The sequence below is a fragment of the Achromobacter sp. genome, assembly GCF_049647645.1.
Classification (GTDB): Bacteria; Pseudomonadota; Gammaproteobacteria; order Burkholderiales; family Burkholderiaceae_B; genus Achromobacter.
In genome coordinates this window covers 1-112,050 of sequence record NZ_JBARYB010000131.1, presented here as the reverse complement: position 1 = coordinate 112,050, position 112,050 = coordinate 1, and the positions used below count along the sequence as shown (strand labels likewise).

General features: G+C 66.0%; 106 protein-coding genes, 1 tRNA gene and 1 pseudogene (1 of these 108 only partly in view). 30 read left to right on the top strand and 78 right to left on the bottom strand.

Going from position 1 to position 112,050, the window contains the following annotated elements; translation table 11 throughout:
• From WBB14_RS15805 to WBB14_RS15750, 12 genes are all read right to left on the bottom strand, one after another.
• Nucleotides 1-1,117: the 5' portion of an amidohydrolase gene (locus tag WBB14_RS15805; protein WP_424240679.1), read on the bottom strand. The gene continues 209 nt to the left of window position 1, outside the view; only the first 1,117 of its 1,326 coding nucleotides appear in the window; it begins with the start codon at nt 1,115-1,117; the stop codon falls past the left edge of the window.
• A 52-nt stretch (nt 1,118-1,169) separates the two neighbouring features.
• Nucleotides 1,170-2,372, bottom strand: a complete 1,203-nt coding sequence (locus WBB14_RS15800; RefSeq protein WP_424240678.1) for an aromatic amino acid transaminase — start codon at nt 2,370-2,372, stop codon at nt 1,170-1,172.
• Nucleotides 2,373-2,416: 44 nt separating this feature from the next.
• Entirely contained in the window at nt 2,417-3,328 is a 912-nt protein-coding gene (locus tag WBB14_RS15795; RefSeq protein ID WP_424240677.1) for a fumarylacetoacetate hydrolase family protein, read from the bottom strand.
• A gap of 40 nt (nt 3,329-3,368) precedes the next feature.
• Nucleotides 3,369-4,352 (bottom strand): tripartite tricarboxylate transporter substrate-binding protein, encoded by a 984-nt coding sequence (locus WBB14_RS15790; RefSeq protein ID WP_424240676.1) that lies wholly within the window; start codon nt 4,350-4,352, stop codon nt 3,369-3,371.
• A gap of 199 nt (nt 4,353-4,551) precedes the next feature.
• Nucleotides 4,552-6,192 (bottom strand): hydantoinase B/oxoprolinase family protein, encoded by a 1,641-nt coding sequence (locus WBB14_RS15785; protein ID WP_424240675.1) that lies wholly within the window; start codon nt 6,190-6,192, stop codon nt 4,552-4,554.
• 15 nt (nt 6,193-6,207) lie between these two features.
• Nucleotides 6,208-8,226: a hydantoinase/oxoprolinase family protein gene (locus tag WBB14_RS15780; RefSeq protein ID WP_424240674.1), complete on the bottom strand. Its 2,019-nt coding sequence runs from the start codon at nt 8,224-8,226 to the stop codon at nt 6,208-6,210.
• Nucleotides 8,223-9,551, bottom strand: a complete 1,329-nt coding sequence (locus WBB14_RS15775; RefSeq protein ID WP_424240673.1) for an aspartate aminotransferase family protein — start codon at nt 9,549-9,551, stop codon at nt 8,223-8,225. The genes WBB14_RS15780 and WBB14_RS15775 overlap by 4 nt, the downstream gene beginning before the upstream one ends.
• A gap of 18 nt (nt 9,552-9,569) precedes the next feature.
• Nucleotides 9,570-10,265, bottom strand: coding sequence for an ABC transporter ATP-binding protein (locus WBB14_RS15770; protein WP_424240672.1), 696 nt, complete (start codon nt 10,263-10,265; stop codon nt 9,570-9,572).
• Nucleotides 10,252-11,031, bottom strand: a complete 780-nt coding sequence (locus WBB14_RS15765) for an ABC transporter ATP-binding protein (RefSeq protein ID WP_424240671.1) — start codon at nt 11,029-11,031, stop codon at nt 10,252-10,254. Before WBB14_RS15765 ends, WBB14_RS15770 begins: the two co-directional genes overlap by 14 nt.
• Nucleotides 11,028-12,008, bottom strand: coding sequence for a branched-chain amino acid ABC transporter permease (locus WBB14_RS15760; RefSeq protein WP_424240670.1), 981 nt, complete (start codon nt 12,006-12,008; stop codon nt 11,028-11,030). The genes WBB14_RS15765 and WBB14_RS15760 overlap by 4 nt, the downstream gene beginning before the upstream one ends.
• Before the next feature lie 2 nt (nt 12,009-12,010).
• Nucleotides 12,011-12,886, bottom strand: a complete 876-nt coding sequence (locus WBB14_RS15755; protein ID WP_424240669.1) for a branched-chain amino acid ABC transporter permease — start codon at nt 12,884-12,886, stop codon at nt 12,011-12,013.
• Nucleotides 12,887-12,914: 28 nt separating this feature from the next.
• A complete protein-coding gene (locus WBB14_RS15750) occupies nt 12,915-14,057 on the bottom strand; it encodes an ABC transporter substrate-binding protein (protein ID WP_424240668.1) in 1,143 nt (380 codons plus the stop codon).
• 200 nt (nt 14,058-14,257) lie between these two features.
• On the opposite strand from WBB14_RS15750, the gene WBB14_RS15745 reads away from it, so the two are divergent.
• Nucleotides 14,258-15,043 carry an IclR family transcriptional regulator gene (locus tag WBB14_RS15745; protein WP_424240667.1) on the top strand — a complete coding sequence of 262 codons (786 nt, stop codon included), beginning with the start codon at nt 14,258-14,260 and terminating at the stop codon, nt 15,041-15,043.
• On the opposite strand, the gene WBB14_RS15740 is transcribed toward WBB14_RS15745, so the two are convergent.
• The 14 genes from WBB14_RS15740 to WBB14_RS15675 form a co-directional block, all read right to left on the bottom strand.
• Nucleotides 15,040-15,480 carry an acyl-CoA thioesterase gene (locus tag WBB14_RS15740; RefSeq protein ID WP_424240666.1) on the bottom strand — a complete coding sequence of 147 codons (441 nt, stop codon included), beginning with the start codon at nt 15,478-15,480 and terminating at the stop codon, nt 15,040-15,042. The genes WBB14_RS15745 and WBB14_RS15740 overlap by 4 nt on opposite strands.
• 88 nt (nt 15,481-15,568) lie before the next feature.
• Nucleotides 15,569-17,170 carry a class I adenylate-forming enzyme family protein gene (locus tag WBB14_RS15735; protein ID WP_424240665.1) on the bottom strand — a complete coding sequence of 534 codons (1,602 nt, stop codon included), beginning with the start codon at nt 17,168-17,170 and terminating at the stop codon, nt 15,569-15,571.
• Between the two features lie 31 nt (nt 17,171-17,201).
• Complete coding sequence (locus WBB14_RS15730; protein WP_424240664.1) at nt 17,202-18,851, bottom strand: AMP-binding protein; 1,650 nt, start codon at nt 18,849-18,851, stop codon at nt 17,202-17,204.
• Nucleotides 18,852-18,930: 79 nt separating this feature from the next.
• The gene (locus WBB14_RS15725; RefSeq protein WP_424240663.1) at nt 18,931-19,614 is read right to left on the bottom strand and encodes a TetR/AcrR family transcriptional regulator; all 684 of its coding nucleotides are present in this window, start codon (nt 19,612-19,614) and stop codon (nt 18,931-18,933) included.
• Between the two features lie 29 nt (nt 19,615-19,643).
• Nucleotides 19,644-20,345, bottom strand: a complete 702-nt coding sequence (locus tag WBB14_RS15720; RefSeq protein ID WP_424240662.1) for an ABC transporter ATP-binding protein — start codon at nt 20,343-20,345, stop codon at nt 19,644-19,646.
• Nucleotides 20,338-21,111 carry an ABC transporter ATP-binding protein gene (locus tag WBB14_RS15715; RefSeq protein WP_424240661.1) on the bottom strand — a complete coding sequence of 258 codons (774 nt, stop codon included), beginning with the start codon at nt 21,109-21,111 and terminating at the stop codon, nt 20,338-20,340. Before WBB14_RS15715 ends, WBB14_RS15720 begins: the two co-directional genes overlap by 8 nt.
• Entirely contained in the window at nt 21,108-22,136 is a 1,029-nt protein-coding gene (locus tag WBB14_RS15710) for a branched-chain amino acid ABC transporter permease (protein WP_424240660.1), read from the bottom strand. The genes WBB14_RS15715 and WBB14_RS15710 overlap by 4 nt, the downstream gene beginning before the upstream one ends.
• On the bottom strand, nt 22,136-23,011 hold the full coding sequence (locus WBB14_RS15705; RefSeq protein WP_424240659.1) for a branched-chain amino acid ABC transporter permease: 876 nt from the start codon (nt 23,009-23,011) through the stop codon (nt 22,136-22,138). The genes WBB14_RS15710 and WBB14_RS15705 overlap by 1 nt, the downstream gene beginning before the upstream one ends.
• Nucleotides 23,012-23,025: 14 nt before the next feature.
• Nucleotides 23,026-24,294 (bottom strand): ABC transporter substrate-binding protein, encoded by a 1,269-nt coding sequence (locus WBB14_RS15700; RefSeq protein WP_424240658.1) that lies wholly within the window; start codon nt 24,292-24,294, stop codon nt 23,026-23,028.
• Between the two features lie 76 nt (nt 24,295-24,370).
• Nucleotides 24,371-25,138, bottom strand: coding sequence for an SDR family NAD(P)-dependent oxidoreductase (locus WBB14_RS15695; protein WP_424240657.1), 768 nt, complete (start codon nt 25,136-25,138; stop codon nt 24,371-24,373).
• A 1-nt stretch (nt 25,139) separates the two neighbouring features.
• Nucleotides 25,140-26,300, bottom strand: coding sequence for an acyl-CoA dehydrogenase family protein (locus tag WBB14_RS15690; protein WP_424240656.1), 1,161 nt, complete (start codon nt 26,298-26,300; stop codon nt 25,140-25,142).
• Nucleotides 26,301-26,310: 10 nt separating this feature from the next.
• A complete protein-coding gene (locus WBB14_RS15685; RefSeq protein WP_424240655.1) occupies nt 26,311-27,105 on the bottom strand; it encodes an enoyl-CoA hydratase/isomerase family protein in 795 nt (264 codons plus the stop codon).
• A 251-nt stretch (nt 27,106-27,356) separates the two neighbouring features.
• A complete protein-coding gene (locus WBB14_RS15680; RefSeq protein WP_424240654.1) occupies nt 27,357-28,943 on the bottom strand; it encodes a diguanylate cyclase in 1,587 nt (528 codons plus the stop codon).
• A gap of 106 nt (nt 28,944-29,049) precedes the next feature.
• Entirely contained in the window at nt 29,050-29,964 is a 915-nt protein-coding gene (locus tag WBB14_RS15675) for a LysR family transcriptional regulator (protein WP_424240653.1), read from the bottom strand.
• Between the two features lie 143 nt (nt 29,965-30,107).
• Between WBB14_RS15675 and WBB14_RS15670 the strand changes: the two genes are divergently transcribed.
• Together WBB14_RS15670 and WBB14_RS15665 are read left to right on the top strand one after the other, a co-directional pair.
• Nucleotides 30,108-31,127, top strand: coding sequence for a Bug family tripartite tricarboxylate transporter substrate binding protein (locus WBB14_RS15670; RefSeq protein ID WP_424240652.1), 1,020 nt, complete (start codon nt 30,108-30,110; stop codon nt 31,125-31,127).
• An 11-nt stretch (nt 31,128-31,138) separates the two neighbouring features.
• Entirely contained in the window at nt 31,139-32,743 is a 1,605-nt protein-coding gene (locus WBB14_RS15665) for a gamma-glutamyltransferase family protein (RefSeq protein ID WP_424240651.1), read from the top strand.
• Between the two features lie 156 nt (nt 32,744-32,899).
• Here the strand turns inward: WBB14_RS15665 and WBB14_RS15660 are convergent, their stop codons facing one another.
• Nucleotides 32,900-33,586, bottom strand: a complete 687-nt coding sequence (locus tag WBB14_RS15660) for a LytR/AlgR family response regulator transcription factor (protein WP_424240650.1) — start codon at nt 33,584-33,586, stop codon at nt 32,900-32,902.
• A 113-nt stretch (nt 33,587-33,699) separates the two neighbouring features.
• Here WBB14_RS15660 and WBB14_RS15655 point away from each other — a divergent pair, with 113 nt between their 5' ends.
• Nucleotides 33,700-34,779 (top strand): sensor histidine kinase, encoded by a 1,080-nt coding sequence (locus WBB14_RS15655; protein WP_424240649.1) that lies wholly within the window; start codon nt 33,700-33,702, stop codon nt 34,777-34,779.
• A 22-nt stretch (nt 34,780-34,801) separates the two neighbouring features.
• Here WBB14_RS15655 and WBB14_RS15650 read toward each other — a convergent pair whose 3' ends face one another.
• Genes WBB14_RS15650 through WBB14_RS15625 form a run of 6 tightly spaced genes read right to left on the bottom strand, consistent with a single transcriptional unit; the run spans nt 34,802 to nt 39,753 of the window.
• Nucleotides 34,802-35,221 carry an Lrp/AsnC family transcriptional regulator gene (locus tag WBB14_RS15650; protein ID WP_424240648.1) on the bottom strand — a complete coding sequence of 140 codons (420 nt, stop codon included), beginning with the start codon at nt 35,219-35,221 and terminating at the stop codon, nt 34,802-34,804.
• Nucleotides 35,222-35,235: 14 nt separating this feature from the next.
• Nucleotides 35,236-35,976: a maleate cis-trans isomerase family protein gene (locus WBB14_RS15645; RefSeq protein ID WP_424240647.1), complete on the bottom strand. Its 741-nt coding sequence runs from the start codon at nt 35,974-35,976 to the stop codon at nt 35,236-35,238.
• The gene (locus WBB14_RS15640; RefSeq protein ID WP_424240646.1) at nt 35,973-36,776 is read right to left on the bottom strand and encodes an ABC transporter ATP-binding protein; all 804 of its coding nucleotides are present in this window, start codon (nt 36,774-36,776) and stop codon (nt 35,973-35,975) included. The genes WBB14_RS15645 and WBB14_RS15640 overlap by 4 nt, the downstream gene beginning before the upstream one ends.
• 2 nt (nt 36,777-36,778) lie before the next feature.
• Nucleotides 36,779-37,756: an ABC transporter substrate-binding protein gene (locus tag WBB14_RS15635; RefSeq protein WP_424240645.1), complete on the bottom strand. Its 978-nt coding sequence runs from the start codon at nt 37,754-37,756 to the stop codon at nt 36,779-36,781.
• 23 nt (nt 37,757-37,779) lie between these two features.
• Entirely contained in the window at nt 37,780-38,535 is a 756-nt protein-coding gene (locus tag WBB14_RS15630) for an ABC transporter permease (RefSeq protein ID WP_424240644.1), read from the bottom strand.
• Between the two features lie 57 nt (nt 38,536-38,592).
• Entirely contained in the window at nt 38,593-39,753 is a 1,161-nt protein-coding gene (locus WBB14_RS15625) for a M24 family metallopeptidase (protein WP_424240643.1), read from the bottom strand.
• Nucleotides 39,754-39,857: 104 nt separating this feature from the next.
• On the opposite strand from WBB14_RS15625, the gene WBB14_RS15620 reads away from it, so the two are divergent.
• The gene (locus WBB14_RS15620; RefSeq protein WP_424240642.1) at nt 39,858-40,748 is read left to right on the top strand and encodes a LysR family transcriptional regulator; all 891 of its coding nucleotides are present in this window, start codon (nt 39,858-39,860) and stop codon (nt 40,746-40,748) included.
• A gap of 29 nt (nt 40,749-40,777) precedes the next feature.
• On the opposite strand, the gene WBB14_RS15615 is transcribed toward WBB14_RS15620, so the two are convergent.
• Nucleotides 40,778-40,852 (bottom strand) — tRNA-Cys (locus WBB14_RS15615).
• Between the two features lie 169 nt (nt 40,853-41,021).
• On the opposite strand from WBB14_RS15615, the gene WBB14_RS15610 reads away from it, so the two are divergent.
• Together WBB14_RS15610 and ptsJ are read left to right on the top strand one after the other, a co-directional pair.
• Complete coding sequence (locus tag WBB14_RS15610; RefSeq protein WP_424240641.1) at nt 41,022-43,286, top strand: Orn/Lys/Arg decarboxylase N-terminal domain-containing protein; 2,265 nt, start codon at nt 41,022-41,024, stop codon at nt 43,284-43,286.
• 134 nt (nt 43,287-43,420) lie between these two features.
• The gene (gene ptsJ / locus WBB14_RS15605) at nt 43,421-44,716 is read left to right on the top strand and encodes a transcriptional regulator PtsJ (RefSeq protein WP_424240640.1); all 1,296 of its coding nucleotides are present in this window, start codon (nt 43,421-43,423) and stop codon (nt 44,714-44,716) included.
• A 12-nt stretch (nt 44,717-44,728) separates the two neighbouring features.
• On the opposite strand, the gene asd is transcribed toward ptsJ, so the two are convergent.
• A complete protein-coding gene (asd, locus tag WBB14_RS15600; RefSeq protein WP_424240639.1) occupies nt 44,729-45,574 on the bottom strand; it encodes an archaetidylserine decarboxylase in 846 nt (281 codons plus the stop codon).
• A gap of 137 nt (nt 45,575-45,711) precedes the next feature.
• Between asd and hisC the strand changes: the two genes are divergently transcribed.
• Complete coding sequence (hisC, locus tag WBB14_RS15595; protein ID WP_424240638.1) at nt 45,712-46,794, top strand: histidinol-phosphate transaminase; 1,083 nt, start codon at nt 45,712-45,714, stop codon at nt 46,792-46,794.
• A gap of 24 nt (nt 46,795-46,818) precedes the next feature.
• Here hisC and WBB14_RS15590 read toward each other — a convergent pair whose 3' ends face one another.
• Nucleotides 46,819-47,391 carry a redoxin domain-containing protein gene (locus WBB14_RS15590; RefSeq protein WP_424240637.1) on the bottom strand — a complete coding sequence of 191 codons (573 nt, stop codon included), beginning with the start codon at nt 47,389-47,391 and terminating at the stop codon, nt 46,819-46,821.
• A 59-nt stretch (nt 47,392-47,450) separates the two neighbouring features.
• Nucleotides 47,451-47,996 (bottom strand): carboxymuconolactone decarboxylase family protein, encoded by a 546-nt coding sequence (locus WBB14_RS15585; RefSeq protein WP_424240636.1) that lies wholly within the window; start codon nt 47,994-47,996, stop codon nt 47,451-47,453.
• A 122-nt stretch (nt 47,997-48,118) separates the two neighbouring features.
• On the opposite strand from WBB14_RS15585, the gene WBB14_RS15580 reads away from it, so the two are divergent.
• The 6 genes from WBB14_RS15580 to WBB14_RS15555 all read left to right on the top strand — a co-directional run bounded on the left by WBB14_RS15580 (nt 48,119) and on the right by WBB14_RS15555 (nt 53,057).
• Nucleotides 48,119-48,985 (top strand): AraC family transcriptional regulator, encoded by an 867-nt coding sequence (locus WBB14_RS15580; protein WP_424240635.1) that lies wholly within the window; start codon nt 48,119-48,121, stop codon nt 48,983-48,985.
• Between the two features lie 112 nt (nt 48,986-49,097).
• Nucleotides 49,098-49,940: a YggS family pyridoxal phosphate-dependent enzyme gene (locus WBB14_RS15575; RefSeq protein ID WP_424240634.1), complete on the top strand. Its 843-nt coding sequence runs from the start codon at nt 49,098-49,100 to the stop codon at nt 49,938-49,940.
• A gap of 5 nt (nt 49,941-49,945) precedes the next feature.
• The gene (locus tag WBB14_RS15570; protein WP_424240633.1) at nt 49,946-50,218 is read left to right on the top strand and encodes a cytoplasmic protein; all 273 of its coding nucleotides are present in this window, start codon (nt 49,946-49,948) and stop codon (nt 50,216-50,218) included.
• An 11-nt stretch (nt 50,219-50,229) separates the two neighbouring features.
• Complete coding sequence (locus tag WBB14_RS15565; RefSeq protein ID WP_424240632.1) at nt 50,230-50,925, top strand: glutamine amidotransferase; 696 nt, start codon at nt 50,230-50,232, stop codon at nt 50,923-50,925.
• A gap of 262 nt (nt 50,926-51,187) precedes the next feature.
• The gene (locus WBB14_RS15560; protein WP_424240631.1) at nt 51,188-51,673 is read left to right on the top strand and encodes a cupin domain-containing protein; all 486 of its coding nucleotides are present in this window, start codon (nt 51,188-51,190) and stop codon (nt 51,671-51,673) included.
• A gap of 37 nt (nt 51,674-51,710) precedes the next feature.
• Nucleotides 51,711-53,057, top strand: coding sequence for an MFS transporter (locus WBB14_RS15555; protein ID WP_424240630.1), 1,347 nt, complete (start codon nt 51,711-51,713; stop codon nt 53,055-53,057).
• Here the strand turns inward: WBB14_RS15555 and WBB14_RS15550 are convergent.
• The 4 genes from WBB14_RS15550 to WBB14_RS15535 form a co-directional block, all read right to left on the bottom strand.
• Entirely contained in the window at nt 53,029-53,706 is a 678-nt protein-coding gene (locus WBB14_RS15550) for a GntR family transcriptional regulator (protein WP_424240629.1), read from the bottom strand. The genes WBB14_RS15555 and WBB14_RS15550 overlap by 29 nt on opposite strands.
• A gap of 144 nt (nt 53,707-53,850) precedes the next feature.
• Nucleotides 53,851-54,594 carry a GntR family transcriptional regulator gene (locus WBB14_RS15545; RefSeq protein ID WP_424240628.1) on the bottom strand — a complete coding sequence of 248 codons (744 nt, stop codon included), beginning with the start codon at nt 54,592-54,594 and terminating at the stop codon, nt 53,851-53,853.
• 33 nt (nt 54,595-54,627) lie between these two features.
• Nucleotides 54,628-55,605, bottom strand: coding sequence for a Bug family tripartite tricarboxylate transporter substrate binding protein (locus tag WBB14_RS15540; RefSeq protein ID WP_424240627.1), 978 nt, complete (start codon nt 55,603-55,605; stop codon nt 54,628-54,630).
• Between the two features lie 107 nt (nt 55,606-55,712).
• Entirely contained in the window at nt 55,713-56,159 is a 447-nt protein-coding gene (locus WBB14_RS15535; protein WP_424240626.1) for a cupin domain-containing protein, read from the bottom strand.
• Between the two features lie 174 nt (nt 56,160-56,333).
• Here WBB14_RS15535 and WBB14_RS15530 point away from each other — a divergent pair, with 174 nt between their 5' ends.
• Together WBB14_RS15530 and WBB14_RS15525 are read left to right on the top strand one after the other, a co-directional pair.
• A complete protein-coding gene (locus tag WBB14_RS15530) occupies nt 56,334-57,215 on the top strand; it encodes a dihydrodipicolinate synthase family protein (RefSeq protein ID WP_424240625.1) in 882 nt (293 codons plus the stop codon).
• Nucleotides 57,212-58,177 (top strand): Bug family tripartite tricarboxylate transporter substrate binding protein, encoded by a 966-nt coding sequence (locus WBB14_RS15525; protein WP_424240624.1) that lies wholly within the window; start codon nt 57,212-57,214, stop codon nt 58,175-58,177. The genes WBB14_RS15530 and WBB14_RS15525 overlap by 4 nt, the downstream gene beginning before the upstream one ends.
• Nucleotides 58,178-58,186: 9 nt before the next feature.
• Here WBB14_RS15525 and WBB14_RS15520 read toward each other — a convergent pair whose 3' ends face one another.
• Entirely contained in the window at nt 58,187-59,092 is a 906-nt protein-coding gene (locus WBB14_RS15520; RefSeq protein ID WP_424240623.1) for a LysR family transcriptional regulator, read from the bottom strand.
• Between the two features lie 54 nt (nt 59,093-59,146).
• The gene (serC, locus tag WBB14_RS15515) at nt 59,147-60,229 is read right to left on the bottom strand and encodes a 3-phosphoserine/phosphohydroxythreonine transaminase (RefSeq protein WP_424240622.1); all 1,083 of its coding nucleotides are present in this window, start codon (nt 60,227-60,229) and stop codon (nt 59,147-59,149) included.
• Nucleotides 60,230-60,359: 130 nt separating this feature from the next.
• Between serC and WBB14_RS15510 the strand changes: the two genes are divergently transcribed.
• Both WBB14_RS15510 and WBB14_RS15505 read left to right on the top strand, forming a co-directional pair.
• The gene (locus tag WBB14_RS15510; protein WP_424240621.1) at nt 60,360-61,856 is read left to right on the top strand and encodes a PLP-dependent aminotransferase family protein; all 1,497 of its coding nucleotides are present in this window, start codon (nt 60,360-60,362) and stop codon (nt 61,854-61,856) included.
• A 138-nt stretch (nt 61,857-61,994) separates the two neighbouring features.
• The gene (locus tag WBB14_RS15505; RefSeq protein WP_424240620.1) at nt 61,995-62,660 is read left to right on the top strand and encodes an imm11 family protein; all 666 of its coding nucleotides are present in this window, start codon (nt 61,995-61,997) and stop codon (nt 62,658-62,660) included.
• A 75-nt stretch (nt 62,661-62,735) separates the two neighbouring features.
• On the opposite strand, the pseudogene WBB14_RS15500 reads toward WBB14_RS15505, so the two are convergent.
• From WBB14_RS15500 to WBB14_RS15465, 8 genes and pseudogenes are all read right to left on the bottom strand, one after another.
• Nucleotides 62,736-62,979: pseudogene (locus WBB14_RS15500) on the bottom strand (transposase); the annotation flags it as partial.
• A gap of 51 nt (nt 62,980-63,030) precedes the next feature.
• The gene (locus WBB14_RS15495) at nt 63,031-64,353 is read right to left on the bottom strand and encodes a serine hydroxymethyltransferase (RefSeq protein ID WP_424240619.1); all 1,323 of its coding nucleotides are present in this window, start codon (nt 64,351-64,353) and stop codon (nt 63,031-63,033) included.
• A 19-nt stretch (nt 64,354-64,372) separates the two neighbouring features.
• Nucleotides 64,373-65,572: a benzoate/H(+) symporter BenE family transporter gene (locus WBB14_RS15490; RefSeq protein ID WP_424240618.1), complete on the bottom strand. Its 1,200-nt coding sequence runs from the start codon at nt 65,570-65,572 to the stop codon at nt 64,373-64,375.
• Between the two features lie 157 nt (nt 65,573-65,729).
• Nucleotides 65,730-66,590, bottom strand: coding sequence for a patatin-like phospholipase family protein (locus WBB14_RS15485; RefSeq protein WP_424240617.1), 861 nt, complete (start codon nt 66,588-66,590; stop codon nt 65,730-65,732).
• Nucleotides 66,591-68,588: a flavin-containing monooxygenase gene (locus WBB14_RS15480; RefSeq protein ID WP_424240616.1), complete on the bottom strand. Its 1,998-nt coding sequence runs from the start codon at nt 68,586-68,588 to the stop codon at nt 66,591-66,593.
• A 44-nt stretch (nt 68,589-68,632) separates the two neighbouring features.
• The gene (locus WBB14_RS15475) at nt 68,633-69,598 is read right to left on the bottom strand and encodes a Bug family tripartite tricarboxylate transporter substrate binding protein (RefSeq protein WP_424240615.1); all 966 of its coding nucleotides are present in this window, start codon (nt 69,596-69,598) and stop codon (nt 68,633-68,635) included.
• A gap of 33 nt (nt 69,599-69,631) precedes the next feature.
• Nucleotides 69,632-70,624: a ketopantoate reductase family protein gene (locus WBB14_RS15470; protein WP_424240614.1), complete on the bottom strand. Its 993-nt coding sequence runs from the start codon at nt 70,622-70,624 to the stop codon at nt 69,632-69,634.
• 48 nt (nt 70,625-70,672) lie between these two features.
• Entirely contained in the window at nt 70,673-71,431 is a 759-nt protein-coding gene (locus WBB14_RS15465; protein WP_424240613.1) for a class II aldolase/adducin family protein, read from the bottom strand.
• A 299-nt stretch (nt 71,432-71,730) separates the two neighbouring features.
• On the opposite strand from WBB14_RS15465, the gene WBB14_RS15460 reads away from it, so the two are divergent.
• Complete coding sequence (locus WBB14_RS15460; RefSeq protein ID WP_424240612.1) at nt 71,731-73,269, top strand: class I adenylate-forming enzyme family protein; 1,539 nt, start codon at nt 71,731-71,733, stop codon at nt 73,267-73,269.
• 16 nt (nt 73,270-73,285) lie between these two features.
• Here the strand turns inward: WBB14_RS15460 and WBB14_RS15455 are convergent, their stop codons facing one another.
• Both WBB14_RS15455 and WBB14_RS15450 read right to left on the bottom strand, forming a co-directional pair.
• A complete protein-coding gene (locus WBB14_RS15455) occupies nt 73,286-74,194 on the bottom strand; it encodes a LysR family transcriptional regulator (protein ID WP_424240611.1) in 909 nt (302 codons plus the stop codon).
• Between the two features lie 72 nt (nt 74,195-74,266).
• On the bottom strand, nt 74,267-75,160 hold the full coding sequence (locus WBB14_RS15450) for a LysR family transcriptional regulator (protein WP_424240610.1): 894 nt from the start codon (nt 75,158-75,160) through the stop codon (nt 74,267-74,269).
• A gap of 103 nt (nt 75,161-75,263) precedes the next feature.
• On the opposite strand from WBB14_RS15450, the gene WBB14_RS15445 reads away from it, so the two are divergent.
• The 3 genes from WBB14_RS15445 to WBB14_RS15435 all read left to right on the top strand — a co-directional run bounded on the left by WBB14_RS15445 (nt 75,264) and on the right by WBB14_RS15435 (nt 78,498).
• A complete protein-coding gene (locus WBB14_RS15445; RefSeq protein ID WP_424240609.1) occupies nt 75,264-75,818 on the top strand; it encodes an NAD(P)H-dependent oxidoreductase in 555 nt (184 codons plus the stop codon).
• A 36-nt stretch (nt 75,819-75,854) separates the two neighbouring features.
• Entirely contained in the window at nt 75,855-76,868 is a 1,014-nt protein-coding gene (locus WBB14_RS15440) for an NADP-dependent oxidoreductase (RefSeq protein ID WP_424240608.1), read from the top strand.
• A gap of 103 nt (nt 76,869-76,971) precedes the next feature.
• Nucleotides 76,972-78,498 (top strand): argininosuccinate lyase, encoded by a 1,527-nt coding sequence (locus tag WBB14_RS15435; protein ID WP_424240607.1) that lies wholly within the window; start codon nt 76,972-76,974, stop codon nt 78,496-78,498.
• Nucleotides 78,499-78,586: 88 nt separating this feature from the next.
• Here the strand turns inward: WBB14_RS15435 and WBB14_RS15430 are convergent, their stop codons facing one another.
• From WBB14_RS15430 to WBB14_RS15355, 16 genes are all read right to left on the bottom strand, one after another.
• Nucleotides 78,587-81,067, bottom strand: a complete 2,481-nt coding sequence (locus WBB14_RS15430) for a heavy metal translocating P-type ATPase (RefSeq protein WP_424240606.1) — start codon at nt 81,065-81,067, stop codon at nt 78,587-78,589.
• Between the two features lie 101 nt (nt 81,068-81,168).
• Nucleotides 81,169-81,903: a cytochrome c biogenesis CcdA family protein gene (locus WBB14_RS15425; protein ID WP_424240605.1), complete on the bottom strand. Its 735-nt coding sequence runs from the start codon at nt 81,901-81,903 to the stop codon at nt 81,169-81,171.
• Nucleotides 81,904-81,918: 15 nt separating this feature from the next.
• The gene (gene ccmI, locus WBB14_RS15420; protein ID WP_424240604.1) at nt 81,919-82,773 is read right to left on the bottom strand and encodes a c-type cytochrome biogenesis protein CcmI; all 855 of its coding nucleotides are present in this window, start codon (nt 82,771-82,773) and stop codon (nt 81,919-81,921) included.
• Entirely contained in the window at nt 82,770-83,228 is a 459-nt protein-coding gene (locus WBB14_RS15415) for a cytochrome c-type biogenesis protein (protein WP_424240603.1), read from the bottom strand. Before WBB14_RS15415 ends, ccmI begins: the two co-directional genes overlap by 4 nt.
• Complete coding sequence (locus WBB14_RS15410) at nt 83,225-83,746, bottom strand: DsbE family thiol:disulfide interchange protein (protein ID WP_424240602.1); 522 nt, start codon at nt 83,744-83,746, stop codon at nt 83,225-83,227. The genes WBB14_RS15415 and WBB14_RS15410 overlap by 4 nt, the downstream gene beginning before the upstream one ends.
• Entirely contained in the window at nt 83,743-85,719 is a 1,977-nt protein-coding gene (locus WBB14_RS15405) for a heme lyase CcmF/NrfE family subunit (protein ID WP_424240601.1), read from the bottom strand. Before WBB14_RS15405 ends, WBB14_RS15410 begins: the two co-directional genes overlap by 4 nt.
• Nucleotides 85,716-86,171: a cytochrome c maturation protein CcmE gene (gene ccmE, locus WBB14_RS15400; protein ID WP_332012802.1), complete on the bottom strand. Its 456-nt coding sequence runs from the start codon at nt 86,169-86,171 to the stop codon at nt 85,716-85,718. The genes WBB14_RS15405 and ccmE overlap by 4 nt, the downstream gene beginning before the upstream one ends.
• Nucleotides 86,164-86,349, bottom strand: coding sequence for a heme exporter protein CcmD (gene ccmD / locus WBB14_RS15395; RefSeq protein ID WP_424240600.1), 186 nt, complete (start codon nt 86,347-86,349; stop codon nt 86,164-86,166). The genes ccmE and ccmD overlap by 8 nt, the downstream gene beginning before the upstream one ends.
• The gene (gene ccmC / locus WBB14_RS15390) at nt 86,346-87,080 is read right to left on the bottom strand and encodes a heme ABC transporter permease CcmC (protein WP_424240599.1); all 735 of its coding nucleotides are present in this window, start codon (nt 87,078-87,080) and stop codon (nt 86,346-86,348) included. Before ccmC ends, ccmD begins: the two co-directional genes overlap by 4 nt.
• Nucleotides 87,081-87,087: 7 nt before the next feature.
• Nucleotides 87,088-87,765: a heme exporter protein CcmB gene (gene ccmB, locus WBB14_RS15385; protein ID WP_332012804.1), complete on the bottom strand. Its 678-nt coding sequence runs from the start codon at nt 87,763-87,765 to the stop codon at nt 87,088-87,090.
• A 3-nt stretch (nt 87,766-87,768) separates the two neighbouring features.
• Nucleotides 87,769-88,383, bottom strand: coding sequence for a cytochrome c biogenesis heme-transporting ATPase CcmA (gene ccmA, locus WBB14_RS15380; RefSeq protein ID WP_424240598.1), 615 nt, complete (start codon nt 88,381-88,383; stop codon nt 87,769-87,771).
• 189 nt (nt 88,384-88,572) lie between these two features.
• Nucleotides 88,573-89,592 (bottom strand): copper resistance protein B, encoded by a 1,020-nt coding sequence (locus WBB14_RS15375; protein WP_424240597.1) that lies wholly within the window; start codon nt 89,590-89,592, stop codon nt 88,573-88,575.
• 8 nt (nt 89,593-89,600) lie between these two features.
• Nucleotides 89,601-91,475, bottom strand: a complete 1,875-nt coding sequence (locus tag WBB14_RS15370; protein WP_424240596.1) for a copper resistance system multicopper oxidase — start codon at nt 91,473-91,475, stop codon at nt 89,601-89,603.
• Between the two features lie 42 nt (nt 91,476-91,517).
• Entirely contained in the window at nt 91,518-92,009 is a 492-nt protein-coding gene (locus WBB14_RS15365; RefSeq protein WP_424240595.1) for a cupredoxin domain-containing protein, read from the bottom strand.
• A 77-nt stretch (nt 92,010-92,086) separates the two neighbouring features.
• Entirely contained in the window at nt 92,087-93,469 is a 1,383-nt protein-coding gene (locus WBB14_RS15360; protein ID WP_424240594.1) for a heavy metal sensor histidine kinase, read from the bottom strand.
• Complete coding sequence (locus tag WBB14_RS15355; RefSeq protein ID WP_332013633.1) at nt 93,466-94,140, bottom strand: heavy metal response regulator transcription factor; 675 nt, start codon at nt 94,138-94,140, stop codon at nt 93,466-93,468. The genes WBB14_RS15360 and WBB14_RS15355 overlap by 4 nt, the downstream gene beginning before the upstream one ends.
• Before the next feature lie 125 nt (nt 94,141-94,265).
• Between WBB14_RS15355 and WBB14_RS15350 the strand changes: the two genes are divergently transcribed.
• Together WBB14_RS15350 and WBB14_RS15345 are read left to right on the top strand one after the other, a co-directional pair.
• Entirely contained in the window at nt 94,266-94,412 is a 147-nt protein-coding gene (locus WBB14_RS15350) for a hypothetical protein (RefSeq protein WP_424240593.1), read from the top strand.
• 14 nt (nt 94,413-94,426) lie between these two features.
• Nucleotides 94,427-95,569: a glycosyltransferase gene (locus WBB14_RS15345; RefSeq protein WP_424240592.1), complete on the top strand. Its 1,143-nt coding sequence runs from the start codon at nt 94,427-94,429 to the stop codon at nt 95,567-95,569.
• A gap of 27 nt (nt 95,570-95,596) precedes the next feature.
• Here the strand turns inward: WBB14_RS15345 and WBB14_RS15340 are convergent, their stop codons facing one another.
• Together WBB14_RS15340 and WBB14_RS15335 are read right to left on the bottom strand one after the other, a co-directional pair.
• Complete coding sequence (locus WBB14_RS15340) at nt 95,597-95,719, bottom strand: putative transporter small subunit (protein ID WP_424240591.1); 123 nt, start codon at nt 95,717-95,719, stop codon at nt 95,597-95,599.
• 28 nt (nt 95,720-95,747) lie between these two features.
• Nucleotides 95,748-97,439, bottom strand: coding sequence for a sodium:solute symporter family protein (locus WBB14_RS15335; protein WP_424240590.1), 1,692 nt, complete (start codon nt 97,437-97,439; stop codon nt 95,748-95,750).
• A 639-nt stretch (nt 97,440-98,078) separates the two neighbouring features.
• Here WBB14_RS15335 and WBB14_RS15330 point away from each other — a divergent pair.
• On the top strand, nt 98,079-99,314 hold the full coding sequence (locus WBB14_RS15330) for an amidohydrolase family protein (protein WP_424240589.1): 1,236 nt from the start codon (nt 98,079-98,081) through the stop codon (nt 99,312-99,314).
• Here WBB14_RS15330 and WBB14_RS15325 read toward each other — a convergent pair.
• A complete protein-coding gene (locus WBB14_RS15325) occupies nt 99,265-100,137 on the bottom strand; it encodes a LysR family transcriptional regulator (RefSeq protein ID WP_424240588.1) in 873 nt (290 codons plus the stop codon). The genes WBB14_RS15330 and WBB14_RS15325 overlap by 50 nt on opposite strands.
• 130 nt (nt 100,138-100,267) lie before the next feature.
• Here WBB14_RS15325 and WBB14_RS15320 point away from each other — a divergent pair, with 130 nt between their 5' ends.
• A complete protein-coding gene (locus tag WBB14_RS15320; RefSeq protein WP_424240587.1) occupies nt 100,268-100,939 on the top strand; it encodes an ankyrin repeat domain-containing protein in 672 nt (223 codons plus the stop codon).
• Nucleotides 100,940-101,008: 69 nt separating this feature from the next.
• On the opposite strand, the gene prpF is transcribed toward WBB14_RS15320, so the two are convergent.
• The 4 genes from prpF to WBB14_RS15300 all read right to left on the bottom strand — a co-directional run bounded on the left by prpF (nt 101,009) and on the right by WBB14_RS15300 (nt 106,473).
• Nucleotides 101,009-102,193, bottom strand: coding sequence for a 2-methylaconitate cis-trans isomerase PrpF (gene prpF / locus WBB14_RS15315; protein ID WP_424240586.1), 1,185 nt, complete (start codon nt 102,191-102,193; stop codon nt 101,009-101,011).
• 64 nt (nt 102,194-102,257) lie between these two features.
• Nucleotides 102,258-104,867, bottom strand: coding sequence for a Fe/S-dependent 2-methylisocitrate dehydratase AcnD (gene acnD, locus WBB14_RS15310; protein WP_424240585.1), 2,610 nt, complete (start codon nt 104,865-104,867; stop codon nt 102,258-102,260).
• Nucleotides 104,864-105,574, bottom strand: coding sequence for a GntR family transcriptional regulator (locus tag WBB14_RS15305; RefSeq protein WP_424240584.1), 711 nt, complete (start codon nt 105,572-105,574; stop codon nt 104,864-104,866). Before WBB14_RS15305 ends, acnD begins: the two co-directional genes overlap by 4 nt.
• Before the next feature lie 116 nt (nt 105,575-105,690).
• Complete coding sequence (locus tag WBB14_RS15300; RefSeq protein WP_424240583.1) at nt 105,691-106,473, bottom strand: IclR family transcriptional regulator; 783 nt, start codon at nt 106,471-106,473, stop codon at nt 105,691-105,693.
• A gap of 144 nt (nt 106,474-106,617) precedes the next feature.
• Here WBB14_RS15300 and prpB point away from each other — a divergent pair, with 144 nt between their 5' ends.
• Genes prpB through WBB14_RS15280 form a run of 4 tightly spaced genes read left to right on the top strand, consistent with a single transcriptional unit; the run spans nt 106,618 to nt 109,895 of the window.
• Complete coding sequence (prpB, locus tag WBB14_RS15295; protein ID WP_424240582.1) at nt 106,618-107,520, top strand: methylisocitrate lyase; 903 nt, start codon at nt 106,618-106,620, stop codon at nt 107,518-107,520.
• A gap of 37 nt (nt 107,521-107,557) precedes the next feature.
• Nucleotides 107,558-108,532 carry a Bug family tripartite tricarboxylate transporter substrate binding protein gene (locus WBB14_RS15290; protein ID WP_424240581.1) on the top strand — a complete coding sequence of 325 codons (975 nt, stop codon included), beginning with the start codon at nt 107,558-107,560 and terminating at the stop codon, nt 108,530-108,532.
• 48 nt (nt 108,533-108,580) lie between these two features.
• Entirely contained in the window at nt 108,581-108,976 is a 396-nt protein-coding gene (locus WBB14_RS15285) for a 5-carboxymethyl-2-hydroxymuconate Delta-isomerase (protein ID WP_424240580.1), read from the top strand.
• A 28-nt stretch (nt 108,977-109,004) separates the two neighbouring features.
• On the top strand, nt 109,005-109,895 hold the full coding sequence (locus WBB14_RS15280) for a fumarylacetoacetate hydrolase family protein (protein WP_424240579.1): 891 nt from the start codon (nt 109,005-109,007) through the stop codon (nt 109,893-109,895).
• 36 nt (nt 109,896-109,931) lie between these two features.
• Here the strand turns inward: WBB14_RS15280 and WBB14_RS15275 are convergent, their stop codons facing one another.
• On the bottom strand, nt 109,932-111,734 hold the full coding sequence (locus WBB14_RS15275) for an NAD(P)/FAD-dependent oxidoreductase (protein ID WP_424240578.1): 1,803 nt from the start codon (nt 111,732-111,734) through the stop codon (nt 109,932-109,934).
• Between the two features lie 193 nt (nt 111,735-111,927).
• Nucleotides 111,928-112,038: a helix-turn-helix domain-containing protein gene (locus WBB14_RS15270; protein WP_424240711.1), complete on the bottom strand. Its 111-nt coding sequence runs from the start codon at nt 112,036-112,038 to the stop codon at nt 111,928-111,930.
• Nucleotides 112,039-112,050: the final 12 nt, after the last annotated feature.

Sequence of the window (112,050 nt, the reverse complement as noted above, 5' to 3'; positions counted from 1 at the left end):
GCATCTCGACGGCCTTGCCGGCCCCGGCTGCCGCCTGCCATGCCGGTATCAGGCTGCGGGTCAGCGTTTTGTCGTTGTCGACGACTTCGTAGCCCGTGTATATGTCCACCTTGGCTTTCAAGCCATAGGCTTGCGCAATATGCTCGGCCCGCGCGCGGATGGCCTCATGCACGATGCCTTGGTTCCGCGACGACAGCGAGCGCACGGTGCCCGCCAGTTCGGCGTCCTCGGGCAGAATGTTCGGACGCCGTCCGCTTTGCAGCATGCCAATGGACAGCACGGTGACGCCGTCGGACTGGTCGACCTTGCTGCTGGTGATGCCTTGCAGCGCCAGCGTCAGCTCGGCCGCCGGCACAAGTGCCGGATTGGCCGTCCAAGGCCTGCCGCCGTGACCGCCCTTGCCATGCAGCGAGATCTCGAAGCGGTCGCCGCTGGCCATGGTTGGTCCGGCCCGATAGGCGATGGTGCCAGAGGGGGCGCCAGCGCCTATGTGCTGGCCGAAGACCACATCCACCTTGGGATTTTCCAGCACGCCCTGCGCGATCATGGCCCGGGCGCCGCTGGGCTCCTTGTCAGGCCCCCATTCCTCGGCGGGCTGGAACAGGAAGACGATGGTGCCGGGTAGTTCCTCGCGCATGGCCGACAAGGCGAGGGCGGCGCCGAGTAGCATCGCCACATGCGTGTCATGGCCGCAGGCGTGCGACACCGACACCTGCTCGCCGCGCCAGGTGGCCTTGGCCTGGGAGCGGAACGGCAGGTCATTGCGTTCCTCGACGGGCAGGGCGTCCATGTCGGCGCGCAGCGCCACCACAGGCCCCGGCTTGCCGCCCTTGAGCACCGCTTTTATTCCAGTGCGCGCTATCCCGGTCTCGACGGTGATGCCGGGCATGGCGCGCAAGGCGTCGGTAATGTACTTGGCCGTCTCGGTCTCCTGGTACGACAGTTCCGGATGCTGGTGTATGTAGCGCCGCCAGGCGATTACGTCTGGCTCGGTCTGGTCGGCCCGCTGCAGGCCGTTTTGCAGCAGGGCGGCGCCGGAGGCGGCCACGGGCGAGGCCAGGACCATGCCTAGCGTCAATCCGAAACTGGCGGTGAGAAGCCGGGAGGGTACGGTCATGCCTTGCTCCTATCGAGTGGTCGCCTCAGGCCCCGGGCGAGGGGAAGAATGCCTAGCGTCGCGCGCAGGACGCGATGGCGCTTGCTACGTAATCGATATTGCCATCGGTCAGGCCGGCGATGCAGAGCCTGCCGGACTTCAGCAGGTACACGGCATGCTCACGGCGCAGCGACTCGACCTGCTGGGGACTGAGCCGCATGTAACTGAACAGCCCCTGCTGCCGCTCGATGTAGTTCCAGCTATCGGGGTCGCCAGTCAGTTGCGCCAGCGCGTTGGACAGGCGGGCGCGCAGGCCCACAAGCCGCACGCGCATCTGCTCAAGCTCTTCGGCCCAGAGGTGGCGGAGCCCGGTATCATTCAGGACGGAAGCAACCACAGCAGCGCCAAAAGTAGGAGGCGTTGAGTAGTTGCCGCGGATCAGCAGTTTGAGCTGGCCCAGCGCGCGGTCCGCGGCGGTTTCGTCGTGGCACACGATATTCAGGGCGCCACAGCGTTCGCCGTACAGGGAGAAGTTCTTGGAGAAGGAGCCGGCGACCAGGCACTCCACACCCGCGCGCGCCATCTCCCGGATGGGTTCGGCGTCCGCGTCCAGGCCTCGCCCGAACCCCTGATATGCCAAGTCAAAAAAGGGAATCAGGCCCTGTCGCGCAAACAGCTCGGTCAGTACCTGCCACTGATCTGAAGACAGGTCCACGCCGGTCGGGTTGTGGCAGCTGGCGTGTAGCACGACGATGGAGCCGGCCGGCAGGGCCTGCAGCGCGGCATGCATTTGCGCGAAGCGAACGGTGGCAGTCGCGGCGTCGTAGTAGGGGTATTCATGCACCGTGAAACCCGCCTGGCGAAAGATCTGGCCGTGGTTTTCCCAGGTCGGATCGCTGACCCAGACCGCCGCTTCGGGACAAGTACGGCGCAGCAGGTCGGCGCCCAGTTTCAAGGCGCCGGTACCGCCGACACTTTGCGCCGTCACCACGCGCTCTGGCGCCGGGTCATCGGTGCCTAGAACCAGTGACCTGGCGGCGTTGCGGTATGCCACAGATCCCGGAATCGGGAGGTAGGGATGCGGCTTGCCCGCCTGGATAAGCGCTTCGCGGGCCTGGCGCACGGCGCGCATGACGGGGATGCTGCCGTCCGCGTCGAAGTAGGTGCCGATGCTGAGACTGACCTTGTGGGGCGTAGGGTCGTTCTGGAAAGCTTCAACCAGTGCGAAGATCGTGTCGCCGGCCGCAGCGGGCAGGGGATAGAAAAGAGACTGCATGGAACTGCCTCATGAGGAAGATGCGGCCGTGGCCGGCCAGGATGTCAGCGCGATGCCTGAATCTGCACCGCCAGCGTGCCGATGCCCTCGATCGTTGCGCTGATTTCGTCGCCGATCTTGAGGAAGGCGCCGTGCGGCGCGCCCACGCCAGCGGGCGTGCCGGTCAGCACCAGATCGCCGGGCTCCAGCGTCATGATGCGGCTAAGGGTCGCCAGCTGTTCGCGGATGTCGAAGACCATGCCGCTGGTGCGGGCGTCTTGCTTGAGCTGGCCATTGACGCTGAGCTTCAGGCCCAGGTCCATGGGGTCGGGGATGAATGTTGCGGGCACTAGCCTGGGGCCGAGTGGGCAGCTGGTGTCGTGGGCCTTGCCGGCCACCCAATCCAGTTTGTAGAAGGTGTCGGGCGCCTTATTGAGGTCACGGGCCGACATGTCGACGGCTGCCGTATACGCCGCCACATGGTCGAGCGCGTCTTCCAGGCGCAGGTTCCTGGCGGTCTTGCCTATGACCAGCGCCAGCTCGATTTCCCAGTCCAGGCGCTGGCAGTCTATGGGCATGTGTACCGTCGCACCCTCGCCGACCACGGCTTGGCGGGGCGGTTTGAAGAAGAAGAACAGACGCTGCGCGGATTTGTCCGCGGCATTCGGCACATTCATTTCCGCCAGGTGATCATGGTAGTTGGCTCCCGCGCAGAGCACCTTGCCCGGATATTGCAGCGGCGCCAGGTGGCGGACCGGCCCGGTGACCTCGTGGCCGGCAAGCGCCGAGCAGTGGGCGGCCGCCAGTTCAAGCAGCGCCAACGAACGCGGCCAATCCTCGAAGAGGTTCCGGACGGAGGTGTCCAGGGCCGGCTGGTCCAGCACCTTGGCGCAGGCGGCCAGTGGATAGTTCCGGCCTTCGATTTCCAGGCAGGCGACGGGACGGGAGGCGACGTCGAGAGTGGTCAATGCAAACATGGGTGTTGATCCGGTGACATGGGAGAGAGGGATGCGTCGCTCAATCGACCACGAAGCCGGACTGAGCCACCGTGTCGCGCCACTGGTCGAGCTGTTCGCGCGCCAGCCCATCGACCGCTTGCGGCGTGCCGCCGGCCGGCCGCATGCCGAGTTCGGCGATACGCCTGGCCACATCAGGGAGGGCGAGGATCTCGTTGACCGCCGTATTCAGCTTGTGGATGACCGGCTCCGGCGTGCCGGCCGGCGCATACAGCCCTGCCCAACCTGAGGTCTCCAGCTCGCCCATGCCGAGTTCGCGCATGGTCGGCGTTGTTGGTAGCGCCGGTTCGCGTTGCGCGCTGAAGGTCGCCAGCACGCGCAGCTTGCCGGCCTGCGCCAGCGGGACCACTTCGCCCGCGTCCATCACGATGGCGTTGATATGTCCGCCCAACAGTGCGGTGACCGCATCCTTGCCACCCTTGAAGGCGATGTGCTCAAGCGGCGTGCCCAGGCGCTTGGCCAGCGAAACACCCAGGAAATGCTGCAGGCTGCCGGTGCCGGATGTGCCGTAGAACGTTTTGTCCGGATTCTGTCTGGCCCAGGTCTGGAATGCCTGGAACGAGGTGATGGGACTATCGGCCGCGACGGCGAGCACGATGTCCCAGCGCACCAGTTGCGTCACCGGCTTGAGATCGGTGAAGGGGGCGTAGCTGAGCTGCCGGAACAGGTGCGGGTAGAGAAAGATGGCCACGCCCGGCGCCACCAGCAGGCTGTTGCCGTCCGGGGCCGCGCTCTTTACCGCCTGAATGGCGATGCGCGTCTGCGCGCCGGGGCGGTTCTCCACCACCACCGGCCGATCCAGATGGCCGGGGAGTTTTTCCGCCACGATCCTGGCGATGGTGTCGAACGATCCGCCAGCCGGCAGGCCGACAACCAGCTTTGCCGGCTGTTGCGCATGGCTAGAGGCCGCCATCAACAGGCTGGCCAACGCCAGGTACTTGAGTCGGGTGATGAGGGAGGTCCCAGCAGGCACGGCTGTCTTCATCTTGTCTCCACGGTCTTTTTTATTTGAGATGACCCTGGCCAGGATTGTAGAAGCCTGGTGAAAACCGTCTAATGAAGATTAATCATCTGGTGAAAACCAAACGGAATTTAAGGGATCGGGCAGGATGCGCGGGCGCCGCGGAGCGAAGTCCGCGGACGCCATGAGACGAGTCGCTTGCCGCCTTCCACGCAGAGGTGTGTCAGCCGGGGTAATAGCCTTGCCGGATGTCGTTCTCGCGAGCCAGCGGCGAGCGCCGCGCGGGGTCGCCATAGCCGCCTCCGCCGGGCGTGTATACCTCGATGACGTCGCCGGCCTGCATGACGATTCCCTGATCCTTGGACACATGGGCTGGCACGTAGGCTGCGCCGTCGCGGTAGACCGTGACGCGGGTGCGGCCGCCTTCCTCGCCGCCTGCGGCGCCGGGAGGGCCGAACTTGCCGTGGTCCATGACCATGGAAGCGCGCGCCGAACCTGCCCTGAGGCGGATGCGGTAGTGGATGCCCATGCCGCCGCGAAACTCGCCCAATCCACCGGATCCTTCGTGTATGGCGTAGCGCTCGAAGAGCACCGGGTACAACTGCTCCTGAACTTCTACTGGCGCCGCCTTCGATATGCCGATGGTGGAGCAGCCGTTGGTCAGCCCATCGCCCGCGGGATGGCCGCCATAACCGCCGCCGGAGATGACGTACATGACGTAGGAGCGCCCGTGCATGGGATCATCGCCGCCAATGGCCAGGTTGGCGGTGGTACCGGCGGGCGCCGCGAACAGGCGCTGAGGAATCGCCTTCTGCAAGGCGTCGAACACGGCCTCGGCGATGCGTTGGCTGACTTCCGCGGCGCAGCCCGACACCGGCCGGGGATACTTCGCATAAAGGAAGGTGCCTTCGGGATCCTCGATGCGCAGCGGTTCGAACAGGCCCGCGTTGATGGGCAGTTCCGGGAACACGTGCTTGATAGCCAGGTAGATCGATGAGCGCGTCGTGGCAATGACGCTATTCATGGGGCCGGCGCATGGCGGGCTGGATTCACTGAGATCGAAATGCATGAGTTCGCCTTCCTTGCGGATGCGCACCGACACTTTCAGCGGCTGGTCCTGCACGCCGTCGGAATCCAGGAAGGCCTGGCCATGGTATTCGCCGTCAGGGATGGCGGCGATCACGGCGCGCGTCTGGACCGACGCCTGGCGCTTGAGTTCTTCGACGGCGGCGTCGACGGTGTCCAGCCCGTACCGATCCAGCAGCTGGGTCAGCCGGCGTTCGCCGATGGCCAGCGCGGCGGCCTGGGCCTTGATGTCGCCGATACGCTGCTCGGAGATACGGATGTTCGACATCAGGATGGACAGGATTTCCGGGTCGAGCTCGCCCTTCTTGTAGAGCTTGACCGGAGGCAGCCGCAGCCCTTCCTGTTCTATTTCGGTGGCGTGCGCGGAGAATCCGCCCGGGACCATGCCGCCCATGTCGGGCCAATGGCCGGTATTGGCAAGCCAGGCGTAGAGCTTGCCGCGATAAAAGTAGGGTTTGACGAAGCGCACGTCCATCAGGTGGGTCCCGCCCAAGTAGGGATCATTGACCATGAAGATGTCGCCGGGGGCGATGTCCTTGGCCCGTGCGATCACGGCCTGGGTGGAGAACTGCATGGTGCCCACGAAGATGGGCAGGCCCAATTCTCCTTGCGCAATGAGCTCGCCGCTGTCGCGGTGGTAGATGCCGTTGGAACGGTCTTGCGATTCCGAAATGATGGGCGAGAAGGCCGCGCGGCAATGCGCCAGATCCATCTCATTGCATACCTGGTGCAGCCCGCTCTGGATGACGGTCAGCGTGACGGGGTCGATGTGGGTCATGGGAGTGCATCTGCCCTAGAGAGTGATGATGAGATTGCCGTAGCCATCGCCACGGGCATGCGCGCCGGGATCGATGACGGTGGTCGCGTCCAGCTGTTCGATGATCGCGGGGCCGCGCAGGCCTTCGGCGGGGATGTGCTCGCGCGCATGGATGGGCGTGTCGGTCCAGCCGGTCTCCGCGAACCACACCTGGCGGCTCCTCGGCGCGCTGGCCGCCGTGTCCGTGCTGCGCAGCGAGTCCAGCGAGATGGCATGGCGCTTGCCGACGAGACTGGTGTCCAGCGTCACCAGCACCGGACGCAACTCGGAAAGTTCAACCTGGAACCGGTGCCAGTAGGCGCGGGCGAAAGCATCCTGCAGTTGTGCGACCGTGGCACCGCCAACCTCGACGGCCACAGTCAGCAGATGGCTTTGGCCCTGGAACTGCATCTGCGCGTGATGAAAGATCTCGATGTCCGAGACGGCGATGCCATCGCGCTCGATGGCGGCATGACCCAGGGCGATCTGATCGCGCAGGCAGGCTTGGAGATCTGCGTCTGCCAGGTCCTTGAGCGACCTGTTGAATGACTTGACGAAGTCATGGCGCACGTCGGCGACCAGGCAACCCAGCGCGTTGGTCAGTCCGGGCCGCACGGGGATGAGTACGGTCGGTATGGCAAGTTCGCGCGCCAGCGCGACGGCATGCAGCGGTCCGGCGCCGCCGAAGGCGAACAGCGCGAAGTCCCGCGGATCGTAGCCGCGCGCCAGGCTGACCAGGCGCACCGCGCCGGCCATGTTGTTGTTGCCGATCTGCAGGATGGCGGCCGCCGCCTGCACGGCGTCCAGTCCCAGCGGGCGGCCGATGTGCTCCTCGATGCGCGAAGCGACCTCGTCCACGGTGACGGCGCGGTCCACGGCAAGCAGGCGCTCGGGGTCGAGACGTCCGAGGACCAGGTTGGCGTCGGTCAGCGTCGGCAGTTCGCCGCCGCGTCCATAGCAGATGGGCCCGGGACGCGCGCCCGCGCTGTCCGGGCCGACGCGCAACAGGCCGCCGGCGTGCACGCGGGCGATGGAGCCGCCGCCTGCGCCGACGGTATGGACATCGACCATCGGCACATGCAGCGGCATGCCGTACTCCAGCTCAAGCTCGCTGGATACCTTTGGGACGCTGTTTTCGATGAGCGCGACGTCGGAAGATGTCCCGCCCATGTCGTAGGTGATCAGGTTCGGATAGCCCGACATCCGGCCCGAATAGGCGGCTGCCATGACGCCCGAGGCAGGCCCGGACATGACGGTGTTGATCGCCGCGCGCGAGATGGTGCGCGCCGATACGGTGCCGCCGTTGCCTTGCATTACCAGCAGGTCGTTGCGAAAGCCCGCTTCGGTGAGGCTGTTCTGCAAGCGGTCGATGTAGCGGTCCAGAATCGGCTGGACCGAAGCGTTGACGGCGGCGGCGGTGCCGCGTTCGAACTCGCGGAACTCGGAGATGATGGTGTGGCCCGCGGTGATGTAGTCGTTCGGCCAGTGTTGGCGCGCCAGTTCCAGGGCACGCAGTTCGTGGGCAGGATTGGCATAGCTGTGCAAGAAGTGTATGACCAGGGCTTCCGCGCCCGTCGCGGCCAGTTCCCGTACTCGAGCCACGAATGCGTCTTCGTCCAGCGGGGTCAGCACGTTGCCTTGGGCGTCCATGCGTTCGGCAACTTCGCGCCGCAGTTCGCGGGGAATGAGCGGCACGAAGCTGCCCGTCAGGCCATATGCCTGCGGCCGGGTGCGCCGCCCCAGCTCGAGCACGTCGCGGAATCCATCGGTGGTAATCAAGCCGACCTTGGCGAGCTTGCGCTCAAGCAGGGCATTGGTGGTGGTGGTGGTGCCGTGGACGATGCTGTCCACCCGTTCCAGGGGAACCTCGGTGCGGCGCAGCGCCTCCAACACGCCAAAGGCCTGGTTCTCCAGCGTGCTGGGAACCTTGGATATTCGCACCGCGCCGGATTCATCATCCACCAGGATGAGGTCGGTGAAGGTGCCGCCTACGTCTATGCCTACGGTGACAGTCATGCCAGAATCTCCTCGCGGCGCAGGACATTGAGCGCCTCATGCGCGGTCTCGACGATCTGGGCGATGTCCCGGTCCCGCATGGGTGTAGACAGGGCGATGAGGCCATAGCTGGCCATCAGCACGCCGCCGTTCAGCATTTCGCGGTTGAAGCGCGCCATGGCCCGGGCCTGTTCCGGGGTAGCGTAGGAATCGCGGTAATTGCTCAGGCTTTCCGCCTTCAGATGCAGCTTGACCAGCGATCCCAGTCCAGTGGCCTGGCCCGCGATGCCGGTGTCGGCGAAGGCTTGGTTCAGGCCTTGCCGCAACATGTCGCCGTGCTGGTCCAGCTGGGCATAGGCGGCCCCATCCAGCAATTGCATGGCGGCAAGCCCGCTCACCATGCTGACTGGATTGGCCGAGAAGGTGCCGCCATGGGGCACCGCCGGACGGCCGGCGCTGGGGTCGAAGACCGCCATCACGTCCGCGCGTCCGGCCACGCCTCCGACGGGGAAGCCGCCGCCCATGATTTTTCCGACGGTGGTGAGGTCGGGGGTGACGCCCAGCCGCGACTGGGCGCCGCCGGGCGCCAGCCGCAGCGTGATGACTTCGTCGACGATCAGCAGGATGCCCAGCTCCGTCGTGACCCGGCGCAGCATGCTCAAGTATGCGGCGCTGGCGGGGATCAAGCCGACCCGATTGGGCAGCAGGTCGATCAGCACGCCAGCCAGGCTGGCTGCGTGCGCGCGCAGCAGGGCCTCGGTCGCCTGGCAGTCGTTGAAGGGCAGCACCACGACATCGGCCGTCACGCCTTGCGGCGTTCCTTGCGAGTGCGCGACAGAGGCGGGCGCGGCCGCGTCGCCCCAGTTTTCGGGACGCGAATCCAGGCTGGTCTCGGCATAGTCATAGGAGCCGTGATAGGCGCCCTCCACCTTGGCGATCTTGGGGCGCCCGGTGTAGGCGCGCGCTGCTTTCAGCGCCATCATCACGGCCTCGGTACCCGAGTTGGTGAAGCGGATGTGTTCGATTCCCGGCACGCGTTCGGCCAGCAGTTCAGCCAGCGCGATCTCGCTTTCGGTCGGCATGCCGAAGGCGGTTCCCAGGTCGATCTGGCGGTGGGCTGCCGCGGCCAGCGCCGGGTGCGCATGGCCGTGGATAAGCGCCGTGAAATTGTTGATGCAGTCGATCAGCTCATTGCCGTCGACGTCACGGACGCGGCAGCCGGCGCCGTGCGCGGCGTAGACAGGGTAGGGCGACAAATAGACGGTCGTGCGGGTATTGCCGCCGGGAAGGGTGTGCTTGGCGCGCGTGTGCAGCGCCTGGGAACGGGAGGAAGGATCGGGATACATGGTTCTCTCAAGCAGGATTTAGCGGCCCAGGTAGGCGTCCCGGACCCGCGGGTGTAGACGCAACGTCTTAGCGGTGTCGGTCAGTACGATGCTGCCGTTCTCGATGACATAGCCGCGGTTGGCCACGCCAAGCGCGAGCACGGTGTTTTGCTCGACCAGCAATACCGTCATGCCGCCCTCGTTGATGCGGGCGATGCGGGCATAGACTTCTTCGGCCAGGCGCGGCGCGAGGCCGAGTGAAGGTTCATCCAGCAGGAGCAGGCGGGGCCGTGCCATCAAGGCGCGGCCGATGGCCAGCATTTGCTGTTCGCCGCCAGACAGGGACCAACCCAGCTGGCTGGCCCGCTCCTTCAGCCGTGGGAAGAGGTCGTAGATGCGGTCGAAGTCGTCGCTGGTTCCGCCGCCGCGCACCGAGCCTCCGACCTCCAGGTTTTCCTTCACGGTGAGGCCAGGAAAAATCCGCCGGCCTTCCGGCACATGCGCGATGCCTGCCTTTACGCGGCGCTGGATTGGCACCGTGTCCAGGGGGCGGCCGTCGAAACTCAATTCGCCTGTCGTGGGAAGCAATCCGGAGATTGCTCGCAGCAGCGTGGTTTTTCCCGCGCCATTGACGCCGATCAGCGCCACGGCCTCGCCGGCGCGCACGTCCAGGTCTATGGCACGCAGTGCCACGATGTCGCCGTAGGCGGCACCCAGGTTTCTACACTGCAACATGCTGGTAGCCTCCTCCAAGATAGGCCTCGAGCACTGCCGGATCGGACTGCACCTGGGCGGGCGTGCCTTCGGCCAGCTTGGCGCCGAAGTTCAGCACCGCCACATTCTCGGCCAGCCGCATCACCATGCCCATGTTGTGCTCGATCAGCACGACGGAAAGCCGGTGCTGTTCACGCAGGCGCCGCAACAGGTCCATCAGTTGCTCGACTTCGCCGGAATTCAGGCCGGCCGCCGGCTCGTCCAGCAGCAGCAGCCGCGGCCGCGCCACCATGACCCTGGCCATTTCGACGAGGCGGCGGTTGCCGTAAGAGAGCGAACCTATGCTGCGGTCGGCAAGCGTGTGCAAATCGAACTGGCGGAGGGTGTCGTAGGCGGCCTCACGCGCGGCGCGTTCGCGCTCCCGGGTGGCCCGGGGGCGCAGCAGCAAGGCGCCTAGCGAGCGCGGGTCGCGCATCGCCGCACCCAGCATGACGTTTTCCAGCACGCTCAGGCGCGTGAACAAGCGGCCGCTTTGAAAGATGCGGCCTATGCCCGCGTGGATGATGACGTGGGTGGGCAAACCTGTCAGCACTTTGCCGTCGAAGCTGACCTGGCCGGACGAGGGCGGCACGAGACCCGTCATTACATTGAGCAAGGTGCTCTTGCCGGCGCCGTTGGGGCCGATGATGGCGTAGAACTGGTTGGCGCCGATATCCAGGCTGACATTTGAAAGCGCCTGCACGCCGCCATAGTGCTTGCTGATGTTCTGTACTTGCATGAGGCTCATGACAGGCTGCCTCCGTGGACGACGCGGCGGCGGCTGGCGCGCTTGCCGCGCCGGCGATAGGTGGCAGGGTCGACCAGACTGATCAAGCCGCGGGGCAGCACGATCAGGATGACCAGCACCAGAATGCCGAACACCAATAGATAGGCGTTGCCGACGCCGCGCAACAGTTCAGGCAACAGCGTCACGCTTACGGCGCCCAGAATCGCGCCGACGATGCTGCCTTCTCCGCCCACGACCAGCATGGCCAGGTAGATGATGGAGTGGGAGAAGTTGAAGTCCTCGGGAGAAACAAAGCGGATGTGGAAGGCGAACAGGCAGCCGGCCACGGCTGCGTAGGCGGCGCCCAGCGTGAAGGCAGCTACCTTCACCTTGGTCACCGGCAGGCCGGTCATGGCCGAGGCCAGTTCGTCGTCGCGCACCGCCATCAGCGTGCGGCCCGCATGTGAATGGCGGATGCGTGCGGCCAGCAAGGCCAGCAACGTCAGGACTGCAAGCGAGAACAGGTAGAAGCTCGGTTCGTCGTCGAGCTTGATGGCGCCCAGCGTGAGCGGCGCAATGCCGGATATGCCGTTCGTGCCCCCTGTAATGTCGATCCAGTTGGAAACGACGATAGTGAAGCTCACGTTCAGCCCCAAGGTCGCCAGCGCCAGGTAGTGCCCTTTGAGGCGCAGCAAGATGCGGCCCGTGATATAGGAGACCAGGCAGGTGGCCGCGATGGCGAGCAGCGCCGCCAGCCAGGGATTCCAGCCGTGGGAGGTGGTCAGGATGGCGACCAGGTACGCTGCCACGCCCATGAAGGCGGCGTGTGCGAGCGAGATCAGGCCGGCATAGCCGAAGACGAAGTTCAGGCCGATGACGGCAATGGCCGAAATGACCGCGGTGTTGGCAAGACGGTTGCCATAGCCCTGCGTGTAGAGAGGCAGGGCGGTGGCCAGCGCCAGGACGGCCAGGCCGCACAGCAGATGGGATCGTTTCATGGTCAGCCCCGATCGGCGATGCGCTCGCCGAAAATGCCCTGCGGCCGCAGCAGCAGGAACAGAATCATGATGCCGAAGGCCAGCAGGTCCTTGTAGGTGGAGGACAGATAGGCCGCGCCGAGTATTTCGATCAGGCCCACCACCAGTCCGCCCGCGATCGCGCCGGGCACGCTGCCGAATCCGCCGATGATGGTGGCGGCGAAGGCCTTGAGCGCAACGGCATCACCCATGTTGACGTCCGCGAACCACATGGGTCCGACCAGCAGGCCGGCAAAGCCCGCGAAGACGGCTGCCAGCAGCCAGGCGAAGCCCAGCAGCAGGCGCACAGGCAAGCCCATCAATCTCGCGGTTTCCACGTCCTGCGCCACTGCCCGCATTGAGCGCCCGATGGAGGTGCGATGCAACAACGCGTAGAGTCCGGCGATCAACAGCAGCGTGATGACGATGGTGGCCAGCGCGTGCACCGTGATGACGCCGCCGGCCAGGCTGATGGTGCCGTCGCCGAAGGGCGAGGGCATGCGGAAAGGCCAGGCGTCCCAGACCAGCAGCGCGCCGTTCTGCATGGCAATGCCGGCGGCGACCGTGCCGATGATGACCGTCACGACAGGACGGTTCTGCAACGGCAGGTGCACCAGGGCATAGAACAGCAGGCCGAAGACCGCCATCATCGCGATCGCCACCGGGTAGGCCAGGGCCGCGGGCCACTGCGCCTGGATGATGGTGCTCACCCCGAAGAAGGTGCCCAGCATGACGAACTGGCCGGCGGCGAAGTTCACCACGCTGGTGGCCGAATACACGATGACGAAGCCCAGCGCTGCCAGAGCGTAGACGCTGCCGAGCGCGACGCCGTTGACCAGCAGTTGGATCATTTCCTGCATGGATTTCCCCTTGTGTCGCCGGCCATGCTCAGTCGACCTTGATGGTGCTGATGAACTGCATGTCCTTGCTTCCCCGGGCGAACTTCACGATGGCTACGTCGTGCACGCCGTTGCCTTTGGCATCGAAGCTGTACACGTGCGAAACGCCCTGGTAGCCCTTGAGATCCTTGAGATAGGCCTGGAGCTTTTGCGGATCGGCGCCGACGGCGTTGATGGCCTGGGCCATCAGCATGGCGCCATCGTAGTAAGCCGCGCCGTAGGGATCAGCGTCCATGGAAAAGCGCTGTTTGAAGCGTTCCGCATAGTTCTTGCCTTTGTCGGTGGCCGGCAGATAGGCGTCGATTACGCCCCAGACGTTCTCGAGATCGGATGCCGACAGCAGTTGCATCGCGGCCGGGACAAAGGCGGCCGACGAGGCCACCACGGGCTGCTTGAGGCCGAGCATCTTGATCTGGCGCAGCACCATCGCGCCGTCCTGGGGATAGACGAAAGCCAGGATGACGTCGGCGCCCTTGTTCTTCAGGCTGAGGATCTGCGCCGACATGTCCTTGTCGTTCTGGCCATAGGCTTCCGTGCCGACGGGCGTGATGCCTTGGTCCTTCAGGAAGGCGGCGGCGGCGTTGGCGCCGCCCTGGCCGAAATCATTCTGGATGTAGAGGATGCCGGGCTTGGACAGTTTCAGCTCGTCCTTGACGAACCGCGCCATGGCAACGGCCGCCGTGCTGTCTTGCGGGCGGATGCGGAACAGCCAGGGATTGCGCAGATCCGCGACGGCATCGGCCCCGCCCGCATACATCGCGGGAATTCCGACCTTCGCCACTTCCGGCGCGACGGCCATGTTCTGGGTGCTGTAGCTGGTAAGGAAGGTGAAGGCCGGCTTGTTCTCCTGCGCCAGCTTCACGTAGGCGTTGACGGCCGTGCCATTGGACGCCTGGGCATCCTCGAACACGAACTTGACGGGTTTTCCCTGCAAGCCGCCGGCCTTGTTGATGTCGTCTTCCGCCAGCTTGAGCGAATTGAAGTACTGCTTGCCGGTCAGCGACAAGGGGCCGGTGAGCGGCACGGTGGCGCCCACGACCACGTTCTGGGCGCTGGCCGCGCAGGCCAGTCCTGCCAGGGCGATTGCCGGTATTACGCGGCCGGCGAGGGTGAGGATGTTCTTGACGGACATGATGCTGCGCTCCTGTAACGATCAACGTTGAAGGCGGGGCGGCTTTCCCCTGGGGTTTTTGATGGCTCAATCGTCGTTCCGAAAATCGGTACAACGTTCCTGTTTTCGGTATAATAAAAAACAGCCGGCATCGGCAGCAAGACCGGGTTTTCCCGGCATGGGCGTTCGACCGCCCTACAATGCGCCTCCAAGGAACGCCTATGAGCCTAGATTCCAAACTCCCCCCCCTAGAGCGCTACACCCGCATCCTCGAACTGCTTGCGTCTTTTCCCGACGGCTTGGCCCTCACGGAAATCGCGCGCATGCTGGCGCTGCCTAAAACCAGCGCGCATCGGCTGCTGGGCACCATGCAGGACTCGCAATTGGTGGATCTGGCCGCAAGCACCTATGCGCTGGGAGCGCGCGTCAAGCGGCTGGCCTATGCCAGCGCGGATACGGAGTGGATCGGCGCGGTAGTGCGCCCACACTTGGCGGACCTGGCGGCGGAAACCGACGAAACCTGCTACCTGGCGAAGCTCCATAGCGGCCACCAGGTGTCGTCCGTGCTGATGGAAGCGCCCGATACGCCCTGGCGCGGATTCGTGCTGCCGGGCAAGGGCATGGCGCCACATGCCGCGGCGTCGGCCAAAGCCATACTGGCGTTTCAAGCGCCCAACGTGATTGATGCCGCGCTGGCGGAGCCGCTGCCGCGTCTTACCGCGCATACGTGCGTAGACAGCGCCCGCATCAGGGATGAGTACGCCCAGGTCCGCCGGCAGGGCTATGCGACTTGCATCGGAGAAATCGATGAGGGCCTGGCGGCGCTCGGCGTGCCAGTGCATCTGCAGCATCTGGGCGTGATCTACAGCCTCGGCGTAACGGGGCCTTTGCAGCGCCTGAAGTCCAAGAACCTCGAAACGTTGGCGGCCATCATGCAGCGATACGCCGAACGGGTCGCGCACGCCTTGGCCGCGGGGTACACGCGGCGGCCCGCGGATCAGGGCTAGGGGCAGACAGGGCAGTCGCGGCGGGCGTCGGCGCCCCAGTCCACATCAATGGCGGCGATAGGCGAGACCTTGCGCGTCGCGTTGTCGATGCACACGAGACCAATCTTCCCCGTAGCCACCGCGCGCCCGCTCTGTTTTTCCGTCAGATGAAACTCCAGGTCGAACCCGTACTTGTTGAAGTGGGCGGGGGCGATCTCGATGCGCAATACTTCGCCGTGGTGGCTTTCGGACTTGTATTGAAGGGCAAGGTCCGCCACGACGAAGTGGTGCCCCTCGATGTCTTGTTCGTGATACCCGAGAGAGCGGATGAACCTGACCCTGGCCTCCGACACCAGGGCGATCAGCTGGGCATGGTCCAGGTGTCCTCCGTAGTTGATGTGTCCGGCGTAGATCTGGATCTCGGTAGCGAAGGGATAGTGGTTTCTGGGTTCGAACAAGAGGCGTGGCACGGGAGGAAGGCGGAAGGAGTGGGTATCGAAGCGGTGGATCCTGCGCGCCGGTTACCCGGGCGCGCAGGGGCTGGCGTCAGGTGGGCGGCGCAGGCTGCGCGATCAGGGCGGGAAGCTCCCGTTTGAGCACCTTGCCCATGGGGTTGCGCGGCAGCGCCTCCAGGATGAACCAGTGCCTGGGAACTGCGTAGTCCGCCAGCCATTGGATGCAGTGCGCTTCCAGGCGCTCGGCGTCCAGGGAAGCTCCGGGCCGGAACACGATGCAAGCCGCCGCCTCTTCGCCCAGCTTGGGATGAGGGTACGGAATCACCGCGACTTCCTGTATCTGCGGCAAGCGCTGCAGCGCGTTCTCGATGGCGGCGGACGAGATCTTCAGGCCCCCCCGGTTGATGACGTCCTTGCTTCGGTCGACGAAGCGGAACAGGCCGTCCTCATCCTGGACGACGATGTCGCCGGTATGCAGCCAGCCATCGCGGAACGTGTTCGCGGTTTCCTGCGGATTATCGTAGTAGCCCTGGGCCATGCTGGGGCCGCGAAAGCACAGTTCGCCTGGTTCGCCCGCGGCAACTGGCTGGCCGTTCTCGTCCAACGCGCGCAACTCGCAGTTGGGCATGGCTGCTCCGATCATGCCCGCCTTGGCGGGTAGCCAGTGCGGCGGCAGGCTGGCGCCCGCAGGCCCGCTTTCCGTCATACCCCAGATCTGCATCTGGTCCGCCCATGGCCAGGCCTGGGCAATGCGGTCGATCGCGGCCACGGGCATGGGGGCGCCGCCGTAGGCGATACGCCGCAGGCGCCCCAGGGAATATGTTCCCCGTTCGCACTCGTCCAGCATGTACTGGATTACGGCGGGTACGCCATGGTAGACCGTGGATTGCTCGGACTCCGCCAGGCGCAGCCGATCGGCGTTGCCAGCCAGATGCTCCAGGACAAAGCCCGCGCCGTGCACCCACGATGACATGCATCCCAGGTTCAGGCATGAGCTGGTAAAGAACGGAAAGGCGCCCTGGTAGAGATCGCCGGTACCCAGCCCCACCGCCTGGCCGACGGCGAATCCGGCGGCGAGCATGCTTCGATGCGTATGGACGACCGCCTTGGAACGGGAGGTCGTGCCGGAAGTGAACAGCAGGCATGCCGGCGAGTCCGGTTTCAAGCCCGCGTCTGCCGCGAAGCCGGCGTCCGTTCCGTCCAACGGGTCCTGCCAGGCGAGTCCGGCTGAGGCGGGCGCGCCAAGCAGCGCTTGCCTTGCGGACGTCAGACGCTGCAGACGCGCCGCCGATGCCGTCTCGCAGACCACGAGGGCAGGACGCACCAAGTCCATTGCATGGGCCAGATCGTCGTCGGCTGCGCGTGTGTTCATGGGCACGGCGATCGCGCCTATCGCATAGCAGCCCAGGGCTGTCAGCACGGCTTCCCGTCCGGCGTCGTTTGCCAGGTAAATGGCGACCCGGTCGCCGCGGCCGATGCCGATGGCGCGTAGCCATGCTCCGGTGCGGCGCGAGAACAGCGCCAGTTGCGCGTAGGTCAGGCGGTCGCGGAAGCCGCGGACTGACTGCGCCGACAAGGCCACCCGAAACGGCAGCTGCCTGGCTCTTGCCTCGAGCAACTGTCCCAGGGTCTGGCCCGAGATGGCGGCCCATGACGGCGGGAGCGGATCATCGCGTAGCGCTTCGGATTCCATGGTTGCGGCCTTTTTTCGGTGGAAGAGAGGATCACGCCAGCATGAGCATGCGGGGCGTGCCCTGCTGTTCCTCGGTGGCGGCGCGCGCCTTGAGGACATGCTTGAGCACCTTTCCGGTGGCGGTGCGGGGCAAATCGTCCACCACGAACATGCGTTCCGGGAATTTCTGGCGGGCCAGCCTGGCGCTTTCCAGATACGCCAGCATGCCGGCGAAATCGAGCTCGCGCCCTGGCCGCAGGACAAGGTAGACGCAGGGCGTCTCACCCATCCGGGGATGGGGAAAGGCCACCACTGCCGCCTCCTGGATGGCGGGGTGCTGATGCAGGAGATCTTCGATCTCCTTGGGACTGATGTTCTCGCCGCCGCGGATGATGAGGTCCTTCTTGCGGCCAGTGACAGTGAGGTAGCCCTGGTCATCGACGTAGCCCAGGTCGCCGGTGCGGAAGTAGCCGTCGGCGTCGAAGGCCTCCCCTGTATGGAGCGGGTCGGTATAGCCCAGCATGACTTCGGGGCCGCGGGCCGTGATTTCACCGGCTTGGCCGGGCGCGAGCACGGCGCCGCTTACCGGGTCGACGATGCGGACTTCGTGGTTGAACACCAGGCCATCTGTCGTGACCCCTCTTTCCGCGGGGTCGCCTTTGGCGATGCCCAGGGAAATGGTGGGCGCTTCGCTGCTTCCGTAGATGCGAAAGGTCTTGCAGTTCGGCAGCACCGCATTGGCCCGCTTGACGACTTCCGGCGGCACGGGCGCGCCGCCGCTGCCATAGAGGCGCAAGGCGGGCAGCTGGATGCCGCGCCGGTCGACCTCGGCGACCAGCTCCACCAGGAAGGGAGTGGCGCCGATGCTGAACGACACCTGGTGCGCCTGGATCAGGGCCAGCGCGGCGCTCGCGTCCCACCGCTCCATCAGCAATACTTTTGACCCTTGCAGGAAGGGCAGCTCCAGCCCGTACAGATACCCGGTGATATGGGTAACGGGAGATGGCATGAGTAGTACGTCTTCCCGGGAAAGCTCCCAGAACGTGGTGACGGCCTCGATCTCGGCATGGATGGTGTTGTGGCTGTGCAGAACGCCCTTGGGATTTCCCGTGGTCCCCGAGGTGTAGAGCAGCAGCTTGATGGCGTCGGGCGGGGTATGCGCGAACGGCTCGAGGGGTGTTTCGCGGCTTGCCCAGGAAGCATACGAGGCCTGGCCGTGCGCCTCGGACCGGACCAGGATCAGGTGTTCCAGATCGGGCAGGTCCGGACGCAGCCGCTGGATCATTTCCAGGTAGTCGATGCTGCGGAAGCGTTGCGGAATGAACAGGGCCCGCGTCTTTGAGCGCGAAAGGATGAACCGGAGTTCCGCGTCGCGATAGATGGGGACAATGGGGTTGCAGACAAACCCGCCGATCGCGCAAGCCAGATTGATCGCCAGGGTTTCGCGCCAGTTCGGCAGCTGAAAGCTGATGACGTCGCCCCTGCGCAGGCCCCGGTCGCGCAAGGTTCCCGCGAGGCGCAGCGCCTGATCCCACAGTTGCGCAAACGTGAGTACGCCGGAATCGTCCGCCACCGCGACGTCGTCCGGGTAGTCACGCGCGCATCGTCGGGCGCGATCCACCAGGGTGATGTTCTTCCAACGGCCGTCCCGCGCATAGCTGGCCGCCATGTCCGGGTCGAGCCGCGTATTCCAGCCGCTCACGTCTGTCTGCATCATTGTCTCCCGCACTGTTTTTGTCCGGCGCCCGTCTGCGTGGGCGGGGCCGTGCCGATGCTGTGGTTCAGCTCAAGCCGCCGCGCACCAGCTTCATATAGGTTTCGATCACGGATTCCGGCAGGGTTACGCCCTTGCCGCTTTCCGCCTCCGCGTCCTTGACGTAGCGCAGATACAGGTAACTTCGCGCCGCCATGAACATGTAGGCCAGGGTTTCCAGTTCTTGTTCGCGGTAGTTGACGATTTCCCCGGCGCTGACTCCTCTGCCCAAGGCTTCCACGTAGTGTTGGGTAATCAGCTTGAAATGCGCCTGGTACGCCACCGGTGCGGCTATTTCGGCTTCGTTGAGGATACGGAAAAACCCCGGATTGCCCTGCAGATAGTTGAAGAACGCCCGGAACCCTCTTTCTTCCATGTCCAATACGTTCGCTGCGCCTTTCACCTGGCTGCGGATGAAGACCAGCATGTCCTGGCCGACATGGGGCAGCAGCTCGTCGAACAGCGCCTGGCGCGACTCGAAGTAAAGATAGAACGTGCCTTGCGCGATTCCCGCGGCTTCGGTGATGCGGTTGATGGAGGCGTCGGCGTAGCCGCGTTTTCCGACTACCTGCGCCGCAGCGCGGAAGATCGCCTCCCTGGTTTCGCCGGCCCGTTCGTCGCGGCTCTGCTTTTTCCGGGGGCGGCCCCGGGTGCCGGCGGAGACCGGCGCGGAAGGCGCCGATGCCGGTTTATTCGGGTTGCGTGCAGTCATGGGGCATTATCTGTTGGTGTGTGACAAGTTCAGACCGCCAGGTAGCGGTCGGCAATTTCGGGATGGGCGTCGAAAAGTTTCCAGTCGCCCTGGAACACGATTCTGCCAGTATCGATGACGAATACGTAGTCGGTGCACTGGCGCGAGAACCATAGGTTCTGCTCCGCCAGCAGTAGCGCGGCGCCTTGCTGCTGGCGGGCCAGGTTGACCTGCGTGGCCATCTGCTGGACCAGCAGGGGTGCCACGCCTTCCGTGGGCTCATCCAGCAGCATGCATTTCGGGCGGGACATCAAGGCGCGCGCGACCGCCAGGATTTGCTGCTGCCCGCCGCTGAGTTGGTTGCCCATGCGGGTCCTGAGTTCGGCAAGCGCGGGGAACAGCGCGTAGGCCTCTTGCAGCGGCAGGCAGCCCTGCGGGCCGCTGGCGTGCCGCGCGAGCAGCAGGTTTTCCTCTACGGTCAGATGGCTGAATATCCTGCGGTCTTCGGGTACCAGCGCCAGCCCGGAGCGCGCTCGCGCATGCGTGCCGACCTGCCGGAGATCGTTGCCCATGAAGCGCAGCGTTCCTTCGACGGTGGGGCCGCCGCCCACGATGCTCTTGAGCAAGGTCGTCTTGCCGGCGCCATTGCGCCCCAGCAGGGCGACCCCCTGGCCGGCGCCGACCTCGATGCCGACGTCGTCGAGAATCAGGCTGTCGCCGTACCGCGCCCGCAGGTTTTTGACTTCAAGCACTTTGCACCTCGTGGCCCAGGTAGATTTCCCTGACTTCGGGCGAGGAACGCACGTCCTCGGGCGGTCCGCTGGCGATGATCTCGCCGTAGTTCAGCACGGTGATGCGGTCTGCGAGCGAGAAGACGACGTCCATGTCATGCTCGGTCAACAGTACCGAGATGCCGCGTTCCCGCACCACCGATTTGATGGTTTTCACTGCGGCCGCCCTATCTGGCGGAGACATGCCCGCCATCGGCTCATCAAGCATCAGGAGTTTGGGCCGCAGCGCCAGGCTCATCGCCAGTTCCAGCCGCTTCCGGTCGCCGTAGGCCAGCACTCCGGAGACGTGATCGCGCTGCGATGCCAGGCCCATTTTTTCCAGGGCATCCAGGGCCTCGTCACGGACGTCGGCGGCGGGTGCGATGCGCAGGTTGAAGCCGCCGCGCGCGCCCCGGTGGCGTCGGCTGGCCTCGATGGCGACCACCATGTTCTGCAGCACGGTGTCTTCGCCGAAGACCCGGGCGACCTGGAAGGTACGTCCCACGCCCAGGCGCACGCGCTGGTATCCGTCGATGCTTTCGACCCGCTTGCCCGCGATCGATATTTCGCCCGCATCTGGCAGGAGTTCGCCGCTCAAGGTTTTGAACAAGGTGGTCTTGCCCGCGCCGTTGGGCCCGATGACGACGTGCGTTTCGCCTTGCTGCATGTGCAGCGTCACATCCTTCAGGACCGGAATGCTGCCGTAGGACTTGTAGAGTCCGCGCGCGTCGAGTATGTGCGTAGTCACGATGTCAGCCCCTGAATCTTCGAACCTGAGCCGCCGTCGGTGGATTTTCCACGCCGGCTCGCGGCGAGCAGACGCTGCGCGCCACCGATGACGCCGCCGGGGAATGCCAGCACCACGAGCAACAGCACGGCGCCTATCAGGATTTCGGAGAGGCCGACAATGTTGCGCGTCATGTGTTCGAGTCCGATGAAGATCACCGCCCCGGCGACGGGTCCCCAGAAGTAGGCGACTCCGCCAACCAGGCAGAACAGGATGGGCAGCGCGGAATACCCCCAGTGCGCGATTTCCGGCGTGAGCAGCTGGGTCGCCGGCGCGTACAGGCCGCCGGCCAGGCCGGCGAATGCGCCGCTGGCCACAAAGGCCGAGAATCGCATGGCGTGGACATTGATGCCGAGAAAGCGCACTCGTTCGGCATCCTGGCGGATGGCCGCCAGCAGCCGGCCATACCGGTTGTGCCACAGGATGTACAGGACGAGGCCGAGGAGCGAGACGCAGGCCAGGGTGACGTAGTAGAGATTGCTTCCCTGTGCCAGGTCGAGGCTGAACAGTCCAAAGTCCACGACCGGCCGCTTGATGCCCGTCATGCCGTCTTCCCGGCCCAGGAGGTCCGATTTCGAGATCAGGATGTGCACCAGTTCCGCCAGCGCCAGCGTCAGGATGGCGAAGTAGATGCCGCTGGCGCGGCGCAGGGCGACGACGGCGACCGCCGCCGCGACCAGCCCGCCCGCCACGCCCGCGGCCAGCCAGGCCAGGGGGAAGGGGACTTGGGCGTAACTCTGGAGCAGCAGGCCGGTGGTGTAGGCGCCCGCGGCGAAGTACGCCGCATGGCCGAAACTGACCAGCCCGGTCAGGCCGAAAACGAGGTTGAAGCTCAAGGCGAAGGTCGCGTTGATCAACACGACCGACGCGAGAAACACCAATCCCTTGTCCGCCCACCAAGGGACGCTGGCGAATAGTCCGATTACTAGGCCCGCAACCGCGAGGTCGAACGACCGCCGGCTTGTTGTACTGGCAAGCTGGTTCATTACCGTAGCCCCTTCAAAAGTCCTTGCGGACGCCACATCAATATCGAAATGAGGGCGACGTAGAAGAACAGGCCTGGGACCTCCGCGAAGACGCGGTCGCCGACCGCCGTGATGAGGCCCAGCAGGATTGCGGCCAGGAAGGCGCCGCGGATATTGCCCATGCCGCCGACGATGATCACGCCGAAAGCCTGGATGATCAGGGCGCTGCCCATGTTCGGGGACAGGCTCTGGTTGACGGACAGCAGCGCGCCGGCGACCCCGGCCAGCGCGATGCCCACAACCACGGTGCCTGTCAGCACCAGGCGCACGTTGACGCCGAGTAGCGAGGCCATCCAGGGATCGACCGCCACCGATTGCACGGTTTTCCCCAATTCAGTGCGATGCACCAGATAGTCGAGAAGGAGGAACACGAGCACGCCGCAGCCGATCACGAACAGCACGAAATTCGGGGCCAGCATGCCGGCGATCTCGGTCGCGCCGCGCAATACTGGCGGCGGCGGAACGCTGAGGAAGTCTATGCCCCAGATCACCTTGACCGCGCCCTGGCAAAGCAGCAGCAGCGCATAGGTGGCGATCAGCGAATAGGATTCGCCGACGCCCCGGAGCCGCTGGAACACCAGCCTGTCCACGGCGATGCCCAGCACGCCCAGCGCCGCCGCACACACGACGGTTGCGAACATGAACGCCCAGAAGGACGGCTCTCCAAGCATGGCCAGCAGGCTGTATGCCAGATAGGCGCCCAGCATCACGAAGCCGCCGTGCGCGAAGTTTAGGACGTGCAGGATGCCGAAAACCAGCGTGAGGCCGGCGGCGGTCAGGAAGACGGTCATCCCCCACGACAGGCCATTGAGCGCCATCAAACCATATTGGTCCATGATCCTCGGCCCTTTCAAGCTGCCCGCAAGCTCAAGGCCTTTCCGGGAGTGGGCGGGTCGATCACCTCCTCGCCGGGGATGCGGATGACGTCCACGATCTCGAAGCCCTCCGCGGCCTTGGCCGATCCGCGCAAGCGGTACATGACCACAGGCTTGATCGCCTGGTGGTCTTCCTTGCGGAAGCGGCGCGGGCCGGTAGCGGTCTCGAACGTAACCGATTCAAGCGCATTCAACACTGCCTGTGTGTCGGTCGACCCCGCCGCCTGCAGCGCGCGGGCGTAGGCCATCACCGCCGCATGTCCTTCGGAGATGAAGCCCAGCGTGAGAGGATCCTTGGCCCGGCGCACGGCTTCCGCCTGGAGTTCGCGGCTGACGGCGATGTCCTCGAACGCGCCGGCGTACCAATGCGTTCCCACCCACATGTCCGGCAGGTCCTGCTTCATGGCCTTGGCGACGATCATTTCGTTGGCCGAGTCCACGATCAACCGGGCCTTCTTGAAGAAGCCGAAGGGTTCGGCCTGTTTGTACAGGGTTACGGCATCGCCGCCGTACACGGAGATCATGAAACCCTCGGCGGGGATGGACATGGTGGCGGTAATGGCGTTGCGATAGTCCGCGGCGCCGTACTGGGTCTTCACCGGCGGTGCGATCACGGGCTGCTTCTGGGTGAGGGCGGGATAGAACTCGCGCAGGCCGTCTTCGAAGCATCCCCAGGTGGTGCGGCCATACTCGTGGTCGGGAATGACGCCGGCCCAGCGGTTGACATCCGGGTAGCGTTGCGCCGCCATCTTGGCGAGCGCGCGTTGGCGCATGTAGGGATTGTCCGTGACGCGGAAGTAGTTGCGAACGAAGCTCTCCTTGGTGAGTTTCTCCGAATGCGCGGCGCAGGTGATCAGCAGCGTCTTTTCCTGTTCCAGGATGGCGGCGATCGCCAGGGCCACGGCGCTCGACACCACGCCGAACAGCATATTCACGCCGGAGCCGGCCAGTTCGCGCGCAGCGACGGTGGCGTCCGCGGGCTTGGCTTTGTCGTCCCGGATGACCAGCTCCAGTTTCCTGCCGAGGACGCCGCCAGCCTGGTTGATCTGGTCCACGGCAATCTGCGCGCCCAGCAGCATGGGCTGTCCCAGCGGCGCCTGGGCGCCTGAAAGCGATGAAATGAAGCCCAGCTTGATGGGGGTATTGGCTTGCGCGAACGCGGCGCGGCTCAACAGGCTGCCGGCTGCCGTTGCGCTTGCGCCGCCCAGGGCGCCTAGCAGCTTGAGGACGTTTCTGCGATCCATGTTCATGTCTCCTTTGCTTTGTTCTGCTTTGTTGTGCGGGGCTGGCCCCGGGAACTTCAGATCAACCAGGCTTGTGTCATGCGGCGCCGATGTCGCCCGCGCCTCCAAACGCGGACCATCCCCCGTCCACCGGCAGGGTTGCGCCCGTGATGAAAGACGCCCATTCCGAGGACAGGTACGCGGCCGCATGCGCGATTTCCCTGGGATGGCCGAGGCGGGCCATCGGGGTTCGGCGCTCTATCTGTCCGGTGTCAACTTTGTTTTCGCGTATCAGGGTTTCGACCAGGGGCGTGCGGATGTAGCCTGGCGCGATGCAGTTCACACGGATTCCGAGGCTGCCCCATTCGCTGGCCAGCGACTTCGTCAGCATGATGACGCCGGCCTTGGACGCGCCATAGGCGTTGCGGCGGGGAAAGCCGCCCAGGCCCACGATGGACGAGATGTTGACCATCGAACCCGAGCGGCGCTGCGCCATGTGTGTGCCAACGGCCTTGCACATGAGGTAGGTTCCGGTCAGGTCCACATCCACGATCCGTTGCCAGGATTGCGCGCTTTGCGACAGGGTCGGGGTGTAGGTGTCGGGGATGCCGGCGCAATTCACCAGCGCGTCGATGGAGCCCATCGCCGCGATGGCTTCCGCGGTGACGCGCAGGCAGTCTTGTTCCGCGCAGACGTCCGCCTGCAGCCGGGTCGCGGCGTCTGGCTTCGAGCCGTCGGGCGGCTGGATGTCAACCGCGCTCACGCGCGCGCCGAGTGCCAGGAACAGTTCGACCACTGCCGCGCCGATGCCGCTGGAGCCTCCAGTGACCAGTACGTTCTTCCCGGCCAGATCGATTGCGGACATGTCAGGCATAGGCTCCGGACCACTTGTAGATGTTGTTGCGCTGAACGGCGGAGGAGCCGCCGATGATGGGTAGCAGCAAGGCGTCCCGGACATAGCGTTCCGCGTCGAAATCCTTGACGTAGCCGTAGGCGCCAAAGATGGTCTGGCATTCCAGCGCCACCGCGCGGGCGGTTTCCGTGGCAAAGAGCTTGGCCATGGAGGTTTCGACGCCGCAGCGTTGATGTTCGTTTGCCATCCACGCGGCGTGATACAGCACCAGACGCGCGGCATGCAATTGCGTCTTCATGTCCGCCAGCTTGTGTTGGATGGACTGGTAGTTATTGATGGTCTTGCCGAACTGCTGGCGTTCGCCCGCATAGGCCCATGCATCGTCAAGCGCGGCTCGGGCGATGCCGATGCCGATGGCGGCCACCTCGAGCTTTTCCACGTCCAGGCCGGAGCCCACGATCATTTGCCAGCCGTTGTTCCAGCCGGCCTCGCCGCCCATGACGTTCTCGAAGGGCACTTCCACGTCTTCGAGGATCACATCGGTCGTCGCCGCGCCCTTCATGCCCAGCCCTTCGATGGGCGTGATGGTGACGCCTTTTGTTTGAGGCGGAATCATGACCATGGACAGGTTCTTGTAGCGCGCGTCTTCGTCGCCGGAGCGGACCAGCGCGTAGATGTAGTCCGATATCCCCGCGCCCGAGCAGAAACGCTTGGCGCCATTGATCCGGACCCGGTCTCCCACCCGTTCGGCGCGGGTCTTGACGCTGGCCAGGTCCGCGCCGGCGTCCGGCTCCGTCCAGCCGTAAGCGAAGACGAGGGTGCCGTCCACGACCTTGGGCAAAAGCTCGGCTTTCTGCGCAGGCGTGGCGCATTCGACCAGATTCATGCCCGCGTAGCACGCGCTCATGATGTAAGGCACCGACACCGCGAGGCTGCGGCGCGACAGTTCCTCGATGACGACCATGGTCGCGAGGATGTCGCGGCCCGCGCCGCCGTACTCCTCGGGCACTGTCAGCCCCATGACGCCGAGGCCGGCCAGCTTGTCGAATACGTCGCGGGGAAAATGATTGCGCTTGTCCCAGTCGGCCGCCGCGCCGCGCGGCATTTCCTTTTCGACGAAGCGTTCGAGCGTGTCGCGCAATTGCCGGATGTGGTCGGGTTCCGTGAAGTTCATCGGCGGCTCTCTACTTTCCGGAAAAGACCGGGCTGCGCTTCTCGCGGAAGGCGTTGACAGCTTCTTGATGGTCTTGGGTGGAGTTGGAGAGCGCCTCGTAGGCCAGGGAGGCGTCCATGATCGAGTGCGCCAACTGCTTCAGTCCGATGTTTGCGGACATCTTGGTCCAGCGGATGGCCTTGGTCGCGCCCGCGGCCAGCTTGTCTGCGAACTGTCCGACTCGTTGGTCCAGGTCCGCCGCGGGGACCACATGATTGATCAGGCCGATGCGCTCCGCTTCCGTCGCCATCATCAGGTCGCCGGTCATCAGGTATTCCTTGGCGCGCGCATAACCGATAAGTTGCGGCCAGATGACGGCGCCGCCGTCGCCGGCCACGTAGCCGACGCTTACGTGGGGATCGCCAATCTTCGCGGCGTCCGAGGCGAAGATCACATCGCAGAACAGCGCGAGCGTCGCTCCCAGGCCTGTCGCGTGTCCATTCACTTTCGCGATGACGGGCTTCTCGCAATCCAGCAGCGAATACACGATCTGCTTGCCTTCGCGCGCCGTCTTTTCGAACGCCCCGGGAAGATCGATCATCTTCTGCATCCAGTCTATGTCTCCTCCGGATGAGAAGGCCCGGCCTGCTCCCGTCAGCACCACGACATCGCATTCGGGGTCGGCCGAAGCGTCGACAAACACCCGGGCCAGCTCTTCGTGCATGGCTTCATCGACGGCGTTCAGCTTTTCGGGCCGGTTCATCGTGATTTCCAGGATGCGCTTGCGGCGTTCGAACGTCAGGCTCTTGTACTCAGCAAAGTTCATCTAAACCTCGTATTGAGAGCAGGAGACGCCAGGGGTCTCCTGCATGGAGTTCGCCTGGCGGACCCGGCTGGCGGGCCGCGTCATGGCAAGTCGTCAGGCATTGGAGGCATTCTTGCAAAAAATGAACAGTGAGTCATTATTCATTTTGTGTTTTTTGATGGGTGTTTTCCCTAGGGGGGAAGACATGCATGGGAGGAGTTCGATCTGGCCGAGGCGGTCTGCCCGGCCGTGCGCCCGCGGCGCCTGTCTGCCTATCCGGTAATTTCCGCGGCGGTCCAGAACGCGACGCGATCGCGCCCCGAATTCTTCGCCCGGTACAAGGCCTGATCGGCCCGGGCCATGACCTTCTCGATGTCGGGACCATCGGATGGCCACAGCGCGATGCCGATGGAAACCGTGACATGGCCTACCGCCTGCGGCATGAGCTGGCTTGCCGTCGCCGCCCGGATGCGTTCGGCCACCTTCCCCGCGGTGTCGCGTGAAGCGTCCGGCATCAGGATCAGGAACTCTTCGCCGCCGACGCGGCACGGCGCGTCTTCCGCACGGACGCAGGTCCTGAGGATGCCGGCCAGCGCAATCAGCACCTGATCGCCGGCGGCATGCCCGAAGGTGTCGTTCACGCGCTTGAAGTGGTCCAGGTCCAGCGCCAGCACCGCGAAAGGCTGCTGCGTCCGTTGCAGAGCGGCGATCTGCAAGGCCAGGCCTCTTCGATTGATGAGGCCGGTCATCGGATCGGTGATGGTGTCGGAGCTGAGCTTGTCGATGCGCCTGGTCTGGGAATTCTGGCTCATGGCGACGGCGTTCCTGAGCCGTGCCGCCTCGTAGTACCAACCCTTTATCTTGCCGAGGTCGCCGGCCGAGGCGTCGGGCTGGTCCCGTTCGATGACCTGGGCCAATTCCTCCAGGGGCCTGGAGATCCAGCGGCCCAGCAGGTAGATGAGCAGGAACATGAGCAGGCCCAGCGGCAGGGCATAGAGCACGATCCTGCTGGTCAGGCTCTGCAGCGGACGGAGCGTTTCGTCCAGGGGGCGCTGCGCCACCACGCCCCAGCCGCCGTTCTTGAGCGCGGCGTATCCGGCCAGCAGGTGCGCGCCGCGGGTGTTGACCACGGGCATCGCCCCGGTCTCGCCCCGCAGCACCGCTTCGACCACCGCGTTGTTCCGTTCGCTGGTGCCGATGCGTTCCTTGTCCTTGTGATAGATGATGTTCCCGTCGCCATCGACGACGTACAGGTAGGAGCCGTCGCGATAGAAATGGTCGCCCACCAGCTTGTCGAATTCATTGCCTTGCTGCAGGGGCAGGGCGGTGATGATCGTGCCGGCATAAGCGCCCTGGGCATCCAGGTAGGGTTCTGAAAAAGCCAAAACCAGATTGCCTGCCATGCCCACATAAGGCGTCGAGATCTGGCCCGTCAGCCTTTGTGGGCCAGAGGCCAGTTGCGGCCGAACCAGGGTCTTGCCTTCAAAGCCCGGATTTTCCGGAACGGTGGCCAGGACGGCGCCGTTCTTGTCGGTAATGGCGGCAGTCATGGCCCCGTCGGTCTGGTGGACGAGGCGCGCGAGTTCGTCTTCCAGGGCGGACTTCGATCCCACCAGGCGAGGCGCGCGTTCGGCGGAGAGGACCAGCTGCCGCTGTATGGATTCGATGTACAGGTCGGTGACCTCGGCCAGCTTGACCGCGTAGGCCCGGTTGGCCTCGAGCGTGTTGGCGATGAGCTGTTCACGCTGGACCAGGTAGGCCGCGTACAGCGTGTTGACGAAGGCAATGATTCCGCTGGCGAGCGCCAGCACGGTGATCAGCCGGCGCAACTTCAGTCTGGGCATCGCTGCAGGGGTCAACGCGGAGCTCCTTCAATAATTCTCTCTGACCATTGAATCGGGGCCTGCCGCGCCGGCCATGCCTGCGCGTGTGGAGCTTTGAGTTTTGCGGCAAGCCTGCGGCAAGTCAAGAATCGCGTGGAGGGTAGCCCGCGGATAGCGCCTCGATCAGGTGCTGTATGAATGCGCCCGTCGCCTCGGGCAGCCGTGCGTGGCTGGCAGTCTGCACCTGCAGCGTGCGTTCGGCGAACACGGCTTGTTGCAACGCCACGGCCACCAGCGCGCCGCCGCGCAGGGGTTCGGCGAGGGTGATTTCGCCGGCCAGCGTGACGGCATGGCCGGCTTCGACGATGGCGCGGATGACCGATGACGAGTTGCTGGAGTAGGCGACATCGAAGGGCGGCCCGTCGCTGCCGGCGGCCGAATTGTCGAACAGCAGGCGCACGGTGGTGCCGGAGTCCGTCAGCGCGATCGGGTAGCGGCGCAAGTCGTCCAGGGACACGCTGGCGCGCCCGGCAAGTGGATGGCCCGGGACCATGATGGCGCGCACGGGCGAGACGATTTCGTAGCGCACGGCGATGCCGTTGCCTGCGTTCAGGCTGAAGGCCAGGCCCAGGTCGATGCTGCCGTCGCGCAGGCGTTGCGTCACCACGCCCGGCGACGCGATGTGCACCTGGAACGCCACATCGGGGTGCAGGGCGCGGTAGGCGCCCAGGATAGGCGGCAGCACGTTGCGCGCCACGGCCTCGTTGGAGCCTATGCGGATGGTGGTCAGTTCCGCGTGACGCAGGCTGCGGATATCGCGCAGCACATGTTCGGCATCCATGGCGACACGGCGCGCATAGTCGGCCAGCATTTCACCGGCCCGGGTCAGTTCCATGCCGTGCGGGCGGCGTTCGAACAGGGCCGCGCCGCAGTCCTCCTCCAGTTTCGCGACTTGCCGGCTGATCGCCGAAGGCGCTACGTGCAGGGTTGCGGCGGCGTCCTTGATGCTGCCGGCCCGTACGACTTCGAGGAAATAGCGGTGTGCGGTGCTGAGCATGTGGCGATTCTCAATATGGCAATTGGCATGCTAATTATTGATATTGATTGCCTCAAAAGCAATTCATAGAATGGGCCGACCAGGGCCGCCAGGACACAAGGGCAACAGACCCGGCCGGCGGCTCTTCAACCAAGGGGAATCGCATGGCTACTGTTGTTTGCAAATCGGGCCGCGCCGTCACGCGCTCGCAAGGACTGGGTTGTCTGAAGCGCGCCTTCGCCGCGCTTGCGCTGTCGGCGGTGGCGGGAGCGGGGGCGGCGGATTTTCCGCAGCGTTCGCTCCAACTGATCCTGTCATTTCCGCCCGGCGGCGCCACCGACGTCCTGGCGCGCGAACTGAGCCAGAAGCTGGGAGATGCGCTGGGCCAGTCGGTGGTGGTGTTGAACCGGCCCGGTGCGGGCGGTTTGATCGGCATGCAGGCAGCAGCGCGTTCCGAGGCCGATGGCTACACGCTGTATATCTCGTCGGTGATGTCCAACTCCATCTACGAGGCCCTCAACGGCAAGCAGCAAGTGTCGCTGGACGGCGATTTCGACGCGGTGGGCGCGATAGCGAGCGCCCCGCACATCCTGGTCACGCCCGCGACGCTGGGCATCAAGGACTATGCCAGCCTGGTGGCCTATCTGAAGGCGGCGCCGGGCAAGTACAACTACGCGTCGATGGGCGCGGGCACGCTGTCGAACCTGGAAGGCGAGATCTTCAAGGAGCAGGCGGGCGTGGATGCGCTGCAGATCCCGTACAAGGGCAGCAGCCAGGCCCTGCCCGAGGTGATTTCGGGCGCATCGGTCTTCATGTTCGACAGCGTGACCAGCTCGCTGCCGCATAAGCAGGGCGGCCGCATCGATGTGCTGGGCGTGGCTTCCGCCAAGCGCCTGCCCGTCATGCCCGACGTGCCCACGCTCAAGGAACTGGGCGTGCAGGGCCTGGAGGCCGAGAACCTGTTCGCGCTGATGGCGCCCAAGGGGACCCCCAAGGACAGGCTGGACATCGTGGCGGGCGCGCTGGCCCGGGCGCAGGCCGATGCCGGCTTCCGCAAAGCCATCGAGGCCCAGGGCTTTCAGATCAGCGAGATCCCGGCCAAGACCCTGCCGCAGTTCATCCTGGACCAGCAGGCATTCTGGCGCGACAAGGTCAAGGCCTTGAACATCACCGCAGGCAAATGATCGGACCTCCCATGCCCATACCCAACGATCCCTTCTGGCAGCTTCCCTACCCATCGCAACGCATGCCCGTGCTGGCGGACAACGTAGTCAGCACGTCGCAGCCGCTGGCCAGCTCAGCCGGCCTGCAGATGTACGCGCGCGGCGGCAACGCGATCGACGCGGCGCTGGCCACCGCCATTGCGTTGACGGTCGTGGAGCCGTGCATGAATGGCATCGGCGGAGATATGTTCGCCATCGTCTGGCATGGTGGCCGCCTGCACGGGCTGAACGCGTCCGGGCGCGCGCCGGCCGCCTGGGAGACGGCCAGGTTCGCGCATCTGGACGGCATGGATCCCATAGGCTGGGGCAGCGTGACGGTGCCCGGCGTCGTATCCGGTTGGCGCACGATCTGGGAGAAATTCGGTTCGCTGCCGTTCGAAGACCTGTTCGAACCGGCCATACGCTATGCGCGGGACGGCTACCTGGTCTCGCCCACGGTGCATCGCCAGTGGCAGAAACAAGTGCCGCGCCTGAGCGGGCAGCCGGGCTTCGCCGAGTCCTTTGCGCCTGGCGGCCGCGCGCCCCTGCCGGGAGAACGCTTCCGCAGTCCAGGCCAGGCCGCCACGCTGGAGAGCATCGCCCGCAGCAAGGGCGAAAGCTTCTACCGCGGCGAACTGGCCGCGGCGATCGCCGCCCATGCGCGCAACACGGGCGGCTATATCACCGAGGCCGACATGGCGAGCCATATCGCCGATTGGGTGGAACCGATAGGCATGCGCTACCGCGACCTGGAACTGTTCGAGATCGGCCCCAATGGCCAGGGTATCGGCGCATTGATGGCCCTGGGCATGCTGGAACACTTCGACCTGGCGGGCTGCGGCCGCGACAGCGGCCGCGCGCTGCACTTGCAGATCGAGGCCATGCGGTTGGCGTTCGCCGACCTGTACGAGCACGTGGGGGATCCGGCCCACATGAAGGTGTCCAGCGCACAGCTGCTGGATCCCGCCTATCTGGCCGAAAGAGCGAAGCTGATCGATCCGGACCGGGCGGGCGAGCCGCGGCCTGGCAATCCGCACAGCGGCGGCACCGTGTATCTGACCGCTGCCGACCGGCATGGCACCATGGTTTCGTTCATCCAGTCCAACTTCAAGGGATTCGGCTCCGGCGTGGTGGTGCCAGGAACGGGCATCGCCCTGCAGAACCGGGGCTGGGGCTTTTCCACTAAGGCTGGCCATCCCAACGTGGTGGCGCCGGGAAAACGGCCATTCCACACCATCATTCCTGGCTTCTTGATGAAGGGTGGGCAGCCCTTGATGAGTTTTGGCTTGATGGGCGGCTCCATGCAGGCGCAGGGCCATCTTCAAGTCACCAGCCGGCTGGCTGACTTCGGCCAGAATCCGCAGGCTGCCAGCGACGCGCCACGTTGGCGCATCAAGGACGACAACGTCGGCGTGGCGGTGGAATGGAACTGCCCGCCGGACGCCATCGAGCAGTTGCGCGCCTTCGGCCACAAGGTGGACGTGGCGCCGCGCTTCGATCTGGAGTTCGGCAGCGCGCAGATGGCCATGCGGCTGGAGCAAGGGGGGTATCTGGCCGCGTCGGATCATCGCAAGGATGGCTACCCGATAGGCTATTGAAGCCGCCCTCCGGACCGGCATTTGGTCGAGGCAAATCCGCGTTTCGTCGAAAAAGGCGTGATCTCTCCCGGGCCTTCGCCGACAATCGGCACGTTTTGAGTCGGCACGGCAGAGCGGCCCACCCCCGGCGCCGGCCTGAACGCCGCGCCGGGCGCGTCAGCGTTGCGCCACCGCGCGCCGCAGCCGCTGCGTAGCGACCCGGCCCAGCACCACGGAAGCGACGCCGTTGTTGAATGCCACCTCTGCCTGCGCGCCGGGAAGCTGCGACAGATGAGAGACATGCTCCAGATTCATGATGACGGACCGGGACAAGGCGCAGAAGGGCGGGCAGGGGAGCTGGGCCGCCAGGCGCTTGAAGGTAATGTGCATCAGCTCATTGGCGTGGGCGGCGCTGCAGAGCAGCACATAGTCGCCCTGGGCCTGTGCCATGGTCAGTTCATGGACCTTGATGAGCTTGGTGCCATTGCGCGTGCGCAGCGCCAGGTGGCCGCTGGCGCGTGGGCGCAGCCTTGCCAGCGTCTGTTCGAGCCGGTCCGGCCGCACAGGCTTGAGCAGGTAGTCGACGGCCTGGACGTCGAAGGCGCGGGCCGCGTAGTCGCTATGCGCCGTGACGAAGACGACGGCGGGCGGGGCGTCCAGTTCATTCAGCAAATCGAAGCCGGTGCCAGCGGTCAGTTCGATGTCCAGGAACAGGGCCTCCGGACGATGTTCGCGGATCAGGGCCCGCGCCTGTTCAAGGGTGGCAGCTTCGCCCGCGACCTGGACGTCGGCCGAGGCTTCGAGCAGCCGGCGCAAGTAGCGCCGTGCCGGGGCTTCATCGTCGATGACAAGCACGCGCAGCATTTTCCTCCCTGGCGCCTTGGTGTGGCGGGTATAGTCGTCCGGTCTGGCAGCCGGGTAAATATAAGGCCTATGCCGTTTCCAGAGAACCCTTTGCAGGTCCGGAGGGCGCGTCCATGAAGTTCACATCCTTCAGCCAGGGCTTGAGTCCGGGCGATTCGTCGCTCGGCTTCTGGCGGGCGCAGACCTTGGGGTGGCTGTTTCTGGCGGTGGTGGGATTTTTCATCCGGCTGGCGATATTCGGCAACGCCAACGCGGCCTTCTGGCTGACGGTGGCGCTGGAGCCGCTGGCATTCGTGCTGACCAGCGGGGCGGCCGTGCTGCATGGCCGTCGTGCGGGCAAGGGCGATCCGCCCCTGCTGGTGTTGGTCTGCGCGGTGCTGTTCTGCCTGACCGCCTCGGCCCTGCTGGCATCGATCGCCTATGGCATCCACGGTCTGTTCCAGCCCGGCGCGATCCGGGTGCTGCCGGGCAACCAGTACCGGCTGGGCTTTCTCTACTACATGGGGATGCTCTCGATCTGGACGTTGATTTACTTCGGCGTGTCAGCCGAGCTGAGCGCGCGCACCGAGCGCCTGTCCAAGATGAAGGCGGAAACGCGTTCCCTGAAACTGGAGCTCGAGCACCTGCAACTGCAGATCGAGCCGCACTTCCTGTTCAACTCGCTCAACACCATCGTGGCCGAGATCGCCGAACGTCCCGCCATCGCGGAGGAAATGACCCGCAGCCTGGCCGACTACCTGCGCTACTCGCTGGATCGGCGCGGACGCGGCCTGTCCAGGCTGGAAGAGGAGATCGAAGCCGCCGAGGCCTACGTGCGCATACAGGCGCTGCGTTTCGACAAGAAGCTGGAACTGCGCTGCCAGATCGATCCGGCCACACTGGAGATCAGCCTTCCGCACATGACGCTGCAAGGGCTGGTGGAAAACGCGATCAAGCACGGCATGCGTTCGGAGCACGGGCATTTTCCGATCGGCATACGCACGCGCCTGCAGGGCGAGGAATTGCTTATTGAAGTGGACAATCCCGGCCGGCTGCATGCGCCCTTCGATCTGGCCAAAGGCGGGAGCGGACTGGGGAATCTGTGCCGCCGCCTGGCGCTGAGGTATCCGGACAGGCACGAATTCATGCTGGAGCAGCGGGAGGAGAGAACCGTCGCGCAAATCCGGCTGCGTGGCGCTCCCGAGCCGGCGTAGCGTACTGGCGGCTGCGCAGTGGTCAGCGGTAGGTCGCGAGCAGGATGCTGGTTTCGGTGGCGGCGATGCCTTTGATCAACCGCACGCGCTCCAATACCTTGGACAGATCGGCCGTGGAGTCCGCGCGTATCTCGGCCAGCAGGTCCCAGCGGCCGTTGGTGTCGTGCAGCTGCTCGATGCTGGGTTCGCCCAGCAGGCTGGCCAGCACGGCGCGAGTCTGGTTGCCGTCTACGGTAATGCCCATCCAGGCGCGCAGGCCGCCCTGATCGGAGTCGGGGCGCAGCTTCAGCGTGTAGCCGGCAATGACGCCTTCGTCTTCCAGCTTGCGCAAGCGGTTGGAGACCGTGCCGCGCGACACGCCCGCCTTGCTGGCCAGGACGGCAAGCGTCGTGCGCGCGTTGCGCCGCAGGATGCCGATCAAGCGGGTATCGATTTCATCCATGGCGAGTCCATATTTCAATGTTCCCGGAACAGGCGGCCATGGCCGTCGATCCGGTCGTTGACCCCCGCCAACCGCAGACAATGCCACATGCTGGCCTGATTGCTGCCGATCACGGGCTTGCCCAGCGTTTCTTCCAGGCGCTGGATGACGGCGGTGGAGCGCAGTGCGCCGCAGCTGATGAAGACGGCGTCCGCATCGGGCCGGTCCACGGCACAGGCGAATTCGTATAGATAGTCGGGCGAGACGCGGTTCATGGTCTCGTCATCGGGCAGGGCCAGGCCCTGCAGCGAGACGACTTCGTGGCCCGCGCTTTCAAAGTAGGCGCGCTCCAGCTCGTTGACCGCGTCGTCATACGCGGTCGCAATGGCCAGGCGGCGGGCGCCGACCGCGGCCAGCGCCGCCGCGACGCCATCCAGCAGCGTGGCCGCGGTTGAGTCGGGCCGGGCCAGGGCTAGCAGCGCGCGCACTTTGTCGTTGCCGATCACGAAGCTGCCGGCGGTGCAGTTGTAGCAGACCACGTCGATATCGCGGCGCCCCGGAACCAGACTGTCCAAGGCCTGGAGCAGCCCCCCCTCCATGTCGGCCAGGCTTTGCACGGTGCAGGCCGTCGCCATGGGCACGCGGCCGAAGCTCAGGCCCACGCCCTCGGGCGCCATGGCGTGCATTTCCCCCTCGGTCAGGCCGGCGTTGGCCACGCACAGGAAAGCGATGCGTGCCCGCGGGTAGGGGCCGGCGTCATAGCGGACGGGGTTCATTCCGTCATCCCCGCGGCATCGAAGCACTCGCGTATGGCGGTGGTGGCCTTGACGAAGTTGGGGTGGCCGACCATGGTGTAGTCGCGCGGCCGCGGCAGGTCGATGTCGACCGACAGCGCCACGCGGCCCGGGCGCTTGCTCATCACTACCACGCGGTCGGACAGGAATACCGCCTCCGAGATGCTGTGGGTAATGAACATGACGGTCTTCTTGCTTTCCAGCCAGACCCGTTGCAGCTCCAGGTTCATGGCTTCGCGCGTCATTGCATCCAGGGCGCCGAAGGGCTCGTCCATCAGCAGGATGTCGGGGTTGTGGATAAGCGCGCGGCACAGCGCCACGCGTTGCTGCATGCCGCCGGACAGCTGGTGCGGCAGGCATTGCTCAAAGCCTTCCAGCCCGCTGAGCTTGATCAGTTCGCGCAGCCGGGCCTCGTAGCGCGCCGCGGGCAGCTTGCGCATCTCCAGCTGCAGCGAGATGTTCCTGGCGACGTCGCGCCACGGCAATAGGGCCGCGCGCTGGAACACGATGCCCACGTTGGCGCCGGGTTCCGTCACGCGCTCGCCCAGCACGCGGATCTCGCCGGCGGAGGGCGGGGTCAGGCCGGCGACCGCCCGCATCAGCGTGCTCTTGCCGCAGCCGGACGGGCCGAGCACGGACAGGAACTGGCCTTCGGGTATGGCAAGGTCGACGCCGTCGACCGCGACGTAGGAACCGAAGCGCTGGACCATGCCGCGGATGTCGATGGCGGTCTCGGGCGCGCCCGCTTCCGGGGCGAGCGCCAGGGCTGCGTGGTGTGCCATGTCTATTCCCTGTTGTAGTCGTTGGTATAGAGCGCGCTGGTCGGGAGCGGGCTGGCGATCTGGTTCGACTGCACGAACTGGTCGACCATGGCTTGCCAGTCTTTTTCCGAAGAAACGCCGAACGGCAGCCCTTTGGTATTGGGCGTGCCGGCTGCCTGCAGTGAGAGCTGCAGTTGCCGCACCAGTTGGTCGCGGTTGCGCGCCTGCTCCGGCCGCTGGCGCACCAGGGCGTCGACCGAGGCGGCGGGATCGGCCTGAGCCGCCTCGTAGGCCTTGCGCGTGGCGCGCAGGAAGCGGCGCGCGGTGTCGGGGTTGGCCGCCAGCCATTTGGTATTGGCCGCCAGTCCGCCTTCCAGCGCGTTGACGCCGAAGTCGGCATAGAAGAAGTAATGCACCTTGGCGCCCTGCGCTTCCAGCGGGGGGATATGGAAGTAGGTCACGCCGGTGATGGCGTCAGCGCGCCGTTGCAGAAACAGGGCGGTCTTGGTGCCCACGGCGGGCGCGATGACGTTGATCTTCTTCTGGTCCACGCCGTTCAGGGCGGCCAGCACCGGGAACATCTGCGCGGTCGATTCGGACGCGCTCATGCCCAGCACCTTTCCTTCCAGGTCCTTGGGCGCGCGCACCGGCGCGTCCGCATGGCTGATGATGACCATGGGCGAGCGCTGGTGCACGGCGAAAACGGCTTTCAGCGGCATGCCTGCGGCGATGCCCTTGAGCATGGTGCCGTAGTCCATGAAGCCGATGGGGTCGATGCCCTGCGCCACCAGCTTCGCGGTGTTGCTGGAGCCGCTGCCTTCACCGATGCTCAGGTCTATGCCTTCGGCCTTGTAGAGGCCTTTGTCTATGCCGTAGTACAGCGGCGCGTGCGTGCCGTAGATGCTGTAGTCCAGGCGCAGGCTCAATTTCTCCTGCGCGTTGGCTGCGCCTGCGGCCAGCAGGCAGGCCAGGGTCCAGCCAAGTCGGGTCGTGAATTTCATGATGGTGTCTCCGGGGGGCGGGGTCAGACTGAGGGCAGGGCGTCGCTGCGCACGCTGATGTGCCAGGGGATCAGGAAGCGTTCGGAAAACTCGACCAGGTAGTAGAAGACCAGGCCGATGAGCATGAGCGCGACCAGCACGGCGAACAGCAGCGTGGTGTCCAGGTTGGCGTTGGCGGACAGCAGCACGTAGCCCAGGCCGCTTTCAGCGCCTACCCATTCGCCCACCACCGCGCCCACGGTGGCGAAGGCGATGGCGACTTTCAGGCCGGAGAATATCTGCGGCAGCGCATACGGCAGCCGGATGCGCAGAAAGGTCCGCAGGGCGCCTGCCCGCATCGAACGCGCCAGGTCGTTCAGGTCCGCGTCTACCGAACGCATGCCCGCCACCGTGCTGACCACGATGGGGAAGAAGGCCACCGAGAAGGCGATCAGGATCTTGGGGAACAGGCCCAGGCCGAACCAGATGATGATGAGCGGCGCGACCGCCACCTTGGGAAAGGCCTGCGAAACCACCAGCAGCGGCATGATGGCGCGCTCCAGCGGGCGCGACCAGACCAGCACGATGCCCAGTGGTATGCCGACCGCGATGCTGAGCAGAAAGCCGCCCAGCGTCTCGACGGACGTGACCCAGCTGTGATGGCCCAGGAACGCCGAGTCCGACCACAGCCGCTCGAGTACGCTTAGCGGCGGCGGCAGCAGATAGGCCGGCAGGCCGAACAGCGGTATCGAGACGTGCCACAACAGCAGCACCCCGATGACCGCGATGGTTGGATACATCCAGTTTTTCAACACGGCAATTCCCCTTGTATTTTGTTGGCGCGCCGGTTTTGGTAATCAGGCGTCGATTTCGATCAGCTCCCGCGGGTAGCGGGTCAGCACCTCGCAACCGTCCTCGGAGACGGCCACGCTTTCGCTGGCCATGAAGCCGCCTTCGGGCATGAACAGCGAAGGCACGAGGTGAAAGGTCATGCCGGGTTTCAGCACGGTGGGATCTCCCGGGCGTAGCGCCAGGAAGCGCCCTTCGGCCCAGTTGGGCGGAAAGCCGATGCCTATGCCGTAGGCCGTGCGGTGGTCGAAGTACTGCGCCAGCCCGGCGCGTTCGAATACCGCCCGGCAGGCCTGGTCCACCTGGGCGGACGTGACGCCGGGACGGATGGCATCGATGGCGGCATCCAGCGCGGCAATGACGGTGCCGGCCAGGAACCGCTGCCGCTCGCTGGCGCGTCCTACCACGCAATTGCGCGAGATCATGGCGTGATAACGGTTGATGTTGGCCGCGGCCTCCAGAAACACCAGGTCGCCCTGCTTGAGTTCGCGGCGCTGCCAGGTGGTGAAGCAGACGCCGCTGGCGCGGCCTGCGGCCACCAGCGGCACGCGGGTGTATTCGCTTCCAGCCTTGGTGGCGCCGTGCAGCATGGCGGCGGCGAGATCGTTTTCGGTGGCGCCCACCGCAATGGCGCGCACCGCCGCATCGATGCCTGCGACCGCCGCATCCGCGGCCTGGCGCATGAATCCAAGCTGCGCCGGGGTCTTGATCTTGCGCGCCTCTTCCATCGGCCCTTGCCAATCGGCCAGGCGTTCGCCCAGGCGGGCCTGCAACTGCTTGTAGGCGGCCACGCTCAGGTAGCCGGAAGCCGTTTCCAGGCCAATGCGGCCGCTGGGCAGGATGTCTCGCAGATAGCCAGCCAGCACCTCGACCGGATCGCTGATGTCATCGATGGCGATAAAGCGCGCGATGTTGCGGTTGCCGGTCGCCACGGCGTGGTTGACCTGGCGCGAGACCATGGCGATGCCGCCGTCGACCGTCACCACCAGGCACTGGAACGTGAAGTAGCCGATGGAACGGTAGCCGGTCAGCCAGTAGATGTTCTCGGGGTCGAACAGGATGGCCGCCGCCAGGCCTTGGGCCTGGATGTCCCGCGCAAGCAGCGAGAGGTTCGCGGCATAGACGTCCGGGCCGAACGGCAATTCCATGGATGCATAGTTTTCCGACACGATGGGTCCTGGATAAAAGTCGAGCGATCATCCTAGGAATAATCTACATAACTGCCTAATACCAATAATTGCCATGTCTATAGCTAAATAGTTATAGTCGGCGCATGAACATCAGAGAGATAGAAATCTTCAGGGCGGTGATGCGGGAAGGCTCGGTGTCGCGGGCGGCGCAGGTGCTGCTGATTTCGCAGCCTGCCGCCAGCAAGTACATCGCCCAGCTGGAACGTCGCGTGGGCGTGGCGCTGTTCGTGCGCAAGGGCGGACGTCTGCTGCCCACGCCCGAAGGCAGGGCGCTTTATGGTCAGGTCGACCGGCTTTTTGCCGGCCTTTCGCAGTTGGATAGCTTCATCAAGGATCTGGGCAGCGAAAAGCAGGGCCATCTGACCGTTGCGTCCTTGCCCTTGCTGTCCTTGACCGTCATGCCGGACGTGCTCGCCAGCTTCATGGCGGACCGGCCCAATATTTCCGTGGCCTTGCAGACGCGCAGTTCGGCGCGCATCGTCGAATGGGTGGCGGCGCGCCAGGTGGATATGGGCGTGTGCTTCTACGGGGGGCAACACCCGGGCGTGGTGGCCGAGCCGTTGGTCAGCCTGCAGCTCTATTGCGCCATTCCCCCCGGCGACCCGCTGGAAAAGTTCGACACCATACGCGTCGAACAACTGGCCGGCCGCGATCTCATCATCTACGACAACCTGGATCACACCCGCTTCTGGCTGGAAGCGCTGCTGGAGCAGCAGAAGGTCTACGCGCGGCGGCGCGTGCAGGTGTTCTGGACCTCGGTGGCGATGGAGCTGGTGATGCGCGGCGTGGGCATCGCGCTGGTCGACCGGCTGACCGCCGCGCGCATCCCGGGCGGGCTGGATCAACTGCGGCCGCTGGAGCCGGGCGCCTCTTTCGACCTCAGCCTGGTATGGCCCGAGCATTGGCCGTCGTCAGTCATCGCGCTGTCCTTCGCGGACGCATTGCGAGAACATCTGCGCGATCACGCGGCCTGATGCGGCCAGCGCGCCCCAGGCCAGGAAACTGGAGGCGCGGGCTGGAATCGAACCAACCTTCGCGGATTTGCAATCCTGCTGCATAGCCACTCTGCCACCGCGCCATTCTTTTTGTCCTAAGACATATATAATTGTGTTCGAGGACAAAATAAATTGCAAGCGTCCGGCGCGGGCGGACTGCCATTTCGCGCGGCCAACGGTAAAGCGGGGCCGCGCGGCTGTCCTTGCTGCCGGGCCGCCATGGGGGCGGCCCGGATTCGACCGAGGACAGCAATGCAGTTCCAGTTTCCCATCGTCATCATCGACGAGGATTTCCGCTCGGAAAACACGTCCGGCCTGAGCATCCGGGTATTGGCCGAGGCCATCAAGGCCGAGGGCTTCGATGTGCTGGGCACGACCAGCTACGGCGATCTCAGCCTGTTCGCGCAGCAGCAAAGCCGCGCCAGCGCCTTCATCCTGTCCATCGACGACGAGGAACTCGCGCACGGCGAGGGCGTGGCGCCGGCGCTGCTGGCATTGCGGGAATTCATCAGCGAAGTCCGGCGGCGCAACGCCGACGTGCCGATCTACGTCTACGGCGAAACCAAGACCGCGCGGCACATTCCAAACGACATCCTGCGCGAACTGCAGGGCGTGATCCACATGTACGAGGACACGCCGGAATTCGTGGCGCGGCACCTGATCCGCGAGGCCCGGGCCTACCTGGAAGGCGTCAAGCCGCCGTTCCTGAAAGCATTGCTGGACTACGCCGAAGACGGCTCCTATTCCTGGCATTGTCCGGGGCATTCCGGCGGCGTGGCGTTCCTGAAGAGTCCGGTGGGCCAGATGTTCCACCAGTTCTTTGGCGAGAACATGCTGCGCGCGGACGTCTGCAATGCGGTGGAGGAACTGGGCCAACTGCTGGACCACAACGGCGCCATCGGCGCGAGCGAGCGCAATGCTGCGCGCATCTTCAATGCGGACCACTGCTACTTCGTGACGAACGGCACCAGCACCAGCAACAAGATCGTGTGGCATCACATGGTGGCGCCGGGCGATGTGGTGCTGGTGGACCGCAATTGCCACAAATCGATCCTGCACAGCATCGTCATGACGGGAGCGATCCCCGTCTTCCTGCGCCCCACGCGCAACCATTTCGGCATCATCGGCCCGATCCCGCGCAGCGAGTTCGACGTCGAGACGATCCGCGAGAAGATCCGCGCCCATCCGCTGCTCAAGCACCTGGACGCCGACGCGGTCCGCCCGCGGGTGATGGCGCTGACGCAGTCCACCTACGACGGCATCATCTACGAAACCGAGACGATCAAGGCCGCGCTGGACGGCTACGTGGACGCCTTGCACTTCGACGAAGCCTGGATGCCGCACGCGGTGTTCCATCCGTTCTATGGCGCCTACCACTGCATGGGCAAGCAGCGCGCGCGGCCCAGGGAATCCCTGGTGTTCTCCACGCAGTCCACGCACAAGCTGCTGGCCGGCATCAGCCAGGCCAGCCACGTGCTGGCGCAAGACTCCATGACGCGGCAGCTGGACCGGCACCTCTTCAACGAGTCCTATCTGATGCACACCAGCACCAGTCCCCAGTACGCCATCATTGCCAGCTGCGACGTGGCCGCGGCCATGATGGAGCCGCCTGGCGGGACGGTGCTGGTGGAGGAGAGCATCGCGGAAGCGCTGGATTTCCGCCGCGCGATGCAAGAGGTCGGCACGCATTTCGCCGACGGCGACTGGTGGTTCAAGGTCTGGGGACCCGAGGCGCTGGCGCCGGAGGGCATAGGCTCGCCCGAGGACTGGATCATCCGCGCCGGAGACGGCGAGGCGTCGTGGCACGGATTCGGGGAACTGGCCGACGGCTTCAATATGCTGGATCCGATCAAGTCGACCATCGTGACGCCCGGGCTGGACCTGGACGGCAACTTCGCCGACAGCGGGATTCCGGCCTCCATGGTCACCAAATTCCTGGCCGAGCATGGCGTGATCGTGGAGAAGACCGGGCTGTACAGCTTTTTCATCATGTTTACGATAGGCATCACCAAGGGCCGCTGGAGTTCGCTGCTGACCGCGCTGCAGCAGTTCAAGGATGACTACGAGCGCAACCAGCCCATGTGGCGGCTCCTGCCGGAGTTCTGCCGCAAGTTTCCCCGTTACGAGAGCATGGGCTTGCGCGACCTGTGCCAGCACGTGCATGCGACCTATGCCCGGCACGACATCGCCCGCTTGACCACGGACATGTACCTGACCGACGTCGTCCCCGCGATGAAGCCCTGCGATGCCTACGCCTGCATCGCCCAGCGGCGCACCGAGAGGGTGGAGATCGACCATCTGGAAGGCCGCATCACCACCAGCCTGATCACGCCTTATCCCCCGGGCATACCCGTGCTGGTGCCGGGCGAGGTGTTCAACCGGACCATCGTCGACTACCTGAAGTTCTCCCGCGAGCTGAGCCGGGAATGCCCGGGGTTCGGCACGGACATCCATGGTTTCGTGGAGCTGCGCGATGCCGACGGAAACCTGCGCTATTACGTGGATTGCGTGCGGTAAGCCCGCTTTATGCCGACGGGGAATCCGTGTCAAACTTACGCGCGGAGTTGGCCAGGCCGGGAGCCGGCCCTCTCCATTGACTTGACGCGGCTCGGCCGCTGTCCGTGACAGGAACGGGATTGTCTTAGGACTCTATGAAAATACAAGGAAAGACCGCCGCGGAGATCTTCGATTGCGTGCGCGCGATGGCTCAGTCGGGGCAGCTGCCGCCGGGCCAGGCGCTGCCGCCGGTGCGGGATCTGGCGGTCGAACTGGATATCAACCGCAATACTGTCGCTGCCGCCTATAAACGGCTGGTGACGGCCGGCATCGCCCTGACCCAGGGCCGCCTGGGCACCATCATCCGCGACCAGTCCGGTCCCGGAGAACAGGAAGGCGCGCTGTCGGACTCGCCGCTGGCCGACCTGGCCAGCGGCAATCCAAACCCGGCCTGGCTGCCGGACCTGAGCGCTGCCCTCTCCATCCGGCCTTATCAGCCGCGGCTGTATGGCGAACCCACCGTCAACGCCGGGCTGGAAAGCTATGCCCGCGCCTGGTTCGCGCCGGACTGCCCGGCGCCCTTCGAGATCAACCTGACCCACGGGGCGGTGGACGCCATCGAGCGGCTGCTCAGTTCGCATCTGGTGGCTGGGGACAAGGTGGCGGTCGAAAACCCATGCTTCCTGAGCAGCATCAACATGCTGCGCATCGCCGGCCTGCAGGCGCTGGGCGTGCCGGTCGATGCCGAAGGCATGCAAGCGGCGGCACTGGAGGCGGCGCTGGCCAAAGGCGCGCAGGCCGTCATCCTGACGCCGCGGGCCCACAATCCCACGGGCTGCAGCCTGAGCGAAAAGCGGGCGAAGGCGCTGGCGCGGGTGCTGGCCAGGTATCCCCACGCCCTGGTAATCGTCGACGATCACTACGCCTTGCTGTCCGGCAAGGCGTACCACTCGGTGCTGCCGTCGGGCGCGCAGCGGTGGGCCTTGGTGCGCTCTTTCTCCAAGACCTTGGGACCCGACGTGCGCCTGGCGATGGTCGCCAGCGATCCCGCGACGTCGCGGCAACTGCGGCTGCGGCTGGCCTCCGGCACCAGCTGGGTCAGCCATCTGCTGCAGGACATGGTCGAGGTCACGCTGGGCCGGCCCGAGGTCGCCAAGCAGATGGCCCAGGCCCGCAAGGACTACGCGCAGCGCCGCAAGTCCCTGGAAAACGCCTTGCTGGAGCAGGGCGTGCCGTGCGCTGCGGACGGTGACGGCCTGAACCTCTGGGTGCCGCTGGATACCGACGACCAGGCGGTCGCGCTGGCCCTGGCCCATCGTGGCTGGCTGGTGCGCCATGGCGATGCCTTCGGCGTCCAGGAACCGGTCCGGGGCCTGCGCATCACCCTCTCCGCGATCGAACCCGGACAGTGCCGCAAGCTGGCGCGGGACATCCGGGAAAGCATGGCCTAGCCGCCACCGGCTTCAACGCCGGTCGGCCATGGCTTGCCCCAGCCTGACCGTCCGCCCGGTTTTCCAGCCCGGATGGAAGCGCCAGGCGCTGCCGGGCATCAGCAGCACCACGGTCGAACCCAGCTGGAAATGCCCCATCTCGGCGCCTTGCGGCAAGCGCAGGGGAGCCAGGCCGCCATAATCCCATTGCTGCATGCGCCGCCCGTGCGGGGCGACCTGGCCATGCCAGGTCGTGGCGATGCTGCCGACGATGGCGGCTCCCACCAGCACCATGGCGTAGACGCCATGGAGGGGATGTTCGAACCAGCAGACCAGCCGCTCGTTGCGCGCCAGCAAGCCGTCCATGCCCTGCACGATCTCCGGCCTGACGGAGTAGAGCGTCCCCGGCATATGGCGCATGCCCAGCAGACGGCCCTCGCAAGGCATGTGCACGCGATGGTAGTCGCGCGGACTCAGATAGATCGTGGTGAACCAGCCGCCGCCCAATGCCCGCGCCAGATCCGCATCGCCCAGCAGCGCAGCGGCGCTGTATTGGCGCCGCTTGGCCTGTATCAATTGCCCCAGGCTGATACGGCCGAACTGGCTCACGGTGCCATCCGCGGGACTGGTCCAGTCCGAGTCGGCCAGCTTGCGGGCCCCCGGCTTCAAGGCCCGGGTGAAGAAGGCGTTGAAACTGGCATAGGCCTTCGGGTCGGCGTGTAGCGCCTCGCCGAGATCGATGCCATACCACTTGGCGTAGCCGCGGATCAGCGCTTGCGCCACCCAGGCCTGGCGGCATGAGGCCAGCCGGCCGGCGGCGCGCGTCAGCCAGAGCTTGGGCGCAACGCGCTGGAACAACAGGGAAAGAGACGTAGACATGAAACTCGTGGTTGCTGCGGGCGAGGCGCCTGGTCGCCAGCGCTATTTTGTCCTGAATCATAGTGTAGTATGGCATAGGACAAATAGAAATTCAGAATCCCATCGATCGCTTACCGAGAGGCGTCTGCCGCTACATCATGGTTTCGCTACACAGCCCGCGCGTTGAAGCTTTGTCGCCCTACATGCCCGGAGAGCAGGCGCCGGGCGACGGATGGATCAAGCTCAACACCAACGAGAATCCCTATCCGCCGTCTCCGGCCGCGATAGACGCCATCGCCGCCGCGGCGGCCCAAGGCCTGGAGCGCTATCCCGACCCGCAAGCAAGGCATCTGCGCGCGGCGATCGCGCAATACCATGGCGTGCCGATGGAGCAGGTCTTTGCCGGCAACGGTTCCGACGAAGTGCTGGCGCTGGCGTTCTGCGCGTTCTTCCAGCACGGCGTCCAACCCCTGCTGATGGCGGATGTGACCTACGGCTTCTATGAGGTGTATTGCCGCCTGTTCGGCATACGCTGCGCGCAGATCGCCGTGGACGACGGCCTGAGGCTGGACCTGGACGGCTTTGCCGCGCTGGGCGGAGCGGACACCGGCATTGCCGGCATGGTCATCGCCAACCCGAACGCGCCCACCGGCGAGTTCCTGCCGCTGGACCGCGTGCAGCAGCTGCTGGAGATCCAGCCCCGCCGGCTGGTGCTGGTGGATGAGGCCTACGTGGACTTCGGGGGGCAATCCGCGATTGCATTGGTGGATCAGTATCCGAACCTGCTGGTGGTCCAGACGCTGTCGAAGTCTCGGGCGCTGGCGGGCCTGCGCGTGGGGTTCGCGATCGGACAAGCGCCGTTGATCGCCGCGTTGGAGCGGGTGAAGAACAGTTTCAACTCCTATCCGCTAGGCCATCTGGCCCAGGCGGGCGCCGTGGCGGCCTTCCAGGACCACGCCTACTTCGAGGAGACGCGGCAGGCCATCATCGGCACCCGTACCCTGCTGTGCGCGCATCTGCGGCTGATGGGCTTTGACGTCTTGCCGTCGCAGGCGAATTTCCTGTTCGTCCGTCATCCGCGCTTCGATGCGAGAGAACTCGCGGCGCGCCTGCGGGACGCGAAAATCCTCGTGCGCCATTTCCCGCGTCCGCGCGTGGCGCAGTTTCTACGCATCTCCGTGGGCACGGAAGAGCAGGCGGCGTGCCTGGCGCGCGCGCTGCGCGCCATGGTGCAGCCGTAGCGCCATGGGCCTGAACCGCCGCGCCTATCGCTGTACCGGCGCGGGGCAGCTGTCCGCGTCGCAGTCCTGGCGGGCGGGAGCCCCAGGCGCAGCGGCGTTGTTCGGCGGGACATCGTCCTCGGCCAGCAGTCCGCCGATGGCGGCGCCCAGGGCCAGGTCGTCGATGCTGCCGAAGTGCTGCAGGCGCACGCGTCCCCGGCGATCCAGCAGGACCAGGCTGGGCGTGCCGCGCAGCCCGTAGGCTTGCATGGTCATCGGGATGGCGCCGGACGCGGCGGGGCGGTCGATGCCGATGGGAAAGCTCCATCGATACTCGTGATTGAAGGCGCGCAGCGCGGCGGGACCCATGACGTCGTGGTGCTCGAAAACGGTGTGCAGGCCGATGACCGCGACATCCTTGCCGCGGAACAGCCTGTGCACGCGTTCGGCTTGCGGCAGCCCATGCGACAGGCAACCGGGACACAGCATCTGGAATGCGTGCAGCAGCACGACCTTGCCGCGCAGCGCGGCGAGGTCGATGGGGCCGTCGGCGTTCAGCCATTCGTCCGCCAGCAAGGGCGGAGGCAATGCGTCGGCAATAGTATCGGATCGGGTCATCTGAGGGCTCCTTGGGCGGGGCGGGCGAGGCGGTCCCGCCCCGCCCGCATGGGGCTGGATCAGGCGGCCCGGCGCAGCTTCACGGCCGGGAAATCCACCGGCACCGCAAAGGCCACGTTGACGTAGTTGGTGAACAGGTTGAGCGCGACGTGCGCCAGGATCTCGACGATCTCCTGGTCGCTGTAGCCTGCCGCGCGCACGGCCCGAACGTCGGCCTCGCTCACTTGTCCGCGCGCTTCCACCAGCTTCAGCGCGAAGCGCAGCGCCGCGGCGGTCTTGGGATCGGCGGCGTCGCCGCCTTGGGCAGCCGACATTTCCTCGGCGCTGGCGCCGGCCTTGCGGCCCAGGGCCGTATGGGCCGCGAGGCAGTATTCGCAAGCATTGCGGTCGGCCACGGCGACCGCGATTTGCTCGCCAAGTTTGGCCGGGATCACGCCGCCGCCCAGGGCGCCGAAAGCGCCCCACATGCTTTGCAGCGCCGCCGGCGAATTGGCGACGGCCTTGAACATGTTCGGCGTGGCGCCAAAGGCGCCGTGGATCTGCGTGAGCAGCGCCTTGCGGTCGGCGCTGGCGCTGCTGGCATCGATAAGAGGAACTCGGGACATGTCGGTAACTCCTGGAAATGAAAAAAAAGCCGCCGGTCTCGGACGGGCTGGAGAAATCGTACGTAGAATGCCTGGACGCAGGGTGTTGTTTAATCCATGAAAATTGTCTTTTCGTCCAATATATGAGCGATCCTGTTCCTCTCCAGGTTGACCGGCTGTCGGCGCTGCTGGACCGTTTCCGGGTGCGCGCCACGCTGTTCCACACGGGTGCGCTATGCGGTACCCAGGCCTTCGAAGCCGTGCCGGGGCGTGGCTTTCTGCACGTCTTGCGCCGCGGCGAGATGGAAGTGCGGCATCGCCCGGGAGAGACCGCCACGCCGCGCCTGCGCCTGTCCGAGCCGACGCTGCTGTTTTATCCGCGCGCCATCCATCACGAGTTCGTGAATCCTCCCCGGGACGGTTCGGATTTCACCTGCGCGGCGCTGGATTTCGACGGCGGCGCACGCAATCCCATCGTCCAGTCGCTGCCGTCCGTGGTGCGGATCCCGCTGGACGCGGTCGAAGGCTTGCGGCCCGCGCTGGACCTGCTGTTCGCCGAGGCGGATCACGTGCGCTGCGGCTCGCGCCTGCTGGCAGACCGCCTGTTCGAAGTGGTTCTGATCCAGTTGCTCAGATGGATACTCGATCATCCGGAGGAGGTCGGCGTGACCAGCGGCCTGGTGATGGGCCTGTCGGATCCGCGCCTGGCCAGGGCGCTGGTGGCGCTGCACCGTTCTCCTTATGAAGATTGGTCCCTGGCCAAGATGGCGGCGATGGCGGGTATGTCGCGCAGCGCCTTCGCGGCGGCGTTCAAGGACGCCACCGGCGCCACCCCTGCGGCCTACTTGACCGACTGGCGCTTGAGCCTGGCGGCGTCCATGATGCGATCCGGCCGAGCGGTCAAGCTGGTGGCCGCGGAACTGGGATTCGCCAGCGCTTCGTCCCTGTCCAAGGCGTTCCGGCAACGGATGGGCGTTTCACCGCGCGAATGGCTGGCCGCCAACGCCTAGCAGTGGCCCTCAAGTCACGCCGCCATCGTGATAATATTGACCTATGACAAAACTACGGGCGGCATAAGCGTTGTGGGAAACGCCGGCCGCCATCCCTACGCGAGGTTCAGGCATGAGCGAGCAAGGCCCAGGGCAAGACAACGGCACCCAGACACAGCACGACCAGCATGGCCGCTGGCCGCAGGCGCAGTCGGTCGAGGACTTCCGCCGCAATCTGGCTGAGGTCAACGGGCGCATTGCCGACGCGGCCTTGCGCGCCGGCCGTGATCCGGCGACGGTGCGCCTGCTGCCGGTGAGCAAGACCGTGGAAGAGGCGCGCATCCGGCTGGCCTACGAGGCTGGTTGCCGCTACCTCGGCGAGAACAAGCTGCAGGAAGTGTCCAGAAAATGGGAAGCCATGGCAGACCTGACTGATTTGAGATGGTCGGTCATCGGCCACCTGCAGACCAACAAGGCCAAGCTCGTGGCTCGTTACGCGGCCGAGTTCCAGGCGCTCGACAGCCTGCGGGTGGCCGAAGCGCTGGACCGCCGGCTGCAGGCGGAAGGCCGCCAACTGGATGTGTTCGTGCAGGTCAATACCTCCGGCGAGGCCAGCAAGTACGGACTGCAGCCGGAGGAGACGGCGGCCTTCCTGCGCGAACTGCCCGCGTTTTCGGGGTTGCGGGTGCGCGGCCTGATGACCCTGGCGCTGTTCTCGGCGGAAGCGGCGCGCGTGCGCGAGTGCTTCGTCCTGCTGCGCACGCTGCGCGACCAGCTGCGCCAGGACGCGCCTGCGGGGCTAGGCCTGGATGAATTGTCCATGGGCATGTCCGGTGACTATGAGATTGCCATCGAGGAAGGCGCCACCGTGGTGCGTGTAGGGCAGGCCATATTCGGCGCGCGCAACACGCCAGACTCCTACTACTGGCCTACCGGCAACAGCGCGGAATCGCGCGAGTCCGACGGACAGGAGTAGCGCGCATGCCGGTGTATCGACTCATCATCAAACGCGACGGCCGCCTGATCGGCCATTTCGAATCCACCGCCGCGTCAGCGCTGGACGACAGCCGCGACATCGCGGCGCGCCTGCCGGCCAAGGACGGCTATCAGCTCAGCCTGATGGTCGCCGACGGCGAGCGGCGCTTGCTGGAAAGCACGCCGCAAGGCATCCGGCTGCTGGCTTCGGAAAACGTGTTCGTCTCAACCCCCGAAGGCTTGCTGGGCGGATTGGACCGCCATCCGAGCCCGCAATAGGAGTATCCGGAATGAGCCTCAGCGCATTGGCGATCCGCCACGTTCCCTTCGAAGACCTGGGCATACTGGCGCCGCTCCTGGAAGAGCGTGGCTACAGCGTGCGATACCTGGAAGCGGGCGTCGACACCATCGACGCCGCGACTCTCGGCAATGCCGACCTCGTCGTGATCCTGGGCGGCCCCATCGGCGTCTATGAAACCGGGCGCTATCCCTTCCTGGAGCAGGAACTGCGCGCCATCGCGCACCGGCTGCGCCAGGACAAGCCGACGCTGGGCATCTGCCTGGGTGCGCAGCTCATGGCAGCGGCGCTGGGCGCGGAGGTCGCGTCCACCGGCCGCGCCGAGATCGGCTATGCGCCGCTGACGCTCACGCCGCAAGGGCAGGATTCGCTGTTGAGCGCGGTTCAGGCCGTGCCCGTGCTGCATTGGCACGGGGACCAGTTCGCCATACCCGAGGGCGCGACGCGCCTGGCCGAAACACCGGGTTTCCCGAACCAGGCGTACGCGCTGGGGCCCAGGATCCTTGGCCTGCAGTTCCACCTGGAGGCGGATTCCACGCAGATCGAGCGCTGGCTGATCGGACATGCCTGCGAACTGAGCCTGCGGCAGATAGACCCTGCCGTCATCCGCGAAGACGCCCGGCGTCATGGCCCGGAGCTTGAACGCTGCGCGCGCGCGGCGATGGTGCAATGGCTGGACCAGATCTGAATTTGTCCTGTGCCCTGACGCCTTCCGGAGGCAGGGCCTCTCCGCAACCATAGCCTTGCATAGGCAGCCGGGGCGTATCGCACCCGGTTCCAGCCGGCCGCTGCTTGCGGCTATCGGCATTCCTCCCGGCCGTCATTCCGCGCACGGACCCTAAGGGTTAAACCCAGTAGCCGTCTCCCTGTCTGATCAATAGGATCCCGTTTTATACAAATGGGATCCCATTTGTGTTTATCACTCTCCTTTTCTTTTGGACGGGCAGAACATGAGCAGCATCGACAGCATCACAGGCAAGAAGATCATCAACGAGGGCGGCCGCGACGGCCCGCTGACCGAAGACCATCAGGGCATGCGCGCCCGCCACGAGGACGACCTCGAGTGGACCAATCTGCGCTACGAAGGCCAGTTCGCGAAGATGATGTTTCATCCGACCGCGGAGGATCCGACGATTCCCAACGCCGGCATCGTGCGGTATGAAAAGGGCTCGGGACACCCGCTGCATAACCATTACTTCGCGCAGATCTGGTACGTCCTGGACGGCAAGTTCCTCATCGAAGGCAAGCTGCACGGCAAGGGTTCGATGATCTTCCATCCGGACCCCCATTTCGAAAGCGAGCTGCAGACCATCGAGGCCGGCACGATCCTGTACGTGCAGTACGTCGGCCCGCATACCCGCCAGGGCGCGATCTACGAAGGCCGCTTCAACGTCAGCGAACGCAAGAGCCTGGCGGAAGAAACCACCGCCGTGTAGGCGGGCGCACGCAACAAGAAAACAAGGGAGACCAGGGATGAACGCCATCTCAGAACAGCCGTCCGCGCGCTCGAAGAAGCACTACGTGACCGCTGGCCTGTCCAGCATGATCGGGACCACCATCGAGTGGTATGACTTCTTTCTTTACGGCATTGCCGCGGCGCTGATTTTCAACAAGATCTACTTTCCCGCAATCGACCCCATCAGCGGCACGCTGGCGGCATTCGGCACCTATGCGGTCGGTTTCATCGCGCGCCCGCTGGGCGGCATTGTCTTCGGCCATTTCGGCGACCGAGTCGGCCGCAAGTCGATGCTGATGATCAGCCTGATGCTGATGGGCATACCCACCATCCTGATCGGCCTGACGCCAAGCTATGAGGCGATCGGCTATTGGGGCGCGGTGGCGCTGGTGTTTTTCCGCTTCCTGCAGGGCCTGGCAGTCGGCGGCGAGTGGGGCGGCGCCGTGTTGATGGCGGTGGAACATGCGCCCGAAGGCAAGAAGGGCCTGTTTGGCAGCTTGCCGCAGGTCGGCGTGGCGCCGGGCCTGATCCTGTCGTCCCTGGCGATGGGCGCGGTTTCCAGGCTGCCGGAGGCGGACATGCTGAGCTGGGGCTGGCGCCTGCCGTTTCTTGCGAGCGTGTTCCTGTTGCTGGTCGGCTGGTACATCCGCGCCAAGGTCAGCGAGTCGCCGGAATTCAAGCAGGCGCAGGCCCAGCCGAAGCAGGACATGCTGCCCCTGAAGACGGTGCTGAAGCAGCACAAGGTTCCCGTGCTGGCGGCGCTGGTGGCGTGCATCTCCGAAAAGACCTGGTTCTACACGCTCGCGACGTTTTCCTTGACCTATGCCGTGGGGACGCTGGGGCTGCCGCGCGAAACCATATTGACGGGTGTCATATGGGGCGCGGTGGGGGCTCTGTTCACCATTCCGTTGTTCGGACTGCTGGGTGACGTGATCAGCAAGCGCGCGATATTCATCGCCGGGGCGCTGGGAATCTCTCTTTTCAGCGCGACGTTCTTTTCATTGCTCGACCAGAAGACGGCATATCACACCAACATCGCGATGCTGGTGGCGTTCGGCGTGGTCTACGCGGCAATGTACGCGCAGGAGTCCAGCCTTTTCTCCAGCATGTTTCCGCCTGCGGTGCGCTATACCGGTATCTCGCTGGCGGTGCAGATAGGCGGAGCGATAGGCGGCGGCACCGCGCCGCTGGTGGCAACGTACCTGCTGTCCCTGGGCGGCGGATCGCCGCGGCTGATCGTGCTGTATCTGGCCGGACTGGGCCTGATCGCGGCGGCTTGCGGGGTGCTGATGCGCCCCTACGGGCAGCAGCGCGGCGCGGAGGCAGCGAAGCTGGCTAGCGCCGCGTCTCCATCCATTCGATGACGAGTTCGGTCGTCCGGGATATGTGCGTGGCCATCGCTTCGCGGGCGGCGGGGCCATTGCGCAGGGCCAGCGCCGCGATGATGTCCTCGTGCTGCTTGATGTTCTCTTCCATCAGGCGGGGCGGCATTTTCGAGGCAAAACCCAGCACGTTGGAGACGATGCTGCCTTGCAACTCAGCCACCAGTTCATGCAGGCGCTCGTTGTGGCTGGCCTGGGTGATCAGGCTGTGGAACTTGGCGTTGAACTTCAGCCAGTCGGAGCCGCTGTCGCTGCGCACGCGCGAGCGCAGGGCGTCAGCGTAGCGCTTCTGATGCTGCGCCAGCAATTCCAGGTCTTTGTCGTCGATCCAGTCCACCGCCAGTTGCGCGGCCAGTCCTTCGAGTTCAGCGCGGATCTGGAAGGCTTCGCGGATGGCGCGGATGGACGGCACGGTGACCACGGCGCGGCCAGTGCTGGTCAGCGTGATGGCGCGCCGCGCTTCGAGAAAGCGCAACGCCTCGCGGATGGGGGTGCGGCTGGTTTCGAACTCGGTTGCAAGCTCGTACTGGCTCAAGGCATCGCCGGGCAGGTATTGCCCGTTCCTGATCCGCCGCAGAATCTCTTCCGAGATCTCGATCGAGGATCTAGACGTGTTCCTGGTCTCGCTCATGCTCGAATCCGTGTCGCTTCCTGTGCATATCGGCAGGCGCTCCACGGGATGCGGATGGCCAGGCTGATCCGTGCTCCTGGCGTCTGCGTTGCGCCCTTTCGCCGGCATGGTAGCACGCGGCTTTCGGGAGAATCGGGGCCGAAGCTACCTGCGCGGCTTGGGGCGCTCCGGGCGCTTTTGCAGCCATTCGACCACGAACTCGCCCGACTCGTGGATGTGCGTACGCATGGCGGCGCGCGAGGCGTCGGCGTCGCGCGCCGTCAGCGCCAGGACGACGGCCGCATGGTGTTCGATGTTCTTCCTCATGCGGGCCTCGTACATGCCCAGCACGGTCATGTTGAGGATGTTCTTGGTGTAGTCGGCGTGCAGGTCCTTGATGATGCGTTCCAGCGACGGATTGCCGGCGGCGCGGAAGATCAGGGCGTGGAATTCCTGGTTCTTGACGACCCAATGTTGCATGGGCGCGGCAGCCTGGCGCGGCGCGGCCGTGCCGCCCGCGTTGACCTCGGCGTACAGTGCGCACACGGCCTGCGCGCATTCGGCGTGGGTGGCCTGCAGCCTTTGCAGGTCGGCGTCGGAGATCCAGCGCGCCGCGAGCTCGGCCGCCATGCCTTCCAATTCGCCGCGCAGCCAATAGTTGGCGCCGATGTCCTTGATGGTCGGCGCCACCACCGTGGCGCCGTAGCGCGGCTGCTGCACGATCAGGCCCTTGGTCTCCAGCTGCCGGAACGCTTCGCGCACCGGCGTGCGGCTGACGTCGTATTCTTCCGCCAAGGTCTCTTGCCGCAGCTTCTGCCCGGGCGCATAGGCGCCGTTGAAGATCTTTGCGGAGATCGACTCCACCAGGTGCTGCACCAGTTCTTCCGCGGCGGGATATGCGCGATCCATGGCCTGACTCCCACGTCCTTGACGATTATGCGGCTATTTTCCGGGGTCCGCGGAGAATACCAGCCGCCACTTTTTTTGCTCCTGAAGCATGCGTTCCAGGAAGACCTGCGATCCCGTGGGCATGGGCTGGCTGCCTTGCGCATACAGCTGCGCCATGCCCTCGCTCTGCGCCACCGCCTGCATGGCGCCTTCCAGCTTGTCGAGTATGTCCTTGGGCGTCGCGGCAGGCGCGACCAGTCCCGATATCGAGCCTACATCGAAATCGCCGCCCAGGGTCTCGCGGGCGGCGGGAACGTTCGGCAGATTCGACACCCGTCCTGCGGAGGTGACGCCCAGCGCCCGCATCTTGCCGGACTGGATGAACGGGCCGACCACCACCGTTTCGACCGCAGTCACATCCACCACGCCGGAAAGCAAGGCGGTGGCGGCCTCCGCGCCGCTCTTGTAGGGCACGTGCATGAGCGTGGCGCCGGTCTGCTGCTGCATCAGGGCAAACACCTGGTGTATCGAGGTGCCCTGTCCGGAGCTGGCGAAGGAGACCGCGTCGGGCCGACTGCGGGCGCGGGCGACCAATGCTGGCAGGTCCTGGACCGGCGAGGCTTCGGGCACGACCAGGGCCAACGGCGTATTGGCGATCATGGACACGTAGGAAAAATCCTTGAGCGCGTCGTAGTTCAGCTGCTTGTGGATGAGGGGATTGACCGCGACCATGCCGTTGGTGATCACCATCAGCGTGTAGCCGTCGGGCTTGGCGCGGGCCACGATGTCGGCGGCGATATTGCCGCCCGCGCCGGGCTTGTTTTCCACGACTACCGGCTTGCCGAGCTCGGACTGCAGCTGCCTGGCTACCGTGCGCGCCGTGAGGTCGGTGATGCCGCCGGCGCCGAACGGCACGACCAGCGTGATGGGCCGCTCGGGCCAGGCGTCGGCGGCTTGGGCCGGGCTGGCCAGCGTGAGCGGCAGCGAAAGCGTCAACGACGCGAGGCAGGCGCGCAGAAAGGGGGCGTGCATGAGGTTTGTCTCCTTGGAATTTTCTATTTCTTTGTGTGCAGGCCCGGCAGGGCGGGCCTGTTGCGGACGGTGGCCAGTGGCGGCGGCCGTCCGTGGAATTGCGGGTATCAGTGCTCGAGGTCCTGCTCGGTGATCGCGGGCGGTTCGCCCTGGATGTTCATGCGGCCTTCGTACACCGGCCTGCTTCCGGTCGTGGGGCCCTGGTACTGGACGAAGAACAAGGTTCCGCCCGTCTCGGTGCTGAGCGCTTCCTCGACGTGCGGGTCCGGATGGAAGACCACCGTTCCCGGGCCGTAAATCTTTCCGCCCATGTTGAATTCCCCTTCGATCACGTACCAGACCTGGGCGAAATCATGCTTGTGCAGGCGGAAGCCCGCGCCCGGCTCATAGCGCAGAAAGCCGGCATTGGGCTCGGTGGGGCGCTCTGCGCGCGTGTGGAAGAGGAACTTGGTTTTGTTCTTGAACCGGCCCATCTCCCATTCCATGTCCTCTGGCCTGCGGTACTCGGGCATGTGGTGGGTCTGCGCCTGTTCGGCCGCGACGTTGCTGCTCATGGCTTGCTCCTTAGTGAATTGGCCGGGAAAGTCTATCGGCCTTGCGCGCGAATTACTGGATACAAGATTCGCCTGGCGGCAGCGCGGGCGGGAGATATCAGGCGCCCAGGAAATAGGTATTGGACCGCCTTGCGCGGCCTCCCTAGACTGCAAGCCGTCATGGAGAAGCGAGCTATGCATTTGAAGGGAATCATCGGCTACCTGCTGACGCCTTGCGATGAGCGCGGGCGGGTGGACCATGCGCTGCTGGAAGCGCACGTCGAACGGCTGATCGGCGAGGGCGTGCATGCGCTGGCGCCACTGGGCAGCGTCGGCTGCCTGCCCTACCTGGACGACGGCGAACGCGAGGCCGTCATCGATACCGTCATCGGCGCGGCGCGCGGGCGTCTGCCCGTGCTGGCGGGCGTGTCCAGCCTGAGCACGGCCAGCACCGTGCGCCATGCGCGCTATGCCGAACGCGCGGGCGCCGCGGCCTTGCAGCTGCTGCCCAGCACCTACTGGAAGCTCACCCAGGAGGAGATCCACGCCTACTACCGCGAGGTCTGCGTGTCAGTGTCCACGCCGGTGATGGTCTACAACAACCCGTTCACCACGGGCATGGACCTGCCCGTCGAGTTCCTGGCCCGGCTGGCGGAACTGCCCAACGTCACCATGATCAAGGAAAGCAGTCCCGACCCCACCAAGATCGCGAGGCTGCGCGCGGCCTGCCCGGCTCGTACGGCCGTGTACATCGGCCTGAACTGCATGGCGCGCACGGGATTCGCGGAGGGCGCGGCGGGCTGGTGCACGGCGTCGGCCAACGTCAGCGCGTCCTACGCCCTGAACCTCTATCGCTGCGCCATGGCCGGTGACGCGCGCGGCGCGGACGAGTGGTTTGGCCGGCAGATCGACCTATTGAATTTCCTCATGGACCATGGCCTGCCCAGGACCGTTGCGGCGAGCCTGCAATTGCGCGGCTTCGACAGCGGACGCTTGCGCGCGCCCTTGGCGCCGTTGCCGGCGGACCTGCAGCAGCGACTTCTAGAAATCCTCAAGAAAATGGAGATAGCCGTATGAACAAGGGATTGCGCCGCTGCATGGCGGCTTTGCTGGGTGTGACGCTGCCGGCTGCGGCGGCCTGGGCGGGTCCGTATCCTGACCAGCCCATACGCCTGATCGTGCCGTTCGGCGCGGGCGGCGTGACCGACACCACGGCGCGGGTGTTCGCCGAAGGGCTTACGCGGGAGTTGGGCCAGCCGGTCGTGGTGGAGAACCGCGGCGGGGCGGGTGGCTCCATCGCCGCAGGCGCGGTGGCGAAGTCGCCGGCCGACGGCTACACGCTGCTGGTGATCACCAACGGCATGGTCGCCGTCAACCCGCTGATCTACAAGAAGCTGCCTTACGACCCGAACAAGGATTTCACTTACGTCGCCATGCTGGCCAACACGCCCACGGTTTTGGCCGTAGGCGCGGATAGCCCGTATGCGTCGCTGCCGGAAATCATCAAGGCGGCCGCGACCCAGGCCGACAAGATCGCGTTTTCCACCGCGGGCGAAGGTTCCGACAACTACCAGGTACTGGAGCTGCTGCAACAGGCCACCGGGGTGAGGATGCTGCACGTGCCCTACAAGAGCGGATCGGAGTCCATGACGGCCGTCATGAGCCGCAACACGGATTTGACGGCCGTTTCCGCCGTCACCGCGGTGGGCTTCGTCGAGGCGAAGCAGATCCGTCCCTACGCGGTGACCTCGTCGCGACGCCTGGCCAATCTGCCCGACATCCCGACGGTCAAGGAAGTGCTGGGCAAGGACGTGGAAGGCGGTTCGCTGTCGGGCATTGCCGCGCCCAAAGGGACGCCGGCCGATGTCGTCGCGCGCTTGAACACAGCCATCGCCGCAGTCGCCAAGAGCCCATCGGTGCAGGACAAGATCTACGCGCGAGGCAGCGAGCCCGTGGACGCCAGCCAGGCAGCGTTCGAGCAGAGAGTCGTCGCTGAACAGAAGAAGTGGGCGGGCATTCTTTCCCGTCCTCAGCAGTAAGTCTGGGTCTCAGGCCGCTTGCGCGCCCAGCATCTCGCGCGCAGTCTCGATAAACCAGCGGACGGCGGGGTTCACGGACTGGGCGGGCGCCGCCAGGGCCATGGCATAGGTCAGCGGTTCGCCTGCTGCGTCCGCGAGGTCCACGTAGGCCACGTTGTCGATGGCTATCCTGCGCAGCGCCGACGGGACGATGGCGACCCCCAGGCCCCCGGCGATGAGCGGCAAGCTGATGAGGGCGTGGGACGACTCCTGCAAGACCCGCGGGTGGAATCCGGCCCGCTGGCAGGCCGCGACGATTTCGCCGGCGAAACCGGGGCTATCGGAATGCGCCAGGGTCACCAGGGCGTCGTCCGCCAGGTCCGAAAGCCTGGCACTTGTCATGCCGGCCAGCCGATGACCCGCCGGCACGGCCAATACCAGCCGCTCTCGCGGCAGGGAGGTGATCGTGATGCCTGGCACGCCGGACGCGGGCGGCACCAGGAATGCCGCGTCCAGTTCGCCGCGCTGCAATCCGGCCAGGATGCCGACGGTGCTGCCGCTGGTCAGGCGCAGCCGTATGTGCGGAAAGCGTTGTGTGAATTCCGGCAGGATGCGCGGCAGCAGGTTCAAGGCGGCGCTGGGCACCGCGCACACGCGCAGGGCGCCCATGCGCCCCTCTGCCGCATCGCGCGCGGCTTGCAGCGCGGCGTCGGCGCCTTCCAGCAGGCGCTTCGCCTCGCGCAGGAAGGCGCCGCCGGCGACGGTGAGGCGCACGCCCAGACGGTCGCGTTCGAACAGGTCCGCGCCGATTTCGGTTTCGAGCCGCTTGATGGCGACGCTGAGAGGGGGCTGGGTCATGTGCAGCCGCGCGGCTGCCTTGCGATAGTTCAATTCCGTCGCCAGGACGACGAACTGCCTGAGCTGCCTGAAATCCATGCTGGTCTCCCCGTGTTTTATATCGGCATGGCCGACGCGCGGCGCAAGCCGGCTTCAGCCATGCGTGCGCAGGAAGTCTGTCATGAAATCGGCCAGTGCGGCCGTTGCCGTCAGGTCGACCGCGTTATAGAGGCTGGCCCGGACGCCGCCGGTGTGGGAATGGCCCTTCAGCCCCATCAGCCCGGCGTTTTCGGCCTGGCGCAGAAACAGGGGTTCCAGGATGGAATTGGCCAGGAAGAACGGCACGTTGTTGATCGAACGGAATTCCGGCCGGACCTTGTTGAGATAGAAGCCGCCGCTGGCGTCGATGGCGCGGTACAGCAGCCAGGCCTTGGCCTGGTTGGCGTGGTGGATACGTTCTATCCCGCCGGTCCGGCGGATCCAGCGCAGCGTCAGTCCGGTCAGATACCAGGAAAATGTGGCGGGCGTGTTGAGCATGGAGTCCGCCCGCGCCGCGTACGCATAGTTCAGCACGTCGGGCGTGATGGGCAGCGCGCCGTCCAGCAAGGCCTCGTCCACCACCACCACCGTGACGCCGGCGGGTCCCATGTTCTTCTGCGCGGCGGCGTAGATGAGGCCGTGCCGGGATACGTCGATGGGCTTGGACAGCAGGCTGGAGCAGGCATCGCACACCAGGGGAACGGATACATCCGGCGCGGCCGCGAATTGCAGGCCATGCACCGTCTCGTTTTCCGTGTAGTGCAGGTAGGCGGCGTCCGGATCGAGCCGCCATTCTCCGGGGGCGGGCACGCGGTCGAAGCCGGACGCCTCGCTGCTGGCCGCGACGCGCACTTCGCAATAGCGTCGGGCCGCCTCGATGGCCTTGCCGGACCAGAGTCCGGTGTGCAGGTAGTCCGCCGACGCCTTGCCGCGCAGCAGGTTCATAGGCACCTGCGAGAACTGCAGCGAAGCGCCGCCTTGCAGGAACAGCACCTTGTAGCGGTCGGGAACCTGCAGGATGGCCCGCAGGTCCAGTTCGGCCTGGCGGGCGATATCGATGAATACGCGCGAGCGGTGGCTGATTTCCATCACCGACATGCCAGTTCCCGCGAAATCGAAGAACTCGTCGTGCGCTTCCTGCAGCACTTCCAGCGGCAGCGCGGCCGGACCGGCGCTGAAGTTGTAAGACCTTGCCATGTTTCCTGATCCTGCCCCGCCGTGCGCGGGCTCTTGCACTGTTGCGCCCGTGGTGCCGAGGCGAACGCCAGAGTCTACGGATAGAATGGCCGGTCCGGACAGGCCAGTTTTCCTACTATGAGCAGACCGCATGGCCAAGACATTCGAGCTTGATACGCTGAAGATGCGCATGAACGATGCGGAACTCCAGCGGCTGGAGCTGCATCAGCGCATCCAGCGGGCGCTGCGCGCCCTGATCCTGGACGGCGCGCTGGGGCCGGGCCTCAGGCTGCCGGCCACCCGCGGCCTGGCGAAGTCGCTGGGAGTGGCGCGCGACACGGTGGAAAATGCCTACGTGCAGTTGCACCGCGACGGCTACATCGTGCGCCGCGAGGGCTCGGGCAGCTATGTGTCCGAGACGGTGGGCGCCGAGCTGCGCGGCGCCGCGCGCAGGCGCGCGAAGCTGGATCACAGGCCGGCCGCGGCGCAGCCGGGGGCGGGCCTGAGCCGGCGCGGACGCATGATCCTGGACAGCGGCGGGGTCGCGGATCAACAGGTCATCAAGGCGTTTGCCACGGGCTTGCCGGAAACCCGCACTTTTCCCACCGATGTCTGGGAGCGTCTGCAACGCCAGGTCATGAAGGACTACCGCGCCCACGTGCTGCTGCATGGCGACCCGCAGGGCGCCGAGCCGCTGCGCCGCGCCATCGCCGCCTACCTCAACCTGGAGCGCGGAGCCAAGGTCTTGCCCGAGCAGGTCCTGGTGCTGAGCAGCACCCGCCAGGCCCTGTTCCTGTGCGCGCAATTGCTGGCGGACGCCGGCAAGCCCATCCTGATGGAGAATCCTGGCTACTTCGGCGCCCGCAAGGCCTTTGAATCCGCGGAGACGCGCATCGTGCCCATCGACGTCGACGCGCAGGGCATGCGCATGGACCTGCTGCGCGCGGACCGCAGCGGCGCCAACTGCGTGTACGTGACGCCGTCGCACCAGTACCCCACCGGCGTGACGCTGTCGCTCGAACGCAGGCTGGAGCTGATCAACTGGGCCGCGGAACACGGCAAGTGGATCATCGAGGACGATTACGACAGCGAATTCCATTACGACGGCGTGCCCACCGCCTGCGTGCAGGGCCTGGACCTGCATCAGCGCACCATTTACCTGGGAACGTTCAGCAAGACGCTGTATCCGGGGCTCAGGATGGGATACATGGCGTTGCCGCCCGACTTGGTCGACGCCTTTGCCCGCGCGCGCAGCATCATGGACGGACATACGCCGCAGATCCTGCAGCTGACGCTGGCGCGCTTCATGGATGACGGCCATTACAACTCGCACGTGCGGGCCATGCGCAAGCTGTACGCCGGCCGCCGGCAGGTGCTGCTGGATTCCCTGGGCAAGCACCTGGGTGGCATTGTGCAGGCGGTCCGGCCCCCCGGCGGCTTGCAGATCCCGTGCTTGCTCGAGCGCGGATGGTCCGAGGAAAAGACCATCCGCCAGGCCGAGGCCGCCGGCCTGCGCCTGCCCGGCTTGAGCCGGCTGTACGCGGGCGACTACAAACAGCAGGGCTGGCTGCTGGGCTATGCCTCCCTGACGGCATACGAAATCGAAGCCGCCGTGCTGCGGCTGTCGAACGCGCTGAGGCGGGTCTAGAGCGTGTTATGAACCTTGGAGTAGGTTGGCGGCATTTCCCAGCATCAGCATGCTGAAGACCACTTCGACGGAACTTGCGGCTGCGCTAAAGCCCCGCTAGCATCGGCTCAACTGCATTCCCGTTCTGCCCCCGCAGCCATGATGGAAGCCACCGTGACCGAACCGACCGCCATTGAAGTTTCAGCCGAAGCCGCATCTCATAAGGGCGAATTTTTCCTGATCGACGCCAGCTTCTTGGGAAACGGCAGGGTTCCCGGCATCGAAATCGCCAACGAAGAGAAGCTGATCGATCCGGGGATGAATGTCGTCTCGCGTCCTAATGGAATGCCAGATCAGTATCCGGAGCCTCCCCGCCTGATTCATGTACCGGAGAAGGGCGGAATGCCACGCGATCTGGAAGAGCTCGCTGGCATATGGATTGTGTCGGAGCCGTTGAAGCAACTGTTCGAGCAGTTGGACGCCGAGGCGTTTGCATTTGTGGCATGCGACTTCAGCCTTGCTGATGGCAGCCCCACCCCTCAGTACTACCTAGGCAATGTGCTGCGCAGACTCGATGCCCTGGATGAAGCATCTTCTCGCGTGAGGATCAAGCTCGACCACAATTATCAGACCGGCGAGGACGAGAAGATTTATAGCCTCGTCGGCGGAGCCAGCTTGGTGTTCAAACAGGATGTTGTGGGAGATGCCCATATCTTCCGCCAGGATCGCATGGGAGCACCTCCCATCTGCGACCGTGCGATGTTTGATGCATTGAGCGCCGCCAACTTCTCCGGCGTACGGCTGCGCGATGTAGCCGATATTTAGAGCGTGTTATGAGCTTTGGCGTAGGTTGGCAGCATTTCCCAGCATCAGCGCTCAATACCCTCTTCAAGAGCAGCGGCGGCAGGATCTTTGCCCGTGTATCCCTGATCGACAAAGGCACGTCGGCTGCAACGTGCGGCCATCCAGGATGACCGCACTGGGTTGACCTTGCTTTCCCCGAGCGACAGCGCAGGGCATTGAACATCAGCCGCAGATCGTGCTTGCGCTGCCTTGCCTCAGGATCCATCAGCGTCAGGTACGGCGCAGCAAACGCCCATTCGTCATCGGTCACATCTGTTGGGTAAGGGCGACAGGCTGTCATCCACTACGACGGCGCGGTCACGGCAAAGTGCATAACTCGCTCTAGAACGACTCAGTAGGGCAGCGGAAAGCGCCTGGCCAGCTCGGCCACGCCCTCGCGGATGGCGCTTTCCGTGCGGGCGTCGACGGCTCCGGCGCGTACGCCGCCCAGCAGGGCCAGGATCATGTCGCCGATCTCCTGGAACTCGGCTGGACCCATGCCGCGGGAAGTGCAGGCGGCGCTGCCCACGCGTATGCCGGAGGTGACGGCGGGCTTGGCGGCGTCGTTGGGCACGGCGTTCTTGTTCAGGGTGATGCCCACGTGTTCCAGGGCTTGTTCCGCCGTGTTGCCGGCCAGTCCCCAGGGCCGCAGGTCGACCACGCCCAGATGGCAGTCGGTGCCGCCCGACACGATGGAAAGCCCGCCTTCCGCCAGCCGGCGGCACAGCACGCGGGCGTTCTCGACCACCGCGTGGGCATAGGTCCGGAACGCGGGTTGCAGCGCCTCGCCCAGGGCCACGGCCTTGGCGGCGATGATATGCATCAACGGACCGCCCTGCAGGCCGGGGAACACCGCCGAATCGATCTTGCGGGCGAGTTCGGCGTCGTTGGTCAGGATCATGCCGCCGCGCGGGCCGCGCAGCGTCTTGTGCGTGGTGGTGGTGGTGACATGCGCGTGCGGCACCGGCGAGGGATACGCCCCGGCCGCGGCCAGCCCGGCGAAATGCGCCATGTCCGCCATGAAGATCGCGCCCACGTCGTCGGCGATGGCGCGGAATCGCGCGAAGTCCAGCGTGCGTGAATAGGCCGAGCCGCCGGCGATGATGAGCTTGGGCCTTTCCCGCCGGGAAATGCGCTCGACCTCCTCCATGTCCACCAGATGCGTGGCCGGATCGACGCCGTAACTCAGCGCCTGCAGCCAGCGTCCCGACATGTTGACCTTGGAGCCATGGGTCAGGTGGCCGCCCGCCTTCAGGTCCAGGCCGAGGATCTTGTCGCCCGGCGCCAGCAGCGCCAGATAGACCGCCTGGTTGGCCTGGCTGCCGGAGTGGGGCTGCACGTTGGCGTAGCGGGCGCCGAACAGGCGCGTGGCGCGCTCGATGGCGATCTCCTCGGCCACGTCGGCGTTGATGCAGCCGCCATAGTAGCGGCGGCCGGGGTAGCCCTCGGCATACTTGTTCGTCAGTACCGAGCCCTGGACTTCCAGCACTGCGCGGCTGACGAAGTTCTCGGAGGCGATCAGTTCGATCGAGTGCATCTGGCGGCGCCGTTCGGCGTCGATGGCGCCCCAGATGCCGGGATCGGCTTGTGACAGGGGCAGGGCGCTGATGGCGGGCAGCGCGAGGCTGTCGGGCGGGGCAATGTTCGTCACGGTGGTTCCTGGTTGGATGAGCATGTTGTGGCAATGAGAGACGTCAGGAGTTGGCGGCCAGGGTCCGCTGGCCGCCGTGGATCAGCAGATGCGCGGTCAGGCCGGCGACCAGGCCCCAGAACGCGCCGCCCACGCCCAGCAGGGTGACGTTGGCAGCGGTGGCCAGGAAGGTGATGAGGGCGGTTTCCCGGGTGCGGGCGTCGGCCATCGCATTGGCGAGGCTGCCGCCGATGGCGCCCAGCAAGGCTAGCCCCGCCAGCGTGGTGATGAACGCCTTGGGCAGCACCATGAACAAGGTCGCCAGCGTGACGCCGAACGTGCCCACCAGGATGTAAAAGACGCCGCAGGCCAGGCCCGCGATGTAGCGTTTGGCGGGGTCCGCATGGGCGTCTCGGCCGGTGCAGATCGCGGCGGTGATCGCCGCCACGTTGAAGGCGTGCGCGCCGAAGGGCGCCATGACGAGCGAGCCCAGTCCGGTCACGGTCAGGATGGGGCTCGCGCTGGTCTTGTAGCCATCGTTGCGCAGCACCAGCATGCCTGGCATGTACTGCCCCGTCAGCGTGATGATGAAGAGCGGCAGGGCGACGCCCAGCAATGCTTGCAACGAGAACTGCGGCATCTGGAAGACCGGCGCGGCCAGGCTGAGGTGGACGGCCGAGAAGTCGATGCGGCCTTGCGCGATGAGCAGGCCCAGGCCGATGACCAGGATGCCGACCACCGCGAATCGCGAGGTAAAGCGCTTGAGCAGGGCGTAGGAAATGACCAGCACGATGACCAGCAGCGGGTCGGCGCTGGCGCCGCCGAAGGCATTGACGCCGAACTGCAGCAGGATGCCAGCCAGCAGGCCGGCGGCGATGCCGCCGGGAATCATGCGCACCAGCTTTTCGAAAGCGCCGGACAGGCCCAGCACGATAAAGCCCAGCGCCGACAGGATGTAGGCGCCGATGACCTCGCCATAGGGCGTGAAAGGCATCACGGTGGCCAGAAACGCCACGCCGGGCGTGGACCAGGCCGTGATGACAGGCGCCTTGTAGCGCCAGCTCAGCAGCGCGCCCGTGACGCCCACTCCGACGGAAACCGCCCATACCCAGGAAGTGGTCTGGGCCGGCGACAGCCGTGCCAGCTCAGCCGCCTGGAACACCAGCACGAAGGTGCCGCCGTAGTTCACCAGTACCGAAATCAGGGCTGCGACGGTGGGAGAAAAGAAATCGGCGGGTCTGAGGCCTGCCGGCGATGCGTTCATGTATTGCTCCGCGTTCATGGTGGGGCCTGGCCGCGCGGCCAGGCTTGAACGGGGAGTCTAGGTTGCCTGCGGTACGTTGATACCTGCCACATTGAGCGTCATGGGCAGACCGCTTTCTGGCCGGATCCGGGGCGCTTGCTTTGAACGTGGGGCAGGATCAGCGCCATACCTCCCGTACTGTTTGCGCGATTGCGGTGGCTTGGCGCAGCCCGGCCTCGGCGGCTTCGGCACGGCGCGCCGGGTCCAGCACGTTGTCGCCGATGGCTTGCAGGCTGGCCGCGTCGGGCAGCACGGCCTGGACCTGGCTGCCGGCCGCGCGCAGCGCCTGCAGCTCGCGCCGAAGATGCCCGCTGACCGGATTGCCGTCGCGATACCCCAGCGGCGCCAGCACCACGATGGTCGGGTAGCCGGCAGCCATGTCGGCGTTGGTCATGGAGCGGATGCCGCCGTCCATGTAGGTCGCGCCGCCGATGGGCACGGCCGGCCAGGCGCCTGGGACGGCGCAGCTGGCGGCGATGGCGTCGATGAAATCTACCTGGTCGGCGGCGCTGAAGCTGCGCCCCTCGCCGGTATGCGCGTCGACTGCGACGACGTGCAAGGGGCGGCTCGGCCAATCTCTGGCGCTGAGGCGGGCGGCGATGATGGCGCGGCGTTCGGCCAGCGTGGGCGTGGCGCTGCGCAAAGCATAGGCGCCGATGCGCCGGCGTGCCTGCTGCAGGTCCGCGCCGACTTTGCCGTACAACTCGCGGTTTTTGTCGTCGGCGGCCTGTTGTGAGTACGGCCGGACCCTTTCGGCCCCTGTTCCATCCAGTTGCGTCGCCAGCAGCCGCATGGGCGGGACGCCGGCCGCCAGTTGCGCGCTGGCGACCGAACCCGCGGAGCAACCGATGAACAGGTCTGCGGCGGCGAGGTCCACGTCCTGGCGCGCGAGGCCCGCCAGGATGCCGATCTCCCAGGCCAGCCCGGTCACGCCGCCGCAGCCCAATACCAGGCAGCGCCTCTTCTGCGCGTACGGCATTCAGGCCGTCTCGACGCGGGGGGAGTCGAACGGCTCGGCCTCGCCAACCATGGGCGCCGGGCGGTAATGGTAGTCACCCATGTCCGTCTTGCGCAGCATGTGCCAGTAGTCGTCATTGCGGAACGGCGTAGGCGCGACCACTTTGCCATGCGCGTTGCGATACCAGTTGCTCATGCCCTTATGGGTCCAGATCATGCGGTCATGGGCTGCCTGCACGCGCGCGTTGTAGGCGTCGTGGCGGTCCTTGCGGACCTCGATCTCGAAGCGTCCTCCAGCCTGTTCCATGCCTTGCTGCAACAGACCCATGACATAGCGTACCTGGGTCTCCAGCAGGGCGACGACGCTGCCGCCGTGGCCCAGCGCGGTGTTGGGGCCGGCCAGGATGAACAGGTTGGGAAAGCCCGGGGCGGCCACGCCCATGAAGGCTTCGGCGCCCTTTTCGTCCCAGGCCTCGCGGATCGAACGCCCGCCGCGACCGTACAGCTTGAACGAGGACAACAGGTTGATCGCGTCGAAACCGGTCGCGACCACCAGCACGTCCAGTTCATGTTCAGTGCCGTTATCGCTCACCACCGCGCTTTCAGTGACCCGGGTGATGCCGCCCGTGACCAGCTTGACGTGGTCCCGCGCCATGGTGCGGAACCAGCCGTTGTCCATCAGCATGCGCTTGCCGAAGGGCGGGTAGTCGGGCAGCACGTCCGGCAGCAGGTCCTGGCGCTCGCCGAGTTCCGTCTTGATGTAGCTGGTGAAGTGTGCGCGGTGCTTATCGTTGATTTCATTGATGGCGCGATCGGGATGCGGCCATTGGGGATCGATTTGCAGGGTGGCGTGGACCCGGTCGTTGAAGATCCAGGCCAGGCGCTGGCGATACCACTCCTGGTAGTACGGCACTTCGCGCAGCAGGAAGCGGACGTCCTGCGGCACGGGCTTCTGGAATTTCTCGAACGGTGCGGCCCATTGCCTGGAGCGTTGGAACACGGTCAAGGAGCGGACCTGGTCGGCGATGGCGGGAACGACTTGCATCGAACTGGCGCCGTTGCCGATGATGCCCACGTTCTTGCCGCGCAGGTCCAGCCCTTCCGGCCAGTTGGCGGTATGGAAGCAGGGGCCCTGGAAGCTTTCCAGGCCTGGTATGGGCGGCAGCTTGGGCACGTTCAGCAGGCCCACCGCGCTGATGACGATGTCGGCCACATAGTCCCGGACCTGGCCGTCCTGTTCCACGGTGCGTACGTTCCAGCGCAGGGCGGCTTCGTCGTAGCGGGCGGACTCCACGCGAGTATTGAAGCGGATGTTGGAGCGCACGCCATGCTGGTCGGCGACGCCTTCGAAGTAGCCCTGGATCTCGCCCTGCAGGGCGAAGTAGCGTGACCAGTCGTGCTTGGCGAAGGAGTACGAGTAGATATGGTTGGGCGTGTCCACGCCCGCGCCGGGGTAGCGGTTCTCGTACCAGGTGCCGCCGACTTCGGCGTTCTTCTCGATCACCACATAGGAAATGCCCGCGCCTTGCAGGCGAATCGCCGCGCACAGGCCGGCTACGCCCGCGCCGATGACCAGGACGCGATAGTCTTGCGGCACCCGGAATGCATCGCGTTGCTCCAGCGCGAAGTCCGCATCCAGCCCCAGCCAGGCCGCGATCATGGGGCCGTAGGAGTCGGGGACCTCTTCTCCGATGCTGGTGCGCAGCATGGCGACCAGCTGTTCGTGCGCGGGCGCTGGAAGCGCGGGATTCTGCCCCCGGCGCGCCAACCGGATGGCTGAGTACGCGGCTGCGCGGACCTCTTCCTGTACGGCTTCGGGCAGACCGCCAGGGTCATTGTCTTCGAGGCCGCGGATGCGCGAGCACTGGTAGCGCCCGGACAGCCATTGCGTGTCGCCCGTCAGGTGCACCAGCACCATGAGCAGCGTGGGAATGTTGGCGCTGGCGAGCGCGCGCTTGAGCGTGGCCTCCCACTTGTCGTTGCCGAGCGGGTTTGCCGAGGCCGGGGTATCGCGATGCATGTATCAAGTCCTTCCAGGAATGGCGTGGGGTATCGGGCTGCTGCCTACTCGGCGGTCGCGCCGGACTTCTTGATCAGCTCGGCCCATTTGGCGCTGTCGCTGACGATGAAGGCGCCAAAGTCGGTAGGCTTGGTGAACAAGGCGTCCAGGCCCATCTTCTTGAATTGATCCTGCACGTCGGGCGCCGCCTTCATTTTCTGCAAGGCTGCCTGCAGCCTCTCGACGACCGCAGGCGGCGTGCCGGCCGGGGCCACGATGCCCAGCCAGGGCATGGCGTCGTAGCCAGGCAAGCCGGATTCCTCGACGGTGGGCAGGTCGGGCAGCACCGAGGACCGGGTCTTGGTGGTCACGGCGAGCGGGCGCACCTTGCCGCTGTCGAGGAAGGGCTGAGCGGCCGCGATGTCCACGAACAGCATGTCGACTTCGCCGCCGGCCAGGGAGGTCAGCGCCGGCACGCTGCCCTTGTAGGGGATATGGGTCATCTTCAGGCCGGTCAGCGCGGCGAACAGCTCGCCTTCCAGATGATTGGAAGTGCCATTGCCGGAGGACGCGAAGGTGGCGGACTTGCCGTCTTTCTTGAGCGCGGCTATCAGGTCCTTCACGTTGGAAGCCTGCACCTGCTTGCCCGTCACCAGCACGTGCGGCACGCTGGCGATGAGCGACACAGGCTGGAAGTCCTTGACCGGGTCGTAATTCGCGGTGTTCTTGTACAGGCTGGGAGCGATGCCGAGGGACGACGCTGCCATCAGCAGCGTATAGCCATCGGCCGGCGCCTTGGCCACATAGGCCGAGGCGATCATGGTGCCGGCGCCGGGCTTGTTGACCACCACCACCGGTTGGCCCAGATCGCCTTGCAGCTTGGCGGCGATTTGACGGGTCATCACGTCGGTGACGCCGCCTGGCGTGAAGGGCACCACGATATTGATGGGCTTGTTGGGGTAGTCCTGGGCATGAGCGGTTGCGCCCGCGCAGATCAAGGTTGCGGCCAGGCAGTGCGATAGCCATTTCATGGTTGGTCTCCTGTGGTTTTCTAGGTGTGGCGTTCAGGTGGAGCCTGCGCTGAGGTTCCGGTGCCGGATCAGTCCCCAGACCGTGTTGGCGTAGGGCATGTCCAGGTTCAGCTTTGCTGCAATTTCGATCATGGCGCCGACCAGGGCGTCGATTTCCAGCGGCTTGCCTTGTTGCGCGTCCTGCAGCATCGAGGTCTTGGCGGCGCCGGCGCTGGCGGCGGCCTGCATGCGTTGCTCCACCGTTACCGGTAGCGCAAGCCCGAGCGCCTGGCCCAGCGCCAGGTATTCTCCCAGCATGGCGCGGGCCAGCTTGCCGAGGTAGGGATCGCGGACCATGGCTTCCATGGTGGCGTTGGCCAGCACGCTCAAGGGATTGAAGGTGGCGTTGCCCATCGCCTTGATCCAGACCGCCTGGTGGATCTCGCCGCTGACCTCGCATTGCAGGCCCGACGCACGCAGCAGGCCAGCCAGCCTGGTGGCTCGGGTGGTAGAGCGGCCGTCAGGCTCGCCGAGGATGAGGTTGTTGCGGGCGTTCTGCGCCGCGATGCCGGGCGCGGTGGAATTTGCCGCGATGTACACCACCGCGCCGAGTACCCGGTCCAAAGGCAGTGCACGCCCGAGGATGCCGCGGCCATCGACCGATTGCAGCGGCGCACCGCCCAGCGGGTTGTCCAGCGTGGCCAGATACCACCAGGGGATGCCGTTCACTGCCGGCACCACGGCGCCTTGCGGCGCCAGCATCGGTGCCAGGCGCGCGCCGATATCGTCCAGCGCCTGCTGCTTGACCGCAAGAATCAGGTAGTCCGCGTCGCGCACCTGGCGTGGATCGTCGGTGGCGCGCACTGGGTAATGGCGGGTGACGCCCTCGGCCGTCAGTCCGACGCCACGCTGCCGCAGGGCGGCCAAGGTCTGTCCGCGGGCGATCATGGTCACCTCGCAACCTGCTTGGGCCAGGCGCGCGGCCAGCAGACAGCCGATCGCGCCCGCACCATATACCGCGACGCGGCATTGATGAGAATCTTCCATTTCTACTCTGCGAAAAAAAGGGCCGCCGGGAGGGCGGCGCGGCTGCCGCTATTCCTGGTACTCGGGCCGGACGCGTTGCAGCAACCGGAGCAGGGGAGGCCAGTGCTTGTGGCGGGACGGGCGATCGAGACGGTCGAACTGGCGGCCGACCTTCTCGGCGACTTCGGCTGCGGGCGTCACCAGTGGCAGGCCGCCTGCCAGCGCCGCGACCTGCGCCTGGCAGGCGCGCTCCAGGTAGAACATGGCATCGAAGGCGTCAGGCACGCTGGCGCCGCAGACCAGCAGGCCGTGATTGCGCAGGATCATCGCGCTGTGCGGACCGAGGTCGGCGATCAGGCGTCGCTGCTCGTCCATGTCCAGCGCGACGCCTTCGTAGTCGTGGTAGCCGATGCGGTTGTGAAAGCGCATGGCATGCTGCGAAATCATGAGCAGCCCGGCCTCTTGCGCGGACACGGCGATGCCGGCGGCGGTGTGCGTGTGCATGACACAGGCCGCGTCATGGCGGACGCGGTGGATGGCGCCATGAATGACGAAGCCGGCGGGGTTGATGCCCAGGCCGGTCTGGTCCAGCAGGATCTCGCCGTCGATGGTCAGCTTGACCAGGTTGGACGCGGTGATCTCGTTGAACATCAGGCCGTAGGCATTGATCAGGAAATGCGGCTCGGCGCCGGGAACCCGGGCCGAGATATGCGTGTAGATGTGATCCGTCATGCGCATCTCGACGGCCAGGTTGTAGGCTGCGGCGAGGTCCACCCGCACTGCCCATTCCTCGGCCGAAACCTGGTCCTTGATCGATGCCTCTTGCACGGCGACTCCTCCGGTTTTGCGTTCTTATTGGTTGGGCCGACGTCTCTGTCGCGTGGCCTCTTTCAACCAAAGTATAGGTTTTCCGCTTGCTGCCGACTAAGCAAACGTTTTGATGGAAACGCATAAATCCCATCAATCATTCGGCCGTGGCGGCATGCATGAAAAACCTTGATGGATATGCATAAAAACGTTTAGCTAGTGCGGCGAATAGCCCCTACCTATACTGATTTTCCTACCCATGGGCGCGGCCGCAACGAGTCGGCCCGCCATTGAAAAATCAGAAAAAGGCCGGAGGCTGGATGGACGCTGCAGGAAACCGCACGATCACGGATTTGCTCGATGAACAGGCGCTGTGCCACGGGCATGGGGTAGCGATCGTGCATGAGTACCAGAACGGCGCCATCAGCCAGTTGAGCTTCATCCAGTTGCGCGAGGCGGCGCGCGGGTTTGCCGCAGGCTTGCAGGCGCGCGGCGTGATGCCGGGCGACCGCGTGTTCGTGTTCATGGGCAACACCGCGGAATACGTACCGCTGTGGATGGGCCTGATGCTGGCGGGCGCCGTCATCGTGGCGGGCAACATCTACCTGACCGCGCCGGAAGTGGCGTACCAGCTTGAGCATTGCCAGCCCGCGCTGGCGCTGGTGGAGCCGACGCACGAGGCGCTGATACGCGAAGTCTGCGCCGGCATGGCGCAGGCGCCGGATATCGTGGCGGTTGCGCGCGGCAGCCTGGGGCCGGAAGGCCTGAGCGGCGCGCTGGCGGGCCCGCCGGCGGATTACCTGGCGCCTGACCAGGGTAGCGACGACCTGGCGCAGATCCTGTACACCTCTGGCACTTCGGCGCGGCCCAAGGGCGTGATGCTGACACAGGCCAACCTGCTCTGGTGCGGCCAGGCGGGCGCGGCCAACAGCGGCCTGAGCCGCAGCGACCGCGTGTTCAACAACAAGCCGCTGTTTCACGCCAACTGTCAGGAGACGGTGCTGTCCTGCCTGACGGCGGGCGCCACCGCGGTGATCGGCGAACGCTATAGCGCGACGCGCTACCTGCGTCAGCTCATCGAGCACCGCATCACGATATGCAGCCTGTCCGGCATGCTCTGCCGCACCTTGCTGAACCAGCCGCCCACGGCTTTCGACACGGCGCATCGGGTGCGCTACGCGGGTTATGCCATCAACATCTCGGAGACGGAAATCGCGGCGTTCATCGAGCGTTTCCGCATCCCGCTGCGCAACGGCTACGGGCAATCCGAGACCATGCTCTACATCACCTTGCAGCCGCACGCCTCGCCGTCCGCCTACCCGTCCATAGGGCGCGCCACGCCCGACCGCGAAGTGTTCGTGGTCGACGACGACAACCAGCCGGTGGCCGCGGGCGCGGTGGGCGAAATCGTGGTGCGCGGGCGTCCGGGGCGCACGCTGACCCTGGGCTACTACCGCGACCCGGCGGCTACGCAGGCGGTGTTTGAAGGCGGCTGGCTGCACACGGGGGATCTGGGCTATCAGGACGCCAAGGGCAACTTCTTTTTCTTCGGCCGCAAGAAAGAGGTGATCAAGCGGGCCGGCGAGAACATCTCGGCCGCGGAGGTGGAAGAGGCCTTGATGGGGCATCCTGCCGTGCGCGACGTGGCGGTGGTGGGCATACCGGATCCGGTGCGCGACCAGTCGGTCAAGGCCTTCATCGTGCTGCACGCCGAGCATCAGGCGGACGAGGATGCCATCAAGGCCTTTTGCGCCCAGCGGCTGGCGTACTTCAAGGTGCCCGAACACGTGCAGTTCATGGCGGAGCTGCCGCGCAACGCCAGTGGCAAGGTGCAGAAGCGGGCGCTACTCGAGGCCTGAACGCCGCCGCGGGTCGTCAGGCCTTGCCGGTGGCGGCCTTTCCCAGCCGGGTCAGGGCGTCGGCGACCTGATGGACGATGGCCTGGCCTTGGTTGCGGTGGATGGCGATGGTGAACTCCAGCGTCAGCGGGGTCAGCGCCGGGTTCACCAGCGCAAGGGTGCCGGCACGCACCTGCTCGGCCACCATCATCTCTGGCAACTGCGCGATGCCGCCGCCGGCCTCGACGACTTCGATCAGGCTGTTCAGGCGATTGCAGCTGCAGATATTGTCCAGGTTGGCGCCCATGTCGCGCAGCTCGTCCTGGGCCGGGCCGAAGAAGCCCGACGGGCGCGACACGCACCACAGCGGCTCTGTTTGCAGCAGCGATTGCATGGTGCGCGGCTTGCCGTCAGCGTCGTTCAGCAGCCGGGACGAGACCATCCACGACATGCGGGTCTTGCCCAGCGATTCGCAGATGAACTGATCGTCGCGCAGATGGTTGGCCATGATCGCAATGTCCAGCGCGCCGGAAGTCAGGTGCTCCTGCAGCTTGACCGCGAGGTCCAGCTCGACCTCGTAGGAGATGCGTGGCAGGGCGCGGCGCAGCTCGGGCACCACGCGCGAAAACCAGGTCATGGAAATCTCGCCCATGCCGATACGTACCGTGCCGGCCGCATTGTTGACGGCCTCCGCGTCGGTGAAGGCGTCTTCCACCGCCAGCAGCAGGGGTTCCACGCGTTCGACGAAGCGGCGCGCGGGCACCGTCAGTTCCAGCCGGCGGCCGCGCTTTTCGAAGAGAGGAAAGCCCAGCGACTGCTCCAGTTCCTTCATGCGCGCCGACACGGCGGGTTGGGAGGTGTGCAGGCGCTCGGCCGCGGCGCGGAAGCTGCCCAGCTTGGCGATCTGGCACAGGGTTTCGGCATTGGTCAGATTCGGACGGGGCATGGGCGGGTGTGGTGGTTTTTTGGCCGTATGTTAAAGGCGAAAGGCCGCGGGCGGGCTGTCCGCGCCGCGCCCTTACGGGGATTTCAGGCTTTCTTCGCGCATCAACTGGCCCAGGCGGCGCGCGCCGGGTCCGGCCGCATCGGGATCGGGATAGACCAGATACAGCGCACCCCAGCGCTGCGCGCCGTCCTGCAGCGGCAACGGCTTCAATTCGCCCGTGGCCAATTGTTCCCGGATCCAGTCTTCCGGATACCACGCGAAGCCCATCCCCATGCAAGCGGCGCGTATCGACGTGCTCTTGTGGCTGACGGTGATGCGCTGCTCGGTGACGTCCCAGACGCTGGGCCGCACGCGCTGCCGGCCGCTGTCGCGGATCACCAGATGGCGGTGCGCCTTGAGGTCTTCGAGCGATAGCGGCCGGTTCATCAGGTGCAGGGGATGCGAGGGCGCGGCGGCGGCGACTGCGCAATAGCGCAGGAGCGCGTCACCGACATGGCCCGTAGGGATGTGGTCGGCGCAGATCGCAAGATCGGCCTCGCCCGAGAGCAACAGCTCGTCGGTGCCGCCCATTACCGATTCATGCAGTTCGATGCGGGTCTCGGGGAACTCTTGGGCGAAGGCATCCAGGCAACGCAGCAGCAGATCCGTGGGGAACAGGCTTTCCACGGCCAGCGTCAGCATCTGTTCGCGCCCCTTGGCGAGATTGCCGGCCGCCCGTTCCAGGCGCAGGGCCTCGCTCACCAGCGACTTGCCGCGCCGGTAGAGGATCTTGCCGTCGTCCGTCAGCAAGGCCTTGCGCCCGTCCATGGCGAACGCCGCCACGCCCAGCCGTTCCTCGATCTGGCGGATGGCATAGCTGATGGTCGATTGCGACTTGCTGAGCGTCTCGGCGGCCTGGGCGAAACCGCCCGCGTCCACCACGGCGACCAGGGCCTGCCATTGCTCCAACGAAATTCTAGGTGGCATATATATCTATCTATTAGATAAATTTCTGCGAAATATTGAACTATTTTATCTGTTTTGTAGATGATTCAATGGGTTCATCGTCCTCAAAACAGAAGGAACCCAGATGAACATCCTGGTCATCACCGCCGGCGCGCCGGCCGATTCATTTTCCGCGGCGCTTGCCGAGCGCTACGTGAACGGCGTGCAAGCCGGCTGCCACGCGCGGGTCACATGGGCCGATCTGCGCGCCGAGGGGTTCGATCCGCGCATGACCGCGGCCGACCTGGATTTCTATCGCGGCAGGGGGCTCCTGCCCGGCGACGTGCGGCGCGAGCAATTGCGCGTGGAGGCTGCAGACCTGGTCGTGCTGGCGTTCCCGATCTACTGGTGGGCCATGCCGGCGCTGGCCAAGGGTTGGATCGACCGTGTCTTCACCAAGGGATGGGCCTTCGGCGCCGCCGGCCCGCATGCCTACGACGAGCACGGCTACCGCACCGCCATTTCCACCCAGATCGAACACGGGGTCCTTTACTACAGCGGCGTGAGCGACCTGCGCACGCACCTGTTCCTCGACGTCGAGAGCGGCGACGAGGACGCGCGGCATCGCAACCTGTCCGATGCATACGGGTTCGGCCTTTCGCTTGCCGCGACAGGCGCCGGAACTTCTCCCGCGCGCTGAACATTTCCTTCCCTACTCTTTTCAATGAGGTTCGCCATGTCCATCACCACCCGAGAAATCCACTTGAAGAACCGTCCAGAGGGGCTGCCGACACCAGATGATTTCGCGCTGGTCGGCACGACGCTGCCCGCGCCCCGGCCGGGACAGATCCTGGTGCGCAATCTATGGATGTCGGTTGACCCGTACATGCGAGGTCGGATGGATGAGCGCAAGAGCTACATCGCGCCCTTCGCCTTGGGACAAGTGCTCGAAGGCGCTGCGGTCGGGGTGGTCGAGCAGAGCGCCGATCCGCGCTTTGCCGCCGGCGACCGCGTGGTGCACTTTGCCGGCTGGCGCGAGCATGCGCTGATCGACGCGGCGCACGCCACCGTTGTCGCCGACGACGGCATCGCCTTGCAGACTTACCTGGGCGCCCTGGGTTTTCCGGGCCTGACGGCGTACGTGGGGCTGACGCGGATCGCCAACGCGAAAGCCGGCGAAACCATCTTCGTGTCCGCGGCCAGCGGCGCGGTCGGCAGCGTGGTGGTCCAGATGGCGAAGCAGATGGGGTTGCGCGTCGTGGCGTCCGCCGGTTCGGAGGACAAGGCGCGGTGGCTGCGCGACGTGGCGGGAGCCGATGCGGTCATCGATTACCGCAGCGCGCCCGATCTCACCGCAGCGCTGGCCCAGGCCGCGCCGCAGGGCATCGACATCTACTTCGACAATGTCGGCGGCGATCATCTGGATAGCGCGCTGGCGGTGGCGAATGACCTTGCGCGTTTCGTGTTGTGCGGCATGATCTCGGGCTACAACGAGGGCAAGCCGGCCATCGGCGTGCGCAATCTGTTCTCGGCCATCGAAAAGCGCATCAAGCTCCAGGGCCTGATCGCGTCCGACCACATCGACGTGCTGCCGGAGTTCATCCCCCGCATGAGCGCGTGGATCAAGGCCGGGCAGGTGCAGTTGCGGGAAACGGTGGTGGATGGCCTGGAGCGCGCGCCCGAGGCCTTCATCGGCCTGTTCAAGGGCGCCAATACGGGAAAGATGCTGGTCAGGCTGACCAAGTCCTGAAGATCCGGCCTGCGCGGGCCGGCCGCAGGCTCGGTGAAATCCGCCATTTCCTGCCGTCTGGCCCGCCGATACACTGGCCGCTCGCCATCCAAACGAGACAGCCATGAGACAACTACTTCCCGCCCTGGGCGCCGCGCTTGCCTTCACGCTGGGCGCACAGGCGGTGGCCCAGCAAGCCCAGCCCGCGGCATCTCCGCCGCGCGACCCGTTCTTCTGGCTGGGCGAAATCAACAAGGCGACCGCCGTCATCAATACCGACGAAGGGCTGCTGGACAAGTCCATGGCGCCGCGCCTGGCGGCAGGTGTGGCCAAGGTGATCAGCGACGGCAACCAGCCGGGCGCCAATCGTCCGTCCAGCGTCATCACCTTCGAGCCCTTGCTGATCAAGGCGGCGGGCGAGGACGTGACGTTGTTGCACGCGGGACGCTCCAGCCAGGACATGCACGCAACCTACCGCAGCGCCATCCTGCGCGACAAACTGCTGGACCTGGCGGCCCAACTGAACGCCACATCCACCACCCTGGTGGAACTGGCGGGCAAGCATGCCGCGACCATCGTGCCGAACTACACCAACGGCGTGGCGGCGCAGCCCAACAGCTACGGCCACTATCTGCTGGGGCAGGCCGCCGGCATGGCGCGCGACGCCCAGCGCATCCGCGAAGCCTACGTGCGCATCGACCGTTCGCCGATGGGCACCACGGTGCTCAACGGCACCAGCTGGCCGCTGGACCGCAAGCGCATGGCGCAGTACCTGGGCTTTGCCGCGCTGGTGGATAACGCCTATGACGCCTCGCAGATCTCGTCGATGGACCAGCCCGTGGAAGTCGCGTCCATCGTGACCAGCATCGCGCTGCGTACCGGCAACTTCGTCGAAGACGTGATGACCCAGTACGCCCAGCCGCGCCCCTGGATCCTGCTGGAAGAGGGCGGCGGCAACACCTATGTGTCCAGCGCCATGCCGCAGAAGCGCAACCCCGGTCTGCTCAACGACACCCGCAGCGACGCGTCGACCGCCGTGACGCTGGCCATGGGGCCGGTGGTGCAGACGCACAACATCACGCCGGGCATGAGCGATCCCAAGGACGTGAAGCAGAACTCCGCCATGGTCGATGCCGGCATCTCGGCGCTCAAGCGTTGGGACCGGGTGCTGAAAGCCATGGTCATCAGCCCCGACCGGGCGCTGGAAGAGCTGAACAGCGACTGGACGGCCTCGCAGGAACTGGCCGACGTGCTGATGCGCAAATATAAGCTGCCGTTCCGCGACGGCCATCACTTCGCGTCCGAGGTCGTGAGCTATGCCAAGACCAACAACATCAAGCCGCTGGACTTTCCGTATGAGCAGGCGCGCCGCATCTATGCCGATGCCATGAAGGATTCGAAGTACGGCAACGAACTGCCGATGAGCGAGGCGGAGTTCCGCTCGACGCTGGACCCGGTCGCCATCGTCAAGAACCGCGCCACCTCGGGCGGCCCGCAGCCGGCGGAAATGGAGCGCATGCTGAAGGAGGCGCGCGCGCAGCTGGCTGCCCAGGACGCCTGGATCAAGGAACGCCGCGCCCACATCAACGATGCGCTGGCGGACCTGGACAAAAAATTCGGCGCGCTGGTGGCCAGCGCGCCGAAGGAGTAGGGCCAGTTGGGGGGCTGCTTGCGGCGGCCTGGAGACAGGCCGCTGGCAGCCCGCGCTTCCGGCATGGGCCGGGAACGCGGGGCGGCCCTCAGCCGCCGGCCGGGAAGGGCGCCGCGAAGCGGCGCAGCCGCAGCGCGTTGCTCAGGACGAACACGCTGGACAGGGCCATCGCGCCCGCCGCGAACACCGGCGACAGCAGGCTGCCGTTGACCGGATACAGCAGGCCCGCCGCCACCGGAATCAAGGCCACGTTGTAGGCGAAAGCCCAGAACAGGTTCTGCTTGATGTTGCGGATGGTGGCCTTGGACAGGGCGATGGCGTTGGGTACGCCGCCCAGGTCGCCCGACATCAGCACCACGTCCGCCGCCTCGATGGCGATGTCCGTGCCGGTGCCGATGGCCAGGCCCACGTCCGCCTCGGCCAGCGCCGGCGCGTCGTTGATGCCATCGCCCACGTAGGCGACGGGGCCATACTGCTGCTTCAGGCGCTGCACGGCGGCGACCTTGCCGTCGGGCAGGACTTCGGCGACCACTTCGTCGATGCCGAGCTGGCGGGCGATGGCCTCGCCGGTGCGGCGGTTGTCGCCGGTGATCATGGCGACCTTCAGGCCCAAGTCATGCAGGGCGCGGATGGCGGCGGCGGTGGTCTCCTTGATGGGATCGGCCACGGCGATCATGGCGGCCAGTTTGCCGTTGATGGCGGCGTACAGCGGGGTCTTGCCCTCGTCGCCCAGACGTGCGGCGTCCGCGCCGAAGGATTCGACGCTCAGGCCCAGTTCGCGCATGTAACGGTCGGCGCCGATCTCGACCAGATCGTCGTCCACACGGGCGCTCACGCCGAAGCCGGTAATCGATTCGAACTGCGAGATCGTGCCCAGCGCGATGTTCTCGCCGCGCGCCGCGTCCACGATGGCTTGCGCGATCGGGTGTTCGGACTTGGCTTCGACGGTGGCGACCTTGCCCAGCACGGCGGCGCGTTCGAAGCCCGGCGCGACGATCAGGTCGGTCAGTTCAGGACGGCCCTTGGTGAGGGTGCCGGTCTTGTCCACGGCCACGACCTGGGCGTCCTTCAGCGATTGCAGCGCTTCGCCCTTGCGGAACAGCACGCCCATTTGCGCGGCGCGGCCGGTGCCCACCATGATGGAGGTCGGCGTGGCCAGGCCCATGGCGCAGGGGCAGGCGATGATCAGCACGGCGACGGCATTGACCAGCGCGAAGGTCAGGGCGGGCTCCGGCCCGAACGTCAGCCAGATGATGAAGGTCACGACGGCGGCCGCCATGACGGCAGGCACGAACCACATCGTGATGCGGTCCACCAGGGCCTGGATCGGCAGTTTGGAGCCTTGCGCCTGTTCGACCATGCGGATGATCTGCGCCAGCAGCGTGTCGCCACCAACCTTGGTGGCGCGGAACGTCAGCGCGCCGTTCTGGTTGACGGTACCGCCGACCACTTCCGAGCCGGGCTGCTTCTCGACCGGCACGGGCTCGCCGCTGATCATGGACTCATCGATGAAGCTGTTGCCTTCCACGACTTCGCCGTCCACCGGGATGCGCTCGCCGGGACGGACTTCGATCAGGTCGCCCGCGACCACTTCCTCGATGGCGAGTTCCAGCGTCGCGCCGTCGCGCACCACGCGCGCGGTCTTGGCCTGCAGGCCAAGCAGGCGCTTGATGGCCTCGGAAGTGTTGCCCTTGGCGCGGGCCTCCATGTAGCGGCCCAGCAGGATCAGCGCCACGATGACCGCGGCGGCCTCGTAGTAGACGTTGACGGTGCCGGCGGGCAGCAGTTGGGCCGCGAAGGTGGCGACCACCGAATAGGCGTAGGCGGCGGAGGTGCCGACCGCCACCAGCGAGTTCATGTCGGGCGCGCCGCGCAGCAGCGCGGGAATGCCCTTCTTGAAGAAGCGCAGCCCGGGGCCGAACAGCACGATGCTGGCCAGCACGAATTGCAGGTACCAGCTGTTTTGCGTGCCGATGGTTTCGGCGATGACATGATGGAACGCCGGCACGATGTGGGCGCCCATTTCCAGGATGAACACCGGCAGCGCGAAGATCGCGGCGATGGTCAGGGCGCGCTTGAGCGACTTCAGCTCGGCGGCCTGGCGTTCAGCCACGGCGTCGCTGTCGCTGGATTCGGCCGAGAGGGTTTTCGCTTCATAGCCGGCCTTGGCCACGGCCTGGATCAGCGCGCTGGCGGGCACGCCGCCGGCCGCGGTGATGCTGGCGCGCTCGGTGGCGAGGTTGACGCTGGCGTTGCTGACGCCGGGCACGGCCTTCAGGGCCTTTTCAACCCGGCCCACGCAGGAGGCGCAGGTCATGCCGGTGACCGACAGTTCAATGGTGCTTTCGGCGACCGCGTAACCCGCTTTCTGCACCGCCTGCACGGCGGCGGCGACGTCCGGCGCGCCTGCAAACGTGATGTCGGCGCGTTCGGTGGCCAGGTTGACGCTGGCCTTGTCGACGCCGGGCACGGCCTTCAGGGCCTTTTCGACCCGACCCACGCAGGAGGCGCAGGTCATGCCCTCGATGGGCAGGCTGACCGCGACGCTGTTTGCTGGGATGGCACTCATATCCGCTCCTTGAAAACTTGGAATTTCCTGCTGATGGGTGTCACTATAAAGATTCCAATGATGTCAAGGTCAAGCGTTTGATGGCAGGGATTTGACGGCGCTCAGCCCAGCCTGCCCAAGGCGGGAAAGGTCAGCAGCATCCAGATGGCGAAACGGGCCAGTTGCCCGGTGGCGATGGCCCATCCCATCACGATCAGGATCAGCCCGGTCAGGATCCGCAAGATCCGTCCCGCGCGCTTCAGGCCCTGCATGCGGCGCAGGAAGGGGCTCATGAACCAGCCCGCCAGCAAAAAGGGGACGCCTAGCCCCAGCGCGTAGACGCCTAGCAGGGCTACGCCCTGGCCTACGCTGGCGGATGCCGCGCCCAGCACCAGGATGCTGGCGAGGATGGGACCGATGCAGGGCGTCCAGCCGAATCCGAACGCCAGGCCCAGGACCAGGGCACCGCCGGGGCCGCCCTTGCCCGCTGGATCGAATCGGTAGTAGCGCTGGGCCCAGGACGGCAGGCGCAGGACGCCCAGCAGCATCAAGCCCGCCAGCGCAATGATCGCGCCGGCGGCAAGGTTCAGTTCGTAGCGGTAGGACAGCAGCAGCCGGCTCAGGGCCGTGACGCTGGCGCCGAAGATGACGAAGACGGCCGAGAAGCCGGCCACGAAGCAGGCCGCCAACCCTAGCATGCGCCAGCGCAGCGCGCGGCCGTCGTCCGCGGACGCGCCGGATCCACCCGCGATGTAGGACAGGTAGCCCGGAACCAGCGGCAGCACGCAAGGCGACAGGAACGACGCAGTCCCCGCGATGAAGGCAGTGGCGAAGCCGAGGAAGGACAGGTCAGGCATGATGGGCTGACGCGGTCATGGCGCAGCGCTTTCGTGCTGGCGCTGGCGGGCCAACACGATCCCTTCGTTCACGGTGTGCGCCATGTCGCTGCCCGCGGGCAGTTGGGCCAGCAGGCGTTGCCAGAAATCGATGGAGGCGGAAAAGTCGCGCTGGTCAAAGCGGCTTGCGCCCGCCAGCATCAGGGCCAGCGGCTCTTCGGGGTTGAGATCCAGCGCGCGCCGCAGCAGCTGGTCGGGCTGTCCGCCGAAGCCCCGGTTGGCGCTGAGCGCCAGCGACTCGGCGTATTCGGCCAGGGCTGCCGGATTGCCGTCCACCACGGGCGCGGCCTTGGCAAAGGCCTGGGCCGCGTCGGCATGCCGGCCGAAGTAGCGGTGGGACCGGGCCAGCATCAGCCATCCCTGATAGTCGTCGGGATTGCTGGCCAGCCGGGCTTGCAGTTTGGCCACCATGGCCTGGATGTCGGCGGCGCTGACCTCGGGCCGCGCGGCTGGCGCGGGGGGTGGAACGATGGCGGCGGGGTTGCCGAGCGCCACGTAGGCAAGAATGGTCGCCAGCGGCAGTGCGATGGCCAGGCTTACGGGCAGCAGGCGGCCGCGGCGCGACGTGATGGCCTGCCGTTGCGCCTCGGCGGATTCTTCGAGCGCCAGCCGCTGCAGTTCGGCCCGGGCCTCCGCGAAGGCGTCTTGCGACAGGATGCCGTTCGAGCGGTCGCGCTCGAGTTCCTGCAACTGGTCGCGCAGCACCGCCACGTTCGCTGCTAGCCGCTTGTCCGTGGCGTTGGCGGCCGGCGTGCGCCGCATGGCGGCGATCAGCCATAGCGTGACGAGGGCAGCCAGCAACGCCGCCGACAGATAGAAGAATTGCATCATGATCCGGATCCTTTCTCAGCTTCGATGCCCAGCAAGGCGTTGGCGGCCTGGCGCTGTTGGGGAGTCAGCGCGGGACGGTCCCGGCGCGCCCTGCGCCGGCGCAAGGTCAGGGCCAGTGCGGCCAGCCCGGCAGCCAGCAACGCGGCCGGACCGAACCACAGCAGCAGCGTGGCGGCTTTCAGGCGGGGCCGGTATAGGATGAAGTCGCCGTACCTGGCCTCCATGTAGGCCAGGATTTCGGCTTCGGTCCTGCCGGCGTCAAGCTGCTGGCGGATCTGGCCGCGCAGATCGACCGCCAGGTCGGCGCGCGACGCGGCGATGGATTCGTTCTGGCAGACTAGGCAGCGCAGTTCGGAAGCGATCTCGGTGACGCGGCGGTCGTCGGGCGAGGCAGGGGCGCCGTGGGCGTAGCCCAGCGCCAGCGATAGCGCCAATGCGCGCAGGGCGCTCTTCATTGCAGCCCCCGGATCAACGGCAAGAGGGTATCGCGCAGGGACTCCCGCGTTACCGGACCGATGTGTTTGTAGCGGATGGTCCCGGCCTGGTCGACGACGAAGGTCTCCGGTACGCCATAGACCCCGTAGTCGATGCCGACCTTGCCATCGGTGTCGGACACGGACTTTTCATAGGAGTCGCCATTGCGCCCCAGCCAGGCGATGGCTTCGTCCCGGATGTCCTTGTAGTTCAGGCCTATGACCGGGACGCCATGCTGCGATGACAACTCCTGGATGTAGGCGTGTTCAGTCAGGCAGGCATAGCACCAGGACGCCCATACGTTCAGCACCCAGACCCGGCCTTTCATGCTCTCGGGCGTGAACGTCTGCTGCGGCTCATGCAGTTCGGGCAGGGAAAACGCGGGCGCGGGTTTGTCGATCAGGGGCGATGGTACTTCGGACGGGTTGAGCGTCAAGCCGATTCCGAGAAAGAACACCAGCGCCACGAAGCCCGCCAGGGGCCAGATGAAGCGGCTCATGGCCTGGCCTCCACCGCGGTATCCGGCCGCGCGCGATGCGCCAGCTGTTTCTCGCGCCGCTTCAGGCGGTAGCGCGGATCGCAGACCGCCAGCAGGCCGCCCAGGGCCATGAGGATGCAGCCGCCCCAGATCCAGTCGACGAAAGGCTTGTAGTACAGGCGCACGCTCCAGGCGCCATGCTCCATGGGATCGCCCAGCGCGACGTAGACATGGCGCAGGCCGTTGGCGGCGATGGCCGCTTCCGTCATCGGCAGCGCCGAGGACGCGTAGGTACGTTTTTCAGGATGCAGGTCGCGCAGGTGTCGCTCGCCGCGATAGAGCGCGAAGGTACCCATTTCGGACTCGTAGTTCGGGCCGCGCACGCGATCCACGCCCTTGAACTCGACGCGGTATGAGGACACTGGGGCGCTTTGCCCTGGCCGCATCAGCAGATCCTGCTCGGTCTCGTAGCTGCCCACCAGTGTGACCCCGGCGACGAACACCGCCACGCCCAGATGGGCCAGATGCATGCCCACCCAACTGCGCGGCTGGCGCCACCAGCGGTCGCGGGTTGCGTGGAGGCGTTTGAAGACGTCCACGCCGATGGCGCCCGCCAGCCAGACGGCCAATCCCAGCCCCAACGCCGCGCCTGCGGACCAGCGGCCGAACAGCCAGGGCGCGCCTGCGGCGGCCAGCATGGCCAGCACCGCGGGAAGCGCAAGGCGCTGGAGCAGGCTGGCGGCGTCGGCCGATTTCCAGTTGGCCAGGGGGCCCACCGCCATGAGCAGCAGCGCGGGCACCATCAGCGGCACGAAGACCGCATTGAAGTAGGGCGGTCCGACCGACAGCTTGCCCAGGCCGAGGGCGTCGATGAACAGGGGATAGAGCGTGCCCAGCAGCACGGTCGCGGCGGCGACCGCGAGCAGCACGTTGTTGACCAGCAATAGCGATTCGCGCGAAACGAACGCGAACTGGCCGCCGTGGCCTATCCGGGGGGCGCGCAAGGCATACAGGAACAGGGAGCTGCCGACGACGGTGGTAAGCAGCGCCAGGATGAACACGCCGCGCGCCGGATCCGTAGCGAACGCGTGCACCGACGTCAGCACGCCGGAGCGCACCAGGAAAGCGCCCAACAGGGCCAGCGCAAACGTGCTGATCGCCAGCAGTACGGTCCAGCTCTTGAAGCTGCCCCGCTTTTCGGTCACGGCCAGCGAGTGGATCAGCGCCGTGCCGGCCAGCCAGGGAATGAAGGAGGCGTTCTCCACCGGATCCCAGAACCACCAGCCGCCCCAGCCCAGTTCGTAGTAGGCCCACCAGCTGCCGACCGCGATGCCGAGCGTCAGGAACAGCCAGGCCGCCGTGGTCCAGGGACGCGACCAGCGGGCCCAGACCGCGTCGAGACTGCCGGACAGCAGCGCGGCGATGGCGAACGCGAACGCTACCGAGAATCCCACGTAGCCCATGTACAGCAGCGGCGGGTGGAAGATCAGGCCGATGTCCTGCAGCAGCGTGTTCAGGTCCAGCCCGTCGGCCGGCGCGGGGACAAGGCGCTCGAACGGATTCGAGGTCAGCAGCACGAACAGCAGGAAGCCCGCACTGATCAGCCCCAGCACGCCCAACACCCGCGCGACCATGGCGTCGGGCAGTTGCCGCGAAAACAGGCTGACCGCGCAGGCCCAGCCCGTCTGCATGAACATCCACAGCAGCAGCGAGCCTTCATGCCCGCCCCAGGTCGCCGCAAGGCGGTAGAACAAGGGCAATTGCGAATTCGAGTTGTGGGCCACGTAGGCCACCGAATAGTCCTTGGCCGCGAAAGACCAGACCAGCGCCGCGAGGCTGAAGGCCACCAGCAGAAACTGGATCTGCGCCGCGGGCCGCGCAATGGCGATCCAGTCCGCGCGCTCCCGGGCCGCGCCGCGCAGGGCGATAAGGCCTTGCGCCAGCGCGACGAAGAGCGCCAGGATCAAGGCGAGATGAGCGAGTTCAGGGATCATCGCGCAAGGGTCTCCTGGGATGCGGCCTTCGGTGCGGCCTGATCGATCGCGTGCTGAGCCTCGGGCGGCATGTAGTTCTCGTCATGCTTGGCCAGCACTTCCTCGGCCCGGAACAGGCCGTCGCCGTCCAGCCGGCCCTGCGCCACGACGCCCTTGCCCTCGCTGAACAGGTCCGGCAGGATGCCCTCGTAAGCCACGGGCACGGTGTGGGCGGTGTCGGTCACGGCGAAGCGGACAGTCAGCGCGCCCGGCGTGCGCTGCACGCTGCCGGCCTCGACCATGCCGCCCACACGGAACGTGCGTCCCGCCGGAACCTCGTTGTTGCTGACCTGCGTGGGCGTGAAGAAGAAAACCAGATTGCTCTGGAAGGCGTTAAGCACCAAAGCGCTTGCCACCCCCAGAGAGGCCATGCCGCCCAGCGCCAGCCATAAGCGCCGTGTCCGCTTACTCATCTTCGGTCTCCCCGAATTCGGCTGCGGGGCGCGGGACCGCAAGAATCATGCGGCGACGGCGCGCGAGCAGCAGCTGCTCGCTGCCCAGCAAGAGTGCCGTCATCAGCACCGATCCCCACACGTAGGCCGCATAACCACCCATGGCGAGGAATTCGCCCAGACTGGACCAGTGCATCATTCGCTACTCCATTGTTGGTGGATCCAGGCCGCGTGCCGTTCGCGTTCGAGCACGATGCAGCGCAGGCGCGCCAGCGCCGTCGCGATGCTGTACATCCACGCGGCCAGGGACATCAGCAGCATGCCGGCAAGCATGACGCCGGCCATGCTGGGCGCCGCGGTCAGGGAGACCGACGCGCCCTGGTGCAAGGTGCTCCACCATTGCACCGAGAAATAGATGACGGGAACATTGACCACGCCGGCCAGCACCAGCACCGATCCTGCGCGGTCGGCGCGCTGGGGATCGTCGATGGCGGCCTTCAACGCCATGTAGCCCGCATACAGGAACAGCAATATCAATTCCGAGGTCAGCCTGGCATCCCAGACCCACCAAGTCCCCCACATGGGCTTGCCCCACAGCGCCCCGGTCCACAGCGAGAGAAACGTGAACAGCGCGCCGGTCGGCGCCAGCGCGGCAATCATCATGGCCGACAGCCTGCTGTTGAAAACCAGGTGGATCAGCGCCCAGAACGCCATCGCCAGGTACACGATCATCGACATCCAGGAGACCGGGACGTGGAGGAAGATGATGCGGTAGCCCTGGCCCTGCTGGGCGTCGGCGGGCGCGGCGAGAAAGCCGACGTAGAGGCCCGCTGCGGCCAGCAGGACCGCGGCGGCCGCGAACCAGGGAATCGCTCTTCCGGCCAATGGATAACAGGCCTTGGGCGAGGCATAGTGAAACCAGCGGATCATGGGCTCCTCATTCGAGTGAGATGCGTATCGCGGCGGCGGCGGCCAGCGGCGCGAAGAACAGGGATATGGCTAGCACGGCGCCGAGCAGCGACAGGTGCGCATTGGCGCCGAGACCGCTTTGGACCGCCTGCACCGCGCCCGCGCCGAACACGAGGATGGGAATGAAGAGGGGCAGGACCAACACGGCCAGCAGCGCGCCGCCGCCGCGCGCGGTCAAGGTAAGCGCGGCGCCGATCGCGCCGATCAGACCGAGCGCCGGCGTGCCGGCGGCCAGGCCCAGCGCCAGGATCAGAAGGGCGTTGCCGTCCAGTCCGAACTGCAGCCCCAAGACCGGCGCAAGCAGGGTGAGCGGCAGCCCGGAAATCAGCCAATGGGCGGCGACCTTGCCCAGCACGACCAGCGGCAGGGGCGTGGCGGACAGCGCCAGCTGTTCCAGCGAGCCGTCGCGATAATCCGCGTCGAACAGGCGGCCCAGCGACATCAGGCATGACAGCAAGGCCGTTACCCACAGCACGCCCGGCGCGATGCCGCGCAGCGTTTCCGGCTCGGGACCGACGGCCAGCGGGAACAGGCTGGCGGCAACCAGGAAGAAGGCCAGCGGGGTCAGGGCATCGCTGGTACGCCGTTGGGCGATGCGCAGGTCGCGCAGCGCAACGGCCGCAAGCATGCGCGGGATGGTGCGCATGCGCTAGGATCCCAGCCGGAGCTGCCGGTGCGCGCGCTTCAGCGCGATCTCCTGGTGGCTGCTGGCCACGACCGCGCCGCCGTCGCGCAGATGGCGGTCCATCGCAAGCGCCAACCAGGAGTGGGCCGTGGCGTCCAGGGCCGTCATGGGTTCGTCCAGGATCCAGAGCGGACGGAACTCGGCAAGCAGGCGGGCCAAGGCGGCGCGCCGCTTCTGGCCGGCCGACAGGGCTCGCACTGGCAGATGCTCCTTGCCCGCGAGGCCCGCCTCGCGCAACGCCGAGGCGATGTCGGCGGGGCGTCCCGCAGCGCCGCCAGCGTCCCGCAGTGCGCGCAGGTTCTCGGCTGCGCTCAGTTCGCCGTTGAGGCCTTCGGCATGGCCCAGGTAGAAGAACTGGCCGCGATACCCGTTGCCAGGCTGCGCGATGCCGCGCCCCTGCCACAGCACCGTGCCGCGGGCGGGCCGCGCCAGGCCCGCGAGTATGCGCAGCAGGCTGGTCTTGCCGCTGCCGTTGCGGCCGTGGATGAACAGGCATTCGCCGGGCGCCACATGCAGCGTTAGCCCCTTGAACAGCGGACGCTCCGCGCGCATGCAACCCAGATCCATCGCTTCAAGCATTGCCGCCCCGCCGCTGTGTGGACAAAGGGGCCACTATAGGTATGCGCGTCTGACCGCCAGATTGCTGGAGGTTTACATTCTTGTAATGTTCGGACGGAAACGACCGTGGATCAGCACAGATCGCGAGAATGCGGGCAGAGCAGATGAAAAAGTTCTGATCGGCGCCGCGAATTGCGGCGCCGGTGAGGCTCAGAACCAGATGCGCACGCCGGCCAGGATGGCGCGTTCGGAACGGCTTTCTCCGGCTTCGCTGGCGTAGCTCGCGGTCTTGCCGAACTTGCGTCCGAACGACACGCCGACATACGGCGCGAATTCGCGCGTGACTTCGTAGCGCAGCCGCAAGGAGAACGATGCGTCCGACAGGCCGGAGCCCACGCCGCGTGCCTCGTCATTCTTGCCGTTCAGGCTGGCTTCGATCTCGGGCGTGAGGATCAAACGCTGCGTCAGCAGCAGGTCGTACTCCGCCTTCAGCGCCAGCGCGGTCCTGCCCGATCCGCCGACATAGCCGGTGATCTCGGTCTCGATCCCATAGGGCGCGACGCCCTGCACGCCGAACGCCGCCCAGTTGCGTTTGGGGCCGGTACCGAAATCTCGCCGAGCACCCAACTGCAAGTCCCAGAACGGCGAGATCGTGTGGCTCCAGAAGGCCTCGATCTTGGCGTCGGTGCTGCCATTGAGGCGATCGCCTTCGCTCTTGATCCACAACTTGTTCAGGTCACGGCCGATCCAGAACTGGCCGTCCCATTGCAGGCTGGTCTGCTCGTTGCGGTCATAGGCGACGCCGAGCTTGTCGAATAGCAGGTGACTGGTGACGACGTTGTCCATCATGTGCGGATGGATGCGGTAGGCGGCGTAGCGCTGCTCCGTGCTGCCGTCGCTGGAGGGCAGGGAGCCCACCGGCGGGCCATTGGCGGGAGCCTCGCCCATGCCTGGCATCGAACTGTGGTCCATGCCAGGCATCGAGCTATGGTCCATGCCCTGCATCGAGCTATGGTCCATGCCTTTCATGGAACTGTGGTCCATTCCCTCTTGCGAGGCCGGAGCCTTGCCCTGCATCGAGCCATGATCCATGCCTGGCATCGATCCATGGTCCATGCCGTTCATCGTGCCGGCCGGCGTCTGCGCCAGGACCAGCCCCGATGCGGCGGAAAGGAGGGCGGCGCCCGCGACGAGCCCGGGCCAGTGTTTTCTGGATGTGCTTGTTTTCATTATTCCCCCTATTCCACGACGACCGCGCGGAACATGCCGGCCTCCATGTGGAATAGCAAGTGGCAGTGATAGGCCCAGTTGCCGCGCGCGTCCGCGCTGACGCGGTAGCTCAGGCGTTGCGCCGGGTTCAGGCTGATCGTGTGCTTGCGCACCTGGAAATTGCCGTCGGCGGATTCGAGGTCGCTCCACAAGCCGTGCAGGTGGATGGGGTGCGTCATCATGGTGTCGTTGACCAGCACGAAGCGCACGCGCTCGCCGTACTTGAGCACGATGGGCTTGGCCTCGGTGAACTTCAATCCGTTGAACGACCACATGTAGCGGTCCATGTTGCCGGTCAGGTGCAGTTCGATCTCGCGGGTCGGCGGCCGGTTGTCGGCGGGTTCGACCATGGAACGCAGGTCGGCATAGGTCAGCACGCGGCGGCCGTTGTCGCGCAAGCCCACGCCGGGATCATCCAGCCGGGTCGAAACAATGTCGGGCACCATGGAGTTGGCAGGGCTGTGCTCGGCGGGGTAGGGGTGCTTGACCTCGACCATGCCGCCTTCGTTGGCGCCCGCGCTACCGGACATGGCGCCATGGTTCATGCCGGCATGATTCATGCCTGCCATGCCGGCCATTCCAGCCATGCCGGCGTGGCTCATCCCGCCCATGGAGCCTTGACTCATGCCGCCCTGCGCGCCATGGTTCATCGCGCCTTGTGCGCCGTGGTCCATGCCTCCCGCCTGCGCTCCGCCCATGTCCATGCCGGGCATGTCGTGCGCCATGCCCATGTCCATCATGGTCAGCACCTGCACCGGGTCCAGCGCCGGGATCTCGGCCTGCATGCCCTCGCGCGGCGCCAGCGTGCCGCGGGCATAGCCGGAGCGGTCCATGGCCTGCGAAAAGATCGTGTAGGCGCGCTCGTCCTGCGGTTCGACGATGACGTCATAGGTCTCGGCCACGGCGATGCGGAACTCTTCCACTTCCACGGGCCGCACGGCCAGGCCGTCGGCGGCCACCACCGTCATCTTCAGGCCGGGGATGCGCACGTCGAAGTAGCTCATGGCCGACCCGTTGATGAAGCGCAGGCGGATTCGTTCGCCCGGACGGAACAGGCCGGTCCAGTTGCCGGCCGGGGATTTGCCGTTGGTAAGGAAGGTGTAGGTGGCGCCCGAGACGTCGGCCAGGTCGGTCTGGTTCATGCGCATCTTCTGCCACATGAGACGTTCGTTCAGCGCGTTCTTCCAGCCGGACTTGTCCGCGTCGTCCATCAGGCTGCCGACGGTGGGTTGGATGTAGTTGTAGTAGTCGGGCATCACCTTGAGCTTGCGGAACACGCTCATGGGATCCTCGTCGGTCCAGTCGGACAGCAGGACGACGTAGTCGCGGTCGGCCCGCACCGGGTCCGGGCGCTTGGGATCGATCACGATGGCGCCGTACAGCCCCGTCTGCTCCTGGAAGCCGGAATGGCTGTGATACCAGTAGGTGCCGCTTTGGCCCACGTCGAACTGGTAGGTGAAGGTCTCGCCGGGGGCGATGCCGGGAAAGCTCAGGCCGGGGACGCCGTCCATGCCGGTGGGCAGGATGATGCCGTGCCAGTGGATCGAGGTGTCCTCGCGCAAGCGGTTGGTGACGCGCAGCGTGACGCGGTCGCCCTCGCGCCAGCGCAGCGTGGGCGCGGGCAGCATGCCGTTGACCGTGGTTGCGATGCGGGGCGCGCCGGTGAAGTTGGCGGGGCTCTCGCCGATCTCCAGGTCGAACTCGGTGCCAGACAGCACGCTCTGCCGCGCCGGGGCAGCCTGCGCCCACGACGACGGACTCCACAGGCCCATGCCGGCCAGCGCGCCGCCCGTGGCCAGGCCCTGCACAAACCGGCGGCGCGGATTCGAAACTGCTTTACTCATGCTCTATCTCCCCGGTAGCCGGACCGGCATCCCGGCTGTGGATTACTTGACGGAAACCGCGCCTTTCATGCCGGCGGGATAGTGTCCGGGTTCGAGGCAGGCGAAGGCGACGCTTCCCGCCTTGTCAAAGGTCCAGACGATGTCGCCGGCCTTGCCCGCTTCCAGGGACACGGAGTTCGGCTCTTCGTGGCGCATGCCCGGATCCTTGAGCATCATCTGGTAATGGCCGTCCAGGTCGGCGGGGGTGCCCAGCACCATTTCGTGGCGGATCTTGCCGGAGTTGGTGACCTTGAAGCGGATGGTTTCGCCGGCCTTGACGTCGATCTTGTCCGGCGTGAAGCGCATGGCGTCCGTCATGTCGACGGTGACCGTGCGCGAGACCTTGGCGGGGTTGCCGGGCTTGCCGATGGCGGCGACGGCATCATGGCCGCCGCCGTGGCCCGCGCCGTGGCCGGGGGCGGCCATGGCGCCGAAGGAAAGCAAAAAGGCGCCCGCGGCGACGGCGCCCTGCGCGAGTTTCACCAGTTTTTTCATGCGTATCCTCTAGACTCGAATTGGGGGTGGAGGCGCCACTTTAGTGACGCGCTCCACACCGCAACCTGTCCGGAGGATTACTTTCCTGTAATGTTCGGCGCCCTGGAAAGCGTGAAGCCGACTTCGGTGCCTTGTCCGCCGCAGCGGGCGAAGGCGTTGCCGCCGTGCATGCGGGCAATGGCCCGGACGATGGCCAGCCCCAGGCCGTGCCCATCGGTGCGCCGGCTACGCGCATCGTCGCCGCGGTAGAAGCGGTCGAAGATGCGCGGCAAGGCCTGGGCCCCTATCGGCGCACCGGGGTTCCGCACCCTGATCTCGATCTCGTCCTGCCGGGCGATGCAGTAGAGGTCGATGCCGCGTCCCCGGGGCGTGGCCCGGATGGCGTTGCTGAGCAGGTTCGCGATGGCGCGGCGCAGCAGCCGCGGGTTGGCCATCAGGACCGCGCCGCCGTGGGCCGCCAGGGAAACGCCGGCTTCGTCCAACGCGGCCTCGTAGTACTCGGCCACGCCGGCGACTTCCCGACGCACGTCCACTTCCTGCAGGTCTCCCGCCGGTTCGCCGCCGTCGGCCCGTGCCAGGAACAGCATATCGTTGACCAGCGCCTTCAGGCTTTCCAGCTCTTCCAGGTTGGATTCCAGTACCTCGCGCAGCTCCTGCTCCGAGCGCGGCGACGACAGGATGACCTCGGCGCCGCTGATCAGCGTCGCCAGCGGCGTGCGCAGCTCATGGGCCACGTCGGCGTTGAAGCCTTCCATCTGCTGGTAAGCCGTCTGCACCCGGCCCAGCATGCCGTTGAAGGTATGGGTGAACTCGCGCAGCTCCCGGTCGATGCCCTGTTCCGGCAGGCGCACCGCAAGATTGTCTGGCTGGATGCGGGCGGCCTGCTGGGACAGGCGGCGGATCGGCGACAGCGAGCGTCGCACCGCCCACGCGGACAGCACCAAGGTGGCGCCGACCCAGACCACGCAGATCAGGACCAGCGCGGTGGCGAAGGCATACAGGAACTGCGTGCCGGGGCGCAGGTTCACGGCCACGGTGAGTTCGGCGCCGGGCAGCAGGGCGCCTTCCAGCGGCACGCGCAGTCCGCGCATGTTCCAGCCGTCCTGCGTATGCAGCCTGATCTCGCGCCCGGCGAGCGGCCGCAGATCCACGGGCGGCGCGTCGCCGTAGAACACGCTGCCGTCGGCGAGGGTGATCCAGGTTTTCAGATTGCCGTGGCCGACCATGATGTTGTCCAGGGCGCCTCGCAGATCCTGCATCTGCGCGAGCGTGGCCTGCATGCCGATGAGATGGTTGATGAGCTCCAGCTTGCCCGCCACCTCGGTGATCTCCTGGCGCTGCACCTCGCGCTTCAAGGCCCAGAACAAGGTGTATCCGGCAATGCTGGACACCACCAGGGCGATGACGCCAAGCAGCAGCGTGAGCCGGATTTCCATGGACGCGATGCGGGGCAGCTTCATTTTTCGCGCAGCTCCAGCACATAGCCCATGCCGCGCACCGTATGCAGCAGCTTGATGTCGAACGGGTCGTCTATCTTCGCCCGCAGGCGCCGCACGGCCACCTCGATGACGTTGGTGTCGCTATCGAAGTTCATGTCCCAGACCTGCTCGGCAAGCACGGTCCTGGACAGCACCTGGCCATGGCGCCGCAGCATCAGTGTCAGCAGCGTGAACTCCTTGGCCGTCAGGTCCAGGCGCATGCCGCCTCGTTGCGCCTTGCGCCGCGCCAAGTCCATCTCCAGGTCGGCAAGTTTGAGCAGCGTCGATTCCTGCCCGCGGCCGCGGCGCAGCAGCGCCTGGATCCGCGCCAGCAGCTCGGAAAAGGCGAAGGGCTTGACGAGATAGTCGTCCGCGCCGCCCTCCAGGCCGCGCACCCGGTCTTCCACCTTGTCGCGGGCGGTCAGCATCAGGACGGGCGTTTGCTTGTGCTTGCGCAGGTCCGCCAGCACGCCGAAGCCGTCGACGCCGGGCAGCATCACGTCCAGCACCACCACGTCGTAGTCGCCCTCGATGGCGGCGTGCCGGCCGTCTATGCCGTCGCGGGCGATGTCGACCACGTAGTTGTGTTCGGTCAAACCTTTGCGGACGTAGTCCGCGAGCTTTCTTTCATCTTCGATCAAGAGGATACGCATGGGGCGCCTCGCTTTCCTTGCACAAATGTAATGAGTCGGTCCGGCTTCTGTAATTGCCGACTGCGTAGAGTTCAGCGTGTCAGCCAAGTTCCCGCTTGGCGGCGCTGAAACACAAGGAGCGATCCATGAGTGCTCGAAAATCCATCTCGAAAAGCTTTGAAACGGCCAACGATGAAATCGCCGTTGCGGCGCATTATGCACCCTGCGCATCGAAATGTGCGCAGCAGTTCAAGCGGATGCCGGCGGGTGCATCCGGTCGGCCCGACGCCTGAACCGGCGCTGCGCGATGAGAATCCTGTACACCAATTTCCATCGCGGCGATGGCGGCGGGCATACGACTTACGTGCTGTCGCTGGCCGGAGCGCTGCGCAACGCGCACGATATCGTCGTGGCCGCGCCGTCGGAAAGCCGCTTGTTCAAGGCGGCCTCGGCGATGCCTGGCGTGCGGGCCGAGGCGCTGGATTTCCGTGGCGGCATGCTGGCCGCGCTGCCCAACGCGCGCAGGCTGCGCCGGCTGCTGGTGCAGGAGCGCTTCGACGTCGCGCACGTCAACGGTTCGGCCGATCATCGCGTGTGCATGCTGGCGGGCCTGGGGCTCGGGGCGGACAGCCCCGCAGTGGTGTACACCCAGCACAATGACCGGCCCGCCAACAGCTTTGGAGCCATGCTGCGCGCCCGCCTGGCGACGGACCGCGTCATCTGCGTGTGCGAGCACACGCGCCGCAAGCTGGCGGGCAGCGCATTCGGGCGCTGCGGCTTGCGTACCGTGCGCAATGGCGTGGACGTGGAACGCTTCAGGCCGCAGGCAGCGGAGGCCTCGGTCGCAGCCCGGCGGCGCTGGCTGCCCGAGGCGCAGTCCGGCCGTCTGGTGGTCGGCAGCAACGCCGGCACCGCGGACTACAAGCGCTGGCTGGACATGGTGGAGGCTGTGTCGCTGTTGCCAGCCGGATTGCGCGAGCGCATCGTCGTCATGATCGCGGGCGAATTCCCCGGGGAACTGCAGCGCCGGCGCGTGCGTGAACTGGGCATGGAAGATCAGGTGATCTTCGCGGGCTTGCTGGACGACGTCCGGTCTTTCGTGGCCGCGCTGGACGTGGGCTTTGTGCTGTCCTCGGAGATGGAGACCATCTCGTTCGCCTGCCGGGAGATGATGGCCATGGGCGTGCCCGTCATTGTCAGCAATGCCGGCGGGCTGGCCGAGAATGTGCATGCCGGGCTGGACGGCTGGGTGGTTCCGGCGCGCGCGCCGGAAGCCGTGGCGGGCGTGCTGCGCGAGATCCTGGCGCAGCCGCATCTGTTGGGTCCCATGGGCCGTGCGGCCCGGGAAAAAGCCCTGCGGGACTTCGCCTTGTCGCGCTTCGTGGCGGACACGCACGCTGTCTACGTGGAAGCGCTGGCGCAGGTCCAGCGTCCGTTGCGGCTGGCATGAGCCGGCAACGGACGCGGGCGAGGAACGTCAGATCATCGATTCGCCGCTGTGCCTGGCCGCGCGGATGTCCCGCCACAGCGTGACGCACAGCAGGGCCAGGATGAGGGCGGAAATGGCGGGCCAGACCAGGAAGTAGAACGTCAACCACATATCAGTCTCCTTGTTGCTTGAGGGGTGTTCAGCCTTGGGCCGGTTGGACTTCGGGCCGTTGGGCAGGCGCTGCGGACATGGCTTCATGCGCTTCCTGGAAGGAAGTCACGCGCTGCGCGAGCAGGCTGAAATCGAAGCGCTGCTTGCTGAGCAGGCTCAGGCCGGCGCAGACCGTGGCGCTGACGCCGTAGGCGGTCAGCGATCCCATCAGCACGATGTACTCGCGCAGCGTGCCGACGAAAGCGGGCAGCATGATGAGGATGCCCGCCGCGCCCACAACGAGGGCTGCGGTGCGGCCGAAGAAGCCGAACGTCATGAGGCCAAGCACCACGCCGCCGCCAATGGCCGAGCAGATTTCGAAGAACACGGCGAGGCCTCCGGTGATGGGCAGCAACTCGAAACGCACGATGGTGAACAGGACCACGGCGCTGAGCACCGCGCAGACGAAGGCGCGGTTGTCGACGCGGTCCCAGTAGAAGCTGGCGATGACGGGAAACACGATGGCGCCCCACAGCGCGCCGACGAACACCAGCATGACCAGGATGTCCAGGCGCAGGCTGGCGAAGATGACGCCTATCATCGTCGCGACGATCATGGTGGCGCGGCCCCACCACAGCATGCGGCGCGGATCCGGGCGGCCGCCGGCCAGGTTCTTGGCGTACACGTCGGTCATGACGATGGCCGACAGCGCGGCCAGGTCGGAGTCGGCGGTCGAGGACAGCGAGCCCACCACCAGCAGGAAGAACAGCGCGATGCCAAAGGGCGGCAGATAGGTCGACGCCATCTGCGGGATGATGTTGTTCATGTCGCCGTTGGCGGGTTCCAGGCCGACGAAGAGCGCCAGCAGCCCCAGCATGCCCAGCCCGATCACGACGGCCCCGTATCCGGCCGTGGCGGTCAGGAAGGTAGGCTTGATCAGGTCTTCGCGCACCGCGAACAGGCGCTGGGCGATGGTCTGGTTGCCGATGGCGTAGGCCAGCACCGCCACGAAGTAGGGGGCGCCTTGTTCCAGGATGGCGCGAGTGGAATAGAAGTCCGCTTGCTCCGGGCTCAGGCGCCACATATTGGCGGACAGCAGCTCAGGCCCGCCGGCGTTGAAGAAGATGAGCGGAATGATGACCACCGCCGCGATGATCATGGCGGCCAGCTGGGCGAAGTCCGTCATCACCGAGGTGCGAAAGCCCGACCACAGCGTGTAGGACAGCACGCCCAGTCCGGCGATGAGCACGCCCTGGATGAACGTCAACGGACTGAGGATGGAGACCAGCGCGCCAGCCGCGGTGAAGTTCACCATGAGGCTGATACAGCTGCCGACGATGTTCGACACCGCCATGATCATCTGGCTGGATGCGCCATGCCGCGCATGGATGACCTCGGCCAGCGTGTGCGCCTTGGGCGCCAGTTTGCGGAAGCGCTTGCCGAACGGATAGATGAAGAGAATCATCAGCGCGCCCCAGAAGCCGTAATGCAGCGGGCCCGACAGGCCGTACTTGTAGCCCGAGGTGGCGCTGGCGTAGAACGACGCGGCCCAGATCCAGGTGGCGATCATGCTCGCCGTGGACAGGCCGAATCCGACCGCGTTGTTCGACACCATGTAGCCGTCCACGTTCTCGTTCTTCTGGCTGATCAGCAGCGACATGAGGAACGTGGCGCCATAGAAGCCTACGAGCAGCAGGATGGCGGTGGTGCCGGATAGCTGAAAGAATTCTGTCTCTTGCATCGTCTTCGTCCTTTCTCCTTGACAGCGGGTTCATGACGGACAGTCATGGCTGCATGAAGGCCGTTTTTCGCGGAATGCGCAGGGCGGCAAACCCCGATGACGTAGCCGAAACACCAGGCGAGCGGGCGGTAGGCGCGATCGCATGCCTGCCCGGCGAAGACGCGGCAAGCGCAGCCCTCGGACGGACAGCAAAAAGGCACACCGTATAGGTGTCTTGCTGCCGCATTGCGCAGAACGCTGGTTGCTTTAGACGTTGCCCGATGCGGCGAGCGATGGTCCTGCCTGGTAAGCAGGAAAAATTGTTCCGCAGCCTTTACAGCTGGGTTTGGGTGTTTCGGCGTTGCACGCCGGGCCGCTGTGCGCGGCCTTGTGATGGATGCTTCCAGGCGACGTGCATCGTCTGGCTGCATGCGTAATGAACTACAACAGGCGCCAAGTATAGGGACATACCCCGCGCCAGTCCAGCATGCGTTCATCAGGCGTACACGCGGCGCGGGTCATCGGGCCGCGCTATCGCGATTCGCATTGGTAAGCATCGCAACACTTAATTGGCCGTGGCGGGCGCGCTTCGATAAGGTGGCAGGGTTCACACAAGCGGCCGCGCCGCCGGCACGGTTGCGCGCAATACCAAGGCGAAACATGACAGACCGCGTATACATCAATGCCGTCGACGCCGACGGCAATCCCCTGTCCCTGCACGTGCGCGATGGCCGCATCCTGGCGCTGGGCGCCGAGCCGCCTGCCGCGGGCGCGGCGCAGGTGACCGATCTGCGCGGCCACCTGGTGCTGCCCGGCTTCGTCGATGGCCATATCCACCTGGACAAGAGTTTTGTCGGTGACCGCTGGCGGCCGCACCGGCCCGCGGCCAGCCTGCGCGAACGGCTAGCCATCGAGAAGCAGGAACTGGCCGCCGCGCCGCCCATCGAGGGACGCGCCGATGCGCTCATCGCGCAAGCCGCGGCGTTCGGTACGGTGGCGATGCGCTGCCATGTGGACGTCGACGCTACCACCGGATTGGACAATCTGCGGGCCGTCATGACGGCGCGCGAGAAGTGGCGCGGCATCGTCGACATCGAATTGGTGGCGTTTCCGCAGGCGGGCGTGATGTCCTGTCCCGGCACGCCGCAGTGGTTGGAAGCGGCCGTGCGCGAAGGCGCCGAGGTCGTGGGCGGCATCGATCCTTCTACGCTCGACGGCGATGCCGAAGGGCAGCTCGATTGCGTATTCGGCATTGCCGAAAGATTGGGCGCGAAGATAGACATCCATCTGCACGAGCCGGGCGAGCAGGGCGTCGAACAGATCGCTCGTATCGCCGCGCGCACGCGGGCGCAGGGCCTCGCGGGCCGGGTCGCCATCAGCCACGCCTACGCGCTGGGCGACGTTGGCCAGGGGGCGCTGGAAGATGTGGCGCGCAAGCTGGCTGACGCCGGCGTGGCGATCATGACGAATGCCCCGGGCGACCGCGCCTTCCCGCCGGTATTGGCGCTGCGCGCGGCCGGCGTGCGGGTGTTCACGGGCAACGACAACATCCAGGATAGCTGGTGGCCCTATGGCAATGGCGACATGCTGCAACGTGCGATGCTGATCGGCTACCGCTCGGGCTTTTATACGGACGGCGAACTGCTGACGGCCTTGCACATGGCGTCGCACGCCGCGGCGGAGGTGTTGGGCCTGCAAGGCTACGGCTTGCAGGTTGGCAACGAGGCGAGCTTCGTTGCGCTGCCGGCTCCCAACGGCGCGGCCGCGGTGGCGGCAGTGCCGGCGCAGCGCTTCTTGTTCCGCAAGGGCGTACCCGTGGGCGCGGCGGCGCAGGCCTACGCCAGCGTCAGGCCGGCGGCGTGGCCTGCGCCGCGCGTGCCTCGCAGAAGTCCGTGAGCGCGCGCCGCAGCGCATGGCCCGCGTCGCTGAGCCGACCTCGCGCGTAGAGTGATAGTTGCAGGCCGCGCGGCGCCGGAAATCCTTCCTCGGGCGTGAGCAGCCTGTGTTCGGCAGTGGCGCAGGCGCAAGGCAGCAGGCTGATCCCCAGTCCCGCGGCGACCGCCGCGCTGAGGCTGGGCAGACTGGGGCTGCAGAAGCGCACGTGCCAGGGCTTGCCGCCGGTCTCCAGCATGGCGGTCATTTCCTGGCGGTACAGCGCGCCAGACGGGAACGCCACCAGCGGCACGGCGGTGTCGGGCGCGGGCGGCGGCGAGTCGCGGGCGGTGATCCAGCACAGGGGCTCGGGCCAGTGCGCATCGCAATCGGCATCGACTTCCCATTGCTTGACCAGCAGCAGGTCCAACTCCCCATCGCGGTAGCGCCGCAGCAGCTCATGGCTGAGCCCGCCTTCGACTTCCACGCGCAGCCGCGGATAGGCCGCTTCGACGACTGCAATGGTGGGCATCAGCGTCGCACCCATGAAATCTTCGGGCGCGCCCAGCCGCAGCACCGCGCTGGCCTGCGCGGCGGCCACGCTTTCGCGCGCTTCATCGGCCAGGCGCAGGATGCTGCGCGCATAGCCCAACAGGCGTTCGCCTTCCTCGGTGGGCAGGACATGGCGTTGCGTGCGGTCCAGCAGGCGGCAGCCCAGGTTCTCTTCCAGCCGGATGACGTGCTGGCTGACCGTGGATTGCGTCAGGTGCAGGAGCTCGCTGGCGCGGGTGAAGTTGCCCGTGTCCACGACGGTGAGGAAACTGCGCAGCAGGACGGGATCTAGCATTTGGACTTCCACTCGAATCTATCAAGCCAATTAATTTCATAATACTTGGCCCGGCCGCCATACTAGGCGTTTCGCGGGGCCGTCAGCCGATCCGGCCGGCTCCAAGGCTATGGATCAGGAGGAAGTACTCATGCCTATCTTTCGTGCCGGCCGCATCTGGCTGGCGGCATTCCTGTTGAGCGTGGGGGGCGTGGCCGCGGCTGCGGGTTCGGACTCGGCGCTGCTGACCGCGGCGGGCAATGGCGACGCCGCTCGCGTCAAGCTGCTGCTGGGGCAGGGCGCTGCCGTGGATGCGCGCGATGCGGCAGGCAATACGCCGCTGCTGCGCGCGACCCAGGGTAACCACGTCGAGGCAGCCCGCGCCCTGATCGAGGCCGGCGCCAACGTCAACGCGCAGAACTCGATCCGCGACAGCGCCTACCTGCTGGCTGGCGCCCGCGGCTTGCGCGAGATCCTGGCGCTGACGCTGGCGCACGGGGCTGACCTGAAAAGCACCAACCGCTATGGCGGCACCGCCCTCATCCCCGCGTGTGAACGCGGCCACGTCGAAGTGGTGGACATGCTGCTGCGCGCGGGCGTGGACGCGGACCATGTGAACAACCTGGGCTGGACCGGATTGCTGGAAGCGGTGATTCTGGGCGACGGCGGCGCGCGCCACCAGGCGATCGTCAAGCGGCTGATCGAAGCAGGCGCCGATGTCAATCTGGCCGACGGCAAGGGCGTGACGCCGCTGCGCCACGCGCGCGAGCGCGGGCAGGCCGAGGTTGTGCGTCTGCTGGTGTCTGCGGGAGCGCAGGACTGAGGCGCTTGCGCCGGGAAAAAAAACGGGGCTTGAAAGCCCCGTTCTTCATGCTGAAGACAGCAGGCCGGATCAGAAGCCCTCGCGCGGCACGTGCACGCGGCCTTCCATCAGCACGCGGGCGCTGCGGCTCATGAGAGCCTTGGTGACCTTCCATTCGCCGTCCACCAGCTTGGCCTCGGCGCCGACGCGCAAGGTGCCGGACGGATGGCCGAAGCAGACGTTGTCGCGTTCGCCGCCGCCCGCGGCCAGGTTGACCAGCGTGCCCGGCACTGCCGCGGCGGTGGCGATGGCGACGGACGCGGTGCCCATCATGGCGTGGTGCAGCTTGCCCATGGAGAGCGCGCGCACCAGCACGTCGATGTCGCCCTTGCCGATCTGCTTGCCGCTGGAGGACACATATTCCTTGGGCGCCGCCACGAAGGCGACCTTGGGCGTGTGCTGGCGGCTGGCAGCCTCTTCGAGCTTCTTGATCAGGCCCATGCGCAGCGCGCCGTGGGCGCGGATGGTCTCGAAGCGCGCCAATGCGGCGGCGTCGCCGTTGATGTCGTCTTGCAGTTCCGTGCCGCGGTAGCCCAGGGCTTCGGCGTCCAGGAAGATCGTGGGGATGCCGGAGTTGATCATGGTGGCCTTGAAGGTGCCGATGCCGGGCACTTCCAGGTCGTCCACTAGCTTGCCGGTGGGGAACATGGAGCCGCCATCGCCTTCCTCGGCCGGGTCCATGAACTCCAGGCGCAGTTCGGCGGCGGGGAAGGTCACGCCGTCCAGTTCGAAGTCGCCGGTTTCCTGTACGGCGCCGCCGCTCATGGGCACGTGGGCGATGATGGTCTTCTGGATGTTGGCCTGCCAGATGCGCACGACCGCGATGCCGTCCCGCGGCACGCGGGCCGGATCGACCAGGCCGTTGGTGATGGCGAACGGGCCCACGGCGGCCGACAGGTTGCCGCAGTTGCCGCTCCAGTCCACGAAAGGCTGGTCGATGGAGACCTGGCCGAACAGGTAGTCCACGTCATGCTCCGGGCGCGCGCTCTTGCCGACGATGACGGTCTTGCTGGTGCTGGAGGTGGCGGCGCCCATGCCGTCGATCTGCTTGCCGTAGGGGTCGGGGCTGCCGATCACGCGCATCAGCAGCGCATCGCGCGCGGCGCCGGGCACGCGCGCGGATTCGGGCAGGTCGTCGAGCTTGAAGAACACGCCTTTGCTGGTGCCGCCGCGCATGTAGGTGGCGGTTATCTTGGTCTGGGGAGCATGGCTCATGGGGCAGTCCTGATGAGGGGTGTGGGGCGGCGGGCGTTGCGGCGCCCGCCTTGCCGATGACGGATCAGCCGGCCTTCCTGTCGGCGCCGGAGGCTTCCAGGAAGTCCTGGGCGAAGCGCTGCAGCACGCCGCCGGCTTCGTAGATCGAGACTTCCTCGGCGGTGTCCAGGCGGCAGGTCACGGGGACCTGGACGGTTTCGCCGTTGCGGCGATGGATCACCAGCGTCAGGTCGGCGCGCGGCTTGCGTTCGCCGATGACGTCATAGCTTTCGGTGCCGTCCAGGCCCAGCGTCTTGCGGTTGACGCCCGGCTTGAATTCCAACGGCAGCACGCCCATGCCGATCAGGTTGGTGCGGTGGATGCGCTCGAAGCCTTCGGCGACGATGGCTTCCACGCCGGCCAGGCGCACGCCCTTGGCGGCCCAGTCGCGCGACGAGCCCTGGCCGTAGTCGGCGCCGGCCACGATGATCAGCGGCTGCTTGCGGTCCATGTAGGTTTCAATGGCTTCCCACATGCGCATGACCTTGCCCTCGGGCTCCACGCGGGCTAGCGACCCCTGCTTTACCGTGCCGTCCTCGTTCTTCACCATTTCGTTGAAGAGCTTGGGGTTGGCGAAGGTGGCGCGCTGCGCGGTGAGGTGGTCGCCGCGGTGGGTGGCGTAGGAGTTGAAGTCCTCTTCGGGCAGGCCCATCTTGTCGAGGTATTCGCCGGCGGCGCTGTCCAGCAGGATGGCGTTGGACGGCGACAGGTGGTCGGTGGTGATGTTGTCGCCCAGGACCGCCAGCGGCAGCATGCCGCGCAGCGTGCGTTCGCCGGCCAGCGCGCCTTCCCAGTACGGCGGGCGGCGGATGTAGGTGCTCTGCGCGCGCCACGCGTACAACGGGCTGACGGCGCCCTTGCGGTCGTCCTGGATGCCGAACATGGGGGCATAGACCTTGCGGAACTGCTCGGGCTTGACCGCAGCCTTGACCACGGCGTCGATCTCTTCGTCGCTGGGCCAGATGTCCTTCAGGCGGATCTCGCGGCCGCTGGCGTCCTTACCCAGCACGTCGCGTTCGATATCGAAGCGGATGGTGCCGGCGATGGCGTAGGCCACCACCAGCGGCGGCGAGGCCAGGAAGGCCTGCTTGGCATAGGGGTGGATGCGGCCGTCGAAGTTGCGGTTGCCGGACAGCACGGCGGTGGCGTAGAGGTCGCGGTCGATGATTTCCTGCTGGATCACGGGGTCCAGCGCGCCCGACATGCCGTTGCAAGTGGTACAGGCGAAGGCGACGACGCCGAAGCCCAGTTTTTCCAGGTCGGCGGTCAGGCCGGCTTCGTCCAGGTACAGCGACACGGCCTTGGATCCCGGCGCTAGCGAGCTCTTCACCCAGGGCTTTCGGCTCAGGCCGGCGCGGTTGGCGTTGCGTGCCAGCAGGCCGGCGGCGATGACGTTGCGCGGATTGCTGGTGTTGGTGCAGCTGGTGATGGCGGCGATGATCACGGCGCCGTCAGGCATCAGGCCCGGTTCGTTTTCCACCACGCCGGAAATGCCGCGTTCGGCCAGGTCGCTGACGGGCAGGCGGCGATGCGGATTGGAGGGGCCGGCCAGGGTGCGCACCACGCTGGACAGGTCGAAGCGCAGCACGCGCTCGTATTCGGCATTTGTCAGGCTGTCGGACCACAGGCCCGCGGTCTTGGCGTAGTTTTCGACCAGGGCGATCTGTTCGTCCTCGCGGCCGGTCAGGCGCAGGTAGTCGATGGTTTGCTGGTCGATCGAGAACATCGCGGCCGTGGCGCCATACTCGGGCGCCATGTTCGAGATGGTGGCGCGGTCGCCCAGCGTGAGGCTGGCGGCGCCTGCGCCGTAGAACTCCAGGTAGGCGCCCACGACCTTCTCCTTGCGCAGGAACTCGGTCAGGGTCAGCACGATGTCGGTGGCGGTGATGCCAGGCTGGGCGCGGCCGGTGAGTTCCACGCCGATGATGTCGGGCAGGCGCATCCATGAGGCGCGGCCCAGCATCACGTTCTCGGCTTCCAGGCCGCCCACGCCGATGGCGATCACGCCCAGCGCGTCCACGTGCGGGGTGTGGCTGTCGGTGCCGACCAAGGTGTCGGGGAAGGCCACGCCGTCCTGCGTGTAGATGACGGGCGACATGCGCTCCAGGTTGATCTGGTGCATGATGCCGTTGCCCGGGGGCACGACTTCGATGTTGCGGAAGGCCTGCTTGGTCCAGTCGATGAAATGGAAGCGGTCTTCGTTGCGGCGGTCTTCCACCGCGCGGTTCTTGGCGAAGGCGTCGGGATCGTTGCCGCCGTACTCCACGGCCAGCGAGTGGTCGACGATCAGTTGCACCGGCACCACCGGATTGACCTTGGCGGGGTCGCCGCCCTTGTCGGCGATGGCGTCGCGCAGGCCGGCCAGGTCCACCAGCGCGGTCTGGCCCAGGATGTCGTGACAGACCACGCGCGCCGGGAACCAGGGGAAGTCCAGGTCGCGGCGGCGCTCGATCAGCTGCTTGAGCGAGTCCGTCAGCATGGCCGGGTCGCAGCGGCGCACCAGGTTTTCCGCCAGTACGCGCGAGGTGTAGGGCAGGCGGTCATAGGCCCCGGGCGAGATCGCCTCGACGGCGGCGCGGGTGTCGAAGTAGTCCAGGCGGGTGCCGGGCAGGGGCTTGCGGTAGTTTTGGTTCATGCCTCGGTGCGCTGCAGGTTGCCCTGCGCGATCTGCTGTTCGATGTTGATACGGGATGCGCGGATGTGGCGGCGCATCAGGATTTCAGCCAACTCGCCATCGCCGTCGGCGATGGCGTCCAGAATGCGGTGGTGTTCGGCATAGGCCTGCCTGGGGCGGTTGGGCGTTGTCGAATACTGGATGCGGTACATGCGCGCCAGCTGGTAGAGCTCGTCGCATAGCATGCGGAACAGCATCTGGTTGCCGCTGCCCTTGACGATGCGGTAGTGGAAATCGTAGTCGCCTTCCTGCTGGTAATACCCCAGTCCGGCCTGGAAGGCCTCGTCGCGCTCGTGCGCTTCCAGCACGGCGCGTAGTTCGGCGATTTCCGAGGGCGGCATGCGTTCGGCGGCCAGGCGGCAGGCCATGCCTTCCAGCGATTCGCGGATTTCGTAGAGTTCGGACAGTTCCTGTTGCGACAGCGACACCACGCGGGCGCCGGCGTGCGGCACGCGTACCAGCAGCTTCTGGCCTTCCAGCCGGTGCAGAGCTTCGCGCAGCGGGCCGCGGCTGACGCCATGGATACGGGCCAGCTCGGGCTCGGAAATCTTGCTGCCGGGGGCGATTTCGCCCTTGACGATGGCGGACTGGATCTTGCGGAAGATGTGTTCCGCAAGCGTCTCGCTATCGCCGGGGTCGGCGCCTGGCAGGGTCAGCACTTTGCTCATTGTGTTGACAATCTTTCCTAAAAATATCGGAAAAAGAGGCGTTTGAAGCTGCTGGTTCTTAAGATTGTCAACAATTTACTTGGACTAGCCGCCGGGCGCAAGCGCTTGCGTCGTCATCATCCGGCGGACTCCTGCGCCATCGCCTGTTCCGCTTGCAGGCGCTTCTGCATCCGGGCGGCCTCGCGCTTGAGCATGGCGACGATGGCGGGGATGCGTTCCGGCGGCATGCGCGCATGGAAGGTGGACAGGCTGAATGCGGCGAAGGGCGTGCCGTCGCCGTCCAGGATGGGCACCGCCACCGTGCGCACGTCGATGCCGCGGATGTCGCGTTGCGCGTAGCCCTGGGCGGCGAATTGCGCCAGTTCCGCGTAATAGCGTTCGTCCGGCGCCTGCTCGAATAGCGCGATCGTCCTGGCATTGGCATCCAGGATCTCGCGGGCTTCGGCGGGAGGCAGCGCCGACAGCAGCGCCAGGCTGCTGCCGCCCACGCCCAGCGGGCGGCGCACGCCGACGTCCAGCACGAATGCCTGGGACGGATGGGCGCCCGAGCGCCGGTCCACGCACACCATGTCCAGGCCGCTGCGCCGCGAGGCGAACACGGTGTCTTCGCTTTCCGCCGCCAGGCGGCTCACGGAAGCCCTGAACAGATCGCTGGTGTCGTAGCGCGCCGAGGCGGTGAGACCGAACTCCGCGATGACCTGCCCCAGGAAGTAGCGCTTGCTGTCCCTGTCTTGCGAGATCAGTCCTTCGCTCATCAGTCCGGCAAGGAGTCGATGCACCGTGGGTTGGGCCAGGGCGGTGGCTGCCGTGATGTCGGTCAGTCGGGCTCCGGCCCGATTGTGGTGGCTGACGATGCGAAGAATCAGCACTGCTCTTTCCAGGCTTTGCGCGCCAATCATGGGTTCTCCATATAGTGGAATATAAATTGATATTTTTCCGTTAAATTTTTTATTGACACTGCATTTTTACGGGAATAGTCTGTGATTTCATTGATTTGCGTAGTTATTTTAACTCCATAATATGGACTTTATTCGGAAAAGGCAATGAGCGAAATTCACAGCACCCCCAACACCCCCGGCGCCCGTTTCCGCGCCGCCTTGCGCGAAGAGTCTCCGCTGCAGATCGTCGGCGCGATCAATCCCTTCACCGCGATGATGGCGAAGACGCTGGGCTACCGGGCGCTGTACCTGGCCGGCGCCGGGGTCGCCAATTATTCGCACGGGCTGCCGGACCTGGGCATCACCACATTGAATGACGTGCTGGGCGATCTGCGCCGCGTGACCGACGCCTGCGACCTGCCGGTGCTGGTGGACGTGGATACGGGCTTCGGCGGCGCGTTCACGATCGCGCGGATGATGAAGGGCCTGATCAAGGACGGCGCGGCGGCGCTGCACATGGAAGACCAGGTGCAGCTCAAGCGCTGCGGCCACCGTCCGGGCAAGGAGATCGTCAGCAAGGAGGAAATGCTGGACCGGATCAAGGCCGCCGTGGACGCGCGCACGGATCCCTCGTTCTTCATCATCGCGCGCACCGACGCGCTGGCGATCGAAGGCTTGGACCGGGCGCTGGATCGCGCCGAAGCCTACATGGAGGCGGGGGCCGACATGATCTTCGCCGAAGCCTGCACCACGCTGGACGAGTACAGGGCTTTTGTCAGCCGCCTGAACCGCCCGCATTCGGTGCTGGCCAATATCACCGAATTCTCCAAGACGCCGAACTTCACCACCGGCCAACTGGCGGATGTGGGCGTGTCGGCGGCCCTGTATCCGCTGTCCGCGGCCCGCGCCATGAATGCCGCTGCCTTGAAGGTCTACGAAGCGATCCGCCATCAGGGCACGCAGAAGGACACGCTGGGCATCATGCAGACGCGCGAGGACCTCTACAAATTCCTGGATTACCACTCCTACGAGGCGCGCATCGACGCGCTGTTCTCGAAAGCAAAATAAGACGGGCGTTTCGACCCGTCGCAGGAGGAGACTGAAAATGATCACCGCAATGCTCAGGCGGCTCGGCCTGGCCGCGCTGCTCGGGGCGGCGCTCGGCGCACCGGCCGCCGCCGCCCAGCCCGCCTATCCTGCCGGCCCGATCCGGCTGGTGGTCCCGTTCGCCACGGGCGGGGGCACCGACGTCGTCTCGCGGGTGCTGGCCAAGGAACTGACGAGTTCGCTGGGGAAGACCGTATTCGTCGATAACAAGCCGGGCGCCAACGGCACCATCGGCACCATGTCCGCCATGCAGGCCGCGCCCGACGGCTACACGCTGCTGCTGGCCATCGAGGCTACGGTCGCCATCAACCCCGGCCTGTACAAGTACGTCAAGTACCGGCCGGGCGACTTCGAGGCGATTTCGCTCGTGTCCAAGCAGCCGTACCTGATCGTGGCCAATCCCGCGCTCAAGGCCAATACGCTTGCCGAGCTGGTCGCGCAAGCCAAGGCGGAGCCAGGCAAGCTGAACTACGCCACCGGCGCCAGCGCGGCCTTCCTGGCGGGCGAGCTGTTCAAGTCCACGGCGAGCGTGGATATCGGCAACGTGCCCTACAAGGGCTCGGGCGAAGCGATCACGGACGTGTTGGGCGGACGCGTGGAGTTGATGGTGGCCAGCCCGGTTTCCGTCATGCCCCAGATCAAGAGCGGCAAGCTCAAGGTGCTGGCGGTCACCAGCGCGCACCGCTACGCGCTGTTGCCGCAGGTGCCTACCGTGGCCGAGCAGGGCTACCCCGGCTTCGACGCCGAGGGCTGGTATGGCCTGGTCGCGCCCAAGGGGACGCCGGCAAACATCGTCGAGATATTGAACGCCAAGATCGCCGCCGCGATGCAGTCGCCGGAATTGCAGGCCCAATTCCAGACCGCCGGGGTCGAACCCGCGAATAGCGGTTCCGCCGAATTCGCCGATTACATGCGGTCCGAGTCCGCGCGTTGGGAGGGAGTGATCAAGCAGGCGGGCATAGAACCGCAATAAGAACCCGGACCCCGGTCCCACAACATCAACTTAGGAAAGGAGGCCATCGTGCCGCACGCATGGATCGAATACAGCGCGAACATTCAGCAGGAACCCGAAGTGCAGGCTTTGAAGCAGACGCTGCGCGACGCGATCGTGGAGGCCGGCATTTTTCCGCTGGCGGGCGTGCGCATCCGCGCCGCCGCCATCGACGACTATCTGGTGGCCGACGGCGATCCGCTCAACGCCTTCGTGCATGTGGTGCTGCGCGTGGGCGCGGGCCGCGACGAGGCGACCCGCAAGAAGGCGGCCGACGGGATTTTCGCCCGCATCACCGCGGCGCTTGCGCGCCTGAGCGCGGCCGGCCCGCTCGCCATCGCCTTTGAAGTGCAGGAAATGGACGAGCTGCTGAACTACAAGGCCAACAACCTGCACGACTACCTGAAGCGCCGCGCCGCCGCGTGACGACCTATTCCAACCCTTCTTTCATCCCATGACTATGCAATTCGTTTCCTATCTGCACGATGGGCAGGCCGGCTTCGGCCTCATGTCCGGCAACGGCCAGGGCATCATTGAACTGGGCGCCCGGCTGGACGACTGCGACACGCTGCGGCAGGCGATCGAGACGGACCGCCTCGAAACGCTGGCCGAAGCGTACGGCGCGCGCCCGGCCGACCTGGACGTGGCCGCCGTGACGTTGCTGTCTCCGGTGCCCCAGCCCGACAAGATCCTTTGCGTCGGTGTCAACTATGGCGAACGCAACGCCGAATACAAGGACAACTCCGACGCGCCCAAGTACCCCAGCCTGTTCCTGCGCACGCCCGGCACGGTCGTGGGCCACCGGGTTCCGCTGGTCAAGCCCGCGGTGTCCGACCAGTTCGACTACGAAGGTGAAATCGTCCTGGTCATCGGCAAGGAAGGACGCCACATTCCCGAAGCCCGGGCGTTGGAGCACGTGGCCGGCCTGAGCATCGCCAACGAGGGTTCGGTGCGCGACTGGCTGCGGCACGGCAAGTTCAACGTGACGCAAGGCAAGAACTTCGAGCGCAGCGGCAGCATCGGGCCCTGGATGACGCGCATACGCTCATCCAGGGAGCTGCAAGGATTGACCGTCAGCACTCGCGTCAACGGCGAACTGCGCCAGCAGGACACGACGGACAACATGATGTTCCCGTTCGCCCGCCTGATCCACTACATCTCCACGTTCGCGCGGCTCTTGCCTGGCGATCTGATCCTGACGGGCACGCCGACCGGCGCCGGCGCCCGCTTCGATCCGCCGCGCTATCTCAAGGCGGGCGACGTGGTCCGGGTCGAAGTGCCGGGCGTCGGCGCGCTGGAGAACGAAGTGGTCGACGAGGCCGCTCCCGCCGCGGCGGCGCGCTGAGCGTTGTGGGCGCCTGGCGGCCGCGCTGTCGGGCGCCTACCGCTTGTGATGCACCTCCTGCAAACCATAGACCTGCACCGGCACACCCGCCTGCCGCGCCTTCAGCTGCAGGGACAGGTACTGCGAGTAATGCCGCGACTGGTGCAGGTTGCCGCCGTGGAACCACAGGGCTTTCTGTTGCGTGGGCTTCCACATGTTGCGCTGTTCGCCTTCCCAGGGGCCAGGATCCTTGGTGGTGTCCGAACCCAGGCCCCAGCACTTGCCGACCTTGTCGGCGACGTCGCGGCTGATCAGGTCCGCGGCCCAGCCGTTCATCGAGCCGTAGCCGGTGGCGTAGACCACCAGGTCCGCGGGCAATTGGACGCCAGACTTCAGCACCACGGCGTCGCGCGTCAGGTGGCTGACGTCGGTGCGCGATTGCAGCTTGATGCTGCCGTCGATGATGAGGTCGCAGGCGCCGACGTCGATGTAGTAGCCGGAGCCGCGCCGCAGGTACTTCATGAACAGGCCTGAACCGTCGTCGCCCCAATCCAGCATGAAGCCGGCGTCTTCCAGCTTGGCGTAGAACCCGGCGTCGCGCTCGCGCATCTGGTCGTAGAGCGGGATCTGGAACTGCGCCATGATCTTGTAGGGCAGCGAGGCGAACGTCAGGTCGGCCTTGCGCGTGGTCATGCCGTTGGCCAGCGCCTGTTCGGAATACAGGCCGCCCAGGCCGATGTCCATCAGCGTCTCGGAACGCACGATGTGCGTCGACGAGCGCTGCACCATGGTGACGTTGGCCCCGCCTTCCCACAGCGCCGCGCAGATGTCGTGCGCGGAGTTGTTGGCGCCGATCACGACCACGTTCTTGCCGCGGTAGGCGTCGGGGCCGGGGTGTTGCGAGGAGTGCTGCTGTTCGCCCTGGAATTCATCCTGGCCGGGGAAGCGGGGGATGTTGGGCTTGCCGGACATGCCGGTGGCCAGCACCAGTTGCTTGGGCCGCAGCGTCACGGGCTTGCCCTCGCGCAGCACCGTCACCTCCCATTCCTGCTTCTGTTCGTCGTAGCGCGCCGACTGGCAGACGGTGGAGGTCCAATAGTTGAGCTCCATGATGCGGGTGTACATCTCCAGCCAGTCGCCGATCTTGTCCTTGGGCGCGAAGACCGGCCAGTTCTCGGGGAAGGGGATATAGGGCAGGTGGTCGTACCAGACCGGATCGTGCAGGCACAGGGACTTGTAGCGCTTTCTCCAGCTGTCGCCCGCGCGTTCATTCTTTTCGATGATGATGGTGGGTACGTCCAGCTGGCGCAGGCGCGCGCCCAGCGCGATGCCGCCCTGGCCGCCGCCGATGATGAGCACGTAGGGCTGGGTCTGGTAGCCGAGCTCGGCGGCTTCCTGCTCGCGCTTTTCCAGCCAGGTGTGGCGGGTCCGGCTGCTGCCGTGTTCCGCGCCCTTGGGGCGGCGCAGACCGCTGGGCTCCTCATGCCCCTTGAGTTCGGACATGGTGGTCAGCAGGGTCCAGATCTTGCCGTCCTGGACGCGGATGTGGCCGTAGCCGCGGGCGCGGTTGGTCTCGATCTCGATCCAGCCTTGCAACAGGCCGGCCTCTTGCGACACTGTTTCTTTCGGGTCCAGGCTGAAGCGCACCGGCTCCACTTGCGCCAGTTGGTGCTGCAGCATGTCGCGGATCTGGTCGCGCCCTTCGAGCGTGCGCAGGTTCCAGGTGAACAGCACCAGGTCGCGCCAGTAGCAGTCGTCCTGGAACAGCGCGGCGACGCCATCGATGTCCTTGTTGCCCAGCGCGGTGTTCAAGTGCGCGAGCACGGCGTCCAGGGCGGCGCCGGCTTGATCGGTCTGCATGTCTAGTCTCCTTGCCCGTGGCGGGCGTCGTTGTCGTGGCGTACCAGGGCATGGTCCGCTGGCGGCCCCGGACTGTGCCGGCCGGTGGGCGCCGATAACGATCAAGCAATCGGCGTGCCACCCTTGCCGCGCAGGAGAGCGGGGCGGGGTGCCGTGGCGGCGTGCCACACCTGTGGCATTGGGGTGTGGCGCCTCAGGAGCGCGAGGCCAGGCCGTGCCGCCGTATCTGGCGATGCACGGTGGAACGGTCCACGCCCAGGCGGCGCGCGGCTTCCGAGACGTTGCCGCCGCAGCTGGCCAGCATGGCGCGCAAGGC

Bases quoted from the DNA above. Each gene is read 5' to 3' on its own strand.
- WBB14_RS15410 (WP_424240602.1), bottom strand. From the start codon at position 83,746: ATGAGCCGCTTCATCTGGCCCCTGGCGGGCTTCGTGGCGCTGGTGTTC.
- WBB14_RS15710 (WP_424240660.1), bottom strand. From the start codon at position 22,136: ATGAACCAGCTTGCCAGTACAACAAGCCGGCGGTCGTTCGACCTCGCG.
- WBB14_RS15765 (WP_424240671.1), bottom strand. From the start codon at position 11,031: ATGAGCCTCATGCAAGTACAGAACATCAGCAAGCACTATGGCGGCGTG.
- WBB14_RS15325 (WP_424240588.1), bottom strand. From the start codon at position 100,137: ATGCTAGATCCCGTCCTGCTGCGCAGTTTCCTCACCGTCGTGGACACG.
- WBB14_RS15800 (WP_424240678.1), bottom strand. From the start codon at position 2,372: ATGCAGTCTCTTTTCTATCCCCTGCCCGCTGCGGCCGGCGACACGATC.
- WBB14_RS15735 (WP_424240665.1), bottom strand. From the start codon at position 17,170: ATGGAATCCGAAGCGCTACGCGATGATCCGCTCCCGCCGTCATGGGCC.
- WBB14_RS15305 (WP_424240584.1), bottom strand. From the start codon at position 105,574: ATGAGCAAAGTGCTGACCCTGCCAGGCGCCGACCCCGGCGATAGCGAG.
- WBB14_RS15690 (WP_424240656.1), bottom strand. From the start codon at position 26,300: ATGAACTTCACGGAACCCGACCACATCCGGCAATTGCGCGACACGCTC.
- WBB14_RS15360 (WP_424240594.1), bottom strand. From the start codon at position 93,469: ATGAAGCTGCCCCGCATCGCGTCCATGGAAATCCGGCTCACGCTGCTG.
- WBB14_RS15460 (WP_424240612.1), top strand. From the start codon at position 71,731: ATGGACGCTGCAGGAAACCGCACGATCACGGATTTGCTCGATGAACAG.
- WBB14_RS15645 (WP_424240647.1), bottom strand. From the start codon at position 35,976: ATGAACCCCGTCCGCTATGACGCCGGCCCCTACCCGCGGGCACGCATC.
- WBB14_RS15775 (WP_424240673.1), bottom strand. From the start codon at position 9,551: ATGTATCCCGATCCTTCCTCCCGTTCCCAGGCGCTGCACACGCGCGCC.
- WBB14_RS15770 (WP_424240672.1), bottom strand. From the start codon at position 10,265: ATGTTGCAGTGTAGAAACCTGGGTGCCGCCTACGGCGACATCGTGGCA.
- WBB14_RS15795 (WP_424240677.1), bottom strand. From the start codon at position 3,328: ATGTTTGCATTGACCACTCTCGACGTCGCCTCCCGTCCCGTCGCCTGC.
- WBB14_RS15415 (WP_424240603.1), bottom strand. From the start codon at position 83,228: ATGAAGAGCGCCCTGCGCGCATTGGCGCTATCGCTGGCGCTGGGCTAC.
- WBB14_RS15570 (WP_424240633.1), top strand. From the start codon at position 49,946: ATGCCGGTGTATCGACTCATCATCAAACGCGACGGCCGCCTGATCGGC.
- WBB14_RS15355 (WP_332013633.1), bottom strand. From the start codon at position 94,140: ATGCGTATCCTCTTGATCGAAGATGAAAGAAAGCTCGCGGACTACGTC.
- WBB14_RS15425 (WP_424240605.1), bottom strand. From the start codon at position 81,903: ATGCCTGACCTGTCCTTCCTCGGCTTCGCCACTGCCTTCATCGCGGGG.
- ccmC (WP_424240599.1), bottom strand. From the start codon at position 87,080: ATGATCCGCTGGTTTCACTATGCCTCGCCCAAGGCCTGTTATCCATTG.
- WBB14_RS15470 (WP_424240614.1), bottom strand. From the start codon at position 70,624: ATGGAAGATTCTCATCAATGCCGCGTCGCGGTATATGGTGCGGGCGCG.
- WBB14_RS15340 (WP_424240591.1), bottom strand. From the start codon at position 95,719: ATGTGGTTGACGTTCTACTTCCTGGTCTGGCCCGCCATTTCCGCCCTC.
- WBB14_RS15665 (WP_424240651.1), top strand. From the start codon at position 31,139: ATGCCCATACCCAACGATCCCTTCTGGCAGCTTCCCTACCCATCGCAA.
- WBB14_RS15550 (WP_424240629.1), bottom strand. From the start codon at position 53,706: ATGAGCGAGACCAGGAACACGTCTAGATCCTCGATCGAGATCTCGGAA.
- WBB14_RS15475 (WP_424240615.1), bottom strand. From the start codon at position 69,598: ATGAAATGGCTATCGCACTGCCTGGCCGCAACCTTGATCTGCGCGGGC.
- WBB14_RS15455 (WP_424240611.1), bottom strand. From the start codon at position 74,194: ATGCCCCGTCCGAATCTGACCAATGCCGAAACCCTGTGCCAGATCGCC.
- WBB14_RS15430 (WP_424240606.1), bottom strand. From the start codon at position 81,067: ATGAGTGCCATCCCAGCAAACAGCGTCGCGGTCAGCCTGCCCATCGAG.
- serC (WP_424240622.1), bottom strand. From the start codon at position 60,229: ATGGCAAGGTCTTACAACTTCAGCGCCGGTCCGGCCGCGCTGCCGCTG.
- WBB14_RS15635 (WP_424240645.1), bottom strand. From the start codon at position 37,756: ATGAAATTCACGACCCGACTTGGCTGGACCCTGGCCTGCCTGCTGGCC.
- WBB14_RS15490 (WP_424240618.1), bottom strand. From the start codon at position 65,572: ATGAACGCATCGCCGGCAGGCCTCAGACCCGCCGATTTCTTTTCTCCC.
- ccmI (WP_424240604.1), bottom strand. From the start codon at position 82,773: ATGATGCAATTCTTCTATCTGTCGGCGGCGTTGCTGGCTGCCCTCGTC.
- WBB14_RS15745 (WP_424240667.1), top strand. From the start codon at position 14,258: ATGAGCCTAGATTCCAAACTCCCCCCCCTAGAGCGCTACACCCGCATC.
- WBB14_RS15365 (WP_424240595.1), bottom strand. From the start codon at position 92,009: ATGAAAAAACTGGTGAAACTCGCGCAGGGCGCCGTCGCCGCGGGCGCC.
- WBB14_RS15560 (WP_424240631.1), top strand. From the start codon at position 51,188: ATGAGCAGCATCGACAGCATCACAGGCAAGAAGATCATCAACGAGGGC.
- WBB14_RS15620 (WP_424240642.1), top strand. From the start codon at position 39,858: ATGAACATCAGAGAGATAGAAATCTTCAGGGCGGTGATGCGGGAAGGC.
- WBB14_RS15705 (WP_424240659.1), bottom strand. From the start codon at position 23,011: ATGGACCAATATGGTTTGATGGCGCTCAATGGCCTGTCGTGGGGGATG.
- asd (WP_424240639.1), bottom strand. From the start codon at position 45,574: ATGTCTACGTCTCTTTCCCTGTTGTTCCAGCGCGTTGCGCCCAAGCTC.
- WBB14_RS15520 (WP_424240623.1), bottom strand. From the start codon at position 59,092: ATGGATTTCAGGCAGCTCAGGCAGTTCGTCGTCCTGGCGACGGAATTG.
- WBB14_RS15610 (WP_424240641.1), top strand. From the start codon at position 41,022: ATGCAGTTCCAGTTTCCCATCGTCATCATCGACGAGGATTTCCGCTCG.
- WBB14_RS15785 (WP_424240675.1), bottom strand. From the start codon at position 6,192: ATGACCCACATCGACCCCGTCACGCTGACCGTCATCCAGAGCGGGCTG.
- WBB14_RS15670 (WP_424240652.1), top strand. From the start codon at position 30,108: ATGGCTACTGTTGTTTGCAAATCGGGCCGCGCCGTCACGCGCTCGCAA.
- WBB14_RS15335 (WP_424240590.1), bottom strand. From the start codon at position 97,439: ATGCAAGAGACAGAATTCTTTCAGCTATCCGGCACCACCGCCATCCTG.
- WBB14_RS15660 (WP_424240650.1), bottom strand. From the start codon at position 33,586: ATGCTGCGCGTGCTTGTCATCGACGATGAAGCCCCGGCACGGCGCTAC.
- WBB14_RS15485 (WP_424240617.1), bottom strand. From the start codon at position 66,590: ATGCCGTACGCGCAGAAGAGGCGCTGCCTGGTATTGGGCTGCGGCGGC.
- WBB14_RS15540 (WP_424240627.1), bottom strand. From the start codon at position 55,605: ATGCACGCCCCCTTTCTGCGCGCCTGCCTCGCGTCGTTGACGCTTTCG.
- WBB14_RS15555 (WP_424240630.1), top strand. From the start codon at position 51,711: ATGAACGCCATCTCAGAACAGCCGTCCGCGCGCTCGAAGAAGCACTAC.
- WBB14_RS15655 (WP_424240649.1), top strand. From the start codon at position 33,700: ATGAAGTTCACATCCTTCAGCCAGGGCTTGAGTCCGGGCGATTCGTCG.
- ptsJ (WP_424240640.1), top strand. From the start codon at position 43,421: ATGAAAATACAAGGAAAGACCGCCGCGGAGATCTTCGATTGCGTGCGC.
- WBB14_RS15330 (WP_424240589.1), top strand. From the start codon at position 98,079: ATGACAGACCGCGTATACATCAATGCCGTCGACGCCGACGGCAATCCC.
- ccmE (WP_332012802.1), bottom strand. From the start codon at position 86,171: ATGAGTAAGCGGACACGGCGCTTATGGCTGGCGCTGGGCGGCATGGCC.
- WBB14_RS15320 (WP_424240587.1), top strand. From the start codon at position 100,268: ATGCCTATCTTTCGTGCCGGCCGCATCTGGCTGGCGGCATTCCTGTTG.
- WBB14_RS15525 (WP_424240624.1), top strand. From the start codon at position 57,212: ATGAACAAGGGATTGCGCCGCTGCATGGCGGCTTTGCTGGGTGTGACG.
- WBB14_RS15580 (WP_424240635.1), top strand. From the start codon at position 48,119: ATGAGCGATCCTGTTCCTCTCCAGGTTGACCGGCTGTCGGCGCTGCTG.
- WBB14_RS15480 (WP_424240616.1), bottom strand. From the start codon at position 68,588: ATGCATCGCGATACCCCGGCCTCGGCAAACCCGCTCGGCAACGACAAG.
- WBB14_RS15495 (WP_424240619.1), bottom strand. From the start codon at position 64,353: ATGCTCATCCAACCAGGAACCACCGTGACGAACATTGCCCCGCCCGAC.
- WBB14_RS15435 (WP_424240607.1), top strand. From the start codon at position 76,972: ATGAGACAACTACTTCCCGCCCTGGGCGCCGCGCTTGCCTTCACGCTG.
- WBB14_RS15440 (WP_424240608.1), top strand. From the start codon at position 75,855: ATGTCCATCACCACCCGAGAAATCCACTTGAAGAACCGTCCAGAGGGG.
- prpF (WP_424240586.1), bottom strand. From the start codon at position 102,193: ATGAGCCATGCTCCCCAGACCAAGATAACCGCCACCTACATGCGCGGC.
- WBB14_RS15405 (WP_424240601.1), bottom strand. From the start codon at position 85,719: ATGATCCCTGAACTCGCTCATCTCGCCTTGATCCTGGCGCTCTTCGTC.
- WBB14_RS15345 (WP_424240592.1), top strand. From the start codon at position 94,427: ATGAGAATCCTGTACACCAATTTCCATCGCGGCGATGGCGGCGGGCAT.
- WBB14_RS15700 (WP_424240658.1), bottom strand. From the start codon at position 24,294: ATGGATCGCAGAAACGTCCTCAAGCTGCTAGGCGCCCTGGGCGGCGCA.
- WBB14_RS15585 (WP_424240636.1), bottom strand. From the start codon at position 47,996: ATGTCCCGAGTTCCTCTTATCGATGCCAGCAGCGCCAGCGCCGACCGC.
- WBB14_RS15280 (WP_424240579.1), top strand. From the start codon at position 109,005: ATGACTATGCAATTCGTTTCCTATCTGCACGATGGGCAGGCCGGCTTC.
- WBB14_RS15650 (WP_424240648.1), bottom strand. From the start codon at position 35,221: ATGGATGAAATCGATACCCGCTTGATCGGCATCCTGCGGCGCAACGCG.
- WBB14_RS15790 (WP_424240676.1), bottom strand. From the start codon at position 4,352: ATGAAGACAGCCGTGCCTGCTGGGACCTCCCTCATCACCCGACTCAAG.
- WBB14_RS15640 (WP_424240646.1), bottom strand. From the start codon at position 36,776: ATGGCACACCACGCAGCCCTGGCGCTCGCCCCGGAAGCGGGCGCGCCC.
- WBB14_RS15685 (WP_424240655.1), bottom strand. From the start codon at position 27,105: ATGAACTTTGCTGAGTACAAGAGCCTGACGTTCGAACGCCGCAAGCGC.
- acnD (WP_424240585.1), bottom strand. From the start codon at position 104,867: ATGAACCAAAACTACCGCAAGCCCCTGCCCGGCACCCGCCTGGACTAC.
- WBB14_RS15755 (WP_424240669.1), bottom strand. From the start codon at position 12,886: ATGCAGGAAATGATCCAACTGCTGGTCAACGGCGTCGCGCTCGGCAGC.
- WBB14_RS15725 (WP_424240663.1), bottom strand. From the start codon at position 19,614: ATGACTGCACGCAACCCGAATAAACCGGCATCGGCGCCTTCCGCGCCG.
- ccmB (WP_332012804.1), bottom strand. From the start codon at position 87,765: ATGCGCACCATCCCGCGCATGCTTGCGGCCGTTGCGCTGCGCGACCTG.
- WBB14_RS15270 (WP_424240711.1), bottom strand. From the start codon at position 112,038: ATGCTGGCCAGCTGCGGCGGCAACGTCTCGGAAGCCGCGCGCCGCCTG.
- WBB14_RS15750 (WP_424240668.1), bottom strand. From the start codon at position 14,057: ATGTCCGTCAAGAACATCCTCACCCTCGCCGGCCGCGTAATACCGGCA.
- WBB14_RS15565 (WP_424240632.1), top strand. From the start codon at position 50,230: ATGAGCCTCAGCGCATTGGCGATCCGCCACGTTCCCTTCGAAGACCTG.
- WBB14_RS15590 (WP_424240637.1), bottom strand. From the start codon at position 47,391: ATGACCCGATCCGATACTATTGCCGACGCATTGCCTCCGCCCTTGCTG.
- WBB14_RS15375 (WP_424240597.1), bottom strand. From the start codon at position 89,592: ATGAAAACAAGCACATCCAGAAAACACTGGCCCGGGCTCGTCGCGGGC.
- WBB14_RS15545 (WP_424240628.1), bottom strand. From the start codon at position 54,594: ATGGATCGCGCATATCCCGCCGCGGAAGAACTGGTGCAGCACCTGGTG.
- WBB14_RS15510 (WP_424240621.1), top strand. From the start codon at position 60,360: ATGGCCAAGACATTCGAGCTTGATACGCTGAAGATGCGCATGAACGAT.
- WBB14_RS15275 (WP_424240578.1), bottom strand. From the start codon at position 111,734: ATGCAGACCGATCAAGCCGGCGCCGCCCTGGACGCCGTGCTCGCGCAC.
- WBB14_RS15505 (WP_424240620.1), top strand. From the start codon at position 61,995: ATGATGGAAGCCACCGTGACCGAACCGACCGCCATTGAAGTTTCAGCC.
- WBB14_RS15445 (WP_424240609.1), top strand. From the start codon at position 75,264: ATGAACATCCTGGTCATCACCGCCGGCGCGCCGGCCGATTCATTTTCC.
- WBB14_RS15575 (WP_424240634.1), top strand. From the start codon at position 49,098: ATGAGCGAGCAAGGCCCAGGGCAAGACAACGGCACCCAGACACAGCAC.
- WBB14_RS15530 (WP_424240625.1), top strand. From the start codon at position 56,334: ATGCATTTGAAGGGAATCATCGGCTACCTGCTGACGCCTTGCGATGAG.
- hisC (WP_424240638.1), top strand. From the start codon at position 45,712: ATGGTTTCGCTACACAGCCCGCGCGTTGAAGCTTTGTCGCCCTACATG.
- WBB14_RS15290 (WP_424240581.1), top strand. From the start codon at position 107,558: ATGATCACCGCAATGCTCAGGCGGCTCGGCCTGGCCGCGCTGCTCGGG.
- WBB14_RS15630 (WP_424240644.1), bottom strand. From the start codon at position 38,535: ATGTATCCAACCATCGCGGTCATCGGGGTGCTGCTGTTGTGGCACGTC.
- prpB (WP_424240582.1), top strand. From the start codon at position 106,618: ATGAGCGAAATTCACAGCACCCCCAACACCCCCGGCGCCCGTTTCCGC.
- ccmD (WP_424240600.1), bottom strand. From the start codon at position 86,349: ATGATGCACTGGTCCAGTCTGGGCGAATTCCTCGCCATGGGTGGTTAT.
- WBB14_RS15780 (WP_424240674.1), bottom strand. From the start codon at position 8,226: ATGACTGTCACCGTAGGCATAGACGTAGGCGGCACCTTCACCGACCTC.
- WBB14_RS15535 (WP_424240626.1), bottom strand. From the start codon at position 56,159: ATGAGCAGCAACGTCGCGGCCGAACAGGCGCAGACCCACCACATGCCC.
- WBB14_RS15695 (WP_424240657.1), bottom strand. From the start codon at position 25,138: ATGTCCGCAATCGATCTGGCCGGGAAGAACGTACTGGTCACTGGAGGC.
- ccmA (WP_424240598.1), bottom strand. From the start codon at position 88,383: ATGCTTGAAGCGATGGATCTGGGTTGCATGCGCGCGGAGCGTCCGCTG.
- WBB14_RS15450 (WP_424240610.1), bottom strand. From the start codon at position 75,160: ATGCCACCTAGAATTTCGTTGGAGCAATGGCAGGCCCTGGTCGCCGTG.
- WBB14_RS15370 (WP_424240596.1), bottom strand. From the start codon at position 91,475: ATGAGTAAAGCAGTTTCGAATCCGCGCCGCCGGTTTGTGCAGGGCCTG.
- WBB14_RS15760 (WP_424240670.1), bottom strand. From the start codon at position 12,008: ATGAAACGATCCCATCTGCTGTGCGGCCTGGCCGTCCTGGCGCTGGCC.
- WBB14_RS15675 (WP_424240653.1), bottom strand. From the start codon at position 29,964: ATGCTCAGCACCGCACACCGCTATTTCCTCGAAGTCGTACGGGCCGGC.
- WBB14_RS15300 (WP_424240583.1), bottom strand. From the start codon at position 106,473: ATGATTGGCGCGCAAAGCCTGGAAAGAGCAGTGCTGATTCTTCGCATC.
- WBB14_RS15350 (WP_424240593.1), top strand. From the start codon at position 94,266: ATGAGTGCTCGAAAATCCATCTCGAAAAGCTTTGAAACGGCCAACGAT.